At 74.2% G+C, this 114358-nt stretch carries 100 protein-coding genes, 2 pseudogenes and 2 riboswitches (1 of these 104 cut by a window edge); of the genes and pseudogenes, 64 read left to right on the top strand and 38 right to left on the bottom strand.

Going from position 1 to position 114358, the window contains the following annotated elements; all coding sequences use genetic code 11:
• Positions 1–277, top strand: partial view of a barstar family protein gene (locus JQN83_RS08745; RefSeq protein WP_208566564.1) — the 3' portion only. 164 nt of this gene lie to the left of the window's left edge; only the last 277 of its 441 coding nucleotides appear in the window; its start codon lies off the left edge, out of view; it ends in the stop codon at positions 275–277.
• Positions 278–404: 127 nt separating this feature from the next.
• On the opposite strand, the gene JQN83_RS08740 is transcribed toward JQN83_RS08745, so the two are convergent.
• The 3 genes from JQN83_RS08740 to JQN83_RS08730 all read right to left on the bottom strand — a co-directional run bounded on the left by JQN83_RS08740 (position 405) and on the right by JQN83_RS08730 (position 2186).
• A complete protein-coding gene (locus tag JQN83_RS08740) occupies positions 405–1121 on the bottom strand; it encodes an HD domain-containing protein (RefSeq protein WP_208566563.1) in 717 nt (238 codons plus the stop codon).
• 60 nt (positions 1122–1181) lie between these two features.
• Positions 1182–1697: an ATP-binding protein gene (locus JQN83_RS08735; RefSeq protein WP_307799097.1), complete on the bottom strand. Its 516-nt coding sequence runs from the start codon at positions 1695–1697 to the stop codon at positions 1182–1184.
• Between the two features lie 186 nt (positions 1698–1883).
• Positions 1884–2186 carry a helix-turn-helix domain-containing protein gene (locus JQN83_RS08730; protein ID WP_208566561.1) on the bottom strand — a complete coding sequence of 101 codons (303 nt, stop codon included), beginning with the start codon at positions 2184–2186 and terminating at the stop codon, positions 1884–1886.
• A gap of 66 nt (positions 2187–2252) precedes the next feature.
• Between JQN83_RS08730 and map the strand changes: the two genes are divergently transcribed.
• Positions 2253–3023 carry a type I methionyl aminopeptidase gene (gene map, locus JQN83_RS08725; protein ID WP_208566560.1) on the top strand — a complete coding sequence of 257 codons (771 nt, stop codon included), beginning with the start codon at positions 2253–2255 and terminating at the stop codon, positions 3021–3023.
• Between the two features lie 143 nt (positions 3024–3166).
• On the opposite strand, the gene JQN83_RS08720 is transcribed toward map, so the two are convergent.
• The 6 genes from JQN83_RS08720 to JQN83_RS08695 all read right to left on the bottom strand — a co-directional run bounded on the left by JQN83_RS08720 (position 3167) and on the right by JQN83_RS08695 (position 11477).
• Complete coding sequence (locus JQN83_RS08720; RefSeq protein WP_208566559.1) at positions 3167–4513, bottom strand: pectate lyase family protein; 1347 nt, start codon at positions 4511–4513, stop codon at positions 3167–3169.
• A gap of 34 nt (positions 4514–4547) precedes the next feature.
• Positions 4548–5717, bottom strand: coding sequence for a Gfo/Idh/MocA family protein (locus JQN83_RS08715; RefSeq protein ID WP_208566819.1), 1170 nt, complete (start codon positions 5715–5717; stop codon positions 4548–4550).
• 155 nt (positions 5718–5872) lie between these two features.
• The gene (locus JQN83_RS08710; protein WP_208566558.1) at positions 5873–7363 is read right to left on the bottom strand and encodes a mannitol dehydrogenase family protein; all 1491 of its coding nucleotides are present in this window, start codon (positions 7361–7363) and stop codon (positions 5873–5875) included.
• Entirely contained in the window at positions 7354–8658 is a 1305-nt protein-coding gene (locus tag JQN83_RS08705; protein ID WP_208566557.1) for an enolase C-terminal domain-like protein, read from the bottom strand. The genes JQN83_RS08710 and JQN83_RS08705 overlap by 10 nt, the downstream gene beginning before the upstream one ends.
• Complete coding sequence (uxaC, locus tag JQN83_RS08700; RefSeq protein ID WP_208566556.1) at positions 8655–10079, bottom strand: glucuronate isomerase; 1425 nt, start codon at positions 10077–10079, stop codon at positions 8655–8657. Before uxaC ends, JQN83_RS08705 begins: the two co-directional genes overlap by 4 nt.
• 69 nt (positions 10080–10148) lie before the next feature.
• Positions 10149–11477, bottom strand: a complete 1329-nt coding sequence (locus JQN83_RS08695) for a Gfo/Idh/MocA family protein (protein ID WP_208566555.1) — start codon at positions 11475–11477, stop codon at positions 10149–10151.
• A 240-nt stretch (positions 11478–11717) separates the two neighbouring features.
• Here JQN83_RS08695 and JQN83_RS08690 point away from each other — a divergent pair, with 240 nt between their 5' ends.
• From JQN83_RS08690 to JQN83_RS08655, 8 genes are read left to right on the top strand one after another with little or no spacing between them, the layout of a single operon-like run.
• Positions 11718–12836, top strand: a complete 1119-nt coding sequence (locus tag JQN83_RS08690; RefSeq protein ID WP_208566554.1) for a LacI family DNA-binding transcriptional regulator — start codon at positions 11718–11720, stop codon at positions 12834–12836.
• A gap of 16 nt (positions 12837–12852) precedes the next feature.
• Complete coding sequence (locus JQN83_RS08685) at positions 12853–14193, top strand: ABC transporter substrate-binding protein (RefSeq protein WP_208566553.1); 1341 nt, start codon at positions 12853–12855, stop codon at positions 14191–14193.
• Positions 14194–14228: 35 nt separating this feature from the next.
• On the top strand, positions 14229–15206 hold the full coding sequence (locus JQN83_RS08680) for a carbohydrate ABC transporter permease (RefSeq protein WP_208566552.1): 978 nt from the start codon (positions 14229–14231) through the stop codon (positions 15204–15206).
• Positions 15206–16084, top strand: a complete 879-nt coding sequence (locus JQN83_RS08675; protein ID WP_208566551.1) for a carbohydrate ABC transporter permease — start codon at positions 15206–15208, stop codon at positions 16082–16084. The genes JQN83_RS08680 and JQN83_RS08675 overlap by 1 nt, the downstream gene beginning before the upstream one ends.
• Positions 16081–16713, top strand: a complete 633-nt coding sequence (locus JQN83_RS08670; protein WP_244252057.1) for a hypothetical protein — start codon at positions 16081–16083, stop codon at positions 16711–16713. Before JQN83_RS08675 ends, JQN83_RS08670 begins: the two co-directional genes overlap by 4 nt.
• Positions 16710–17672, top strand: coding sequence for a DUF6807 domain-containing protein (locus JQN83_RS08665; RefSeq protein WP_307799095.1), 963 nt, complete (start codon positions 16710–16712; stop codon positions 17670–17672). The genes JQN83_RS08670 and JQN83_RS08665 overlap by 4 nt, the downstream gene beginning before the upstream one ends.
• The gene (locus JQN83_RS08660) at positions 17669–18760 is read left to right on the top strand and encodes a sugar kinase (protein ID WP_307799094.1); all 1092 of its coding nucleotides are present in this window, start codon (positions 17669–17671) and stop codon (positions 18758–18760) included. The genes JQN83_RS08665 and JQN83_RS08660 overlap by 4 nt, the downstream gene beginning before the upstream one ends.
• On the top strand, positions 18757–19365 hold the full coding sequence (locus JQN83_RS08655; RefSeq protein ID WP_208566550.1) for a bifunctional 4-hydroxy-2-oxoglutarate aldolase/2-dehydro-3-deoxy-phosphogluconate aldolase: 609 nt from the start codon (positions 18757–18759) through the stop codon (positions 19363–19365). The genes JQN83_RS08660 and JQN83_RS08655 overlap by 4 nt, the downstream gene beginning before the upstream one ends.
• A 55-nt stretch (positions 19366–19420) precedes the next feature.
• Here JQN83_RS08655 and JQN83_RS08650 read toward each other — a convergent pair whose 3' ends face one another.
• The gene (locus tag JQN83_RS08650) at positions 19421–20437 is read right to left on the bottom strand and encodes a LacI family DNA-binding transcriptional regulator (protein WP_208566815.1); all 1017 of its coding nucleotides are present in this window, start codon (positions 20435–20437) and stop codon (positions 19421–19423) included.
• Positions 20438–20592: 155 nt separating this feature from the next.
• On the opposite strand from JQN83_RS08650, the gene JQN83_RS08645 reads away from it, so the two are divergent.
• From JQN83_RS08645 to JQN83_RS08635, 3 genes are all read left to right on the top strand, one after another.
• The gene (locus JQN83_RS08645) at positions 20593–21744 is read left to right on the top strand and encodes a Gfo/Idh/MocA family protein (RefSeq protein WP_208566549.1); all 1152 of its coding nucleotides are present in this window, start codon (positions 20593–20595) and stop codon (positions 21742–21744) included.
• The gene (locus JQN83_RS08640; protein ID WP_208566548.1) at positions 21741–22892 is read left to right on the top strand and encodes a dihydrodipicolinate synthase family protein; all 1152 of its coding nucleotides are present in this window, start codon (positions 21741–21743) and stop codon (positions 22890–22892) included. Before JQN83_RS08645 ends, JQN83_RS08640 begins: the two co-directional genes overlap by 4 nt.
• Positions 22893–22963: 71 nt before the next feature.
• Entirely contained in the window at positions 22964–23761 is a 798-nt protein-coding gene (locus JQN83_RS08635; protein ID WP_208566814.1) for a sugar phosphate isomerase/epimerase family protein, read from the top strand.
• Positions 23762–24142: 381 nt separating this feature from the next.
• On the opposite strand, the gene JQN83_RS08630 is transcribed toward JQN83_RS08635, so the two are convergent.
• From JQN83_RS08630 to JQN83_RS08555, 16 genes are all read right to left on the bottom strand, one after another.
• Positions 24143–24892: a hypothetical protein gene (locus JQN83_RS08630; protein WP_208566547.1), complete on the bottom strand. Its 750-nt coding sequence runs from the start codon at positions 24890–24892 to the stop codon at positions 24143–24145.
• 212 nt (positions 24893–25104) lie between these two features.
• Positions 25105–25560, bottom strand: coding sequence for a hypothetical protein (locus JQN83_RS08625; RefSeq protein WP_208566546.1), 456 nt, complete (start codon positions 25558–25560; stop codon positions 25105–25107).
• A complete protein-coding gene (locus JQN83_RS08620; protein ID WP_208566545.1) occupies positions 25557–26486 on the bottom strand; it encodes a hypothetical protein in 930 nt (309 codons plus the stop codon). The genes JQN83_RS08625 and JQN83_RS08620 overlap by 4 nt, the downstream gene beginning before the upstream one ends.
• Entirely contained in the window at positions 26483–27184 is a 702-nt protein-coding gene (locus JQN83_RS08615; RefSeq protein WP_244252056.1) for a phage tail protein, read from the bottom strand. Before JQN83_RS08615 ends, JQN83_RS08620 begins: the two co-directional genes overlap by 4 nt.
• Positions 27165–29774, bottom strand: a complete 2610-nt coding sequence (locus JQN83_RS08610) for a putative baseplate assembly protein (RefSeq protein WP_208566544.1) — start codon at positions 29772–29774, stop codon at positions 27165–27167. The genes JQN83_RS08615 and JQN83_RS08610 overlap by 20 nt, the downstream gene beginning before the upstream one ends.
• Complete coding sequence (locus JQN83_RS08605; RefSeq protein WP_307799093.1) at positions 29771–30295, bottom strand: GPW/gp25 family protein; 525 nt, start codon at positions 30293–30295, stop codon at positions 29771–29773. Before JQN83_RS08605 ends, JQN83_RS08610 begins: the two co-directional genes overlap by 4 nt.
• A complete protein-coding gene (locus JQN83_RS08600; protein ID WP_208566543.1) occupies positions 30292–30630 on the bottom strand; it encodes a hypothetical protein in 339 nt (112 codons plus the stop codon). The genes JQN83_RS08605 and JQN83_RS08600 overlap by 4 nt, the downstream gene beginning before the upstream one ends.
• Positions 30630–32216, bottom strand: a complete 1587-nt coding sequence (locus JQN83_RS08595) for a phage baseplate assembly protein V (protein ID WP_208566542.1) — start codon at positions 32214–32216, stop codon at positions 30630–30632. The genes JQN83_RS08600 and JQN83_RS08595 overlap by 1 nt, the downstream gene beginning before the upstream one ends.
• Positions 32213–33088: a CIS tube protein gene (locus JQN83_RS08590; RefSeq protein ID WP_244252095.1), complete on the bottom strand. Its 876-nt coding sequence runs from the start codon at positions 33086–33088 to the stop codon at positions 32213–32215. The genes JQN83_RS08595 and JQN83_RS08590 overlap by 4 nt, the downstream gene beginning before the upstream one ends.
• Complete coding sequence (locus JQN83_RS08585; RefSeq protein WP_208566541.1) at positions 33088–33603, bottom strand: hypothetical protein; 516 nt, start codon at positions 33601–33603, stop codon at positions 33088–33090. Before JQN83_RS08585 ends, JQN83_RS08590 begins: the two co-directional genes overlap by 1 nt.
• Positions 33604–34879: 1276 nt before the next feature.
• The gene (locus JQN83_RS08580; RefSeq protein ID WP_208566540.1) at positions 34880–35362 is read right to left on the bottom strand and encodes a phage tail protein; all 483 of its coding nucleotides are present in this window, start codon (positions 35360–35362) and stop codon (positions 34880–34882) included.
• 1 nt (position 35363) lies between these two features.
• Positions 35364–36659: a phage tail sheath family protein gene (locus tag JQN83_RS08575; RefSeq protein WP_208566539.1), complete on the bottom strand. Its 1296-nt coding sequence runs from the start codon at positions 36657–36659 to the stop codon at positions 35364–35366.
• Between the two features lie 28 nt (positions 36660–36687).
• Positions 36688–37380, bottom strand: a complete 693-nt coding sequence (locus tag JQN83_RS08570; protein ID WP_208566538.1) for a carboxypeptidase-like regulatory domain-containing protein — start codon at positions 37378–37380, stop codon at positions 36688–36690.
• A complete protein-coding gene (locus JQN83_RS08565; protein ID WP_208566537.1) occupies positions 37377–37985 on the bottom strand; it encodes a glycine zipper family protein in 609 nt (202 codons plus the stop codon). Before JQN83_RS08565 ends, JQN83_RS08570 begins: the two co-directional genes overlap by 4 nt.
• Positions 37986–37998: 13 nt before the next feature.
• Complete coding sequence (locus JQN83_RS08560; RefSeq protein WP_208566536.1) at positions 37999–38343, bottom strand: hypothetical protein; 345 nt, start codon at positions 38341–38343, stop codon at positions 37999–38001.
• A gap of 100 nt (positions 38344–38443) precedes the next feature.
• On the bottom strand, positions 38444–39250 hold the full coding sequence (locus tag JQN83_RS08555; RefSeq protein ID WP_244252055.1) for an LppM family (lipo)protein: 807 nt from the start codon (positions 39248–39250) through the stop codon (positions 38444–38446).
• Between the two features lie 516 nt (positions 39251–39766).
• Here JQN83_RS08555 and JQN83_RS08550 point away from each other — a divergent pair.
• The 15 genes and pseudogenes from JQN83_RS08550 to JQN83_RS08480 form a co-directional block, all read left to right on the top strand.
• A complete protein-coding gene (locus JQN83_RS08550) occupies positions 39767–41008 on the top strand; it encodes an MFS transporter (protein WP_208566535.1) in 1242 nt (413 codons plus the stop codon).
• 73 nt (positions 41009–41081) lie between these two features.
• The gene (locus tag JQN83_RS08545; protein ID WP_208566534.1) at positions 41082–41975 is read left to right on the top strand and encodes an aldo/keto reductase; all 894 of its coding nucleotides are present in this window, start codon (positions 41082–41084) and stop codon (positions 41973–41975) included.
• 131 nt (positions 41976–42106) lie between these two features.
• The gene (locus tag JQN83_RS08540; RefSeq protein WP_208566533.1) at positions 42107–42442 is read left to right on the top strand and encodes a hypothetical protein; all 336 of its coding nucleotides are present in this window, start codon (positions 42107–42109) and stop codon (positions 42440–42442) included.
• A gap of 674 nt (positions 42443–43116) precedes the next feature.
• Positions 43117–43246: riboswitch (cobalamin riboswitch) on the top strand.
• Between the two features lie 308 nt (positions 43247–43554).
• Complete coding sequence (gene cobN, locus JQN83_RS08535) at positions 43555–47298, top strand: cobaltochelatase subunit CobN (protein ID WP_208566532.1); 3744 nt, start codon at positions 43555–43557, stop codon at positions 47296–47298.
• A 56-nt stretch (positions 47299–47354) separates the two neighbouring features.
• A pseudogene (locus JQN83_RS08530) lies at positions 47355–49684 on the top strand (VWA domain-containing protein).
• On the top strand, positions 49684–50295 hold the full coding sequence (cobO, locus tag JQN83_RS08525) for a cob(I)yrinic acid a,c-diamide adenosyltransferase (protein WP_145919775.1): 612 nt from the start codon (positions 49684–49686) through the stop codon (positions 50293–50295). The pseudogene JQN83_RS08530 and the gene cobO overlap by 1 nt, the downstream one beginning before the upstream one ends.
• A gap of 125 nt (positions 50296–50420) precedes the next feature.
• Positions 50421–51758, top strand: a complete 1338-nt coding sequence (locus JQN83_RS08520; protein ID WP_244252092.1) for a cobyrinic acid a,c-diamide synthase CobB — start codon at positions 50421–50423, stop codon at positions 51756–51758.
• Positions 51759–51826: 68 nt separating this feature from the next.
• Positions 51827–52615 (top strand): precorrin-2 C(20)-methyltransferase, encoded by a 789-nt coding sequence (cobI, locus tag JQN83_RS08515; protein WP_208566811.1) that lies wholly within the window; start codon positions 51827–51829, stop codon positions 52613–52615.
• Complete coding sequence (gene cobM, locus JQN83_RS08510) at positions 52612–53442, top strand: precorrin-4 C(11)-methyltransferase (protein WP_208566531.1); 831 nt, start codon at positions 52612–52614, stop codon at positions 53440–53442. Before cobI ends, cobM begins: the two co-directional genes overlap by 4 nt.
• On the top strand, positions 53439–54590 hold the full coding sequence (locus tag JQN83_RS08505) for a cobalt-precorrin-5B (C(1))-methyltransferase (RefSeq protein WP_208566530.1): 1152 nt from the start codon (positions 53439–53441) through the stop codon (positions 54588–54590). The genes cobM and JQN83_RS08505 overlap by 4 nt, the downstream gene beginning before the upstream one ends.
• Before the next feature lie 158 nt (positions 54591–54748).
• The gene (cbiE, locus tag JQN83_RS08500) at positions 54749–56032 is read left to right on the top strand and encodes a precorrin-6y C5,15-methyltransferase (decarboxylating) subunit CbiE (protein ID WP_208566810.1); all 1284 of its coding nucleotides are present in this window, start codon (positions 54749–54751) and stop codon (positions 56030–56032) included.
• A gap of 5 nt (positions 56033–56037) precedes the next feature.
• The gene (cobJ, locus tag JQN83_RS08495) at positions 56038–57792 is read left to right on the top strand and encodes a precorrin-3B C(17)-methyltransferase (protein ID WP_208566809.1); all 1755 of its coding nucleotides are present in this window, start codon (positions 56038–56040) and stop codon (positions 57790–57792) included.
• A 68-nt stretch (positions 57793–57860) separates the two neighbouring features.
• Positions 57861–58067 carry a DUF362 domain-containing protein gene (locus JQN83_RS33715; RefSeq protein WP_208566808.1) on the top strand — a complete coding sequence of 69 codons (207 nt, stop codon included), beginning with the start codon at positions 57861–57863 and terminating at the stop codon, positions 58065–58067.
• A 46-nt stretch (positions 58068–58113) separates the two neighbouring features.
• Positions 58114–58707: a precorrin-8X methylmutase gene (locus tag JQN83_RS08485; RefSeq protein WP_208566529.1), complete on the top strand. Its 594-nt coding sequence runs from the start codon at positions 58114–58116 to the stop codon at positions 58705–58707.
• Positions 58704–59588: pseudogene (locus JQN83_RS08480) on the top strand (sirohydrochlorin chelatase); the annotation flags it as partial. The gene JQN83_RS08485 and the pseudogene JQN83_RS08480, both read left to right, overlap by 4 nt.
• Positions 59589–59705: 117 nt before the next feature.
• On the opposite strand, the gene crcB reads toward JQN83_RS08480, so the two are convergent.
• Both crcB and JQN83_RS08470 read right to left on the bottom strand, forming a co-directional pair.
• Positions 59706–60068, bottom strand: coding sequence for a fluoride efflux transporter CrcB (gene crcB / locus JQN83_RS08475; RefSeq protein WP_208566528.1), 363 nt, complete (start codon positions 60066–60068; stop codon positions 59706–59708).
• Positions 60065–60586, bottom strand: a complete 522-nt coding sequence (locus tag JQN83_RS08470) for a fluoride efflux transporter FluC (RefSeq protein WP_208566527.1) — start codon at positions 60584–60586, stop codon at positions 60065–60067. Before JQN83_RS08470 ends, crcB begins: the two co-directional genes overlap by 4 nt.
• Before the next feature lie 421 nt (positions 60587–61007).
• Between JQN83_RS08470 and paaI the strand changes: the two genes are divergently transcribed.
• The 6 genes from paaI to JQN83_RS08440 all read left to right on the top strand — a co-directional run bounded on the left by paaI (position 61008) and on the right by JQN83_RS08440 (position 67245).
• Positions 61008–61388, top strand: coding sequence for a hydroxyphenylacetyl-CoA thioesterase PaaI (gene paaI, locus JQN83_RS08465; RefSeq protein ID WP_244252086.1), 381 nt, complete (start codon positions 61008–61010; stop codon positions 61386–61388).
• A 268-nt stretch (positions 61389–61656) separates the two neighbouring features.
• On the top strand, positions 61657–63192 hold the full coding sequence (locus JQN83_RS08460) for an ABC transporter substrate-binding protein (protein ID WP_208566526.1): 1536 nt from the start codon (positions 61657–61659) through the stop codon (positions 63190–63192).
• Between the two features lie 9 nt (positions 63193–63201).
• A complete protein-coding gene (locus JQN83_RS08455) occupies positions 63202–64173 on the top strand; it encodes an ABC transporter permease (protein WP_208566525.1) in 972 nt (323 codons plus the stop codon).
• Positions 64170–65072: an ABC transporter permease gene (locus JQN83_RS08450; RefSeq protein ID WP_208566524.1), complete on the top strand. Its 903-nt coding sequence runs from the start codon at positions 64170–64172 to the stop codon at positions 65070–65072. The genes JQN83_RS08455 and JQN83_RS08450 overlap by 4 nt, the downstream gene beginning before the upstream one ends.
• The gene (locus JQN83_RS08445) at positions 65069–66232 is read left to right on the top strand and encodes an ABC transporter ATP-binding protein (protein WP_208566523.1); all 1164 of its coding nucleotides are present in this window, start codon (positions 65069–65071) and stop codon (positions 66230–66232) included. Before JQN83_RS08450 ends, JQN83_RS08445 begins: the two co-directional genes overlap by 4 nt.
• Positions 66229–67245 (top strand): ABC transporter ATP-binding protein, encoded by a 1017-nt coding sequence (locus tag JQN83_RS08440; RefSeq protein WP_208566522.1) that lies wholly within the window; start codon positions 66229–66231, stop codon positions 67243–67245. The genes JQN83_RS08445 and JQN83_RS08440 overlap by 4 nt, the downstream gene beginning before the upstream one ends.
• Positions 67246–67316: 71 nt before the next feature.
• Here the strand turns inward: JQN83_RS08440 and JQN83_RS08435 are convergent, their stop codons facing one another.
• On the bottom strand, positions 67317–69836 hold the full coding sequence (locus JQN83_RS08435; protein WP_244252054.1) for an adenylate/guanylate cyclase domain-containing protein: 2520 nt from the start codon (positions 69834–69836) through the stop codon (positions 67317–67319).
• A 186-nt stretch (positions 69837–70022) separates the two neighbouring features.
• Here JQN83_RS08435 and JQN83_RS08430 point away from each other — a divergent pair, with 186 nt between their 5' ends.
• The 5 genes from JQN83_RS08430 (at position 70023) to JQN83_RS08410 (ending at position 77706) form a co-directional block, all read left to right on the top strand.
• On the top strand, positions 70023–73010 hold the full coding sequence (locus JQN83_RS08430; protein WP_208566521.1) for a helix-turn-helix transcriptional regulator: 2988 nt from the start codon (positions 70023–70025) through the stop codon (positions 73008–73010).
• Positions 73011–73126: 116 nt separating this feature from the next.
• Complete coding sequence (locus JQN83_RS08425; protein ID WP_208566520.1) at positions 73127–73897, top strand: DUF5995 family protein; 771 nt, start codon at positions 73127–73129, stop codon at positions 73895–73897.
• A gap of 74 nt (positions 73898–73971) precedes the next feature.
• A complete protein-coding gene (locus JQN83_RS08420; protein ID WP_208566519.1) occupies positions 73972–74721 on the top strand; it encodes a phosphotransferase in 750 nt (249 codons plus the stop codon).
• A 184-nt stretch (positions 74722–74905) separates the two neighbouring features.
• Positions 74906–75316: a hypothetical protein gene (locus JQN83_RS08415; protein WP_208566518.1), complete on the top strand. Its 411-nt coding sequence runs from the start codon at positions 74906–74908 to the stop codon at positions 75314–75316.
• Between the two features lie 281 nt (positions 75317–75597).
• Positions 75598–77706 carry an amino acid transporter gene (locus tag JQN83_RS08410; protein WP_244252053.1) on the top strand — a complete coding sequence of 703 codons (2109 nt, stop codon included), beginning with the start codon at positions 75598–75600 and terminating at the stop codon, positions 77704–77706.
• A gap of 315 nt (positions 77707–78021) precedes the next feature.
• On the opposite strand, the gene JQN83_RS08405 is transcribed toward JQN83_RS08410, so the two are convergent.
• The 4 genes from JQN83_RS08405 to JQN83_RS08390 all read right to left on the bottom strand — a co-directional run bounded on the left by JQN83_RS08405 (position 78022) and on the right by JQN83_RS08390 (position 81308).
• Entirely contained in the window at positions 78022–78228 is a 207-nt protein-coding gene (locus JQN83_RS08405; protein ID WP_145919792.1) for a hypothetical protein, read from the bottom strand.
• Positions 78229–78587: 359 nt separating this feature from the next.
• The gene (locus JQN83_RS08400) at positions 78588–79853 is read right to left on the bottom strand and encodes a helix-hairpin-helix domain-containing protein (RefSeq protein ID WP_208566517.1); all 1266 of its coding nucleotides are present in this window, start codon (positions 79851–79853) and stop codon (positions 78588–78590) included.
• Positions 79854–80079: 226 nt separating this feature from the next.
• Positions 80080–80427: a TcmI family type II polyketide cyclase gene (locus JQN83_RS08395; RefSeq protein ID WP_208566516.1), complete on the bottom strand. Its 348-nt coding sequence runs from the start codon at positions 80425–80427 to the stop codon at positions 80080–80082.
• Positions 80424–81308, bottom strand: a complete 885-nt coding sequence (locus tag JQN83_RS08390; RefSeq protein ID WP_208566515.1) for an AfsR/SARP family transcriptional regulator — start codon at positions 81306–81308, stop codon at positions 80424–80426. The genes JQN83_RS08395 and JQN83_RS08390 overlap by 4 nt, the downstream gene beginning before the upstream one ends.
• 372 nt (positions 81309–81680) lie before the next feature.
• Here JQN83_RS08390 and JQN83_RS08385 point away from each other — a divergent pair, with 372 nt between their 5' ends.
• From JQN83_RS08385 to JQN83_RS08305, 17 genes are all read left to right on the top strand, one after another.
• Positions 81681–82388 (top strand): SRPBCC family protein, encoded by a 708-nt coding sequence (locus JQN83_RS08385; protein ID WP_208566514.1) that lies wholly within the window; start codon positions 81681–81683, stop codon positions 82386–82388.
• The gene (locus JQN83_RS08380; RefSeq protein ID WP_208566513.1) at positions 82381–82785 is read left to right on the top strand and encodes a cupin domain-containing protein; all 405 of its coding nucleotides are present in this window, start codon (positions 82381–82383) and stop codon (positions 82783–82785) included. Before JQN83_RS08385 ends, JQN83_RS08380 begins: the two co-directional genes overlap by 8 nt.
• Complete coding sequence (locus JQN83_RS08375; RefSeq protein ID WP_208566512.1) at positions 82782–84050, top strand: beta-ketoacyl-[acyl-carrier-protein] synthase family protein; 1269 nt, start codon at positions 82782–82784, stop codon at positions 84048–84050. The genes JQN83_RS08380 and JQN83_RS08375 overlap by 4 nt, the downstream gene beginning before the upstream one ends.
• Positions 84051–84136: 86 nt before the next feature.
• Positions 84137–85372, top strand: coding sequence for a beta-ketoacyl synthase N-terminal-like domain-containing protein (locus tag JQN83_RS08370; RefSeq protein WP_307799146.1), 1236 nt, complete (start codon positions 84137–84139; stop codon positions 85370–85372).
• A 390-nt stretch (positions 85373–85762) separates the two neighbouring features.
• Positions 85763–87154 (top strand): class I adenylate-forming enzyme family protein, encoded by a 1392-nt coding sequence (locus JQN83_RS08365; protein ID WP_208566804.1) that lies wholly within the window; start codon positions 85763–85765, stop codon positions 87152–87154.
• Between the two features lie 158 nt (positions 87155–87312).
• Positions 87313–87579 (top strand): acyl carrier protein, encoded by a 267-nt coding sequence (locus JQN83_RS08360; RefSeq protein WP_208566511.1) that lies wholly within the window; start codon positions 87313–87315, stop codon positions 87577–87579.
• Positions 87579–87824 carry an acyl carrier protein gene (locus JQN83_RS08355; RefSeq protein WP_208566510.1) on the top strand — a complete coding sequence of 82 codons (246 nt, stop codon included), beginning with the start codon at positions 87579–87581 and terminating at the stop codon, positions 87822–87824. Before JQN83_RS08360 ends, JQN83_RS08355 begins: the two co-directional genes overlap by 1 nt.
• Positions 87817–89013, top strand: a complete 1197-nt coding sequence (locus JQN83_RS08350) for a beta-ketoacyl-[acyl-carrier-protein] synthase family protein (RefSeq protein ID WP_208566509.1) — start codon at positions 87817–87819, stop codon at positions 89011–89013. The genes JQN83_RS08355 and JQN83_RS08350 overlap by 8 nt, the downstream gene beginning before the upstream one ends.
• 26 nt (positions 89014–89039) lie before the next feature.
• Positions 89040–89564 (top strand): beta-ketoacyl synthase chain length factor, encoded by a 525-nt coding sequence (locus tag JQN83_RS08345; protein ID WP_307799145.1) that lies wholly within the window; start codon positions 89040–89042, stop codon positions 89562–89564.
• A complete protein-coding gene (locus JQN83_RS08340; RefSeq protein ID WP_208566508.1) occupies positions 89561–91177 on the top strand; it encodes a class I adenylate-forming enzyme family protein in 1617 nt (538 codons plus the stop codon). Before JQN83_RS08345 ends, JQN83_RS08340 begins: the two co-directional genes overlap by 4 nt.
• Positions 91174–92433 (top strand): beta-ketoacyl-[acyl-carrier-protein] synthase family protein, encoded by a 1260-nt coding sequence (locus tag JQN83_RS08335; protein WP_208566507.1) that lies wholly within the window; start codon positions 91174–91176, stop codon positions 92431–92433. The genes JQN83_RS08340 and JQN83_RS08335 overlap by 4 nt, the downstream gene beginning before the upstream one ends.
• 70 nt (positions 92434–92503) lie before the next feature.
• On the top strand, positions 92504–93613 hold the full coding sequence (gene hppD / locus JQN83_RS08330; protein ID WP_208566506.1) for a 4-hydroxyphenylpyruvate dioxygenase: 1110 nt from the start codon (positions 92504–92506) through the stop codon (positions 93611–93613).
• Positions 93610–94533 (top strand): phytanoyl-CoA dioxygenase family protein, encoded by a 924-nt coding sequence (locus JQN83_RS08325; protein ID WP_208566505.1) that lies wholly within the window; start codon positions 93610–93612, stop codon positions 94531–94533. Before hppD ends, JQN83_RS08325 begins: the two co-directional genes overlap by 4 nt.
• 4 nt (positions 94534–94537) lie before the next feature.
• Positions 94538–95335 (top strand): DUF3050 domain-containing protein, encoded by a 798-nt coding sequence (locus JQN83_RS08320; protein WP_208566504.1) that lies wholly within the window; start codon positions 94538–94540, stop codon positions 95333–95335.
• Positions 95332–96300, top strand: coding sequence for a thiamine pyrophosphate-dependent dehydrogenase E1 component subunit alpha (locus tag JQN83_RS08315; protein WP_208566503.1), 969 nt, complete (start codon positions 95332–95334; stop codon positions 96298–96300). Before JQN83_RS08320 ends, JQN83_RS08315 begins: the two co-directional genes overlap by 4 nt.
• 1 nt (position 96301) lies before the next feature.
• A complete protein-coding gene (locus JQN83_RS08310; RefSeq protein ID WP_208566502.1) occupies positions 96302–97276 on the top strand; it encodes an alpha-ketoacid dehydrogenase subunit beta in 975 nt (324 codons plus the stop codon).
• Positions 97273–98631, top strand: a complete 1359-nt coding sequence (locus JQN83_RS08305; RefSeq protein WP_208566501.1) for an ATP-grasp domain-containing protein — start codon at positions 97273–97275, stop codon at positions 98629–98631. The genes JQN83_RS08310 and JQN83_RS08305 overlap by 4 nt, the downstream gene beginning before the upstream one ends.
• A 261-nt stretch (positions 98632–98892) precedes the next feature.
• Here JQN83_RS08305 and JQN83_RS08300 read toward each other — a convergent pair whose 3' ends face one another.
• From JQN83_RS08300 to JQN83_RS08290, 3 genes are all read right to left on the bottom strand, one after another.
• Complete coding sequence (locus JQN83_RS08300) at positions 98893–99576, bottom strand: SGNH/GDSL hydrolase family protein (protein WP_208566500.1); 684 nt, start codon at positions 99574–99576, stop codon at positions 98893–98895.
• A 246-nt stretch (positions 99577–99822) separates the two neighbouring features.
• On the bottom strand, positions 99823–101028 hold the full coding sequence (locus tag JQN83_RS08295; protein WP_208566802.1) for an MFS transporter: 1206 nt from the start codon (positions 101026–101028) through the stop codon (positions 99823–99825).
• Between the two features lie 338 nt (positions 101029–101366).
• Positions 101367–102983: a class I adenylate-forming enzyme family protein gene (locus tag JQN83_RS08290; protein WP_208566499.1), complete on the bottom strand. Its 1617-nt coding sequence runs from the start codon at positions 102981–102983 to the stop codon at positions 101367–101369.
• A 356-nt stretch (positions 102984–103339) separates the two neighbouring features.
• Between JQN83_RS08290 and JQN83_RS08285 the strand changes: the two genes are divergently transcribed.
• From JQN83_RS08285 to JQN83_RS08260, 6 genes are all read left to right on the top strand, one after another.
• A complete protein-coding gene (locus tag JQN83_RS08285; protein WP_208566800.1) occupies positions 103340–104623 on the top strand; it encodes an SGNH/GDSL hydrolase family protein in 1284 nt (427 codons plus the stop codon).
• A gap of 64 nt (positions 104624–104687) precedes the next feature.
• A complete protein-coding gene (locus JQN83_RS08280) occupies positions 104688–105905 on the top strand; it encodes a cytochrome P450 (protein ID WP_372443989.1) in 1218 nt (405 codons plus the stop codon).
• A gap of 11 nt (positions 105906–105916) precedes the next feature.
• On the top strand, positions 105917–106966 hold the full coding sequence (locus JQN83_RS08275; RefSeq protein WP_208566498.1) for an alpha/beta hydrolase: 1050 nt from the start codon (positions 105917–105919) through the stop codon (positions 106964–106966).
• 146 nt (positions 106967–107112) lie between these two features.
• Positions 107113–108180: an alpha-hydroxy acid oxidase gene (locus tag JQN83_RS08270; protein WP_208566799.1), complete on the top strand. Its 1068-nt coding sequence runs from the start codon at positions 107113–107115 to the stop codon at positions 108178–108180.
• Between the two features lie 4 nt (positions 108181–108184).
• Positions 108185–109492: an aminotransferase-like domain-containing protein gene (locus JQN83_RS08265; RefSeq protein ID WP_244252051.1), complete on the top strand. Its 1308-nt coding sequence runs from the start codon at positions 108185–108187 to the stop codon at positions 109490–109492.
• A 115-nt stretch (positions 109493–109607) separates the two neighbouring features.
• Positions 109608–109859, top strand: a complete 252-nt coding sequence (locus JQN83_RS08260) for a hypothetical protein (protein WP_089003913.1) — start codon at positions 109608–109610, stop codon at positions 109857–109859.
• Positions 109860–110182: 323 nt separating this feature from the next.
• Here the strand turns inward: JQN83_RS08260 and JQN83_RS08255 are convergent, their stop codons facing one another.
• The gene (locus JQN83_RS08255) at positions 110183–111619 is read right to left on the bottom strand and encodes a glycine hydroxymethyltransferase (RefSeq protein WP_208566497.1); all 1437 of its coding nucleotides are present in this window, start codon (positions 111617–111619) and stop codon (positions 110183–110185) included.
• Positions 111620–111637: 18 nt separating this feature from the next.
• A riboswitch (ZMP/ZTP riboswitch) is annotated at positions 111638–111727 on the bottom strand.
• A gap of 181 nt (positions 111728–111908) precedes the next feature.
• Between JQN83_RS08255 and JQN83_RS08250 the strand changes: the two genes are divergently transcribed.
• Positions 111909–112778 (top strand): metallophosphoesterase family protein, encoded by an 870-nt coding sequence (locus JQN83_RS08250; protein WP_208566496.1) that lies wholly within the window; start codon positions 111909–111911, stop codon positions 112776–112778.
• Between the two features lie 10 nt (positions 112779–112788).
• On the opposite strand, the gene JQN83_RS08245 is transcribed toward JQN83_RS08250, so the two are convergent.
• A complete protein-coding gene (locus tag JQN83_RS08245; protein ID WP_208566495.1) occupies positions 112789–113604 on the bottom strand; it encodes an SDR family NAD(P)-dependent oxidoreductase in 816 nt (271 codons plus the stop codon).
• A 111-nt stretch (positions 113605–113715) separates the two neighbouring features.
• Here JQN83_RS08245 and JQN83_RS33710 point away from each other — a divergent pair, with 111 nt between their 5' ends.
• On the top strand, positions 113716–114141 hold the full coding sequence (locus JQN83_RS33710) for a winged helix-turn-helix transcriptional regulator (protein ID WP_208566494.1): 426 nt from the start codon (positions 113716–113718) through the stop codon (positions 114139–114141).
• Positions 114142–114358 lie beyond the last annotated feature (217 nt).

Genomic DNA, 114358 nt, shown 5'->3' with positions numbered 1-114358 from the left:
CAACTGGGACGCGCTCGCCGACGTGCTGGCCGAACGGCTCGACGCCGGCCCGCTCACCCTGGAGGTGACCGACGCCGGCCTGCTGCTCGCCGACGAACCGTCCGGCCAGCTCGGCACACTGCTCGACGTGGTGGGCGGGGTGTCGGCGGGTGCCCGGGAGCCGGTCCGGTTGGTGCTGCGGGACACCCCGCAGGCGTTGCCCGCCCTGCGACTGCGGCTCTCCGCCGTCCTCGGCGGCTGTGGCGTGGCCGTCCCACCCGGCGGCGTGGCGCGCTGAGCGGTGCGGTGCGGTGCCGTGCCGGGTCGCGGGTCGTTTCCGGCCACCGGCGGGCCAGGGGCGCTGCGCCGGCCCCGCCCGACCTGCCGGCGGGAGAGGCGCAGCGAAGGTGTCGGGCGGGGCGAGGTCAGTTGGGGTGGTCGAGGATCGCGCTGAACCGCTCCTCGGCCAGGTCGAGCTGGGCGAAGATGTGCCGCTTCACCGGTGCCGACAGCGGGGTGTCCGGTCGGGCGATCAGATCCCGGAACACCGGCACCAGCGGGCGGTACTTCGCCGCCGAGCGGGCCACCTTGGGCCCGACGGCGTAGACCACCCCCACGCCGTTGTCGGTGAAGTCGGAGATCTTGATGACCCGGGCCCACGGCTCCCGGTCCAGGCTGGCCGCGACGTGCTCGCGGTACTGCACGTGCGGGTCCCGGTCCGGGTCGTACACCGGGTTGGTGACCGCGCCGACGAGCCGGGCCACCCGCGTCCCGAACCGGTCGGCCAGCGTGGCCAGCGCCGCCGCCGTCGGGTCGGACGCCTGCGCGCCGGCCAGCTCCCGGGGGTGGTCCTCCACCGCGTCGTGCAGTAGACCGGCGACGATCACGTCGACGTCGCGAACCTGGTAGTGGTGCATCATCCGGATCGCCACCCGCAGCAGGTGGTTGAGGTAGGGCTCCCGGGACCGGCGGTCGTCGCGGTGCAGCTCGGCGGCGAGGTCCAGGGCGGCGGTCAGCCGGTCCCGGTCGGCCGCCGCGAAGGCCGGCAGCTCCAACCGGAACCGGGCCAGCAGGCCCGGCTCACCGTGCAGCTCGGTGATCGCGTGCATCGGCATGGTGGCGAGGTACGGCGGGAACTCCATCGCCTACTTATAGCCGATCTTCACTGTCCAGCGGACCCCGTCGTCGGGCATGTGACCGGGTCACCTCCTGCCGGAAAGGTGCTTGACCAGGCGTACCGTCGTCCCGTCGGGGGTGCCGTCGAGCTGTGCCTCGTCCATCAGGCGGGCCATGATCAGTCGGCCCCGGCCCCGGCCCCGGCCCCGGTCCCGCCCGTCGGAGGGGCCGTCGCGCCAGCCGCCGGTGTCGGACACCTCGATCTCCAGCCGGCCGGCGTGCAGTCCGGCCCGTACCGTGACGGTGGCCCCGGACGCGAAGCGGCAACCGTGCTCGATGGCGTTGGCGCACGCCTCGCCGACGGCGATCAGCACCACCTCCACGTCGGCCTCGTCCACCCCGGCCCCGGTCAGCCACGACCGCAGCGCCTCCCGGGTGGGGGAGAGCTGGGCCGGGTCGGCGGCCAGTGCGGCGCGGAACACCACCGGCGTGTCCCGGGCCGCCGGGCCGGCAGGTGGTGGCGTGCCGGGCGGGTCGTCCGCCGGGTGGCGTGCGGCCACCGGGTCGGGGCAGCTCGCGCCGACGTCGCGTCCACCCGTCACCCGCGCCCACCTCCGCTGATCCTCGCCGCCGGGGCCGGGCCCGACCGTCGTTGCCGCCATTCTCCCTGTCCCGGCCGGCCGTACCCGGACCAGGGGTCTTCCCGTGACAGTGACGCCGCACCCGGGTCCGGCGGGCGGGTGGTCCGGTGCCACCGGGCCCCGGCCGGGTCGGTCGGCGGTGGGGGCTTAGGAGGCCAGCCGCCCGGCGGGGTCGTGCACCGGGCCGGCGAGACCGAGGCCGCCGTCGGACTGGTTGATCTCCGACCAGACCGCGTCGAGGGAGAGGCCGAGGACGTCGGCGAGTACCGCGATGGTCGGGAAGGCGGGGGTGGCCACCCGGCCGGATTCGATCTTGCGGAGGGTCTCCGGGGAGAGCCCGGCGGCCAGCGCGGTGCCGAGCATCGACCGTTGGCCCCGGGCGCGGCGCAGCAGGGCGCCGAGGCGTTGTCCGCGTTCGACCTCGGCGGGAGTGAGCGGCAACCTGACCATGGCTGCGATTCTAGTACCGGGATAACATGACCGGGATACTTATTGGTGGTCCGAGGAAGGCGCTGCATGATCGAGATCCTGAACCCCGCCGACCTCCTGCGCGCGCGGGACACCGGCGCGCTGGTCGCCGACATCCTGCGGACGCTCAAGAGCCGCAGCGTGGTCGGCACCAACCTGCTGGAGATCGACAGGTGGGCGCACCAGATGATCGTCGAGGCCGGGGCGCAGTCCTGCTACGTCGACTACGAGCCGTCCTTCGGACGCGGGCCGTTCGGCCACTACATCTGCACCTCCGTCAACGACGCGGTGCTGCACGGCCTGCCCCACGACTATCCGCTCGCCGACGGTGACCTGCTCTCGCTCGACCTCGCGGTCTCCCTCGGCGGCGTGGTCGCCGACTCGGCCATCAGCTTCGTCGTGGGCGACACACCGTCCCCGGAGAGCGTCGCGCTGATCGACGCGACCGAACGCGCGCTGGCCGCCGGGATCGCCGCCGCCGGCCCCGGAGCCCGCGTCGGCGACATCTCGTACGCCATCGGCAGCGTCCTCGGCGCGGCGGGATATCCGATCAACACCGAGTTCGGGGGGCACGGCGTCGGCTCCACCATGCACCAGGACCCGCACGTGTCCAACACGGGCCGGCCCGGTCGCGGTTACCGGCTGCGCCCCGGGCTGCTGCTGGCCCTGGAACCCTGGATCATGGCGGACACCGCCGAACTCGTCACCGACCGCGACGGCTGGACACTGCGCAGCGTGACCGGCTGCCGGACGGCACACAGCGAACACACCATCGCCATCACCGACGACGGCGCCGAGGTGATGACCCTGCCGAGGTAGCCCCCGGCAGGGTCAGCGCCGCCCCGGTCAGCGCCGCCCCGGCCGATGTCACGCCGGCCGGGACGACCGACCGGTCGGACCGCACCGGCGACGGCGCGGCCCGACCGCAACGGGTCACCGTGACAGTTGGCCCCGGACGCGGGTCACCAGGGCAGTCGACCGGCCCCGGCGAACGGCCCCACCACGAGCGGCACCAGCGGCGCGGGCACCGGCTGCGCCACGCGCAGGGTCGGCGTCCAGCCGGCGTCGCCGCCCAGATCCGGGTCGTGGGTCGCGTTGTAGGCGGCCACCAGGTCGACCGGGCGGGGCAACGCCCGGTCGGCGTCGACCCAGTTGCCCCGGGTGGTGACGGCGGTGCCACCCCAGTCGTAGAGCAGGCCGTCGGGGGCGATGCCGGCACCGAGGGTGAAGAAGTTGTTCTCCACGTACGCGGCGGACTGCACGCCCACCCCGATCGCGTACGCGAAGTCGTCGCCGGCCAGCCGGTACCAGTTGTTGTAGACGTCGACCTGGCCGAACCGCACCCGGGGCAGCCGCTGGAGCACCCGGTCGAACAGGTTGTGGTGCAGCGTCACCTTCAACCGGCCGACGTCCGGCCCGACCGTGTTGGACGAGCCGATCAGCATCAGCTTGTCCCGTCCGGTGAACCGGTTGTACGAGGCGGTCACCAGGCTCGCCGTGTGGGTGACGTCCAGCGACCCGTCGTGCACCTGGTAGGGCCGGCCGAAGTACACCGGCTGGGCGCTGTCCGGGTTGTCGCCGTCGGTGAAGGTGTTGTGGTCGACCCAGACGTGCTCGCTGCGGCGTACCGAGACCTGGTCGTACTGGGAGTTCCAGTTGCCGGTCGCGCCGTCGGTGGGCGACCAGGCGGGGAAGCAGTCCCGGGCGTCGTCGAAGGTCAGGTTGCGCACGATGACGTTGCTGGCCCCGTCGATCATCAGGGTCAGCCCGGTGAGGGTGGCCCCGTGCCGGCCGACGATGGTGGTGTTGGGCCCGACGTTGATCTGCGTCTGGCGGGTCTGGTTGGCCACCGAGCGCACCCGGGCCGCCTCCAGCGCCCCGGTCGGCGGCACCATGCCCCACACCGCCGGGTCGTACGCGGCCAGGTACGCCGGCAGGCTGTACTCCGGGTCGGCCAGGTCGGCACAGCCGAGCAGGTGGCCGTCGTCGGCGGCGAACCCGTCGACGGTGCCGTCCACGACGATCACCTTCGGGGTGGCGTTGCTCTTGTTGGTGGCGTTGTCGCCGCCCAGCGCGCGGACCAGGTCGGCCCGGCTGCGCACCAGGTGGACCTGGTCCGGGGCGGCCGCCGCGCCGCCGGTGGTGCCGGGGCCGTCGGCCGCCCAGCCGTCACCGGCCGGCAGGGTCTGCCGGGCGAACCGCTCGACGCCCCGGGGCGGCCCGTCGGGTGGCGCGGCGTACGCGGCGGTGCCCGAGGTCAGCAGGAGGGTGAGGGCGACCAGGGCCGCCCCGGTGGTGCGTGGACGCATGGGACTCTCCCGAAGGGTGGTGGTGGGTGGTGCGTCAGTCGTCCTGTGCCGCCAGGGGGATACGCGCCGGCGGCACCGCCCACGGCACCGCCAGCTCCGACAGCAGCGCGCCCTGCTCGGCGGCCCGGCGCAGCACCGCGTTGATCCCGCGTACCGTCACCACCCGCTCCGGCCCGCTGCCGGCGGCCGTGACCAGGTCGCCGTCGAGCAGGGTCGGCTCGGGGGCCTGCCGCACCTGTTCCAGCACGGCGGTGAACGGTGCGGTGCGGGCCAGCGGGGCGATCAGCGGGGTGCCGTCCGGGTCGGCGCGGTGGGCGAGCAGGTTCGCCAGCAGCCCCTGCCGGCCCGGCACCTCCTCAGGGTGCGGGTCACCGGGCAGCAGCAGCCGGTCGGTCGGGTACTCCAGCACCGCCCGCCCGGTGGTGCCGGTGACGATCACCTCACCGGCGACGAAGTCCTCCCCGGCCAGCGTCACCGCCGCCACGATCGGCGGCCCGCCGGGGGTGACGATCCGCAGCGTGGCGGTGTCGTCCACCTCGATCGGCCGGACCCGGTAGCGCTCCAGCTCGATGCGGGCCGGCCGGACCGGGGTGCCGGTCACCGTCTCGGCCACCGCCAGGCACTGCATCACCGCGTGCGCCAGCGGGTTGGCCAACGCCCCGTCGAGCACCGGTCGGCCGTGCAGGGTGCGCCGGCCGGCCCACGGGGATCGGGCGTAGTAGCTGTCGGGGCGTTGCCAGCAGGCGACCGTGCCGATGCCGGTGACGGTGCCCAGCCGGCCCTGCCCGACGGCGGCCGACAACTGCGCCAGCGCCACCGACCCGAGCGCCTGGAAGCCGACCTGGCAGGCCCGGCCGGTCGCGGCCAGCGCCCCGGCCAGCGTCCGGTGTTCGGCGGTGGACAGCACCGGAGGCTTCTCCAGCAGCAGGTCGGCACCGGCGGCGAGGACGTCCAGGGCGATCGGCAGGTGGGTGTGCGGCGGGGTGCACACGATCACCACGTCGGGGCGGGCGGCGGCGAGCATCTCCCGGTGGTCGGTGTGCACGGTGGTCCCGGGCGGCACCGGCGCGGCCGGCTCGTCCTCGATCGGCCGTACGTCCACCAGCGCCACCAGCCGCAACCGTCCCGCCGCGTGCAGCGGGGCCACCGCCCGCCGGTGCCAGCGGCCGTGCCCGTTCGCGCCGACGATCGCCACCCGGGGCACGGCGACCCCGGTCCCGGCGGGGTGGTCGGGCCGGGCGGCCCCGGCCGGGCCGCCCGGCGGTGCCCCGGTGGGGGAGCCCGACGGTGTCCCGGTGGTCGCCGCCGGTGCGCCCTGGGCGGCGAGCCCGCCGACGGCGGCCGGCGGCACCGGGGCGGTCACGCCGCACCGGCCAGGACCGCCGCCACCGGGTGGGTACGCAACGCGCCCAGCCAGCCGGCGACGTCGGTGCGGAACCCGTCGTCGTCGGCGAGCGCGGCCGGGAAGACCTCCGGCAGGGCGAACAGCGCCTCCACCGTCCCGGCGGGGGTGTCCCCGGCGGTGGCGAGCGCGGTGGTGATCCGGTCGGCCAGCGGGTCGTCCAGCGGCAGCACCGTGCCGTCGTCGGCCCGCCCGTCGAGGAACCGCAGCCAGGCCGCCACGACCAGCGCCGACCAGTACGCCGGCCGGCCCTGTGCGCGCAGGTCGACGGCGGTGTGCAGGACCCGCTGCGGCAGCTTCTGCGACCCGTCCATCGCCACCTGGAGGGTGCGGTGCCGGATCGCCGGGTTGGCGAAGCGGGCCAACACCTCGTCGCCGTACCCGGTGACCCGTACCCCGTCGGGTGGGGTGAAGCTCCCGGCCACATCGTCGGCGACGAACCGGCGCAGCACGTCGGTCAGGCCGGGCAGGGCCAGCGCCTCGGCGATCGTCTCGCGGCCGGCCACCGCACCCAGGTAGGCCACCGCCGAGTGCACGCCGTTGAGGCCGCGCAGCTTCAGCCGTTCCCACCGGCCGGCGTCGGTGGTGAGCACCGCACCGGCCCGCTCCCACCGGGGCCGGCCGCCGGGGAAGTCGTCCTCCACCACCCACTGGGTGTACGGCTCGGCGGCCACCGCCGCCAGGTCGGTCACCCCGAGCGCGGCGCGGGCGTCTGCCAACGTCGCGTCGGTGCTGGCCGGGACGATCCGGTCCACCATCGTGCCGGGGAAGCTCACCTGCCCGGCGAGGGCGTCCAGCACGGCGTCCGGCACCCCGGCCAGGGCCAGCGACTGCTGCACCAGGCCGCGCAGCCGACGCCCGTTGGACGGCAGGTTGTCGCAGCTGACCAGCGCGATCGGCCCCGCCTGTGCGGCGGCACGGGCGAGCAGCCCGCGCACCAGCAGGCCGGGTACGGTGACCGGCAGCCGGTCGGTGGTCAGGTCGCGGGTCAGCTCCGGGTCGGCCCGCAGCACCCCGGAGACCGGGTCCAGGTGGTACGCCTTCTCGGTCACCGTCAGCGTCACCACCCGGATCGCCGGGTCGGCCAGCAGCGCGAGCACCGCCGCCGGGTCGCTGGCGGCGTGCCGTACCCCGGCCAGCGCGCCGACGACCCGGGTCTCGGACCGGTCGGCGGCCAGCGTGGTGACGCTGAACAGCGCGTCCTGCGCCGCGAGGGCCTCGACCAGGGTGGTGCTGCGCGGCGCGACGCCGATGATGCCCCAGTTGCCGCCGGCCGCGTCGACCGCGGCCTCGGTGTAGACCGCCTGGTGGGCCCGGTGGAACGCGCCCAGTCCCAGGTGGACGATGCCGGCCGGCACGCTGCCCGGTCGGATCAGCGGTCGGCTCTGCTCGGGCACCCGGCGCAGGGTGGCCAGCCCCAACCGGTCGGTGCCGACGTTCACCGCCATGCCGGGCCGTCCGGGAAGCGGAACCGGGCGATCGACTCGGGGCGCATGGTGGCGCTGTAGCCGGGGGCGGTGGGCAGCAGGTACCGGCCGCCCCGGGTGCGGACCGGGTCGACGAAGTGTTCGTGCAGGTGGTCGACGTACTCGACCATCCGCCCGTCCAGGCTGGTGCCGACCCGCAGATAGTCGAAGATCGCCAGGTGCTGCACGTACTCGCAGAGGCCGACGCCACCGGCGTGCGGGCAGATCGGCACCCCGAACTTCGCCGCCAGCAGGATCTCCGCCAGCACCTCGTTGACCCCGGCGACCCGGCAGGCGTCGATCTGCATCACCCCGATCGCCTCGGCCTGGAGCAGCTGCTTGAAGATCACCCGGTTGGCGGCCACCTCGCCGGTGGCGACCCGGCACCGGCCGTCGGTCAGCCCGGTCACCGCCCGGGCGATCCGGGCGTGGCCGAGGATGTCGTCGGCGTGCGTCGGCTCCTCGATCCAGTACGGGTCGACCTCGGCCAGCGCGGTCATGTTGGTGATCGCCTCGTCGACGTCCCAGACCTGGTTGGCGTCCATCATCAGCAGCGCGTCCGGGCCGATCTCGGCCCGGATGATCCGCGCCCGGCGCAGGTCGTCGGCCGGCGGGCCGCCGACCTTCATCTTCATCGCCCGCCACCCCTGGGCGTACGCCTCGCGGGTCAGCGCCCGCACCTTCTCGTCGGGATACCCCAACCACCCCACCGACGTGGTGTACGACGGGAAACCGTTCTGCTCAAGTTCCGCGAGCCGTTCCGACCCTCCGACCAGTCCCTTGTCGAGCAGGGTGGCCGCCTCGTCGGGGGTGAGCGCGTCGGTGATGTGGTGGAAGTCGATGTTGGCCACCAGTTCGTCGGTGGACAGCTCGGCGAGGTAGCGCCACATCGGCTTGCCGGCCAGCTTGGCCCGCAGGTCCCAGACGGCGTTGACCAGCGCGCCGGCGGCCATGTGGATGACCCCCTTCTCCGGCCCCAGCCAGCGCAGCTGCACATCGGCGGTGAGCGAGCGCCAGAACGCCACCGGCTCGGCCGCGATCTCCTCGACGGTGCGCCCCCGCACGTGGTGGGCGAGGGCCTCGATCGCCGCGCAGGTGATCTCGTTGCCCCGGCCGTTGGTGAAGGTGAACCCGGCACCCGTCGGGCCGCCGTCGGTGCGCAGCTCGACGTAGCTGGCCGAGTAGTCACCCCGGTTGATCGCGTCGGAGCCGTCGCCGGCCGCCGCGGTGGGGAACCGGACGTCGTGCACGTCGACGTCGGTGATCCTGGTGCTCATGCGGACCCTCCGAACCTGAAGACCTTCTTGGGCAGCCGGTACGCCAGGTCGACGACCGTCTCGGCGGCCTCGTCCTCGGTCAACCGGTGCTCGGCGACGAGGCGGGCCAGGAAACCGGCGTCGATCCGGCGGGCCACGTCGTGGCGGACCGGGATGGAGCAGAACGCGCGGGTGTCGTCGACGAACCCGGCGGTGTTGTAGAACCCGGCGGACTCGGTGACCGCCTCCCGGAACCGGCGCAGCACCTCCGGGGAGTCCAGGAACCACCAGGGCGCCCCGAGGTAGAGCGCGGCGTAGCCGCCGGCCAGCGGGGCCAGCTCCCGGGTGAACGTGTACTCGTCGAGGGTGTAGAGCACCACCCGCAGCCGCGGGTCGTTGCCGTACGCGTCGAGCAGCGGGGCGAGCGCGTGCACGTACTCGGTGGCGTGCGGGACGTCGCCGCCGACGTCGCGGCCGTGGGTGGCGTACAGCCGGCGGTTGTGGTTGCGCACCGCCCCGGGGTGCAGTTGCAGCACCAGCCCGTCGTCGAGGGACATCCGGGCGAACTCCACCAGCATGTGCGCCCGGAACGTCTCGGCGTCGGCGGCGTCGGCGAGCCCGCGCCGGCCCTTGTCGTAGAGCCGGGCCGCCTCGTCGGCGGTCAGTGCCAGGGTGCGCGCGGTGGGGTGGCCGTGGTCGGAGGAGGTCGCGCCGGCCGCGACGAACGCCGCCCGGCGGGCCCGCAGCGCGTCCAGGTAACCGGTGTACGTGCCGGTGTCGACGCCGGCCACCTCGCCGAGCCGGGCCACGTTGTCGGCCCAACCGTCGAACTCCATGTCGACCACGTTGTCCGGGCGGAAGGTGGTGACCACCCGGCCGCCCGGCCCGCCCCAGCCGTCGGCGGCGAGCTTGGCGTGCGCGGCGAGGTCGTCCAGGGGTGACTCGGTGGTGGCGAGGACCTCGATCCGGAACCGTTCGAACAGCGCCCGGGGCCGGTACGCCGGCTCGGCCAGCCGGGCGGCCACCTCGTCGTAGACGGCGTCGGCGGTGTCCGGGGTCAGCGCCGTGTCCACCCCGAACACCTCGCTGAAGGTGCGTTCCAGCCACAGTCGGGACGGGGTGCCCCGGAACAGGTGCCAGTGCGCGGCGAAGCGTCGCCAGATCGTCCGGCCGTCGGTTTCCACCGGGCTGCCGTCGACGCTGGGCACGCCCAGTTCGGCCGGGGGGACGCCCTGGCTGAGCAGCATCCGGGTGAGGTAGTGGTCGGGCACGATGAGCAGCCGGGCCGGGTCCGGGAAGGGTTGGTCCTCGGCCAACAGCGCCGGGTCGACGTGTCCGTGCGGCGAGATGATCGGCTGCGGCCCGGCCAGGGCGTACAGCTCGCGGGCGATGGCCCGGACGCCCGGGTCGGTCGGCAGGAGCAGGTCAGGAGAGGTCGGCACGTCGGGGGACTCCTCGGATGCGGGCGGAGGGTCGGCGGTTCCGGGTGGACGGTCGTGGGGCCGGCCCGGTCAGGGCAGGGTGAGCAGGTCGGCGACGCGCACCGGGTCGCCGGTGGCGAAGGACCGGTTGGCGGCCAGGCCGGTGAGCAGGGCCAGTGCCCCGTCGTGGGCGGTGGCGGCCCGCTCCAGCGGGTCCGGTTCGCCACCGAAGATCACCCGGGTCATCCGGGTGTCCGCGCCGCCGTGGCCCTGCCGGGTGTAGCCCTCGACGGGGATCCGGGTGGGCGGGGCCCAGAACGGGCGCAGGGTGAGGGTGGCCTCGCCGTGCTCGGCGGCGGCCTCGTCGCCGTGCAGGGCCGCCCCCTTGAGCGCACCGGCGGCGGCCGGGCTGACGAAGTCGCTCTCGGTGACCTCCAGTTCGAGGCGGCCCCGGCTGCCGTTGACCATCACCCGGTAGCCCTCCCAGGGGGCGTACGCGGTGAGGTGGTAGGTCATCGTCGCGCCGGTGGAGTAGCGGGCCAGCACCGCCATGTCGTCCTCGATGGTGACGCCGGGGGCGAAGACGTTCTGGTCGCGGTGGTAGCCGTCCTCACCCTCGGCGTCGAGGTAGAGCTCCCGCAGTCGGGGGTGCTCGGCCAGCCGCAGGGCGAACGGGTCGTCGGTGGCGGCGGGGGAGTCGTGCGCCCGCTCGTAGTCGCGGGCGTAGCCGTGCCGGCGGCCGTCGTCGCCGTAGAAGAACAGCCGCCCGGCCGCGTACACCTCGACGGGGGTGGCGTCGAGCCACCAGTTGACCAGGTCGAAGTGGTGGCTGGCCTTGTGCACCATCAGCCCGCCGGAGCTGGCCTTGTCCCGGTGCCAGCGGCGGAAGTAGTCCGCGCCGTGCCGTACGTCGAGCAGCCACTCGAAGTGCACCGAGCCGATCTCGCCGACCGCGCCGTCGGCGAGCAGCCTTCTGACCTGCTCGTGCAACGGGTTGTAGCGGTAGTTGAAGGCGACGGTGACCTGCCGCCCGGTCTCGGCGACCGCGTCGAGGATGCGTCGGCAGCGGGGGGCGTCGGTGGTCATGGGTTTCTCGGTGACCACGTCGCAGCCGGCCCGCAGGGCCGCCACGATGTACTCGTCGTGGGTGACGTCGACGCTGGTCACCAGGACCACGTCGACCCGTTCCTTGGCGAGCATGGCGGTGAAGTCGTCGGCCCGGTAGGTCGGCACGGGCGGGTGGCCCAGCTCGGTCAGCCACCGGTTGTGCGCGTCCATCCGGGTCTGGTTGACGTCGGCGAAGGCGACCAGCTCGGCGGTGTCGGCGTGCTCGGTGACCAGGGCGCGGACGAACATCTCGGCTCGCGCCCCGGTGCCGACCAGGGCGTGCCGGCGGCGGGACGCGGCTGGTGGTGACATCGGGTGGACCTCCCCGGTTGCTGCAAAGGTTTGCAGTGAAGAAACCACGGCGATGAAGAGCACGTCAACGATCGATGCCAATCCCGTGTCATAGATCCCGTTTCGTGGGCTTAAAGGGGCATGGCGGGAGCGCCCCCGCAATCGACCTGTAACAAACTCCCGTTGACAGTGGAGCAACCGTTTGCATTAATTGGCGGCACCCACGTGACCCCGACCACACCATCGACGAGAGGGCCGCCCGTGCCAGCCACCATCCGCGACGTCGCGCGGGCCTCGGGCGTGCACATCTCCACGGTGTCCCGCACCTTCTCCGCACCCCACCTGGTCAACCCGGAGACCCGGGTCCGGGTGCTGGCCTGCGCCGAGGAACTCGGCTACCGCCCCAACCGGGCCGCCCGCGCCCTGATCACCGGCCGGACCCACAACATCGGCCTGATCATCGCCGACATCGCCAACCCGTTCTTCCCACCGCTGATCAAGGCGGCCGAGGGGCAGGCCCGGCACCGCGACTACCACGTCTTCGTGGCCGACACCAACGAGGACCCGGCCGCCGAGGAGGAGCTGGTCCACGCGCTGGCCAAGCAGGTCGACGGGGTGCTGCTGTGCAGCCCCCGGATGAGCAACGCGCTGATCGAGCAGGTCAGCCGGGAAGTCCCGGTGGTGGTGATAAACCGGCAGGTCACCGGCCTGCCCTGCGTGATGATGGACGTCGGCCAGGGGGCCCGCGCCGCGATCGAGCACCTGCTCGGCCTCGGCCACCGGCAGCTCGCCCTGCTCGGCGGCCCGCGCGGCTCCTGGACCAACCAGCAGATGCGCCGGGCGGCCGGGGCCGCCGCCCGCTCCGGCGGGGCCGAGCTGACCGTGCTCGGGCCGAACCCGCCCACCGAGACCGGCGGCAGCGCACTGGCCACCCAGGTACGCGACAGCGGCGTCACCGCCGTGCTCGCCTACAACGACCTGATGGCGATCGGGCTGATCGAGGGGCTCGACCACCTCGGCATCCGGGTGCCGCAGGACGTCAGCGTCGTCGGCGTCGACGACATCGCGCTGAGCCGACTCACCCGCCCCAAGTTGACGACGGTGGCCACGCCAACCGCGGCCGCCGGCCGGACGGCCGTCGACATGCTGCTGCAACACGACTCCGAACTCCGCCCCCGCGGCGGGGGACGGGCAGCGGCCGTCGGCGACCGACGCACCACCGCACAGGTAATGCTCCAGACCGAACTGGTCATTCGCGACTCGACCGGACCCCTACCCGGTCGATCCCGTCCCGGATCCGTTCCGGATGGCCCGGGCCCGCATCGCCTTGCGGACCCGGGCAGCCCGACCGTGACCACCGGTGGCGTCGTCGCCTCCTAGCCCGAGGAGTGAGCGCATGCACCCCGCAACGTCCCCCACCGCCGGCACGCCGGCCGAGCCGCACCACCGTACCCCCGCACCCCGTCGTCGATTCCTGCGCGGCCTGGTCGCCGCCGCCGTCGCCGTACCGCTGATGTTCGGCGCGGCGGCCTGCGGCGACGACGACGCCGGTGCCGGCGGCCAGATCAAGCTCTCCATCTTCTGGTGGGGCGGTGAGGCGCGGGCCAAGCTCACCGAGGACGCCCTCGCCCTCTACACCAAGAAGCACCCGAACGTGACCTTCGAGAAGACCTGGCAGGCCAACCAGGGCTACTTCGACAAGCTGGCCACCCTCACCGCCGGCGGCAACCCGCCGGACCTGTTCCAGATCGACGACAACTACCTGTCCGAGTACGCCGGCCGCAGCACCGTGCTCGACCTCAAGAGCTACCAGGACTCCGGCAAGCTCGACGTGTCCAAGTTCCCCAAGAGCCTGCTGGAGTACGGCGTCGTCGACGGCAAGCTGGCCGGGGTGGCCTCCGGCGAGAACACCCAGGGCCTGGTCTACAACAAGACCCTGCTGACCAGCAACGGACTCCCGGAACCGACCACCGGCCAGAGCTGGGAGGAGCACATCGCCTGGGCCGAGCAGGTGGCCAGGAAGACCAAGATCCCCGGCACCCAGGACCCGAGCGCCGACTACAAGGCGTTCTGGGTGTGGCTGCGCCAGCAGGGCAAGGACCTCTACAACGGCAAGGACCTGGGCTTCACCGCCGAGGACGTGACGAAGTGGTTCGAGCTGTGGAAGGGCGCCCGGGACCGGGGCGCCACCCCCACCCCCGACGTGATCCACGAGGGCAACGCCAGCGACGTGACCAAGCAGCTCGTGGTCACCGGCAAGGCCGCGACCTCCTGGGTGTGGGTCAACCAGATGCCCGACCTGAAGAAGAACACCAAGGACGAGCTGGGCGTCGTCGCCTACCCGGGTGACCCGAGCGCCCAGTGGGCCCGCGCCTCGATGTACTGGTCGGTGTTCAAGAGCAGCAAGCACCGCGACACCGCCGTCGACGTGATCAACTTCCTGGCCAACGACCCGGAGGCGGCGGCGCTGCTCGGCACCGACCGGGGGCTGCCGTCGAACATGGACCTGCGGGCCAAGGTCAGCGAGACGGTGACCGACCCGGCGATGAAGCAGTCCATCCAGGTCGAGACCGAGCTGGCGCAGAAGTTCGGCACGTCGCCGCAGGTGCCGATCAAGGGACACAGCAAGGTCAAGTCCGAGCTGGTCAAGGCCGCCGAGAACGTCCAGTACAAGCGGGCCACCCCGGCCCAGGCGGCGGAGCAGTTCATCGCCGCCTGCAAGTCCGCGATCGCCTGATCGACCGGTCGCGGTCGACGAAAGGAGCCGGCCCCGTGGCCCTCACCACGGCCCCCGGCCGGACCGGACGCACCGGTTCCGCCCGCCCCCACGCCAACCGGCGTCGGGGCGGGCGGGACCGGCACGCCGAAGGACTGGCGGGTTACGTATTCCTCTCGCCCTGGCTCATCGGACTGATGGGCGTCACGGCGATCCCCATGCTGCTCTCGCTCTGGCTGAGCTTCACCAACTACGACATCCTCACCCCGCTGTCCGAGGTGCAGTGGGTGGGGCTTGCCAACTACGAGCGGATGTTCACCGCCGACCCGTCGTACTGGCACGCGGTCCGGGTCACGTTGACCTTCGCCCTGGTGGCCGTACCGCTGAAACTGGCCGCCGCCCTCGGGGTGGCGCTGCTGCTCAACAAGGCGTGGCGGGGGGTGGGCCTGTTCCGGGCGCTGTTCTACCTGCCGTCCCTGCTCGGTGGCAGCGTCGCGCTGGCCATCGTCTGGGTCAACATGTTCAACCGGGACGGCGCGTTCAACTCGTTCCTCGCGCTGTTCGGCATCGAGGGGCTGCCCTGGGTCAGCGACCCGGACTGGGCGCTGCAGACCCTGATGGTGCTGGCCATCTGGCAGTTCGGCGCGCCTATGGTGATCTTCCTGGCCGGGTTGAAGCAGGTCCCCACCGAGCTGTACGAGGCCGCCTCCGTCGACGGTGCCGGCCGGTTCCGCCAGTTCTGGCACGTCACCCTGCCGATGCTCTCCCCGGTCATCTTCTTCAACCTGGTGCTGGAGACCATCAACGGGTTCCAGGGCTTCACCGCCGCCTTCGTGCTCAGCAACGGCACCGGCGGGCCGGTCGACTCCACCCTGATGTACACGCTGAAGCTCTACATCTCCGGCTTCACCGACCTGGAAATGGGCTACGCCTCCGCGATGGCCTGGGTGTTCCTGATCGCGATCGGCCTGATCACCGTGGTCTTCTTCAGCACCGGGCGGTTCTGGGTGCACTACTCCGACGGGGAGAAGTGATGGTGGCGGTGACCTCGACGGCGCGGCGGCCCGGCCGGCGGCAGGGCGGCCGGCAGGCCGTACGCCTGCTGATCCTGATCGTGATCGTGGCGGTGGTGCTCTACCCGCTGCTGTGGATGGTGGGCACCTCGGTCAAGTCGCAGGAAGAGATCGTCAACAACATCGGTCTGCTGCCCGAGGCGTTCACCCCGGGCAACTACACCGCCGGCTGGGGCAACTTCGACCTCAGCTTCGGCACGTTCTTCCTCAACAGCGCCATGGTCAGCCTGCTGACCGTGGTCGGCAACGCGGCCTCCTGCCTGCTCGCCGCGTACGCCCTGGCCCGGTTGCGGTTCCGGCTGCGGGGGGTCTGGTTCGCCGTCATGATCGGCACCCTGCTGCTGCCCGGCCACGTGCTGATCGTGCCGCAGTACATCCTGTTCCGCAGCCTCGGCCTGGTCGGCGGGGAGTGGCCCTACCTGCCGCTGCTCATCCCGCAGTTCCTGGCCACCGAGGCGTTCTTCGTGTTCCTCATGGTGCAGTTCATGCGGGGCATCCCGCGCGAACTCGACGAGGCTGCCAAGATCGACGGTGCCAGCCCGTACGGCATCTTCCGGCACGTCATCCTGCCGCTGAGCCGCCCGGCGCTGGTCACCACCGCGATCTTCTCGTTCATCTGGACCTGGAACGACTTCTTCCGGCAACTGGTCTTCCTGTCCAGCCTGGACGACTACACCGTCCCGGTGGCGCTGACCCTGTTCATCGACTCCACCAGCCAGAGCGCGGTCGGCCCGATGTTCGCCATGTCGGTGCTGTCGCTGCTGCCGGTCTTCCTGTTCTTCCTGGCCTTCCAACGGATGCTGGTCGAGGGCATCAACACCAGCGGGTTGAAGGGATGACCGCCGTACCGGTGACGGAGCCGGCCGAGGCGCCCCTGCGCCGGGACTGGCGCGACACCCTGCGCGACGCCACCGACCTGGCGCTGCTCGGGTTCGCCGTGACGCTGGCCGCGCTGCCGGTGCTCACCCTCGCACCGGCCCTGGCCACCGCCAGCGCCGCCGTGCACGACCGGCTGACCCTCGGCGGCTGGCCGGACCTGCGCACCACGCTGTCCCGGTTCGGCCGGGCCCTGCCCGCCGGCCTGGTGGCCAGCGCCGTCGGGGTGGCCGTCGCCGTCGCGCTCGGCGTCGACCTGGTCGCCGTGGCCACCGGCCGGGTGCCCGGTGGCGGGCCCGTGCTGGCCGGCACCGCCGTGGTCACCGCCGCGCTGGCCGGGTACGCCGGGCTGACCGTGGTGGCGATCGGTCGTACCGGCGGGCGCGGTTTTCGGGCCGCGGCCCGGGTCGCCGCCCGGACCGGCCTGGCCCGGCCGGGGACCTGGGCGGCGGCCGGCGGGGTCTGCGCGGTGGCCGCTCTGTTGGGGATACTGGTCACCCCGGTGGCGGTGCCGATCCTGGCCGGCTACGCGTTGGCCGCCCTGCACGCCGTCGCCGCCCGCCGGTCCACCACCCGGACGGAGGCACCGTGACCGGTCACCCCCACCCCACCCCGGCCCAGCTCGGCCCGGAACCGGCCCGCCCCGGCGCGGACCCGACCGGATCCGTCCCGCCGCAGGTCCGGGTCGACCCGGACGGCCCGGGCGACGACGAGCCCCGCTTGCACGTCGGTGACGTCGAGGTGGCCCGGTACGTGGTGCGCCCCGACCTGGACCCGAAGCACGGGCCCCGGCCCTACCTGCACCCGGTGCGGACGCTGGCCGGCACCCCGGTCACCGACGCCCTGCCCGCCGACCACGTCTGGCACCTCGGGGCGTCGCTGGCGGTGCAGGACGTCGCCGGCACCAACCTGTGGGGTGGCCGGACGTACGTCCGGGACACCGGTTACACCTGGCGCGACGACCACGGGGTGATCGCCCACACGCGGTGGCGCGAACGCACCCCGGACCGGTTGGCGCACGTGTTGCAGTGGCGTGACCGCGACGGCGGGGTGCTGCTCACCGAGCACCGCCGGCTCGCCGCGAGCCCGGTGGCCCCCGACGCCTGGGCCCTCGACGTCGACTACACCCTCACCGCCCCCACCGATCGGGACGTCCACCTGGGCAGCCCGGCCACCAACGGGCGACCCGACGGGGCCGGCTACGGCGGGTTCTTCTGGCGGGCCGTCGCCGACGGGGAGCCGGTCACGTTCACCGCCGACGCCGACGGGGAGCAGGCGGCCAACGGCAGCGCCGCCCGCTGGGTCGCGCTGACCGGCGTCGCGCCGGCCGGTGGGGCGTACACCCTGGTCTTCACCGGCCTCGGGTTGGGCGACCGGTGGTTCGTGCGGACCGCGATGTACCCGGGGGTCTGCGTCGCCTTCGCCTTCGACCGGCCGGCCGTGGTGCCCGCCGGTGGCCGCCGCACCGGCCGGCACCGGGTGCTGGTCGCCGACGGGGTACGCGACCGGGCCGGCGTGGTCGCCCTGCTCGCCGCCGCGGAGCCGGTGTGACCGCCGACCGGCCGGCCCCGGCACCACCCGCCGACCGGTCGGCCCCGGCACCATCCGCCGACCGGTCGGCTGAGCAGTCGTCGGTCGGGCCGGAGGTGGTCACCGTCGGCGAGTCGATGGTGGTGCTCAGCCCCGATCCGACGGGTCCGCTGGACCGGGCCGACCGGTTGGGCGTCTCCGTCGGCGGTGCCGAGTCCAACGTGGCCTCCGCGCTCGCCGGGCTCGGCCACCGGACGGCGTGGGTGAGCCGGGTCGGCGACGACCCGTTCGGCCGGCGGGTGCTGCGGCACGTCGCCGCCACCGGCGTGGACACCCGCCTGGTCACCGTCGACCCGACCGCCCCGACCGGCGTCTACCTCAAGGACCCGACGCCCGGCGGCACCGCCGTGCACTACTACCGGTCCGGGTCGGCGGCCTCCCGCCTCGACCCGCAGGTGCTGGACGACCCGGCGCTGGCCGGGACCCGGCTGCTGCACCTGTCCGGGATCACCGCGGCCCTGTCGCCGTCCTGTGCGGCCCTGGTGCGCCGGGCGCTCACCGACCGGCCACTGCCCGCCGCCCGGATCACCTTCGACGTCAACCACCGGGCCCGGCTGTGGTCGGCGGAGACCGCCGCGCCGGTGCTACGCGGGCTCGCCGACGCCGCCGACGTGGTCCTCGTCGGACTCGACGAGGCCCGCGCCCTGTGGGGCGTCACCGCCCCGGACGCCGTACGCGACCTGCTGCCCGGTCCGGAACTGGTGGTGGTCAAGGACGCCGACGTCGGTGTCACCGCGCTACCCCGCGGCGGACCGGACGTCTTCGTCCCCGCGCTGCGGGTGCCGGTGCACGAGCCGGTCGGGGCCGGCGACGCGTTCGCCGCAGGCTGCCTGTCGGGGCTGCTGCGCGGCCTCGACCTGGAGCACTGCCTGCGGCTCGGGCACCTCTGCGCGGCCCCCGCCCTGACCGTGGCCGGGGACACCGCCCCGCCGCCGCGCCGGGCGCTGGCCGACCGGCTCCTGGCCCTGCCGGCGGGGGACTGGGCGCGCCTGGACCTGGTCGACGCCGGACTGCTCCCCACCCCCGCCACCGGAAGGAACGGTCGATGACCGCGCACGACTTCGCACCCCTGTTCGGCACCGCACGGGTGATGGTGATCCTGCGGGACCTGCCGCCGGCGGAGACCGTCCGGCTCGCCCAACGGGCCTGGAACCTCGGCATCGACGTGGTCGAGGTGCCGATCCGCACCCCGGACGCCACGCTGTCCCTGCGGGCGGCGGTGGAGGCCGGCAAGGACCGGGGCCGGCGGGTCGGGGCCGGCACGGTGCGTACCCCCGCCCAGGTCCGGCAGGCCGCCAGCGCCGGGGCGGCGTTCACCGTCGCCCCCGGGCTGGACCTGGCGGTGGCCGACGCGGCGGTCAGCTACGGCATCCCGCACCTGCCCGGGGTGGCCACCCCCACCGAGGCGCAGCTCGCGCTCGACCACGGGCTGATCTGGCTCAAGGCGTTCCCGGCGGTCAGCCTCGGCCCACAGTGGTTCAAGGCGGTCGCCGGCCCGCTGCCGGAGCTGCGGTTCGTGGCGACCGGTGGGATCGACGCCGGTAACGCCGCCGACTTCCTCGCCGCCGGGGTGCGGGTGGTGGCGGTGGGTTCGGCGCTGTCCGACCCCCGGCAGATCGACCGGCTCGCCGAGCTGGCGACGACCCCGGCCTGAGCCGGTGCCGACCCCGCCCGCCCACCCGCCGTGGTGCCTGCCCGGTGCGGGCGGATCAGTCCGGCGCCGGGCCGAGGCTGTCCCGGACGACCAGGGTGGCCGGCAGCACCTCGACCCGGGGCCGGTCCGCCGCCGGGCCCAGGGCCAGGGTCATCGCCCGCGCGCCCAGCTCCACCAGCGGCAGCCGGACGGTGGTCAGCGCCGGGGTGACGTCGGCGGCGACCGGCATGTCGTCGAAGCCCACCACCGAGACCTGCCCGGGCACCGCAACGTTGCGGGCGCGCAGCAGGGTCAGCGCGCCGACGGCCATCGAGTCGTTCAACGCCACCAGGGCGGTCAACCCGGGGACGGCGTCGAGCAGTTCACCGGCGGCGCGGGCGCCCCCGTCGCGGTCGAAGTCGGCGTAGCGGATGCGCTCGGCGGGCAGCGGGTGGCCGCCCTCGGCGAGCGCGGCCCGCAGCCCGTCGAGCCGGTCGGTGATCGTGGTCAGCACCTGCGGGCCGGCGACCACCCCGATCCGGGTGTGCCCCCGGCGCAGCAGTTCCGTGCCGAGCAGCCGGCCGCCGTCGGTGTTGGCCGGCATCACCGCGTCGCCCGGGTGTTCGTGCCGGCCCACCACCGCCACCCGGCCACCGGTCGTCTCGTAGGCGGCCAGCTTCTCGGCGAGCCGGGCGGTGAAGGTGGCGTCGTGGTAGCCGGAACCGGCCAGCACGATCGCGGCGACCTGCTGGGCGCGCAGCATCTCCACGTACTCCAGCTCGCGTTCCGGGTCGCGGTAGCTGTTGCAGATGATGACCAGCCGGCCGTGGTCGGTGGCGACCCGTTGCAGCCCCCGGGTCAGCTCGGCGAAGTACGGGTCGGACACGTCGTGCACCACCACGCCGACCACGCTGCGCTGCGGGCGGGCCAGCAGTTGGGCGTGCGCGTTCGGCACGTAGCGCAGGTCGGCGACGGCCCGCAGCACCCGTTCGCGCAGGTTGTCGGCGACGGGCTTGCTGCTGCCGTTGATCACCCGGGAGGCGGTGGCGGGGGAGACCCCGGCGCGACGGGCGACATCGGCCAGCGTCGCCATGGGCACCCCCGAAAGTGTCCGGACCCGATCCGGGCCGCGCGGTAGCGGACAGGTTACCGCAACGGTCGGGGCGGGCCCTTGCCCGTGGTCGGGCCGCCACCTAGGCTGCTAGGAAAGCGCTTACCTATGTACCGTGCACAGGGGAAGGACGACCCATGACCCGAAGGTCGATCGGCATCATCGTCAACGGCGTCACCGGTCGGATGGGCTACCGCCAGCACCTCGTCCGTTCCCTGCTCGCGATCCGTGAGCAGGGTGGACTGCCGCTGGGCGACGGCACCCGGATCTGGCCCGAGCCGATCCTGGTCGGCCGGGACGAGACCCGCCTGCAGGCGGTCGCGCAACGGCACGGCCTCACCGACTGGACCACCGACCTCGCCGCCGCCCTCGCCCGCGACGACGCGGAGATCTACTTCGACGCCCAGGTGACCCAGCAACGGGAGAAAGCGATCCGACAGGCCATCGAGGCCGGCAAGCACATCTACACCGAGAAGCCCCTCGCCGAGTCCAGCGCCGCCGCGCTCGAACTGGTCCGGGCCGCCGATGCCGCGGGCATCCGCACCGGCGTCGTGCAGGACAAACTCTTCCTCCCCGGGCTGCGCAAGCTCCGCCGGCTGATCGACGGCGGTTTCTTCGGCCGCATCCTGTCCATCCGCGGCGAGTTCGGCTACTGGGTGTTCGAGGGCGACTGGCAACCCGCCCAGCGGCCCTCCTGGAACTACCGCACCGAGGACGGCGGCGGCATCGTGATGGACATGTTCCCGCACTGGCAGTACGTGCTGGAGGAGCTGTTCGCCCCGGTCCGCGCGGTCACCTGCCTCGCCGCCACCCACATCCCCGAGCGCGTCGACGAGGCCGGCCGCCCCTACCCCGCCACCGCCGACGACGCGGCCTACGGGATCTTCGAACTCGACGGCGGGATCGTCGCCGCGCTCAACTCGTCCTGGGCCACCCGGGTGCACCGCGACGAACTGGTCGAGTTCCACGTCGACGGCACCGAGGGCAGCGCCGTCGCCGGGCTGCGCCGCTGCCGGGTCCAGCACCGGGCGGTCACCCCCAAACCGGTGTGGAACCCCGACCTGCCCGCCACCGAGGACTTCCGCGCCCAGTGGACCGAGGTGCCCGACAACGAGGAGTTCGACAACGGGTTCAAGGTGCAGTGGGAGGCGTTCCTGCGGCACGTCGTCACCGGCTCCCCGTTCGCCTGGGACTTCCTGGCCGGGGCGCGCGGGGTGCAACTGGCCGAGCTGGGGCTGCGCTCCGCGCGGGAGGGCCGCCGCGTCGAGGTGCCGGAGCTGTCCCGGTGACCGCCGTCGTCCGGCTGCCCGACGGCGGCACCCACCGGCTGCGCGGGGGCGCGGGCCACGCCCGGCCCACCGGCCCGTCCACCAGCCGGGTGGCGTACGCCGCCGCGCACGTCGTCGCCGACCCGCGCGCGGAGAACGTGCCGGGCGCCCCGGCCGCCGTCGACTGGGACCGCACCCTCGCCTTCCGGCACCACCTCTGGTCGTACGGGCTGGGGGTGGCCGAGGCGATGGACACCGCACAGCGCGGCGCGGGCCTGGACCACCCGGCCACCCGGGAGCTGATCCGGCGCAGCGCCGCCGAGGCCCGCGCGGTCGGCGGCCGGATCGTCGCCGGGGTCGCCACCGACCAGCTCCCACCCGGCCCGGCCACGGTGCCCCAGGTGACCCGGGCGTACGCCGAGCAACTCGCCGACGTCACCGCCGCCGACGCCCGCCCGGTGCTGATGTGCAGCCGTCACCTGGCCGCCGCCGCCACCGGCCCCGACGACTACCTACGGGTGTACGACGAGCTGCTCACCGCCGCCGACCAACCGGTGGTGCTGCACTGGCTGGGCGACATGTTCGACCCGGCGCTGGCCGGCTACTGGGGCTCGACCGACCTCGACGAGGCCACCGAGACGGTGCTGCACCTGATCAAGCAGCACCAGGGGAAGGTCGACGGGATCAAGGTGTCCCTGCTCGACGCCGACCGGGAGGTCGCACTGCGCCGTCGCCTGCCCGCCGGGGTACGCCTCTACACCGGCGACGACTTCCACTACCCGGAGCTGATCCGGGGCGACGCGCAGGGTCACTCCGACGCGCTGCTCGGCGTCTTCGCCGCCATCGCGCCGGCCGCCGCCGCCGCGCTCGCCGCCCTCGACGCCGGTGATCTGGGCCGGTACGACGCGGTGTTCGCCCCGACCCTGCCGCTGGCCCGGCACCTGTTCGCCGCGCCGACCTGGTTCTACAAGACCGGCATCGTGTTCCTCGCCTGGCTGGCCGGGCACCAGGAGCACTTCACCATGCTGGCCGGGCAGCAGTCCGGCCGGTCCCCGGCGCACCTGGCCCGGCTGCTCGTCCTCGCCGACGACGCCGGCCTGCTGCCCGACGCGGAGCTGGCCGCCGCGCGGGCGCGGGCGTACTTCACCCTGGCCGGGGTGACCCAGTGACCGGGTCAGCGGCCGGCGGTGGTGCGGTGCCTGGTGGTGGTGCGCTGCCTGGTGGTGGCGTGGCGGCCGGGCTGGAACGGTTCTCGTTCAACCAGGCCACCGCCCAGCACTGGCCGCTGGCCGCGGCGGTCGCCGGCTGCGCGGCGGCCGGGGTGCCCGGCATCGGCCTGTGGCGCGAACCCGTCCAGGAATTCGGCGTCGAGCGGGCGGCCCGGCTGGTCCGGGACGCCGGGCTGACCGTCACCTCGCTGTGCCGGGGCGGGTTCTTCACCGCCCCGGACTGGTGGGACGAGAACCGGCGGGCCATCGAGGAGGCGGCCACCCTCGGCACCCGCGAACTGGTGCTGGTCTCCGGTGGGCTGCCGCCCGGCAGCCGGGACGTCGACGGGGCCCGCCGGAAGGTCGCCGACGCCGTCGCCGCCCTGGCCGACGAGGCGGCGGCGGCCGGGGTACGGCTGGCCATCGAACCGCTGCACCCGATGTTCAGCGCCGACCGGTGTGTGATCGCCACCCTCGGCCAGGCGCTCGACATCGCCGAACGGTTCGACCCGGCGGTGGTCGGGGTGGTGGTCGACACCTACCACGTGTGGTGGGACGACACGGTGTACGCGCAGATCGCCCGGGCCGGCGACCGGATCGCCGCGTTCCAGGCGGCGGACTGGGTCACCCCGCTGCCGGAGGGCGTACTGCTCGGTCGGGCGCTGCCCGGGGAAGGCTGTGTGGAGCTGCGCCGGCTGCGTGTGGCGGTCGACGCCGCCGGGTACACCGGACCGGTCGAGGTCGAGGTGTTCCAGGCGGCGCTCTGGTCCCGACCCGGCCCGGAGATCCTCGCCGCGACCATCGACGCCTACCGGGCCCACGTGTCCTGACCCGATCGGAGCCGGGCCTGGTGGGCACGTCCGCCCTGCCACGGTGGCGGGCGATGCTGGCCGCCGGGTCCGCCGGCCGGTCGGTCGGTCCGTCGGTCGGTCGGTCGGTCGTGGTCGGTCGGGGTTGCCTGGGACGTGCAGGCGCCTGAGCTTCGGCCGGGGCGAATCGGCTTCACGCAGAGTAGTGGAAGGTAGGTGGTTTCCCTCAGGGAGCGGTATGCCTCTGCGGCATGAATATGACGGACAGGCATACCGGTCCGGGCCTTGCCATGCCCCGCCGCCGTCTCGCCACGATGGGCGACTTTCCCACTGACCCGCAGCGCGCCGACCGATCCCCGCCGGACCGGCGATGGCCGACCGATCTCCTGCTGACCGGTCGGGTCATCGGACGGTGGCGGTGACGCGGACGGCCTTGACGATGGCGGGGATGGAGCCGATCAACAGCACCAGGCCCCAGACGATGGCCACGACCGCGAAGACCAGGGCCCCGACGTCGTCGAGAATGCTGACCAGGATCACCGGCACCAGCCGGTGCAGGAACTCCAGCACGACCGTGCACACCAGGGTGGTCAGCACCAGCAGGACCAACCCCTTGTTCTGGAGGAACCGGGGCTGGGCGAGCAGCAGCAGCCCACCCCAGACCAGTTTCAACAGCAGCACCAGACCGAGCAGCAGGCTGGCCTCGCCGACCGGGAAGAACCCCCACAGCGCCAGGTAGGCCAGGGTGCCGAAGGGCACGGCCAGGAAGAGCGACACCATCACCGTCAACTCGACGAAGGCGATCACCAGCAGCACCAGCGAGGCCAGGAGCAGCAGGATCGAGAAGACCAGGGTGGCCACCCCCTGCACCCGCCCCTGCACCCGGTCGGAGAGCACCAGGCTGAGGCAGAACAGCCCGGTCGTCCACAAGGCCACCATGTCGATCAGCGTCAGGTAGCCGGTGCCCCGCCCGGAGGGCTCACTGATCCCGCCCACGTCGCCGACATCCACGCCCAGGTCCCGGGCGCTGGTCAGCAGCGCCCCACCCGCCTCGCCGCCGCCGGTGAGCAGCGACGACCCCAGTTCCAATCCCACCACCAGCGCCACCGCCAGCAGCGCCAACAGCAGGAACGGCTTGCGTAACTCGCCCACACCCGGCCTCCCTCCGCTCCGACACCGCCCCGCCCATCCCCGGCCGGACCCACCCCGGGCCAGCCCAGTTCACCCGCCCCGCCCCGCCCGCCCCGCTCCGGCGCGGCCCGGTCCAGCCCGCTCCAGTCCTGGCCGGCCCGGCCTACCCCGGTGGGCTGTCCCGGTCCGGTCCGGCTCGGTGCGGCCCACTCCGGGCCCGGACGGGTGCCGGGTCACGAGGTGGCGATGGTGACCGTGCACGAGGTACCTCCCGGGCAGCCCAGGTCGACCTCGGTGGCCCGGTCGACGGCGATCTTCGCGACGGCCCCGCCTCCGTCGGTGGGTGTGACGTCGTCGCGTACGGTCAGGTCGGCGTCGCCGGGCGCGGGGGCGGCGACCGTGAAGGCCGCCGCGCTGCGCAGGACCAGGGTGCGCAGCGCGCCCGGGTCGGCCACCCGCAGCACGCACCCACCGACGAAGGTCAGCACGTCGCCGGTACGGTCACAGTCGGCCCGGACCGTCGCCGGGTCGAGTGCGCTGCCGCCCCCGCCGAGCCGGCCCAGCCAGCCCAGTGCACCGGCGTCGGCCGGGTCGCCCCGGTCGGCGCGGCCCACCCCGACCGCGGTGACGAAGGCGGCCACCAGCAGCACCGCCACCGCCACCAGCAGCAGCTTCTGTCGACCGGTCACGGCGTGCCCGCCCCGGGCAGCTCGGTGAACCGGATCAGGTCCACCCCGGCGAAGTACCGTTCGGTGCCCTGCGTCCTGCCGACGGCGATCAGGGTGAGAGTGTGCGGGCCCCGGCCCAGCCGGACCGTGCCGACGTCCTCGACGGCCCGCAGCGCCGGCAGCTTCGAGAAGCCGAGGAAGGTGCCGCCCAACTGCACGCCGTCGAGCTGCCAGATGGTGTTGGCGTAGTCGGCGGAGGTGGTCCGGGACGCGGCGAACGACCAGGTGGCATCGGTCGGCAGGGTGACGGTGAGACTCACCCGGTCACCCACCGCCAATCCCTGGAAGAACAGCTGCCCGCCACCGGACCAGGCGATCCCGCAACAGTCGGGCTGGGTGACCACCTTCACCGCGGCCCCCGCCGGTGACTCCGTCTTCGCCCCGGCGAGCAGGGCCTCGGCCTCCACCGCGACCACCTGCGGTGCGGCCGGTGCCGGCGCGTCGTCCGGGCGGGTCAGCAGGTAACCGACCACCGCGCCGACCAGCACCACCAGCGCCACCGCCGCCGCGATCCACGGCCACGGTGTCCGCTTCGGCGGGGCGACCGCCCTGACCTCGTACGTCACCCGGCCGCTGGAGCGGGAACTCTCCTCCGGCGCGGTGTTCGCCGAGTACGCGAAGCCGGTCATGTCGTACCGCCGGGGTGCGGTGCCGGCCGGGACCACCAGGCGGACCAGGAACGACACCGAGTTCTGCCCCGGCACCACCCGTTGCGGCTCGGCCACTGTGAACCAGGTCCGCTGGCTGCCGTCGCCCGGTGCGACGTCGAAGACCACGGTGTCCGGTGCGACACCCGGGTTGGAGACGGTGAAGGTCAGCTCGCCCCGGTTGGCCGGGTCGAGGGTGAACTGTTCGGCGGCGGCGACGACGGCCCATTCGGTGGTCATGACGGCTCCTCAGACGACGGTCCGGGCGGGGGAACGGAACCCGGGGCGGGGACAGGGGCGCGACCGACCGCCGGCCCGCACGGCACCGGCCCGCCGCCGCCGGACGCGCCACCGGACGGGCCGACCCCGGAAGCGACCCCGGATGGACCGACCCCGGACGGACCAGGCCCGACCTCGGCGTCGGCAGGTGGATCGTCGGCGAGGACGACCTCGGCGGTCACCGCCGCCGGCTTCTCCGCCTCGACGATCCGGGTGACCACGGTCAGCAGTCCGGCTGCCTGCGGCGGCACCCGGACCACCAGGTGGAACGGCCGGTCGACCGGTTCGTCGAGGACGAAACCGGTGACCCCGGTGGCCAGCTCCAACGCGGTCCGCATCCCGTACGGGGTGCCCCGCCAGCGGGCCAGCAGCGCACCGTGCGCGACCAGGTCCCGCAGCCGCCCGACGGGCAACGCCGGTGGGGCGTCCGGCCGGGGTGGACCGAGTACGTGGTCCATCGCCACCCAGCGGGTCAGGTAACCGGCGAACCCGTCCGGCGTGCGGTACGGGGCGAACAGCGCGTCCACCTCGGCGAGCAGCGCCTCGTCCGGGGCGTGTAGCGCCTCCATCACGTCCAGCAGGGCACCCAGCACACTGCCCGGTCCGGCGGCCCGCTGGTAGGCCGCCGGCAGCAGCCGCTCAATCGCCGCCCGGCGCATCGTGCCCCACCACCTCGATGTCGTGCTCGCCGGAGCAGAGCAGCCAGGTGTCGGGGACGGTCACCACGTCGGCGGTGGCCTGGTTGGCGCTGGCCGTCCAGTCGACGGCGTCGGTGCTGCGGTGCACCCCGCGTTCGCCACCGGCGAGGATCAGCCGCCCGGTGCCGTCCGGCCCGGCCGCGGTGCCGGCGATCGCGTCCACCGGCACGAACCGGGTCCGGTCCCGCAGCGGCAGGCCGCAGTTGACCGTCACCGGTTGCCACTGCGCCTGCGCGGCCAGGGTGTCCAGCCGGACCACCCCGCCGCTCTGCGTGGCGGCGACCGCCAGGGTGCCGACGAAGGCGAGGTCCCGGCAGGTGCCGCCGACCCAACCGGCCTGCACCTGCTGCCACTTCACGTCGGATTCGAACAGCCGGGTGCGGTGGCAGCCCTGGCCCGGCTTCTTCGGGTCGGGTTCGCCCGCGCCGGCCCACAGCAGGGTGGCCGGGCCGTCGTACTGCACGGCGAGGACGCGGTTGTCCACGTTGGCCAGCCCGACGTGGGTGAAGCTGCCGGGGCGACCACCGGCGGTGGACAGGTAGACCCCGAAGCTGGCCTGTGCGGCGACCGCCACGCCCGGCGCACCCCGCTCGGAGACGAAGGACCGGACGGCGTAGAAGCCCCGGTCGGCGTCGGCCGGGTCGACCAGGATCTGCAACGGCACCGCCCCGGGCAGCAGCGAGACCTCGTACAGGCCGGTGTCGGTGGCCAGCAGGAGCGCGCCCGCGCCGTCCCGGTCGATCCAGGCCAGGTCGGTGATCCGCGAGTCCAGACCGGTCAGCGGGGACCAGGTCTCGCCGAGGTCGGTGCTCAGGTGCACCCGGGACCCACCCGCCGCCCGGGTGGTGACCACCGCCACCGCGCCGGGGCGGGCCACCACGCCGGGACGTACCGGGGCGGGGGCGGGGGCGACCCGGACGACCGTCTCGTCGTCGTCGAACCGGCCGGCCGGCTCCCAGCCGACCCCGGCGTTGGACGAGCGGAACAGCACCAGTCCCCGGCCGGCGTACCAGGTGCGGGCCTGGTACTGGTCGACGGCGAGGGCACGGACCTGCGCGTCGGGGGCCTCGTCCACCACGAACCGGACCGACTCGACGTAGCGCACCCCCGGCTCGGCGTGCTCCAGCATCCGGTACACGTTGGAGGCGCGCAGCGGTTCGCCGAACGCCCAACCGGTCGGATTGAGCCCGGTGGGCAGCGGGCTGAGCGTCTGGTGCAGCCGGTCGTGGATACGCCGGCGGACCGCCTCCGCGTCCTCCTCGCGGCGGACCACCACCCGGGCCCGGATCGACACCGCCTTGTAGCGGGCCCAGCCGGCCCGGCAGCTGGTGCCCAACGCCCGCCGCCGGTCCAGGTCCGCCTCCACCCGGCGGCGGGACTCCTCCACCTCGTGCGCGCGCAGCACCGACACCGGCAGCCGGCCGCCCGGTCGGGCCTCGTCCGGCACGTACGGCACCAGCACCACCTCGACCTCACCGGGGCGGGCGAAGCTGTACACCGCCGACCGGGTGAACGCCCGGGCCCGGGACACCCCGCCGGAGCCGGCGGCGAGGATCTCGAAGTCCCGGGCGGTGACCGCGCGTTGCTGGGCGAAGAACTCGTACGGGCCCCGGACCAGCGCCGAGTCGAGCGTCTCCAGGTCCCGCCCGCCGCTGGCCGGCCCGGGGTTCTCCGCGCGTACCCCGGGCAGGGGGTCCCGCAGGTTGGTCAGGGTGCCGGCGGCGACGTTGCCGGCCCGGCCACCACCGGCCCGGTACCAGAGTCGGATCCGGGCGCCGGCCGGCGGGACCGCCGCGACCGTCACCGGCCCGCCGCCCGGCCCGTCACCGGCCGGGCGCAGGTCCAGCGCCGGGGCGAAGGTGACCACCCCGGAGCAGCGGTCCACCAGGTAGACCCTCGCCTGCGGGCCGACCCCGGCGAAGCTGTCCACCGGCCGCCACAGCTCGTACGGGGTGCCCTCGTGCTCCCGGGCCGCCGCGCCCAGCTCCACCGCGCCGGCCGCCACCTCCACCCCGAGCAGCAGGTCCCACGCCTCGGCGGTGCGTGCCAACGGCGCCCGGGCGGCCCGTAGCACCTGCCCCGGCTGGCCGGTGCCGACGCCGAGCAGTTCCGCGTCGACGATGTCGCAGTGGTGGATGCGCACGGTCACCTCGGCGGCCCCCTCGGGCAGCAGCGCCGGCTCGGTAGTGACGAAGACGACCGGTTTCGGGTCCGCGCCCCGGGCCGCCGCGATCCGGGTGCCCGCCGGGATCCGCACCGCCGCCCGGTCGCCGCCGGTACGCACGAGACGCACGTCGGCCCAGGCCGCCGTGGGCGCGTGCCGGGTCACCCCGAGCAGGTTGAGGAACTGCACGTACGCCTTGTCCGGCAATTGGTTCAACCGGAAGATCATCACTTCGGTGAGGTGTGCGAACGCCTCCACCAGCGCGATGCCCGGATCGTGCGCGGACAGGTCGGTCCAGCCGGGGCAGGACTGCCGGATCCGCTCCCGGGCCTCGGTGACCAGATCGAGGAAGGTGCGGTCGTCGAGGTGCGGCACGGGCAGCGTCATGACGGGTCCCCCTCGGCGGCAGGGCGGTCGGTGCCGGACGCCGGACGCCGGGCGGCCCGGTCCCCGGCGACGGTCGGGCCACCGGCGGCAGTCGGGCCACCGGCCGGGTCGGTGTCGTCGGGGAGCAGGTCGACGGAGAAGACCAGTTGGCCGGGGGAGAGGCTGGCCCGGACCCGGTAGTCCAGTCGGATCACCAGCCGCCACGGGTCGTCCGGATCGGGGCCGGCGTCTACGTCGATCACCTCGACCCGGGGTTCCCACCGGCGGATCGCCTGCCGGACGTAGTGGATGGCCAGTCCCGCGGTGGTGTCGTCGTTGGGGGCGAAGACCAACCGGTGCAGCCGGGAGCCGTACCCGGGTCGCATCAGCCGCTCGCCCGGCGTGGTGGACAGCAGCAGGTACAACGCCTGGCGTACCGTCTCGTCGCCCTCGGTCACGGCGAGCCCGCCGGTCGCGGTCGTCGCCAGGCCCCCGGTGCGGCCGGCGTCGAAGCCGGCCCCGACGAACCGCAACGCCCTCACCGGTCGGCCTCCACCAGACGCTGCCGGGGGTCGTGGACCGTGTGGTGGACCAGGCCCGGCGGGGTGCCGTCGGTGAAGCCGTCCAGGTGCGACAGCACGATCCGGTGCCCGTCGACCCGCAGCCAGTCGCTGTAGCCGACCCGCACCGCGAGGGTCTTCGCGCAGGGTTTGACCGTCGGCCCGTAGTTGGGGCAGGCCACGATGTCGCGCCCCTCGGGGTCGGCGTCGACCAGCACCGGGACCCCGGCGACGGTCAGCCAGTGCTGTGACGCCCGGTTGGTGACCCGGCCGTCGTGGTCGCAGGCGACCAGCGAGTTCAGGTGGATCCAACGCATCAGCCACCTCCGGAGTGGGCGCGGGCCAGCGCGCCGGCCTGTTGCCGGGCGGTCGCCGCGTCCTCGGTCGTGTCGGCGTGCAGGAAGTCGACGCTGCGGGCCCGTACCACCATCGCCCGGCCCGGCGCGGAGAGCACCAGGTCGGTCGCGGCGTGCAGGGTGGTCAGCTCGGGGGTCAGCTCCAGGAAGCTGCCGGCGTCGGTGGCCAGCCGCACCGTCCGCGCGGCGTCGTCGACCACGATGGTCTGACCGCTGCCGGTCCGCACCGACCAGCGGCCCGCGCGCCCGTCGGCGACCCCCGTGTCGTACGGCGCGACGACGCCGAACAGCGAGCCCAGCACCACCCCGGAGACCGGTTCACCGCCGGGCAACGCCAGCAGCACGGTGTCGTCCGGGTCGGGCAGCGCCACGATGCCCTTGTCCCGTCCCGCCCCCGGACAGAGCACCGCCAGCCAGCCCGCGTCCAGGTCGCCGTAGCCGGGCAGCCGCACCCGTACCCGGCCGCGCTGGTCCGGGTCGTCGACGGAGGTGACGACACCGAGGGTGACCACCGCCCCGCCGGCCGGGACGCGCGGCGGGGAGGGCAGCGGGGCGGTGGAGAACCAGGTGCGGTGGCCGGTGCCGTCGATGGTGTGCACCACCTCGGTGAGCACGTACGCCCCGGACAGCTCCTCGGCCACCCCGGTCAGCGTGATCCGCCGACCGGGTCGCAACGCCGGGTCCCCCTCGGCCACCCCCTCGGCGGTGACCAGTGCGGCGACCCGGGCGTCCAGTCCGGCCTGGGCGAGCGCGGCCAACTCGTCGTCGCTGCGACCGGGCTGGTCCACCAGGGTCCGTACGCCGTCCGCACCGACCACCGCCGGGTCGGGCCGCAGCGGCACCCGTCGACCGGTCCGCGCGGTGTCGACCTGCTGACCGAGCGGCTCGGCCCGCTGCGGGTGCCAGCCCAGGGCGGCGCTGCCCCCGGCGGCCCGGTCCAGGTTGGTGGCCAACCGCACCGAGTGCAGCGTCCGGCCCAGCGCCAACGGCAGCGGCTCACCGTGCCCGTCCAGGGTGACCAGGCGGACCCGGTCGCCGTCGGCGGCCAGGTGCAGGCCGGCCCGGCCGGCCACCTCCAACAGCAGCTCCAGGTCGCTGTGCCGGTGTTGGAGCAGCCGCTCCAGGCGTGGCCCGTCGTCGTCGGCATCGACGTCGAGCCCCACCTCGGCACACAGCTCACGGGCCAGGTCGGCGGCGGTGACCGCCTCGAAGACCCGCAGCTGCTGCCGCTTGCGCAGCCGGTGCAGCAGGTCGTAGCCGCGCAACCGGAACAGGGCGGTGCCGTCGGCCGCGTACTCCACCTCGACGCAGGTGACCTCGCCGGTGAACAGCCGTTCCCCGGCGAGCCGGACGTCGAGGGTGGCACCGGTCGGCACCGCGGGGCCGGGGCCGGGACCCCGCGCGGCCGGGCCGGGGTCGGCCGCGTACACCACCTCGCACTGGGTGGGCTGGTCGAGCCGGGCGGCCACCCGTACCGACCGGATGCGGTGGGCCGGTGTCCCGTCCAGCGGCACCCCGTCGAGGAGGAGCGACGGCCGGGCGCTCACCGGACACGTCCGTCGGGGCCGGCCGGACCCGGGCCGGCGAACAGGTCCCCGCCGGGCCACGGTCCCGTGCCGGCCAGCAGGCCCCCGTCGGTCAGCAGGCCCAGGGCGGCCACCGCGCCGGTGCCGGTGGTGGGGCCGGTGCCGATGGTGGTGCCGGTGCCTGTCGGCGGGGGTACGGCGAGGGCGGTGCCGGCCGGCACCGTGAACGGGTCGGTGATCCGGTTGTGTTCGGCGAGCAACCGCCAGCGCAGCGGCGAACCGAGCGCGTCGTGGGCGAGCAGGTCGAAGCGGACACCGGAGTAGCCGGGCGCGGCCGAGCCGTCCCCGGTGGCCACCACCGCCTGACCCACCCCGACGGCGGGGGTCGACGCGGCGGTCAGCTCCTCGGCGAAGCCCTGCTGCGCCTCGTCGGCCGACTCGGCCACCCGCAGCAACTTCAACCGCAGCCAGGAGCGGCGCGGTGAGCCGGTGCGGGTGAACACGTCGAACCGTTCGGCGACGGCCACCACCACCCCGGGCACGTTCCACGTCTTGCCCCAGACCAGCCGGACCAGCGGTGGACGCTGCCAGCCGTGCGCCACGGCCGAGTTCTCGGCCAGCATCCACAGCGGCCGGGTCAGCATCCGGACGTCCTCGGGCGGGGTCGGTCCCTCCACCAGGTCGGTGTCGAAGAGCAGGTCCAGCACGAGTTCGGTGCGTCCGCCGCCGGTGAAGACCAGCGGGTCGTCGGCCAGCCCGACGCCGGTGAGCTGCCCGTCGGCGCTGCCCCGGGGGCGTACCCCGGCGACCCGGGTGACCTGCACGGTCTGCGGGTTGAGCAGGCAGTCGATCCGGACCCCGGACTCGTCGACCAGGAACGCCACCCGTTCCATCACCACCCCCGCTGTTCGGCGTCGAGCCGGCCGTACCGGACGTCGTCGAGCCCGGCCACCAGCGGCGTACGCCATCCGCCGTCGTCGGGCAGCGCCGGCCACGGACCGGCCACCGCCCCCGCCGGTATGCCCGCCCACGCCGTCCCGCCGCTGCGACAGGTGTCCCGCGCACCGGTCGCCGGGACCGTGCCGGCCGGGACGGTGGGCTCGTCGGGCAGGGCCGGCCACGGGTCGCCGGGCGGGGTCGGCTCGCCGGTCGGCCAGCGGCTCCCGTCGTCCGGCCGGAGATCGTCGGCGGACCGGGGCGGACGGCTGCTGCCGGCGTCCCGCCCCGGCGGTGGCGGCCCGCCGCGCCGCCACCCGTCATCCGCGCGGGCCCGCCACCCGCCGCGCCCACCGGCCCGCCATCTGTCGTCCGCGTCGGGGGATGTGGGGTCGGTCGGTCCCCGTCCGGACGTCAGTCCCGGCGGGGCGCCGCCGGGGTGGGTCGTCGGGTCGGGGGCGATCCGCAGCACCGGGGGTGTCGCGCCCGATCGCCGGGTCGCCGCAGCGGCGGCGCGGCCGTCCGCCGGCCCGGCCGGGTGGGGACCGGCGGCGTCACCGCCGACGGGGCCGGTACTTCCGCCGGGCCCGTCGATCCGCGCGCCGGGTCCGGTCGCCGGGGAACCGGCCGGGCCGCCGGGCGTCCGCGGGCCCGGGCCGGTGTCCGTCGGGCCGCCCGGGTCCACCACCCATGGTGGTCGGCCACCTGACGGCCCGGGGCGTCCCGGCGGCACCGTCCCGGCGGCACCCGTCTCCGGCTCGGCGGCACCCGTCCCCGGCGTGGCGGCGGCACCCGCCCCCGGTGCTCCGCCGGGGCCGCCCCACCGGGTCCCGTCGGGGCTCGTCCCGCCGGCCCGGTTGGGGACCGTTTCCCGGGTTCCGCCGGGGCCCGGCTGCGGTGGGCCGTCGGGCGGCGGCGCGAAGCCCGGACCCGCCGGGACGACCGGCGGGCCCGCTGCGGCAGGCCGCCCGGCCGGCCCCGGTCCAGGGCGCTGCCCGGCCCCGGCCGGACCGGCCGGTCCTGACACGCCGGGTCTGGCCGACCGGTGGGGCCAGCCGGACCCGGCCGCCCCACGCAGTCGGGTCCAGAGCGAACCCACGCGGCCGGGGCGGGCCGTCGCCGTCGGTTCGCGGCGGCCCGGAGCCGTCGGGTACGACCGTGGCGTCGGCTGCGCGGTCCGCCACCCCGGCCGGCCGGTGGCCGGCTGGTCGACCCCCGTCCGGGCGGGGGCGGTCGGGCCGGCTGCGACCGGTGGGCCGTCGGGCCCGGTGGTTCCGTCGGGCCCGGTGGTTCCGTAGCGGTCGTCGGGCCCGGTGGTTCCGGTCGGCCCGGTCGGCGCGGGTGGCCGGTCGACCGGCGGCGAGCCGGGCCGGGAGGGGTGCGCAGGGTGCCCGGCGGCTGCCGGGGCGGACCGGCCGGGTACCCCCGGGAGGGCTGCCTGCCCGGGATCGGCGGTCGGCGGCGGACCCGGCGGGAGGTCGTCGGCCGGCCCGACCAGGTCGTGCAGCAGGCCGGGGGCGTGCGCGGCGACCACCCGCAGCCAGTGCTCCGGCGGCTGCCCCGGCCGCCGCAGCGGGGGTGCTGCCGGGTCGACCGGTTCGGACCGCCGTGCGGGCGGGGCGAGCACCGGACCGGCGAACGGCGTGGCCGGTGCCGCGACGTGTCCGGCTGGGTCCGGGGCCGGCGCGGTCGGGCCGGCGGCCGGGTCCACCGCGTCGGCGGCGGCCCGCAGCCGGGCGGCCAGCCAGTTACGCGGTCGTGGGCGCGGTGGCACCGCCGGCCTCCAGTTCCAGCCCCTCGTACGCGAGGGTCAGCGCCACGATGGCGATCTCCTGGGACAGGGTGTGCAGGTGTGCGCCGCGCCACCGCATCGGCCACGCGTTGATCAGGTTCCAGCGCAGCACCTCGGCGGTGCCGGCGGCGTCCAGCAGCACCACCGACACGTTGCGGCGGCTCACCGTCCCGGTCGCCGCGCTGTGCACCCAGTCCCACAGCTCGCGGGACGGGGTCAGTCCGAAGTGCAGGGTCACCGGCGCGTAGTCGACCTGCCCCGGTACCGACCGGATCCGGTCGTTGCCGGCCTCCCGGTAGGCCAGCCGGCCGATGGTCAGCTCCAGACCGCTGACCTCGGTGAAGTGCCCGTTGGTGACGCCGTTGATGAGCAGTTTGAAGTTGTACGCCCGGTACGGGTCGACCGGGGCGCCCGGCTGTGGCGTGGCCGTGGTGGGCATGTCAGCCTCCGATCGTCTCGGTCTCGGCGCCGCCGGCCCACTGGCTCAGCTTGAACACCACGAACTCCGCCGGCTTGACCACCGCGATGCCGATGTGCGCGACCACCATCCCGGCGTCGCGGACGTCGACCGGGTTGGTCTCCTCGTCGCACTTGACGAAGAACGCCTCCTCCGGGGTACGCCCCAGCAGCGCCCCGTCGCGCCACACCCGGGTCAGGAACGCGCCGATGTCGCGGCGGATGGACCGCCACAGCGAGTAGTCGTTGGGCTCGAACACCATCCACCGGGTGCCGTTGGCGATGGCCTGCTCGATGGAGATCGACAGCCGGCGGACGTTGAGGTAACGCCACTCGCTGGCCTCGGCGGCCAGGGTCCGGGCCCCCCACACCCGGATGCCCTCCCCGGCGAAGTACCTGATGACGTTGACCCCCTTGGGGTTGAGCACGTCGTGTTCCGAGCGGGTGACCAGGTACTCCAGGTCGACGGCGCCGCGTACCGGCTCGTTGGCGGGGGCCTTGTGGACGCCGCGCAAACCGTCGGTGCGGGCCCAGATGCCCGCCATGTGCCCGCTCGGCGGGGTGAGCACCAGCTCGCCGGTGAGCGGGTCGCGCACCCGCAGCCAGGGGAAGTAGAACGCGCCGTAGTCGGACTGCCGGGCCCGGTGGGCGGTGCCGGCCGGCCCGTCGCCCGACGTCGCCGCGTCACCGCTCCTGCCGTCACCGGGCTTGCCGTCATCGGGCTTGCCGTCATCGGGTTTGCCGTCATCAGATTTGCCGTCGGCGGGTTTGCCGGGGGCGGGGCGGGGGGTGGGGGTGGCCACCCGGGTCAGCGTCGAGATGTCCTCGACGCCGGGCGGCGGGTCGCAGATCGCCACCATGGTGCGCAGCCGCTCGGCCATGCTCAGCAGCGCGTCGTGCGACACCGGGTCGTGGAAGCCGGGCGCGGCGAGGATGGCCACCTCGTCGATCGCCTCCACCAGTTGCAGCCCGGTGCGACGCTGTCCGGTGCCGGTGAGCTGGCCGCCCGCGCCGACGTTGACCACCCAGCAGCGGCTGCCGCCGTTGTCGAGGAAGCCGAAGACCGCGCGGGCCAGCGGGGTGCTCTCCAGGTCGTCGCCGTCGGCGTACAGGCGCAGGAACTCCGACCAGCTGTTGACCGCCAGCGCCCGGTCGACGTGGGCGGTGCGGTCCGGAGCGACCCCGACGAACGCGGCGGTGGCCATGCCGACCGGCCCGATCGGCCGGGCGCCGCTGGGTACCTCCTCGACATAGATGCCGGGGGAGAAGTATTGGGGCATCGGTCCTCCTGTACGCGGGCGGTCCGGGTCAGCGGGCCGGGGGTTCGCAGACGATGACGAGGTCCGCGTCGGCCGGGTCGACCTCGGCGGTGAGGGTGCGGCCCCGGCCGACCAGGCGCAGCCGGACCGGTCGTCCGGGGTGCTCCGGGTCGTGCGGGACCCCGGCGATCCGGAACCGGCCGCCCGCGTCGGTGTGGGTGGCGTACGGGGTGCCGACCAGTTCCACCCGCAGCGCCGCCAACGGCTGCTGCTGCGGGCCGATCACCCGGCCGGCCAGGTCCCGCAGGGCCAGCCGGTGCAACCGCAGCGGGTGCAGCACCGGTGGTGCGACCGGCGAGGCGGGTGTCACCTGGGCCGGCACGTCGACCAGCAGCGCCGGGCGGGGGGTGACGCCCAGGGTCACCCACAGCGCCGGGTCGCCGGCCTCCAGGACCAGTTCCGGTTCGCCCGCCCCGGCGGCGGCGGTCAGGATCCGGTCCAACCCGGCCAGCGCCGTCGGACCGGCGGCGCTGACCAGGTAGCGGATCGTGAACCGGTACGGTTCCCGGGTGCCGGTGCCCCGCGTCTGCCGGGCCGGCCGCAGGGCCAGCGGCCACAGGGTCAGTCCGGCACCCCCGTCGGTGGGCGGGCCGACCGGGACGTCCTCGCCGGCCACCCCGGCCAGCCAGGCCGCCAGCGCGGCGGTGGCCGCCTCGACCGGTCCCCGCCCGTCGCCGGTCATCGCGGCGGCGTCCCCTGGATGCGGTACGCGATGGCCTCGTTCCACACGTGCGGGTAGACGCCGATCTCGAAGTACCTGGTGAACCGGTTGATCGGGGCGTTGGTGTGGTCGTGCCAGAGCAGCCACACCGGGGCGACGGTGAACAGGACGTAGTTTCCGACGACCAGCGGCAGGTAGAGCGGCCCGAGCAGCCGGGCCTGGAAGATGTGCACGTCCTCGTGGCGTTGGATGCCGGGGCCGGACCCGGCGCAGACGGTGCCGATGGTGGTGGCGTAGCGCGGGGACACCCCCTCGACCAGGTTGACCCGGCAGCTGCGCTGCGAGGTGGGCCGGTCCAGCGAGTGGCCGAAGACCAGGTGCAGGGCGAGGTAGAGCGCCCCGACGGCGGTGTTCGGCAGGCTCCAGGTGTGGTCGACGACGAAGAGCAGCACGCCCCGGACGTCCGGGCCGTACACTCTGGCGGCGGCGACCGACCAGCCGAACGGGACGCCGACGAGCAGGCCGACGACCGCCCCGACGAGCAGGCCGACCGGCCCGCCGGTGAGGACCCCGAGCGTCGCCCCGCACAGGACGTGGACGGCGGCACTGACGATTCCGAAGATCATGACGCGCCTCCGCTCAGACCCAGGAACGGACGAAGCGGGGCTCGCGCCCCTGGGCGAGCTGGTCGGCCGACGCCTGGGTCGGTTGCCGGTTGCCGGGCGGCAGCTGGTTGACGCCCAGCGCGGCGGAGAAGATGACCAGGCCGTTGAAGAACGCGATCAGCCATTTCTCACCGCCGGCCCCGGTGGCGAACGCCGCGGTGGCGTACGACAGGGTCAGCGCGACGCCCAGGGCGATCCACTTGCGGGCCTTGTCGCTGTTCGGGCCGATCAGTCCGCCGACGACGTTGGCGGTGAGCAGGGTGGCGGCGCTGGCGCCGGCCACACTGCCGAGGGCGGCCCAGGTGAAGAGATCGTTCACGGCGATCCCCCTTCGAGTGGTGCGGGGAGGGTAGGTGCGGGTGGTGAGGTGCGACGGCCGGTGGGGCGGGCCGCCCGGGTGCCGTGGTGGTGCGCCGGGGTCAGACCGGCCCCGGACGATCGGTCGGTGCGGCCCCGCCCGTGGTGCCGGTCGGGCCCGGCGGGGTGGACGGGACGGTGGTGGCACGGGCGCGGCGGCGCAGCAGCACGGTGACCACCCCACCGGCCAGCAGCAGGAGCAGGACCGCACCGGCCACCAGCAGCCAGGGGAAGGAACCCGGGTCGTCGTCGCCGGTGGCGGCGACCGGGGTGGCCGACGGGTTCGGTCGGGGCGGGGCCTCGGCGATCGCCCGTAGCTCGGCCGGCTTGGGCTGGTTGGCCACGACCTTCCAGCTGACCGAGCGCCCGCTGAGGGTGCCGTTGGTGTCGATCACCCGCCCGGGAAAGGTCACGGATATCTCGAACGACATCAGCTGCATGAACGCCTGTTGGTTCTGTGGATTCTGCTCGGCCACTTTTCCGCCGTATTTCTTGGGATCGAGCGGTAGGCTGAACCGGTAGAGATCACCGTCCCGGACAAGATTCACACTCTCGCTGGTGAAATCCTTCAACGGGGTGTGCCGATAGGTGATCTGCGCGCCGTAGTAACGCTCGTCCTGGTAGACGGTCTCCTCGCCGACGGGCAGGCTGGGAATGTTCTCCCGCAGTTCGGCGTAGGCCACCGCGATGTTCTTGTTGCGGTTGCTGAGCACGGACCTGTCCGCGGTCAGCAGGAGTTGCCCGTCGATGGTGTCGTCGGCGTTGACGGTCAGGCCGAGGTTGAGTTGCATGCAGCCGGCGAGCGACGCCACCAGGGCGAGGCACGCCACCGCCCGTACCGCCCGGCCGCGCCGGAGTCCGGTTGTCATGGGTCACATTGTGTGTGATCCACTTCACAGTCGGCAGTCCTAGATCGGTCATCCGCCTGTCCCCGATCTTACCGGAACGCCCAACTGTTCGGACAGTACGGAAATGGTGAACGGCAGATATCCTGAACGGTTGACCACCATTGTCGACATTACCGGTTCCGTTTCCGCGCGCACCGGATCCGCATCGAACCCCGACGGCACCAACCCGAAACAACCGACCCTCCCACTCCCACCCCCACCCCCCGTCCCCGCCCCCCTAGGTCCGCACCTCGCTTGGTGATCAAGAGGTTTGCGTCACCTGCCGGGGATTTTCTGACGCAAACCTCTTGATCACCGGGGAAAGCCGGGGGTCGGGGGCGTTGGCGGGGTGTGGGGGGCGTGTGTGGGGGTGGGGTGGTGGGCTGCGGTAAGGGGCACATCGTGCTTGTGGCCGTGACGAAACCGGTGTGAGATCTCTGGTGAGGACCGTCGTGCCCACCCCGGGGACGGGCCCCCGGCCGAAGGGACCGCACTGCCGTGAACGCCGCCACCGAGCCCCGTACCGTCGCGCCCCGGGTGGTGCGGGCCGCCCGTACCGGAGTCGCGGTGGTCTTCGCCCTCAACGGCCTCGCCGTGGCGACCTGGTTCTCCCGGGTCCCGGCGGTCCGCGACGCGCTCGGCCTCAGCGCCGGCCGGCTCGGCCTGCTGCTGCTGGCCATGTCCGGGGGCGCGGTGCTGGCGCTGACCAGCGCCGGCCTGGTGACCCAGCGGCTCGGCCCGGCCCGCACCGTCGTCGCCTCCACCGTGCTGGTCGCGGTCGGGCTGGCCGGGGTGGGCGTCGCCACCCCGCTCGGCTCGCTGCCCGGCGTCGCGGTCGGCCTGTTCGCCCTCGGCTACGGCTCCGGCACCTGCGACGTGGGCATGAACGTCGAGGGCGCGGCGGTGGAGAAACGGCTGGGCCGCACCATCCTGCCCCGCTTCCACGCCGCCTGGAGCCTCGGCTCGGTGGCCGGTGCCGGGCTGGGCGCGGGCGCGGCCCGGCTCGGTGTGCCGATCACCGTCCACCTGGCGGTGCTGGCGGCGGTGGTGCTCGGCGGCACCCTGCTCGGGGCGCGGAACTTCCTGCCCGCCCTGCCCGCCTCCACCGCGGACGGTGCCGCGTCGGCCCGCCGGGGTGGCCTGCTCGCGGCCTGGCGGGAGCCGCGCACCCTGCTCATCGGCGCACTGGTGCTGGTGATGGCGTTCACCGAGGGCAGCGCCAACGACTGGCTGGCGGTCGCCTTCGTCGACGGCTACGGGGTCAGCGAGGCCGCCGGAGCAGCCGTCTTCGGGGTCTTCGTCGCCGGCATGACCATCGGCCGGACCGTCGGCACCGTGGCCATCGACCGCTGGGGCCGGGTGCCGGTGCTGATCGGCACGATCCTGCTGGCCGCCGCCGGCTCGCTGCTGGCGGTGCTGGCCGGCTCCGGCCCGCTGGCCGTCGTCGGGGTGGTCCTCTGGGGGCTCGGCGCGTCGCTCGGCTTCCCGGTCGGGATGAGCGCCGCCGCCGACGACGAGGAGCACGCCCCCGCCCGGGTCAGCGTCGTCGCGGTGATCGGTTACACGTCGTTCCTGGCCAGCCCGCCGCTGCTGGGTCTGCTCGGTGACCACGTCGGCATCCTGCACGCCCTGCTGGTGGTGCCGGTGCTGCTGATCCCGACGCTGGCCCTGGTGCCGGCGACTCGTCCACCGGCCGGCGTCGGGCCGTCGCCACACACCGCTCCAGTACAGAAAAACTAACAGTTCCCGGCTCGCACCGGTATCGGGTGCGCGGCCGTTACGCCGGGTCGTCGCCGCTGGCTAGGGTCGCCGGATGCCAACTGAGATCACCGCCGCAGCGGCGGGCCGCTGGACCCTGGGCGACCGCACCGTGCACCGGATGGGCTTCGGCTCGATGCGGCTCACCGCCCACCCCGACCGGGACCGGGCGCTGCGCGTCCTGCGCCGGGCCGTCGAACTGGGCGTCGACCACATCGACACCGCCGCGTTCTACGTCTCACCGGGCGGCACCCTGAAGGTCGGCACCGGCCCCGCCCGGTACGCCACCGAACTGATCCGTGCCGCCCTCGCCCCGTACCCGGAAGGGCTGGTGATCGCCACCAAGGTCGGCTTCCGGGCCGACCCGACGACCGGCACGCGCGAGGAGGCCAGCCCGGCGCAGCTGCGCGCCCAGGTGGAGGAGAACCTGCGTCGGCTCGGCCGCGACCACCTTGACCTGGTCAACCTGCGGATCGTCAAGCGGCCCGCGCCGGACTCCGTGGCCGAACGCTTCGGTGCGCTGGCCGAGCTGCGCGACGCCGGCCTGATCCGGCACCTGGGCCTGTCCAACGTCCGCGTCGACCACCTCGACGAGGCGCAGACCATCGCCCCGGTGGTCTGCGTGCAGAACAACTACGCCCTGGACAACCGCGGCGACCAGGACGCCATGGTCCGTGAGTGCGGTGCCCGGGGGATCGCCTACGTGCCGTTCTTCTCCCTGACCGGCGTCAACCGCGAAGGCGGGGCACGTACCGACCACGATGCGGCCGTACGCGCCGTCGCCCGCGCCCACGACGCCACCCCGCAGCAGGTACGCCTCGCCTGGACGCTGCACCAGGGCCCGCATGTGCTGGCCATCCCCGGTACCGGTGACCCGGCCCACCTCGCCGAGAACGTCGCAGCCGCCGCGCTGCGACTCACCCCCGACGAGCTGGCCGCCCTGGGCTGAACGGTCCCGGGCGTGGCGCGTACGCCCGGGGACGTCGAGGTCTGCCCCGTCCAGCCGGTTGTCACCGGGCTCGCAGCGCCCTGCCAGGCAGGGGTGTTCCACTGGAGGGACGCCGAGGAGAGGACGGGCAGATGGGCTGGTTCAGCCGACGGACCCGGGCTGACGAGGGCATCCCGACCAAGCTCGACCGGGAGGCCACCCGGGACGACCTGACCGCGTTGTCGGACTTCGTGGCCACCCACCGGGGGGTGGAGTTCTATCTCGAACCCGAGACGACCGCCACCGACACCACAGTGGTGGCGATCGCGCACGACGGGGAGTGGATCCGCCGCCGCACCGGCTCCCCACGTACGGCGGCGAAGCTGGCCCACCGGCACGCGGTGCCCCTCTACGAGGCGGCGAAGACCGGATACCCGGAGCGGATGCGGGCCTGGAACCGGACCCACCCCGAGCGTCACCTCCGCTGACCCCTCAGCCGCTGCGTGGAGCATGGCCGGGGGTCTGCGGGGGTGGGTGTCTGTGGGGGCGGGCCGTGGGGTGTGGCCGTGGTGGTGGGCACGGCCGTTGGCCGCCCCGGCGGCTGCGGGCCAGGGGTGTGGGTATGTCGTCGCGGGCCCTTTCGAGCTGATGACGGTGACGGATCGGTCCCCCGGGTGGGACGGCCCGGCGCAGCCCGGCCCGACGCCCGCCCGGTCCGGGGGGACGGCCCGGCGCGGCCCGGCCTGGCGCCCGTCCGGTCGGGCCGGGTCGGACCGTGCCGACCCCGAGTCGTTGACGTCATCAGCTCGACAGCGTGCGAGAGAGGTGTTCCGACCGCCCCGGACGAGTGGCCCCCGGACGAGTGGCCCCGGACGAGTGGCCCCGGGACGGTCGGCCCCGGGGCGGGTGCCTCGATCGGCTCCGCGTCGGCCGGTGGGCGGCCGGCGGACGCGGGTTGCGGGTCGCCTCGGAGGATCTGCGGGTGCGTCACGCGGGGCGGCTGCGGGTCGGCCGTCGGGCGGGGTCGGACCCACCCGTGGGATGGGCGGGGCGGGCGGCTGCCGGCCTCGCCACAGGGGTCGAGCGGTGCCGTCGCGGGGCCGGTGGCCACCGTTGACCTCGGGGTGAGGAGTGTGGCAGCATTCGCGGCCTGACGGCAGTGAAGGAAGTCGGTGCGATTCCGACGCGGTCCCGCCACTGTCACCGGGGAGCGATCCCCCCTCGTGAGTCACGACCGTGCGTGCACGGTTGGAAGGCCGGGGGTGAGCGTCGATCCGGAAGCCAGGATACTTCGGCCGTCGGAGAACCCCAGGGCGTGGACACCCGAGGAGGACCCGATGACGCACAGCGTCACTGCCGACCCCATCACGGTCGGTGATTTTTGCATCACCGTCGAGCCCGCGCCGCCGCGTGCTCCCACCTCTCCCACCGTCGCCGGCCGCCGCCGGGGCGGTCGGCCTGCCACGTACCGCTGACGGCCGGTCCGGGTACCCCGCCGCAGGCGGGTGCGTCGTACCTCCGCCGCCGCTGACCGGCGTCCCTCCCGCCCCGCTCGGCCCGGCCCTGTGGTCGAGCCGGACGTCACTCTCCGGAGCCGCACGTGCGCATCCTGCTGCTGTCCACCGCCGACACCGATCTGCTCGCCGCCCGGGCCAGCGCCGCCGACTACCGGCTCGCCAACCCCACCCGGGTCGACGTGGACGCCGTACCGGCCCTGCTCGACGGGGTCGACCTGGCCGTCGTACGGCTGCTCGGTGGTCGGCAGGCGTGGCCGGACGGCCTCGCGGCGGTGCTCGGCTCCGGCGTCCCCACGATCGTGCTCGGCGGCGAGGCGGTGCCCGACGCGGAGCTGATGGCGGCCTCCACGGTGACCTCCGGGGTGGCCACCGAAGCCCTGTCCTACCTGGTCGAGGGGGGCGCGGCGAACCTCGCCCAGCTGGCCCGGTTCCTGTCCGACACGGTCCTGCTCACCGGTGAGGGCTTCGACCCGCCCACCCCCACCCCGCCGTACGGCATCCTCGACCGTCGACCCCCGACCGCCCCGACCGCCCCGACCGCCCCGGGCGACCGGGCGGAACCGGCGGCCGGGCCGGACGGGCGGCGGGCGGACGGCGACGGGCGGCCCACGGTGGGCATCGTGTTCTACCGGGCGCACGCGCTGGCCGGCAACACCGACTTCGTGCACACCCTGGCCGACGCGGTCGACGCGGCCGGGGGGAACCCGCTGCCGATCTACTGCGGATCGCTGCGCGGGCTCACCCCCGGCGACGGGCCGCTGGACCTCTTCGCCCGCTGCGACGCGCTCGTCGTCACCGTCCTCGCCGCCGGGGGGACGGTCGCCGCCGACGCCTCCGGCGGCGGCGACGAGGACGCCTGGGACGTCGGCGCGCTCGCCGCCCTCGACGTGCCGGTGATCCAGGCGCTCTGCCTCACCAGCACCCGGGACCAGTGGGCCGGCAGCGACGCCGGACTGTCCCCGTTGGACGCGGCGATGCAGGTGGCGATCCCCGAGTTCGACGGCCGGATCGTCACCGTGCCGTTCTCGTTCAAACGCATCGACGCCGACGGACTGTCGGTCTACGCCGCCGACGCCGAGCGGGCCGCCCGGGTCGCCGGGATCGCCGTCCGACAGGCCCGGCTGCGGCACCTGCCCCCCGCCGACAGGCGGCTGGCGATCGTGCTCAGCTCCTACCCGACGAAGCACTCCCGGGTCGGCAACGCCGTCGGCCTGGACACCCCCGCCTCGGCGGTACGCCTGCTCGCCGCCCTCGCCGCCGCCGGATACCACCTCGGTGACGCGCCCCCGCCCACCGACGGGGACGCCCTGATCCACGCCCTGATCGCCGCCGGTGGTCACGACGTCGAGTGGCTCACCCCGGAGCAGTTGTCCGCCGCCGAGGCCCGGGTGCCGGGGGAGACCTACCGGCGCTGGTTCGACCAGGTGCCGGTCGACCTGCGGGACCGGATGCGGGAACACTGGGGTGAGCCACCCGGCCAGCTCTACACCGACGACGGTGACATCGTCCTGGCCGGGCTGCGGTTCGGCAACGTCACCCTGCTGATCCAGCCGCCGCGCGGCTTCGGTGAGAACCCGATCGCCATCTACCACGACCCCGACCTGCCACCCAGCCACCACTACCTGGCCGCGTACCGGTGGTTGGCCGCGCCGGTCGCCGACGGCGGCTTCGGTGCCGACGCGGTGGTGCACCTCGGCAAACACGGCACCCTGGAATGGCTGCCCGGCAAGGGCCTCGGCCTGGCCGCCGACTGCGCCCCCGACGCCGTCCTCGGCGACCTGCCGCTGGTCTACCCGTTCATCGTCAACGACCCGGGCGAGGGCACCCAGGCCAAGCGGCGGGCGCACGCCGTCGTCGTCGACCACCTGGTGCCCCCGATGGCCCGCGCCGAGACCTACGGCGACCTCGCGAAACTCGAACAACTGCTGGACGAGTACGCCACCGTGCAGGCCCTCGACCCGGCGAAGGTGCCGGTGGTCCGGGGGCAGATCTGGGAGCTGGTGCGCGCCGCCGAACTGCACCACGACCTGCACACCGAGGCGATGCCCGACGCCGACGACTTCGACGACTTCGTGCTGCACCTCGACGGTTACCTGTGCGAGGTCAAGGACGTGCAGATCCGCGACGGGCTGCACATCCTGGCCGAGGTGCCCACCGGTGAGCCCCGGGTGAACCTCGTCCTCGCCGTGCTGCGCGCCCCCCAGGTGTGGGGTGGTGCCCAGGCCCTGCCCGGCCTGCGGCAGGCCCTCGCCGCCAGCTACGACCTCGACGAGCAGGCGCTGCTCGCCGAGCCCGGGGCGCGGGTGGCGGTGCCGGCGGCGTTGACCGACGTCGTCGACGGGCCGGCGGTCACCGCCGCCGACACCGTCGACCTGATCGAGGGGCTGGCCCGGCGGCTCGTTCTCGGCATGGAGACCCTCGGGTGGGACCCCGCCCGGGTCGACGAGGTGGTCACCGAGGTGACCGGCGGGTCCTGCCCCGACGCCGCCGAGGTGCTGCGGTTCGCCGCCCGCGAGGTGGTGCCCCGGCTGGACCGCACCACCGACGAGATCACCCACACCCTCGGCGCGCTCGACGGCCGGTTCGTGCCCCCCGGCCCGTCCGGGTCGCCCACCCGGGGGCTGGTCAACGTGCTGCCCACGGGCCGCAACTTCTACTCCGTCGACCCGAAGGCGATCCCCAGCCGCAACGCCTGGGACGTCGGGGTGGCGCTGGCCGACTCGCTGCTCGCCCGCTACCTCGCCGACACCGGGGAGTACCCACGGTCGGTCGGGCTGACCGTGTGGGGCACCAGCGCCATGCGTACCCAGGGCGACGACATCGCCGAGGTGCTGGCCCTGCTCGGCTGCCGGCCGGTGTGGGACGACCGGTCGCGGCGGGTCACCGGCGTCGAGGTGGTGCCGGTGGCGGAACTGGGCCGGCCCCGGGTCGACGTCACGGTCCGCATCTCGGGCTTCTTCCGGGACGCGTTCCCGCACGTCGTCGCCCTCCTCGACGACGCGGTACGGCTGGTCGCCGCCCTCGACGAGCCGGCCGGGGACAACTACCTGCGCGCGCACGTGGCCGCCGACCTCGCCACCCACGGCGACGAGCGGCGGGCCACCGCCCGGATCTTCGGCTCCAAGCCCGGGGCGTACGGGGCGGGGCTGCTGCCGCTGATCGACGCCCGCAACTGGCGCACCGACGCCGACCTGGCCGAGGTGTACGCCGTCTGGGGTGGCTACGCCTACGGCCGGGGCCTGGACGGGCGGGAGGCGCGGGCCGACATGGAACGGTCCTTCGCCCGGATCGCGGTGGCGGCCAAGAACCAGGACACCCGCGAGCACGACATCGTCGACTCCGACGACTATTTCCAGTACCACGGTGGGATGGTGGCGATGGTGCGGCACCTGACCGGGGCCGCCCCGGCCGCCTATGTGGGCGACTCGGCGATGCCGCACGACGTGCGTACCCGCACCCTCGGCGAGGAGACCCGGCGGGTGTTCCGGGCCCGGGTGGTCAACCCGAAGTGGATCGCCGCGATGCGCCGGCACGGCTACAAGGGCGCGTTCGAGCTGGCCGCCACCGTGGACTACCTGTTCGGCTACGACGCCACCGCCGGTGTCGTCGACGACTGGATGTACGAGCGCCTCGCCGAGGCGTACCTGTTCGACGGGGAGACCCGGGAGTTCCTGGAACGGTCCAACCCGTGGGCGCTGCGCGGCATCACCGAGCGGTTGCTGGAGGCCGCCGACCGGGGCCTGTGGGCGGCACCCGAGCCGGCCACCCTGGACCGCCTGCGGGAGACGTACCTGGCCACCGAGGGCGACCTGGAGGAACGACAGTGAGCGCGAGGAGTGAGCCGGGTTTGCGAGCCCCGCAGTCGCGATCGGAGGTCGGCTCTGTGAGCGCGAGGAGTGAGCCGGGTTTGCGAGCCCCGCAGTCGCGATCCGGAGCAGCACAGTGAGCGCGTTTCCCTTCTCGGCCGTGCTCGGGATGGACGACATGCGGTTGGCGTTGCTGCTCAACGCGGTCAGCCCGGCGATCGGCGGGGTGCTGGTGCGGGGCGAGAAGGGCACCGCCAAGTCGACCGCCGTGCGGGCCCTGGCCGCGCTGCTCCCGCCGGTGGACCGGGTCGCCGGGTGCCGGTTCGGCTGCGACCCGGCCGCCCCGGATCCGACCTGCCCGGACGGTCCGCACCCGGGCGTCGCCGGGCACGAGGACCCGGCCGCCGCGCCGGTCGAGCGCCGTCCGGCCCGGCTGGTGGAGTTGCCGGTCGGTGCCGCCGAGGACCGGGTGGTCGGCTCGTTGGACCTGGAGAAGGCCCTTGCCGAGGGGGTACGCGCCTTCGAGCCGGGCCTGCTCGCCGCAGCCCACCGGGGGGTGCTCTATGTCGACGAGGTGAACCTGCTCCACGACCACCTGGTCGACCTGCTGCTGGACGCCGCCGCGATGGGCCGCTGCCACGTCGAGCGGGAGGGTGTCTCGGTCAGCCACGCCGCCCGGTTCCTGCTGGTGGGCACGATGAACCCGGAGGAGGGTGAGCTGCGTCCGCAGTTGCTCGACCGGTTCGGGCTGACCGTCGAGGTGGCGGCCAGCCGGGACCCGGTCGTCCGGGTGGAGGTGGTGCGCCGCCGGCTCGCCGCCGACGCCGACCCGGCCGGGTTCGCCGCCCGGTGGGCCGCCGCCGACGCCGAGGTGGCCGCCCGGGTGGCCGCCGCCCGGGGGCGGCTCGACGCGGTGCTGCTGCCTGACTCCGCGTTGCGGCAGATCGCCGAGGTGTGCGCCGCGTTCGACGTGGACGGGATGCGCGCCGACATCGTCACCGCCCGGACCGCCGTGGCGCACGCCGCCTGGCAGGGGCGGGACCGGGTGACCGCCGACGACGTGCGGGTCGCCGCCCGGTTGGCCCTGCCGCACCGGCGTCGTCGTGACCCGTTCGACACCCCCGGCCTGGACGAGAAACGCCTCGACGAGGCGTTGCAGCGGGCCCGCGACGAGCACCCCGACGACGATCCGCCGGACACCGGCCCGACCGGTCCGGGCGACCCCGGCGGCCCGGACGGCGGTGGGCCGGGCGGCTCCTCGACGGGTGGCCCCGGCGGCGGGTCCGGTCCACAGCCACCCGACGACGCCGGTGGGCCGCAGGACGCCGGTGGTCCGCTGGGCCACGACGACCACCCGCGCGCCCGGACCGGTCCGGCCTCCCCACAGTCCGGGGACGACCGGTGGCCGGACCGCATCGACGACGGCGGACCGGACGGCGACGACGGGCCGGACACCGCACACCGCGCCGACGGCCGGTCGGGACGCCCCGACGACGGGTCCGCCGAGCACACCGGTGCCCGTCCGGGGCGACCCGGCCAGGGCGGCACCGCGAACCCGGGTGACCCGGCGGGCACCGGCTCGGTGGCCGTACCGCAGCAGGGGTTGACGGCCCGGTTGTTCACCGCGCCGGGGGTGGGTGACGGGGTGCCCGGCCGGCGGTCGCGGGCCCGGACCGGGCGCGGGCGGACCACCGGCGCGCGGGTGCCCGCCGGTCGGCCGGCCACGGTGCACCTGCCGGCGACCCTGCGTGCCGCCGCCCCGCACCAGGCCCGGCGGGGCCGGTGCGGCGGGCGGTTGCTGCTGCGCCCCGACGACCTGCGGGAGGCGGTCCGGGAGGGGCGCGAGGGCAACCTGGTGCTGTTCGTGGTCGACGCCAGCGGGTCGATGGGCGCGCGGCAGCGGATGTCGGCGGTCAAGGGTGCGGTGCTGGCCCTGCTCACCGACGCCTACCAGCGTCGGGACACGGTGGCGGTGGTCGCCTTCCGGGGTTCCGGGGCGCAGGTGCTGCTGCCGGCCACCTCGTCGGTGCTGGCCGCGTCGGCGCGGCTGGCCGAGCTGCCCACCGGGGGGCGTACCCCGTTGGCGGAGGGATTGCTCGCCGCCGCCGACCTGCTGCGGGTGCAGCGGCTGCGGGACCCGCGCCGGCGTCCGCTGGTGCTGGTCGTCACCGACGGCCGGGCCACCGCCGGGCACCGGCCGCTGGACCGGTCGGCGCGCGCGGCGGCGGTGCTCGCCGCCACCGGCGCACCCTGCGTCGTGGTGGACTGTGAGTCCGGCCCGGTCCGGTTGCACCTGGCCCGCCGGCTGGCCGACCAGCTCGGCGCGGCCCACCACCGCCTGGACACGGTCACCGCCGACCCGCTGGCCGGGCTCGCCACCGTCGGAGCGAATCGGAGCGTGCGCTGATGCCGCAGGGAAAGCCGGAACACGTCCCCGCCGACGGGTTGACCACCCGGCAACGACGGCACCGTCCGCTGACCATCGTGCACACCGGGCAGATGAAGGGGAAGTCCACCGCCGCGTTCGGCCTGGCACTGCGGGCCTGGACCGCCGGGCTGCCGATCGGGGTGTTCCAGTTCGTCAAGAGCGCCAAGTGGCGGGTGGGTGAGGAGAACGCCTTCCGGGCCCTCGGCCAGGTGCACGCCGACACCGGGCAGGGTGCCCCGGTGGCCTGGCACAAGATGGGCGAGGGCTGGTCGTGGATCCAGCGCGGCGGCGACGCCGACCACGCCGCCGACGCCCTGGAGGGCTGGCGGCAGATCCAGCGTGACCTGGCCGCGCAGCGCTACGGCCTGTACGTCCTGGACGAGTTCACCTACCCGATGAAGTGGGGTTGGGTGGACGTCGACGAGGTGGTCGACACCCTCACCCACCGGCCCGGCTTCCAACACGTGGTGATCACCGGCCGGGACGCCGACCCGCGCCTGGTCGAGGCGGCCGACCTGGTCGCCGAGCTGACCAAGGTCAAGCACCCGATGGACGCCGGTCAGAAGGGCCAGAAGGGCATCGAGTGGTGACCGGACCGACCCGCCGCACCGATCAGCGCCGCCCGCCGGGCAACGCGCCGACCGGTCACCCGGGCGGCCCCGCGCCGGGCGGGCCACCGTCGGCCGGGCCCGCCGCGCCGGTCGGCCCGTGGGCGCTGCCCCGGCTGGTGGTCGCCGCCCCGGCCAGCGGGCACGGCAAGACCACCGTCGCCACCGGGCTACTCGCCGCGCTGCGCCGCCGGGGCCTCACGGTCAGCCCGCACAAGGTCGGCCCCGACTACATCGACCCCGGCTACCACGCGCTCGCCGCCGGCCGCCCCGGCCGCAACCTCGACCCGTGGCTGGTCGGGGAGGAGCTGATCGCCCCGCTGCTGCGGCACGGCGCGAGCGTCCCCACCCCCGCCGACGTCGCCGTGGTCGAGGGGGTGATGGGGCTGCACGACGGCGCGGTCGGCCGGGCCGGGTACGCCTCCACCGCCCACGTCGCCACGTTGATCGACGCGCCGGTGCTGCTGGTCCTGGACACCACCGCGCAGGGCCGCTCGGCTGCCGCGCTGGTCCTCGGCATGCGCGCCTTCGACCCGGCCGTACGGATCGGCGGGGTGGTCCTCAACCGGGTCGGTTCGCCCCGGCACGAGACCCTGCTGCGCGACGCGCTCGCCGAGGTGGGCGTACCGGTGCTGGGGGCGGTCACCCGGGCCGTCGAGGTGGCCGCGCCGGCCCGGCACCTGGGGCTGGTGCCGGTCGCCGAACGGGCACCGGAGTCGCTGGCCGTCGTCGACGCGCTCGCCGGGCTCGTCGCGTCCACCGTCGACCTCGACGCGGTGCTCGACCTGGCCCGCAGCGCCCCGCCGTTGACCGTGGACGCCTGGGACCCGGGCACCGCCGTCGGTGGCCCGGCCGGCGTGGACCGTCCGGTCGTCGCGGTCGCCGCCGGTGCCGCCTTCACCTTCTCGTACGCCGAGACCGCCGAACTGCTCACCGCCGCCGGGGCGACCGTGGCCCCGTTCGACCCGCTGGCCGACCCGGCCCTGCCCGCCGGCACCCGGGCCGTGGTCATCGGCGGCGGCTTCCCCGAGGTGCACGTCGAGGCGCTGAGCGACAACACCGGGCTCCGTGCCGAGCTGGCCGGCTTCGCCGGGCCGGTGGTCGCCGAGTGCGCCGGGCTGCTCTACCTCGGCCGCTCCCTGGACGGGGTGCCGATGTGCGGGCGGCTCGACCACCACGCCCGGATGTCCGGCCGGCTCACCCTCGGCTACCGCGACGCGGTCGCCGCCACCGACTCCCCGGTCCACCCCGCCGGGGAGCGGGTACGCGGCCACGAGTTCCACCGCACCGTCACCGACCCCGGGCACGGCGACCGGCCCGCCTGGCGCTGGGACGACACCGCCCACGGGTTCGTCACCGGGCAGGTGCACGCCTCCTACCTGCACACCCACTGGGCGGGTCACCCCCGGGCCGCCCGCCGACTGGTCGAGGCAGCGGCCCGGTGACCGGCGTCGGGGCGGACCACCCGCCTGTCGCCGCCACTGACCGGGCCGCGCCGACCGGGCCGGACCACCTGCCCGTCGTCGAGGGGGGCACGGGCCGGGACGCGTCGACCGGGCCGGTCACGCTGACCGGGGTGGGGGTCGGGCCGGGGGACCCGGAACTGCTCACCCTCAAGGCGGTCCGGGTGCTGGCCGAGGCCGACCTGGTGGTCGTACCGGTGCTGGACCGGCTGGCGGCGGACCCGGCGACGCCCCCCGGCCGGGCCGAGACGACGGTCCGCGCGCACGTGCCGGCGCACCGGCTGCGCCGGCTGCCGTTCGCCCTCGACGACCGGGGCGGGGTGACCGCCCGTCGGGAGGCCGCCTGGGACGCCGCGGCCCGTGCCGTGGTCGACGCGTTCGCCGCCGGGGCCCGGTCGGTCGCCTTCGCCACCATCGGCGACCCCAACGTCTACTCCACCTTCACCTACCTGGCCGACGGGGTCCGCGCGCTGCGGCCGGCGGTCGAGGTGCGGACCGTGCCCGGCGTCACCGCCATGCAGGAGTTGGCCGCGCGCAGTGGCGTCCCGCTGTGCCAGGGGCGGGAGCCGTTGACCCTGCTGCCGGCCACCGCGGGCCCGGCGCTGGTCGCCGACGCCCTCGCCGGACCCGGCACCGTCGTGGTCTACAAGGGCTGGCGGCGGCACCGGGAACTCGTCGACGAGCTGCGCCGGCACGACCGACTCGACGACGCGGTGCTCGGCTGCGGCCTCGGCCTGCCCGACGAACGGATCGGGCCGGTCGGCCCGGACGACGAGCTGCCCTACCTGTCGACGCTGCTGGTCCCGGCCCGCCGGGACGGGCGGGGAGGAAAACTGTGACGTCCACCGGAAAGGTGTGGTTCGTGGGGGCCGGGCCCGGCGCCGCCGACCTGCTCACCCTGCGCGCCGCCCGGGTGATCGCCGACGCCGACGTGGTGATCTGGGCGGCCAGCCTGGTGCACGCCGACGTGCTGGCCCACGCCCGCCCCGACGCCGAGATCGTCGACTCGTCGCAGCTGCCCATCGAGGGGGTGCTGCCGCTGTACCGGCGGGCCGCCGCCGACGGGCTGACCGTGGCCCGGATCCACTCGGGCGACCCGGCGCTGTGGGGTGCCGTGCAGGAGCAGCTCGACCTGTGCCGGGCCCTCGACCTGGCCGTGGAGATCGTCCCCGGGGTCTCCTCGTTCACCGCCGTCGCCGCGATCGTCGGCCGGGAGTTGACCATCCCCGAGGTGGCCCAGTCGGTGATCCTCACCCGGCTGGAGGGCGGCAAGACGCCGATGCCGGCGGGGGAGCGGGTCCGCGACTTCGCCCGGCACGGCACCACCATGGCGCTGTTCCTGTCCGCCGCCCGCGCCGGGCAGGCCCAGACCGAACTGCTCGCCGGCGGCTACCCGGCCGACACCCCGGTCGTGGTGGCCTACCAGGCGACCTGGCCGGACGAACTGGTGGTGCGGTGCGCCCTCGGCGACCTGGCCGCCACCGTCAAGGAACACCGGTTGTGGAAGCACACCCTGTTCCTGGTCGGGCCGGCGCTCGCCGCCACCGGCACCCGGTCGCACCTCTACCACCCCGGGCACTTCCACACCTTCCGCCGGGCCGAGCCGGCCGCCCGCGCCGAGCTGCGCCGCTCCCGGGCCACCGCAGCGGAGGACGCGACACCGTGACCCACCCCGAGCCGCCGCTGCGCGAGCCGGACCTGCCGCGTACCGCGAAGGTCCGGCCGGTGGCGTTGCGGACCGGCTGGACCACTGGCGCGTGCGCGACGGCGGCGGCGAAGGCGGCGGTGACCGCCCTGGTCACCGGCGTACCGCCGGGGGAGGTGGAGATCGGGCTGCCCGCCGGCCGGCGGGTGACCTTCGCGGTGGCCCGCTGCGACCTGACCGCCCGGCCCGAACCGACAGCGGAGGCGGTGGTGGTCAAGGACGCCGGGGACGACCCGGACGTCACCCACGGCGCGCACCTCACCGCCACCGTCGGCTGGCGACCCCGACCCGGCCTGGAACTCGCCGGTGGGGACGGCGTCGGCACCGTCACCCGCCCCGGGCTCGGCCTCGCCGTCGGCGGTCCGGCCATCAACGACACCCCCCGCCGGATGATCGGCCAGGCCGTCGCCGAGGTGGTCGACCTGACCGAGATGGGCGTACGGGTGGTGATCAGCGTGCCGGGCGGTGAGGTGATGGCCCGCAAGACCACCAACCGGCGGCTCGGCATCGTCGGCGGCATCTCGATCCTCGGCACCACCGGCGTCGTCCGGCCGTTCTCCACCGCCTCCTGGCGGGCCAGCGTGGTGCAGGCGGTGCACGTGATGGCCGCCCAGGGGCAGCGGACCGTGGTGCTGTGCACCGGCGGGCGCACCGAACGGGCCGCCCGCGCGCTGCTGCCGGAGCTGCCGGAGGTGTGTTTCGTCGAGGTCGGCGACTTCACCGGCGCGGCCGTCACCGCCGCCGTCGGTGACGCGATGACCGGGGTGGTCTTCGTCGGGATGGCCGGCAAGCTGGCCAAACTCGCCGCCGGGATCCTGATGACCCACTACACCCGGTCGAAGGTGGACCTGTCCCTGCTCGGCGCGGTCACCGCCGAGGCCGGTGGCGACGCCGATCTGGTGGCGGCGGTGCTGGCGGCCAACACCGGCCGGCACGCCTACGAGCTGTGGGAGGCCGCCGGGCTGCTGCGTCCCGCCGGTGACCTGCTCTGCGACCGGGTCCGTCAGGTGCTGCGCCGCTTCGCCGGGCCGGCGCTCACCGTCGACGTGGCGATGGTCGACTTCACCGGCGACCACCTGGTCGCCTCGTCCGGCCGGTGGCCGGCGTGACCCGCCCGGAGCCGGTGGCCGGTGTGACGCGTCCGGAGCCGGTGGCCGGTGTGACGCGTCCGGAGCCGGTGGCCGGTGTGACGCGTCCGGAGCCGGTGCCTGGCGGGACCGGGGCGGAGTCGCTCGTCGGGGTGCCGGAGCCGGTCGTGGTGGTGGGGATGGACGCGGCCGGCCGGCCGTTGCCCCCGTCGGCGGTGGCCGCCCTGGCCGGGGCCGGGTTGGTCGTCGGGGCGGCCCGGCACCTGGCGGCCGTGCCGGTGCCGCCCGGTGCCGACACCGTCACCCTCGGCCCGCTCGCCCCGGCGCTGGACCGGCTCGCCGCCGCGCACGCCGCCGGGCAGCCGGCCGTCGTGCTGGCCAGCGGCGACCCCGGGTTCTTCGGCGTGGTACGCCGGCTGCGCGCCGCCGGACTGCCGGTCCGGGTGCTGCCGGCGGTGTCCAGTGTGGCCGCCGTCTTCGCCCGCGCCGGGCTCGACTGGGACGGTGCGGTGGTGGTCACCGCCCACGGCCGGGAGTTGGGTCCCGCGCTCAACGCCTGCCGGGCGTTGCCCGCCGTCGCCGTGCTCACCGCGCCGGACGCCGGGGCGGCCGAGATCGGGGCCGGTCTGGCCGGCTGGTCCCGCCGCCTGGTGGTCGCCGAACACCTCGGTACCCCCGCCGAGCGGGTCACCTGGACCACCCCGCAGGGGGCCGCGACCCGGGCCTGGGCCGACCCGCACGTCCTGCTCAGCCTGGCCGCGACCGACGGTGACCCCGGGGTGCGGCCCGCCCGGCGTCCCGGCACCGCCGAGCGGGGCGAGGTCGCCGGCCGGTCGGGTGACACCGGTCCGGCCGGCGATGACGCTCCGGTCCGGGTCGGGCGGGTGCGGGCGGACAACCAGCCGGCCGCCGCACCCGTCGGGGGCTGGGCGCTGCCCGAGTCCGCGTACCGGCACCGGGACTCGATGATCACGAAGGCCGAGGTGCGGGCCCTGGCCGTCGCCCGGTTGCGGCCCCGGCTCGGTCGTCTGGTCTGGGACATCGGCGCGGGCAGTGGATCGGTGGGCATCGAGTGCGCGTTGCTCGGTGCGGCGGTGATCGCCGTGGAACGGGACCCGACGGCACCGGTCGCCGGCAACGCCGCCCGGCACGGCGTCGACGTCCGGGTGGTGACCGGTGACGCGCCGGCCGTCCTCGCCGGGTTGCCCGATCCGGATGCCGTCTTCGTCGGCGGCGGGGGGACCGACGTGCTGAGCGCCGTCGCCGACCGCCGCCCCGACCGGGTGGTGGTCACCCTCGCCGCCCTGGACCGGGTCGCCCCGGCCGTGCACCTGCTGCGCCGCGCCGGCTACACGGTGACGGGCAGCCAGCTCACCGCCGCCCGCCTCGCCGACCTGCCCGGCGGATCCATCCGACTCGCGGCCACCAACCCGGTGGTCGTCCTCACCGGGGAGCGTCAGTGACCGGCATCGCAGTACACCGGCACCGGGACACGCCCGGCACCGGCCCGCACCGGATCGGACTCGTCGCGGCCACCGCCGCCGGTCGCCGGCACGCCCGCACCCTGGCCGCCGCCTGGCCGCACGCCCGGCTCGTCGAGGCCGACGGGGTCGCCGACGCGCTGCGGACGGCCTGGACGGAGTACGACGCGGTGGTGGCGTTCCTGGCCACCGGCGCGGTGGTGCGGGTGCTGGCGCCACTGCTCGGGGACAAGCGCACCGACCCGGCGGTGGTGGTGGTCGACGAGGCCGCCCGGCACGCCGTCGCCCTGCTCGGCGGCCACGCGGGGGGTGCGAACACGCTCGCCGTCGAGGTGGCTGCGGTGCTCGACGCCCGGCCGGTGGTCACCACCGCCACCGACGCGGTCGACCTGCCCGGCCTGGACACCCTCGGCTGGCCGGTCGAGGGGGCGGTCGCTGCGGTGTCCCGGGCGATCCTCGACGGCGAACCGGTCCGGCTGGTCACCGACGCGGTGTGGCCACTGCCCGCCCTGCCGCCGAACGTCCACCGGGAACCGCCCGCCGGGGAACACCGGGCCGTCGGGCCCGACCAGGAGGGCGGGTACCGGGTGCTGGTCACCGACCGGGTCGTGCCGGTCGACGACCGTACCGTCGTGCTGCGGCCGCCGTCCCTGGTCGCCGGGGTGGGATCGAGCCGGGGGGTGCCCGCCGCCGAGGTCGAGGTGCTGCTGCGCCGGGCGCTCGCCGACGCCGGCTTGAGCCCGGCCAGCCTGAGCTGCCTGGCCAGCGTGGACGTGAAGGCCGACGAGGAGGGCATCCGGGCCACCGCCGACGCGCTCGGCGTACCGCTGCGGACCTGGCCGGCGGCGGAGCTGGCGACGGTCGACGTGCCGCACCCCAGCGAGGTGGTCCGGGCTGCCGTCGGCACGCCCAGCGTCGCCGAGGCGGCGGCGTTGCGCGACGGCGGCACCCTGCTGGTGCCCAAGACCGCCTCGGCGATGGCCACCGTCGCGGTCGCCCGGCACGCCCCGCGCGGCCGGTTGGCGATCGTCGGCCTGGGCCCCGGCGCGGCTGACCTGCGTACCCCGCGCGCCGTCGCCGAGCTGCGCCGGGCCGCCGTGGTCGTCGGCCTCGACCAGTACGTCGACCAGGTCCGTGACCTGCTGCGGCCGGGCACCCGGGTGCTGGCCAGCGGGCTCGGCGCGGAGGAGGAACGGGCCCGCAGCGCCGTCGTCGAGGCCACCGCCGGGCAGGCCGTGGCGCTGATCGGCTCCGGCGACGCCGGGGTGTACGCGATGGCCAGCCCCGCCCTGGAGTACGCCGACGAGCGGATCGACGTGGTCGGGGTGCCCGGGGTGACCGCCGCGCTGGCCGCCGCCGCCCTGCTCGGTGCGCCGATCGGCCACGACCACGTCTACCTGAGCCTGTCCGACCTGCACACCCCGTGGGCGGTGATCGAACGACGGGTCGCCGCCGCCGCCGAGGCGGACCTGGTGGCGCTGCTCTACAACCCGCGTAGCCGGGCCCGGGACTGGCAGCTCGGCGCGGTGCTGGCGACGTTCGCCGCGCACCGCCCGCCACAGACCCCGGTCGGGGTGGTACGCAACGCCAGCCGACCCGACGAGCGGGTCCACCTGGCCACCCTCGCCACCTTCGACCCGAGCGTGGTCGACATGTACGGGCTGGTGGTGGTGGGCAGTTCGCAGACCCGACTGGTCGGTGGCCGGATGGTCACCCCCCGGGGTTACCGGTGGCGCGGATGACCCCCGCGGTGCCCCCGCCCGACCTGGTCGCCGTCGTCCCGCCCGCGGTGGATCCGCCGTTCACCGCAGTGGACGGCCCGGCCACGGCACCGGTGTCCATCGACGCCTGCCAGGGCTGCGGGGCCTGCCTGCTCACCTGCCCCACCCACGCGATCCGTCCGGTGCCCGGCGGCCTGACCGTCCGGGCCGACCGTTGCACCGGCTGCCTGGAGTGCCTGGAGGTCTGCCCGGTGGACGCCATCCGGACCGTCACCGACCGACGAGGAGCACCATGACCAGTACCCACCCGGCCCGCCACCGGCCCACCCCGGGGGGTGGTCGGTGAGCCGGGTCGTCCACCCGATCGAGCAGGAGTCGTACCGGATCCTGCGTGAGCGGGTCGACCTGGGCGGCCTGCCGCCGCTGACCCGGGCGGTCGTCGAGCGGGTGGTGCACGCCAGCGCCGACCTCGACTACGTCACCGACCTGGTCTGCGACGAGGTGGCGCTGGCCGGCGGGCTGGCCGCACTGCGGGCCGGGGCGCCGATCGTCACCGACGTGGCGATGGTGGCCGCCGGGATCACCAACGCCGGGCGGGAGATCGTCTGCCCGGTCGCCGACCCGGCCGCCGCCGCGCTGGCCCGGGAGACCGGCCTGACCCGGTCGGCGGCGGCCGTGCGGATCGCCCGGGACCGGGTCGGCCCGGGGGCGGTCTGGGTGGTCGGCTGCGCGCCGACGGCCCTGGTCGAACTGATCGGCGTGGCCGCCGACCCGGCTCTGGTGGTCGGGTTGCCGGTCGGCTTCGTCGGGGCCGCCGAGTCCAAGGCGGCGTTGCGGGCCAGTGGCCTGCCCGCCGTGTCCAACATCGGCGAGAAGGGTGGCTCGGCGGTCGCCGCCGCCGCCCTCAACGCCCTGCTCTACCTGGAGGAAACATGACCGCTCTGGTCATCGTCGGACACGGCACGCGCAGCGCGGCCGGGGTCGACCAGTTCGCCGCGCTCGTCGACCGGGTCCGGGACCGGGCGGGGGCCGTCGTCGGCGACGTCGAGGGCGGCTTCATCGAGCTGTCCCGGCCGCCGCTGACCGACGCGGTGACCGCGCTGGTCGCGAAGGGGCACCGGGCGCTGGTCGCGTTGCCGCTGGTGCTCACCGCCGCCGGCCACGGCAAGGGCGACATCCCGGCCGCGATGGCCCGCGAGCAGGAACGCCACGCCGGCCTGACCTACCGGTACGGGCGACCGCTCGGCCCGCACCCGCTGCTGCACACCGTGCTGGAGCAGCGGATCGACGCGGCACTGGCCGGGGCCGACCGGGCCGGCACCTGGGTGGCGTTGATCGGGCGGGGCGCCACCGACCCGGACGCCAACGCCGAGGTGGCGAAGGTGGCCCGGCTGCTGTGGGAGGGGCGCGGCTACGCCGGGGTCGAACCGGGGTTCATCTCGCTGGCCGAGCCGTCCGTGCCGGCGGTGCTCGACCGGTTACGCCGCCTCGGTGCCCGCCGGATCGTGGTCGCGCCGTACTTCCTGTTCGCCGGGGTGCTGCCGGACCGGATCGTGGCGCAGTCGCAGGCGTACGCCGCCGACCATCCCGAGCTCGACATCCGGGTCGCGGAGCTGATCGGTGACTGCGACGCCCTGGCCGACCTGGTGCTGGAGCGGTACGCCGAGGCGCTGCGCGGGGACATCCGGATGAACTGCGACACCTGCGCCTACCGGGTGCTGATGCCGGGGTTCGCCGACAAGGTGGGCCGCCCGCAGACCCCCCACGACCACCCCGACGACCCGGTCGACGGCCACGGCCACCATCATCACCACCATGGGCACGCCCACGACCACCACGCCCACGACGACGCCCACACCCACGACGACGCCCACGACCACGGTCAGCGGCGGGCCGCGCCGGACGCGACCCCGGTCCGCTGAGGGTGCCCGCGGTCAGCCGGCGAGCGCTCGGGCCAGGGCGAAACCGAGGGTCGCCGCACCCAACCCGGCGACCACGCTGACCAGGGCGTTGGCCACCGCGTGCCACCGGTCGCCGGCCCGGGCCAGCCGGACGGTCTCGTAGCCGAACGTCGACCAGGTGGTCAGTGCGCCGCAGAAGCCGGTGCCGACCAGCGCGGTCACGGCGGGCCCGGCGGGCATCCCGACCACCGCGCCGAGCAGCAGCGAACCGGCGACGTTGACGGTCAGCGTCCCCCACGGGAAGCGGGAGTCGTGCCAGGCCTGCACGGCCCGGTCGGTGAGGTAGCGCAGCGGCGCACCCAGCGCCGCGCCGAGCGCGATCAGCAACACGGTCACCGGGGAACCTCCCCGTCCACCCGACCCGCTCCCGGCGGTGGTCCGTCCCGTCCCGGCCCCCGCGCCAGCAGTCGGGTGGCCAGGGCGTCACCGGCGGCGACCGCCAGCAGCCCGCCGACCAGGGTGGCGACCAGGTAGGCCAACGCCGTCGGGGCGGCCCCGGCGTCCAGCGCCCGGTGCACGTCGACCACGTAGGCGGAGAAGGTGGTGAAACCGCCGAGCACACCGACCCCGAGGAACGGCCGGACCAGCGGGCCGACCCGACGCCGGCCGAGCACCGCCATCAGCGCGCCGATCAGCAGGCAACCGGTGACGTTCACGGCAAAGGTGGACCAGGGGAATCCGGTCGAGGTGTGCGGCAGGGCGGCCTGCACCCCGGCGCGGGCCAGCGCCCCGAGGACCCCGCCGACGGCGATCGCACCCAGCACGGTCGCCGGCCGCGCGGTCAGCTCGCTCCGGTCAGCCGGCACGCGCAGGTCGACGTCGGGATCGACGCGACGCGGTACCCCCTGCGTCATCAGGACCTCCCCACCAGCACCCGGACCACTGGCAGGGACCGTTGGCGTCTCCGACGCGGTTCTCCCGGTCCGACCGGGACGGCGGGCCCCACCGCCGACACGTCCGTGAGCATAGCCCGACCGGACGGCCCCCACCGCGAAAGGAGGCGGAGGCCGGGGGCCACCCCCGCCCCCACGTCCGGGTGGCGACCGACCCGTCCGCGTACGGTCGGCAGCGGCAGCCGGTAGCCCGTGCCGGCCGCCGCTGCCGTGACCCCAGGAGGAACCCGTGCCGGACCGCAGCCCACCCCCCGGCGCACCCGCCCCGACCGAGGGGACCGACGGCGACAGCACCGGTCGGGTGCCGCGTGGCGACAGCACCGGTCGGGTGCCCGGGCGGGTGCCGCGTGGCGATGGTGCCGGGCGGACGGCCGCCCACGACATGTTCGACGCCGACGTGGCCTCCCGGGGGCTCGGCATCGAGCTGGTCTCGGCCGGGGACGGTGTGGCGGTGGCCCGGATGCGGGTGACCGCCGGGATGGTCAACGGGCACCGGATCGGCCACGGCGGTTTCGTCTTCCTGCTCGCCGACACCGCCTTCGCGCTGGCCTGCAACACCCACGGCCCGGCCACCGTCGCGGCCGGCGGCGAGATCAGTTTTCTGCGCCCGGTCCGCGAGGGCGACCTGCTGACCGCGTACGCCACCGAACGCGTCAGGTACGGCCGCAGCGGCATCTACGACGTCACCGTGACCCGGGGCGACGAGGTGGTGGCCGAGTTCCGGGGGCGCAGCCGCACCCTCGCCCGACCCGCCGACGACTGACCGGTGGCCCAGGGTTCGGCAGGTCCACAGTGGGTAACAGGGTGGTACGGCAGTGGTCCGTGGTGCACCCTCCACGGGTGACGGCCCGACCCCTCGGCGCGGTGCGGCCGGTTCGCCGCCGAGGGTGCCGCAGTCCTCTCCGGACGGTCACGGCACCGCGCTGATTCCTCCAAAATCACCCTACTTTGCCGGGATTTATTGACATCGCTCCACCTGGCGGAGAAGACTCGCTCTCTGATCTGCCAGGCGACGAAGGGTGACCGAGTCCATGACCAGATCGAGGATCATCGCGGCGGCGCTCGCCGTCGCCCTGACCGGGCTGGCCGGGTGCAGCGCCGGAGAGAGCGTCGACGTGGACGGCGGGTCCACCGCCGCCGGGTCGGCCGGTGGCACGCTCACCGCCGCGATCGGCGGCGAACCGGACCAGCTCGACCCGCACCGGACGTCGGCCTACTACAGCTTCCAGGTCCTGGAGAACGTCTACGACACCCTCGTCGAGCCGGACGCCGACCTCAAGATGGGGCCCGCGCTGGCCGCGAAGTGGACGACCAGCAGCGACCAGCTCACCTGGACGTTCACCCTCCGCGAGGGCGTGCGGTTCTCCGACGGGTCGCCGCTGACCGCGCAGGACGTCGTCTACTCGTACCAGCGGATCATCAACGAGAAGCTGAACGCGGCGTACAAGTTCGCCACCGTCAAGACCGTGACCGCGCCCGACCCGGCCACCGTGGTGATCACGCTGACCGCGCCCACCCCCAACCTGCTGGCCAACCTCGGCGGCTTCAAGGGCGTCGCGATCGTCCAGCGGTCCAACGTGGAGTCCGGTGCGATCAAGACCCGGCCGGTGGGCAGCGGCCCGTTCACGGTGGCCTCCTACACCTCCGGCGACACCATCAAACTGACCCGCAACGACGCCTACTGGGGGCCGAAACCGAAGCTCGACGGGGTCACCTTCACCTTCGTCAAGGACCCGACGGTGGCCCTGCAGAACCTGCGCGGCGGTGAGGTGCAGTGGACCGACAACCTGCCACCGCAGCAGGTGCCGGCCCTCAAGGAGGACGGCGCGGTGACCGTCGCCACCACCCCCTCGACCGACTACTGGTACCTCGCCCTCAACGAGGCACGCAAACCGTACGACGACGTGAACGTGCGCCGGGCCGTCGCGTTCGCCCTGGACCGGGAGGCGATCACCAAGGCCGCCAAGTTCGGGCAGGCCACCGCCAACCAGACCGCCATCCCCAAGGGCAGCTCCTGGTACTACGACTACACGCCGTACCGGCACGATCCGGACCAGGCCCGGCAACTGCTCGGCCAGGCCGGCGTCACCGGCCGCACCCTGGACCTGATGGTCACCAGCGAGTACCCGGAGACGGTCACCGCCGCCCAGGTGATCGCCGCCCAGTTGAAGGACGTCGGGATCACCGTGAAGATCCGTACCCTGGACTTCGCCCAGTGGCTCGACGAGCAGGGCAAGGGCAACTTCGACGCGTTCCTGCTCGGCTGGCTGGGCAACATCGACCCGGACGAGTTCTACTACGCCCAGCACCGCACCGGCGGCACGTTCAACTTCCACGGGTACAGCAACCCCGCCGTCGACACCCTGCTCGACCAGGCCCGCACCCAGACCGACGAGGGCGTACGCCGACAGACGTACGAGCGGGCGGCGAAGCAGATCGTCGACGACGCCAGCTACATCTACCTCTACAACCCGGACGTGGTGCAGGGCTGGTCGGCGAAGGTCACCGGCTACCAGGTCCGCACCGACCGGGCGATCCGGTTCCGCGACGTTACCCTGAACCGCTGAGGGGGCGAGGTGGGACGCTTCGTCCTGCGGCGGCTGCTCCAGTCGGTCGTCGTCCTGCTCGGGGTGACCCTGGTGGTCTTCCTGCTGCTGCAACTGGTCCCCGGCGACCCGGTCCGGGTCGCCCTCGGCACCCGCTTCGACCAGCAGACCTACGACGCGTTGCGGGAACGCTCCGGGTTGGACCGTCCACTGGTGGTGCAGTACCTCAGCTACGTCGGCCACGCGCTCACCGGTGACCTCGGGGTCAGCTTCCGCAGCGGCCAGCCGGTCACCACGATCGTGCTGGAACGACTCCCCGCCACCCTGTCCCTGGCGGTGACCGCCGTGCTCCTCGCCCTGCTGGTCGCCTTCCCGCTCGGTGTGCTCTCCGCGGTGCGCAGCGGCTCGTTCGTCGACCACGCCGCCCGGGTGTTCAGCCAGTTCGGCGTGTCCGTCCCCGACTTCTGGACGGGCATCATGGGCATCCTGCTCTTCGCCGGGGTGCTCGGCTGGCTGCCCCCGTCGGGCTACGTCGCGCTCACCGACGACCCGGCCGGCTGGGCGTCGCACGTGGCCCTGCCGGCGACCGCCGTCGGCCTGGTCACCGCCTCCATCCTCACCCGGTTCATCCGTTCCTCGGTGCTGGAGGTGCTCGCCGAGGACTACGTGCGCACCGCCGAGGCCAAGGGGCTGCGCCGCCGGGTGGTGGTCGTCCGGCACGTGCTGCGCAACGCGCTGATCCCGGTGGTCACGGTGGTCGGGGTGCAGCTGGCCAGCCTGGTCGGCGGGGTGCAGCTGGCCAGCCTGGTCGGCGGGGTGATCGTGATCGAGGTGCTGTTCGCCTGGCCCGGCATCGGTCGGCTCACCTACGACGCCGTGCAGGCCCGGGACTATCCGGTGCTGCAGGGTGCGGTGCTCTTCGTGGCCACCCTGTTCCTGCTGACGAACCTGCTGGTGGACGTCCTCTACGCCCGCCTCGACCCGAGGATCAGGCTGCGATGAGCGCCGACCACCCGGCGGCGACGGTCACCGAGCCGGGCACCGTGCGGCGCACGGTGACCGCGCTGCGGCACGACCCGCCGGCCGTCGCCGGCACGGTCGTCCTGCTGGTCCTGCTGGTCGTCGGACTGGCCGGGCAGTGGCTCGCGCCGGCCGGGACCAACGACGTGGACGTCGACCAGATGCTGCGCCCACCCAGCGGCGCACACCCGTTCGGCACCGACGAGTTGGGCCGCGACGTGCTCAGCCGGGTGCTGGTGGCGGCCCGGGTGTCGTTGCAGGTGGGCCTGGTCAGCGTCGGCATCGCCCTGGCCGTCGGGGTGAGCGTCGGCCTGCTCGCCGGCTGGTACGGCGGCTGGGCGGACAACCTCCTGATGCGCGGCATGGACGTGCTCTTCGCGTTCCCGGTCCTGCTGCTCGCCGTGGCGATCGTCGCGGTGCTCGGCCCCGGGCTGGTCACCGCGATGGTCGCCGTCGGGGTGGTCTACACCCCGATCTTCGCCCGGGTGACCCGGGCCAGTGTGCTCGCCGTGCGGGAGCAGGTGTTCGTCCGGGCCGCCGTCTCCATCGGCGCCTCCGACCTGCGCATCCTGCGCCGGCACGTGCTGCCCAACATCGCTGCCCCGCTGATCGTGCAGACCTCGCTGTCGCTGGCCTTCGCGATCCTGTCCGAGGCGGCGCTGTCCTTCCTCGGGCTCGGCGTCCAGCCACCCGCGCCGGCCTGGGGCCGGATGCTCTACGACGGGCGCGGGTTCGTCACCGACGCCTGGTGGCTGGGGTTCTTCCCCGGCGCGGCGATCTTCCTGACCGTCCTCGCCTTCAACCTGGTCGGTGACGCGCTGCGGGACGTGCTCGACCCGCGTCAGCTCACCGTCAGCGAGGCCCGCAGGAGCAGCCGATGAACGCGCCCGTCGTACCGTCGCCCCGGGCCGCCGGGGACGCGCCGGTGCTGGCCATCGACGACCTGACGGTGACCCTCGGCACCCGCAACGGTCCCGCCCGTGCGGTCGCCGGCGTCGACTGGTCGGTGGCCCCCGGCCGGACCCTCGCCCTGGTCGGCGAGTCCGGCAGCGGCAAGAGCATGACCGTGCTCGCCGCCACCGGCCTGGCCCCGCGCTCCGCCACCGTCACCGGCCGGGTCCGGCTGCTCGGCCGGGAGTTGACCACCATGTCCGAGCCGGAGCGCCGCCGGTGGCGTGGCCGGCACGTCGGTTTCGTCTTCCAGGACCCGATGACCACCCTCAACCCGGTGCTGACCGTCGGCCGCCAGGTCACCGAGGCGTGCGAGGAGCACCTCGGGATGAGTCGGCGGCAGGCCCGGGCCCGCGCCGTCGAGCTGCTCGACCTGGTCGGCATCCCGGCCCCCGACCGCAGGGTGGACGCGCACCCGCACCAGTTCTCCGGGGGGATGCGGCAACGGGTCGTCATCGCGATGGCGCTGGCCTGCGAACCGGAGCTGCTCATCGCCGACGAGCCGACCACCGCGTTGGACGTCACCACCCAGGCGCAGATCGTCGAGCTGGTCGCCGACCTGCGACGCCGGCTCGGCACCGCCGTCGTCTGGATCACCCACGACCTCGGGGTGGTGGCCGGGATCGCCGACACCGTCGCGGTGATGTACGGGGGCCGGATCGTCGAGCAGGGACCGGTCGACGCGGTGTTCGGCGCACCGGGGCACCCGTACACCCGGGCCCTGCTGGCCGCCCGGCCACGGCCCGGCGCGGCGGGGGAGGAGCTGGCCGCGATTCCCGGTGCGCCGCCCAGCCCGCTCGCCCTGCCGGATGGTTGCGCGTTCTGGCCCCGCTGCCCGGTCCGGGGCGACGCGCGTTGCGCACACGAACTGCCCCCGCTGACGCCGATCACCCCCGGGCACCGGGTCCGCACCTTCTATCCCCTCCCGGACGGCCCGTCCACGGGGGACGGCCCGTCCACGGGGGACGGCCCGTCCACGGGGGACGGCCCGTCCATCGGCGGCGGCCCGTCCATCGGCGGCGGCCCGGCCACGGGGGACGGCCGGCGCGTGTCCGGTGACCGCGAGCAGCTCCACCGGGAGGATCGATGAGCACCGCGACCGTCGCCGAGATCGACGACCTGACGGTCTGGTTCCCCAGCTCCGGTGGCCCACCGGTGCGCGCGGTGGACGGGGTGTCGCTGACCGTACGGGCCGGCGAGACCCTCGGCCTGGTGGGGGAGTCGGGCAGCGGCAAGTCGACCACGGGCCTGGCGCTGCTGCGGCTGGTCGACCCGACGACCGGGCGGATCAGGGTCGGTGGGCAGGACGTCACCGGGTGGTCGCGGCGCCGCCTGCGCGGGCTGCGCCGCCGGGTGGCGATGGTGTTCCAGGACCCGCAGGCGTCGCTGGACCCGCGCCTGACCGTCGGTGCGAGCATCACCGAACCGCTGGTCGTGCACCGGTTGGCCGGCTCCGCCGACGCCCGCCGACGTCGGGTCGCCGAACTGCTCGACCTGGTGGGGCTGCGACCGGAGACGGCCGGTCGGCACCCGCACGAACTCTCCGGCGGCCAGCGTCAGCGGGTCGGGATCGCCCGCGCGCTGGCCGGTGAACCCGACCTGATCGTCCTCGACGAACCGATCGCGTCGCTCGACCTGAGCGTGCAGGCACAGATCATGAACCTGCTGCGCCGGCTGCAACGGGACCTCGGGTTGACCTACCTGTTCATCGCGCACGACCTGGCCGCGGTGGAACACCTCAGTGACCGGATCGCGGTGATGTACCTGGGGCGGATCGTGGAGACGGGCACCCCGGCGCAGCTCTGGCGGGAGCCGGCGCACCCGTACACGGCGGCGTTGCTGTCGGCGGTCCCGGTGGCCGATCCCCGGGTGGAGCGCGACCGGCGGCGGATCATCCTCAGTGGTGAACTGCCCAGCCCGACCGACCCGCCGAGCGGCTGCCGGTTCCGGACCCGCTGCCCGCAGGCGCGTGCCGCCTGCGCCGGGACCGACCCGCCCATGGTCGAGGTGGCCCCCGGCCACCGTGCCGCCTGCCTCTACGCCGGGGAGGCGGTCCGGGCCATGGCTGCCGATCCGCCCCCGGTCACCGGGGCACCCCGCTGACGAGGCGGTGGGTGCTCGGACCGGGCGGATCCGGCACGGCCGACGGGTCAGGGGCGGCCGACTGCCGACGGTCAGGCGGCCTGGGCCGGTAACGGTACGGCGGTGCGGGGCACCCCTTCCCCCCGTCGCCGCCCGCCGGTCGTCGGCGGGCGGCCGGTCGGTACGCCGGTCCCGCGCGAGGGCAGCGGCACGACGACGCCACCCGGGCCCGGCAACCCGGGGTCGACGGGTCGGGCGGCGGACCCGCCGGGCACCCCCGCCCACCGGTCGTCCCGCGTCGAGCCGGCGCGCGGTCGCCCGATGGCGGTGCCCGGCATCAGACCGGCCGGCGGCGGACCCGTCGGGCCGGCTGCGATCAGCACGGACCCTGGTTCCGGGCAGCCCACGACCCCCGGTCGGGGCCCGCCGCCGTCGGGAAGGACGGTCCCCGGTCGGGGCCCGCGGCCGTCGGGATGGGCGGCCACCGGCCCCGGACCTCCGGTGGCGGGGACCGCGACTGCCGGCCGCGGCCGGCCGGTCCTGCTCCCGGTGGCGGATGCGGCGGTGGCGGCGGGGAGCGGAGCGCGGTGGGGGGTGGCTGCCTGCCATCGGGCTTCCCGACCCTGCGGCGAGCTGACCGTGGCCAAGACCGGCCCGGGGTCGACCGGCAGACCGGCCCCGACCGACCAGCCGGTACCGGTGCGGTGCCGGGTCCCGGCCGGCCGGGCGACGCCGGTCCGCCGGTCGGCCCCGGCCCGTCGGAAGCTCTGCGCGCGCCGGGCCGTCCCGGTCCGCCGGACGGCCCCGGCGGACCGGGTGGCCTCCGCGCGCCGGGCGAACTCGGCGCGCAGCATCCGGGGTAGCCGGTCGTACGCGCAGCGGCGCAGGGCGGGGTCGACGATGACGTGCCCGCCGTGGGAACCGGACCGGACCAGCCCGGCGTCGGTGAGTCGACGCAACGCCTGCGCCGCCCGGCCCGCCGCCCAGCCGAGCAGCACGTCGACCGCCGACGCGGCGAACTCCCCGTCGAGGGTCGCCGCGGCCATCAGGACCGCCCGGTGCGGGCCGTCACACCGGTCCAACCGGGCGGCGGCGCGACGTCGCAGCGGTTCGGGCAGGGGCGGCTCGGTCGGGCGCACCGACGGGTCACCGGTCGGGAGCGCCGACGGGTCACCGGTCGGGAGCGCCGACGGGTCACCGGTCGGGAGCGCCGACGCGTGGACGTAGGCGGTTGCGTAACCGGGACGGCCGGCGACCAGCGGCACCATCCGGGCGGCCGACGCGACCGGCTGACCGGCGTGGGCGAGCAGCAGACGCAGCAACCGGCCGCTGTGGAGGGTGCCCAGCGGCGCCAACTCCACCCGGTGGTGTCCGCCCGCCGGCGCGGGGACGTGGTCCGCCCGGTCGGGCCGGTGGGTGGCCAGCACCGCCAGCGGCAGTCCCCGGGCGGTCGCGGCGGCGAACAGCGAGTGCAGGAAGTGGCCCAGTTCGGGGGCCGCCCGGTCCAGGTCGTCCACGCCGACCACCACCGGCCGGCGGGCGGCCAGGGCGAGCAGCACCCGGCGCACCGCCGCCGCCCCGGCGACCGCCGACCGGTCCGGCGCGTCCAGCAGCGCGGTGAGCGCCGCCACCGTCGCCGGGACCTGACCCGCCGGGACCAGCCCGTCGACCAGGGCGGCCAGCTGTGCCGCGACGGTCCCCGCCGCGTCGTCGGCCGGTCGCCCCAGCAGGTCCCGCAGCAGCTCCGCGACCGGCCCGAACACCTGCTCCGGGTGCGGCGGGCAGTGCCCCACCGCCCAGCGCACCGGCGTGCCGTCGACCGTCGGTAGCCGGTGGCGCAGCTCGGCCAGCAGCCGGCTGCGGCCGATGCCGTCCGGGCCGACCAGGGCCACCCACCGTGGACGGTGTTCCCGGGCGACCCGGGTGAGCTGTTCGACGGCGGTCGCGAGTTCACGGCGTCGGCCGACCAGCGGACCGTGGTGGCGGGGTGGGCGCGGGTTCGCCGTGCGGGTGACCTGCCAGACGTCGACCGGCCGTGCCTTGCCGGTGAGCGCTGCGGGGGCGAGGGCGTGCTGCTCGACCAGGCCGGCGGTGGCCCGGTGGGTGGCCGCGCAGACGACCACGCCGCCCGGCGGGGCGTACTCCTGGATGCGGGCGGCGGTGGTGAGGACGGCGCCGGAGGCCATGCCGTGGCCACCGTCGCGGGCGGCGGCCAGGTCGACCACCGCCTCGCCGGTGGCGACACCCACCCGGACCCGCAGCGTCACCCCACCGGGCAGCTCGCGGCGCTCCAGCGCGGCCTGGATCTCCAGGGCGGCCCGCACCGCCCGGTAACCGTCGAGGCCATCGGAGGTACGCGCCCCGAACAACGCCATCACCGCGTCGCCGACGTACTTCTCGACCGTGCCCTGCCAGCGGCGCAGCACCCCGGCGACGGTGTCGAAGTAGGCGGACTGCACCGCCCGGACGTCCTCCGGGTCGAGCCGTTCGGTCAGCGCGGTCGAGCCGACGATGTCGGCGAAGAGCACGGTCAGCGTTCGGCGTTCCTGCGGGACCGGCCAGGGCGTCGTGGTGACGTCTTCCCGACCGGTACCGACCGTGGACAGTGGCATCCCACCCACCCTTCCTCCGCAGTGGTCTGATGACTTCCGGAGAGTGTCACCACCGGTAGGACGGGGGATCTGCCGAACGACGTATGTCGGCGGGCGACCACCTTTAGTCGCAAACTCGACGCGAGAGGTACCAGAGACGAATCAAGCCCGTAGAACGGTGCGGGGACCTGTGACTAGGCTGCGGACATGGCCAGCGAAGTGGACAGCGCGCCGCTCGTCGGCCGTGCCGACCAGCTGGCGACGCTCCGCGCCGCGCTCCACGACGACATCGGCCCCGGGCAGACCGCCGCCGTCTTCGTCACCGGGGAGAGCGGGGTGGGTAAGACCCGGCTCCTGACCGAGGCTGCGGCACGGCTGCGGGACGCGGGAGCGGTGGTGCTCACCGGCTCCTGCCTGGACATCGGCGACGCCTCCCCGCTGCATCCGGTGCTCCAGGCGTTGCGCCGCTTCGACGCCGACCTCACCGCCGCGCAGGCCCGCACCTCCTCGGCGGTACGCGGACTGCTGCGGACCTTCGCCGAGGACAGCAGCGGCGCGGACAGCGCCGGGGCGCTGCTGGAACGGGTCTCCCGGGGGTTGAGTCTGATCGCCGAGGGCCGGCCGCTGGTGCTCGTCCTCGACGACCTCCAGTGGGTGGACCGGACCACCCGGCAACTGCTGCTCTACCTGCTCGCCGGCCTGGGTGACCTGCAACTGTCGGTGCTGGCGGCGGTGCGGGCCGAGTCGTTGCAGGGGGCCCATCCACTGCGCCGGGTGCTCACCGAGCTACGCCGGCTGCGGTCGGTACGGGTGCTCGACCTGGCCCCGCTCGACCGGGCCGACACCGACCGGTTGGCGGGCGAGATCGTCGGCACACCCCTCGCCCCGGAAGCCGCCGACCAGGTCTGGCAGCGCAGCGGCGGCAACCCGTTCGTGGTCGAGGAGTTGGCCCGTGACCTGCGTGACGGCCGCGACGGGCTGTCCGACACGCTGCGGGAGATCTTCCTGTCCCGGGTGGACGTGCTGCCCCGGCAGGCGCACGCGGCGGTGCACGCGGTGGCCGCCGGGGTCGAGCCGGTCGAGCACTGGCTGCTGGCCGAGGTGCTCGGGCTGCCCGAGCCGGAACTGATCGAGGCGTTGCGGGAGGCGGTGGCCCACCGGCTGCTCGTCGGCGCGGACGACGGCTACCGGCTGCGGCACCGGCTGGTCGCCGAGGTGCTCGCCCACGAACTGCTCCCGGCGGAGCGCGCCGGCCTGCACCGCCGCTACGCGGAGGCGCTCACCCAGGCCCCGGCGGAGCTGCACCAGGCCCGGCTGGCCCATCACTGGCGGCTGGCCGGTGAGCCCGCCCGGGCCCTGCCGGCGGCGATGGCCGCCGCCCGGGAGGCACAACGGCTGCACGGTTTCGCCGAGGCGCACCGGCACTGGTCGGCGGCGTTGCAGCTGGCCGCGACCCCGACCAGCGGGCCGGGGGGCGTACCGCCCGAGGTCGACCGGGCGGTGCTGCTCGAACACGCCGCCGAGACCGCCCACCAGAGCGGCGAGCACGCCCGGGCGTTGTCCCTGCTGGCCGAGCTGGCCGGGGGTGAACCGCTCGATCCGTCCTGCGGGTTGCGCATCCGGCGGGCCCGCTACCTGGCCGCCGCCGGCCGGTCCGCGCCCGCCGAGGCGGAGTACCGGGGGGTGTTGGAGTCCGTCGACTGCACCGCGGGGGAACGGGCCGCCGCCGCCGCCCAACTGGCCCATCTGCTGGTGCTCCAGGGCCGCTACGCCGACGCCGGTCAGCGCGCCCGGGAGGCCCTGGAGTTGGCCGCGACGGTCGACGGGAGCACCAACTCGGTGGTGCTGGCCAGCGCGGCGCTCGGCTTCAGCGAGGCGTTCCTGGAGGACCCGGACTCGGGCCTGGCCGTGGTCCGCCGGGCCCTGGAGACCGCCGAACGTTCCGGTGGCCCGGAGGACGTGGCCTGCGCGTACCTGCACCTGGCGGAGTTGCTGACCGGGCCGCTGAACATCCTGGAGGAGGGGGTGGTGGTGGCCCGCCGGGGTGCCGAGCGGGTCGCCGAGCTGGGCCTGGGCCGCACCTACGAGACCCGGTTGCTGGCCATCGCCACCAACGGGCTGTTCCGGGTCGGCCAGTGGGCGGAGGCGGAGAAGGTCGTCGCGGCGGCGCTGCGGCACCGCCCGTCCGGGGCCGACGCGGTGGAGCTGCTGCTGGCCCGCTGCCGGCTCTCCGTCGGGTACGGCGACGTCGAGGCGTCCGACCGGGACCTGGAGGCTGTGGCGACGATGCTCGCCGGTGGCGGTGCGCCCCGGCACGTCCTGCCGATGCTGATCCTGCGGGCCGGGCTGGCGATGTGGCAGGGCCGGCACGACGTGGCCCGGCAGGCCGTGCAGCGGGGAATGACCGAGAGCCGCTCCGACGACGTGGTGCTGCTGGGCACGCTGGCCTGGCACGGGCTGCGCGCGGAGGCGGAGGCGCACGCGAGCCGTACCGTGGCGGTGGACCCGACGGCGGTGCGGCGGCTGCGCGACGCGGTCGACCGGGTGACGGCCAAGAGCGCGACGGCGGCCGGGCCGGTACGGGTCGTCGCCGACGGGTTCCTGGCCCTGTGCACGGCCGAGCTGACCCGGCTCGACGGCCGGGGTGACCCGGACGCCTGGGCCCGTTCGGCAGCCGAGTGGGACAAGCGTAACCACCCCTACCCGGCGGCCTACTCGCGGTTGCGTCAGGCTGAGGCGTTGCTGGCCCGGCGTGGTCGCAGCAGCACCGCCGGCACGTTGTTGCGAGAGGCCCACGAGATGGCGTTGAGCCTGGGGGCGGTGCCGTTGACCAGCGAGATCAGGACGCTGGCCGGCCGGGCGCGGGTGGAGCTGACCGACCGTGCCCAACCCGCCGGGGTCGACCGCCGGCAGGGCCGTCCCCGGTCGACCGGGGTGGGGCACGGCCGGCCCGCGGGGTCGGGGTCGGTCACCGTCGTAGCCGGGCCGGTCGTCGACGAGCTGACCACGCTGACCGCGCGGGAACGCGAGGTGCTCGCCGCGGTGGCCGAAGGTCTGACGAACAAGGAGATCGGTCAGCGGCTGTTCATCAGCGAGCGGACCATCGGGGTGCACGTGTCGCACATCTTCGACAAGCTCCAGGTGCGCACCCGGGTCCAGGCCAGCGCCATCCACCTGCGGAACCGGGGCGAGTGAGCGTACGTACGGCGCGGTCGAATACGTCGTTCTACTGATCCCGCGCCCGGTCGACGCTGCCAGGCTGTCCCTCGTCAACGACGGCACGGCGCTGCCCCGACCACTGTGGAGGAGACATGACGGAACCGGTCTGGGGCCCCGTCCACGTGGACATCGTCGATCTGCTCGCCGACCACCCGGAGGACGTCCCGGCGGTGGTCGACCACCTCACCAAACTTCAGGACCTGCTGGTCCGGCTACCGCCGTTGGAGGGCAGCTGCCCGCTGGCCGACTTCAACCGGCTCTACCTGACCATCACCAGCCGGGTGCTGGAGGGGCTCTACGACGACTACTTCGCCGACCCGGTGTTCCTGTCCCGGCTGGACGTGGAGTTCGCCGCCCGCTACTTCGACGCGATGCGGCTGTGGACCGAGTCGAGCCCGACCACCCCGCGCGCCTGGTCGTGCCTGTTCAAGCGGATGAGGGGCCCGGACGCCCGGCCGTTGCCGTCGGCGGCGGCGGGAGTGAACGCGCACATCAACTTCGATCTGCCGTTCGCCCTGGTGACCACGTTCGACCACCTGGAGTCCGAGCCGGTGGACGGCACCGAACAGCACCGTGACTATCTCAAGATCAACGATATCTTCGCCGACAAGATCCCGTCGCTGCGGCGGGGCTACCTGGAGCGGTGGCAACTGCTGCTCGACATGCTCAACGGCGACATCGACGACTGGTACCAGGGCGAACTGGTCGAGTACACCCGGGACGTGGCCTGGCGCAACGCGCAGAAGATCTGGCGCTGCCGGCACGACCCGCAGGCCCGAGACGGCGAGCGCGCGCGGCTGGACGACAACGCCGCGGCGCTCGGCCGGCTGCTGCTCTCACCGCTGGGGGCGTTCCTGCAGTAGCAGCCGGGACGGGGGGTCCCCGCGCGCCGGGAAACCGGCGCGCGGGGACGCGTCCGTTGGACCAGGATGGCCGGGTGAGCCCGATCGAACAACCGCTGCCCGGCAACGTCACCACCGGTGTGGTCCGCATCGGCGACACCGTCCGCCGGCCGGTCGGCCCGTGGACCGACGCCGTCGACGCCCTGCTGACCCACCTGCACGCCGTCGGTTTCGACGGTGCGCCCCGCCCGCTGGGCCGCGACGACCAGGGCCGCCAGGTGCTGGAGTACGTGCCGGGGGAGCTGGGTCACCCCTCGGGTCTCTACCGCACGGCGGAACTGGCCTCGATCGGCCGGCTGCTGGCCGACCTGCACCGCGCGGTCGCCGACTTCACGCCCCCCGGGCCTGCCCGCTGGCAGGTGCCGATCCGACCCGACGGCGCGGACCTGGTCTGCCACCACGACGCGGCACCGTGGAACCTGGTCCGCGCCCCACGCGGCTGGGTGCTGATCGACTGGGACGGCGCCGGCCCCGGCACCCGACGCTGGGAGCTGGCGTACGCCGCCCAGGCGATGGCCGGGATGCGCCCCGACCGGCCGGTCGCGGAGTCGGCCCACCGGCTGCGCACCCTCGTCGACGGGTACGACCTACCGGCAGCGGAGCGTCCCGCGCTCGCCGCGACCCTCGCCCCACGGGCCCGGGCGATGTACGACCTGCTGTGCGCCGGGGCCCGCGACGGCGTGCAGCCGTGGGTCCGGATCCACGCCGAGGACGGCCCCTACTGGCGCTCCGTCGCCGACCACCTGGGCACCCACGTCGAGGACTGGACCCGCGCCCTGGAATGACCCGGCGGGCGGCATCCGGGGCGGCCCTCTCGCACGGTGCGCGGGCGGCCCTCTCGCACGGTGCGCGGGCGGCCCTCTCGCGGTTTACGGGCGGCCCTCGGGCAATCCTCGGGCAATCCTCGGGCGGCCCCACCGGTTCGGCCCGTTCGGGTGTCGGGCCACGCGCGCGGGGTACCCGTCGGTCATGCCCGTACAACGGTTCGCCTTCCGGTTCGACCCCGGGTTCCGGGTTCCGCTGGCGCTGCTCGGCATCCGTCCGCAGACCTGCGCCGTGCTGCTCGACGACGAGGAACTGGTGATCCGGTTCGGCCGCTGGCAGCTGCGGACCGGGCGGGCGAACGTGGTCGACGCGCAGCGCAGTGGGCCGTACCGCTGGTGGCGGGCGGTCGGGCCGCACCTGTCCCTGGCCGACCGGGGGGTGACCTTCGGTACCGGCACCACGGCCGGGGTGTGCCTGCGCTTCGGCACACCGGTGTCGGGGCTGGCCCCCGGCCGGTGGCTGCGCCATCCGGCGGCCACGGTCACGGTGACCGACCCGGTGGCCCTGTTGGCGGCCCTGCGCCGCGTGCCGGCCGGCCATCCCCGCCGCACCTGACTACCCGCCCCGGTGGCCGCGCCCGGGCTCCCGACCGACCATCCACCCCGGTCGGGCCGGCAGGTCCCGGCCCGACCGTCCTGCCCTGACCGCCCTGACCCGGCCGTCCTGCCCTGCCCGGCCGTCCTGCCCTGCCCGGCCGTCCTGCCCTGCCCGGCCCGGTCTGCCCGGCCGGCCCGGGTAGCGTCGCCGGTCCGGTCCGCCCGGCTTCCCCTGTTCCGGCCGGTGGGGGCCGGTTCAGCGCCTACCGTCGGGTCAGGGCCTACGAGGGCGGTCGGGGGATGGCGGACGGGCGGGACGGGGCGCGGGAGCGGCGGACCCGGGAACGGCGGGGGAGCACGCCGCCGCCGGGGCATGGGCGGGCGCTGCGCGAGGCACGGGCCGCCGGGCAGGGCGAACGCACCCGGCCGGGGCCGGTGGGGCTCCCGGAGTGCGTGGACAGCCATGCCCGGCCGGCGCGGCCCGGTGGCGCGTTGCGCCGGTGGCTGTTCGCGTACCGGGTGCAGCCGGTCGGCCCGGAGACCGAGGAGGGTAGCCAACGCCGGCACCCCTGGTGGCAGGTGATGTGCCTGACCGGGGTCGACTACTTCTCCACCCTGTCCTACCTGCCGGGCATCGCGGCGCTGGCTGCCGGGGCGCTCTCCCCGCTGGCCACCCTGCTGATCGTGGCGCTCACCCTGCTCGGGATGCTGCCGATGTACCGGCGGGTGGCCCGGGAGAGCCCACACGGGCAGGGGTCGGTGGCGATGCTGGAGCGGCTGCTGCCGTTCTGGCGGGGCAAACTGTTCGTGCTGGTGCTGCTCGGCTTCGTCGCCACCTCCTGGATCATCACGATCACGCTCTCCGCCGCCGACGCGACCGTGCACCTGTTGGAGAACCCGTACCTGCCGTCGTCGGCACCGCACGGTGACGGGGTGGCCGTGCTGGTGACGGTGGCGCTGCTGCTCGTCCTCGGCGGGGTTTTCCTGCTCGGGTTCAGCGAGGCGGTGCTGGTGGCCGTACCGCTGGTGGTGGTCTTTCTCGGTCTCAACGCGGTGGTGGTGGCCGTCGGTCTGGCCGAGATCGCCGCCGATCCGGGCACCGTGCGGGACTGGACGGCGGCCCTGACCGCCGGGGGTTCCGGGGTGGGGGATCTGCTCGGCCCGGCGGTGCTGGCCTTCCCGCTGCTGGTCCTGGGCCTGTCCGGCTTCGAGACCGGGGTGAGCATGATGCCCCTGGTACGCGGGGCCGGCGCGGACCGCGAGCAGCGGTTGGCCGCCCGGATCCGCAACACCCGCCGGCTGCTCACCGCCGCCGCGCTGATCATGTCGGGGTACCTGCTGACCACCACCTTCGTCACCACCGTGCTGATCCCGCCCCGGGAGTTCCAGCCGGGTGGCGCGGCGAACGGCCGGGCGCTGGCCTGGCTGGCCCACGCCCGCCTCGGCGAGGGGTTCGGCACCGTCTACGACATCAGCAGCGTGTTGATCCTCTGGTTCGCCGGGGCGTCGGCGATGGCCGGCCTGATCAACATCGTGCCGCGCTACCTGCCGTCGTACGGGATGGCGCCGGAGTGGGGGCGGGCGGTCCGGCCGGTGGTGCTGGTCTACACCCTGATCAGCATCGTCATCACCGTCGCCTTCCGGGCCGACGTCAACGCCCAGGCCGGCGCGTACGCCACCGGCATCCTGGCGATGATGGTCTCCGGGGCGGTGGCGGTGACCATCGCGACCCTGCGGGCCCGGCACCGGTTCGCCGCGTCCGGCTTCGCCGTGCTGACCGCGGTGCTGCTCTACGCGCTGGTCGAGAACGTCATCGAGAAGCCGGACGGGATAGCCATCTCCGGGTTGTTCATCGCCGGCATCGTCGTGGTCTCGTTGGTCTCCCGGATCACCCGCACCACCGAACTGCGGGCCGAGCGGATCGACTTCGACGGACCGGCCCGGCGGTTCGTCGCCGAGTCACTGGCCCACGACGGTCGGCTGCACCTGATCGCCAACAAGCGGGACACCGGCGCGCTCAAGGAGTACCGGGTCAAGGAGCGGGTCCAGCGGGGCATGAACCCGGTGCCGGGCGCCTCCGACGTGCTCTTCCTGGAGATCGACGTGGTGGACCCGTCGGAGTTCAGCCGGGTGCTGCGGGTGCACGGGGTCGAGGTGGGCGGTTTCCGGGTGCTGCGGGCCAGCAGCCCGGCGGTGCCGAACGCGATCGCCGCGATCCTGCTGGCGTTGCGTGACGGTACCGGCGTCCGACCACACGCCCACTTCGAGTGGTCCGAGGGCAACCCGCTCGCCCATCTGCTGCGCTACCTGATCCTCGGTCGGGGCGACACCCCACCCGTGGTCCGCGAGATCATTCGCAAGAGTGAACCCGACCCTTCCCGCCGCCCCGGCATCCACGTGGGCGGCTGACCCACCCCCTCCCGCCGCCCCTCTTCCCCGCCCGCCCTCCCTCCCGTGATCAAGAGCTTTGCGTCAGGTGATCAAGAGGTATACGTCAGAAAACCCCGTCGGCGTGACGTAAACCTCTTGATCACCGGCCTGGGGTGGTCTGGGTGGGCGGAGGGTGGGAGGGGGTTGGGGTGGGAGTGTGGGAGGGGATGGTGGGGTAGGCTCCTAGGATGGTTTAGGGGTTGGGTGGGGGGTTTCAGGGTGGGTGGGGTGATCTGGAGCGGACATGATGCGGCCCGCGCCCCGAGGGGTGGGCGCGGGCCGGGGTGCGACGGTTTACTTCGACGGCTCGGGGAGCTTGCAGTCGATCTTCGGGTTGGCGCCGATGTAGTTGAGCGGCCCGGCCACGATGGTCACCAGGATGGTGCCGGCCTCGGCACAGTTGGTGTCATCGTTTCCGTAATAGCCTCGCTGACCAGCGGCGATGGCGCCGATGACCAGCCAGATGACGACGATGACTCCGAGGATCGACGAACCGCGCATGGGGGTGCCTCCCGGCTTGTGTTGTGTTCGAGGTGACGCCCATGTACCCACCGGCCGGGACCGGATAAACGGTATTCCGGAACGGTCAGCGCGATGATGCTGGATTCTCCGGCGATCGACCCGACGCGACGGTGGTCGGTGACCCCACCCAGCCGGCTGAAGGTCAACCCGGCACCGGGGACGCCCGTGCGGCTGGGCACTGTGGAAGGCCACGGGTTTCGGCGCGGTGCCGAGTCTGGTGCGGTCGCGCGACCGCAGGAGCCGGGGTTCAGGCCGAATTGCGGGGTTCCGGCCGAAAACGCGACAGGGCCGGTGGGTGCGAATGACGCCCGCCCACCGGCCCTGTCGGGTGAGCTGGATCAGTCCCGGGTGTCGCCACCGGTCGGCGTGGGCAGCACCCGCTCGGCCTCGGCGCCCGCACCGGCCAGCACCTTCGCCTGCTGCGGCCAGGTGGCCAGGCTCGCGGTGGCGCGCAGTCCGGCGGCGCGGATCGTCTCCCGCAGGCCCGTCTCGTCGAGCGCGGCGAGCTGCTGGTAGGTGTGGATGCCGGCGGACTGGAGCGCGGCGGCCATCTTCGGGCCGACACCCTGGATGCGGCGGAAGTCGTCCGCCGACCCGCCCTGGGTGGGGGAGGCGTCCGACAGCGGGGCGGCCGCCGGGACCGGAGCGTCCGCGGCGGCGGGGGCGGGGGCGGGGGCGGTGTCCTCGACGGAGGTGCGCTGCGCCGGGACCGCCGGCGCGACGGCCACGGGGGCGGTGTCCACGTCGTCCGCGCCCGACAGGTCCGGGTCCGGCACGCTCGCCGGCGTCGTCGACTCCCCGTCCGCCACGGTGGAGACCTGCGTGGCCGGCTCAGCGGCGACCGATTCGATGGCCGGCTCGGCGGCGACCGGCTCGGCGGCGACCGGCTCGATGGCCGGCTCAGTGGCGACCGGCTCGGCGGGCTGCGTGGTCTCGGCGCTCGGAGCCGCGAGCGGGTCGGCCCCGGTCTCCGTGCTGCTCGCGGCCGGGCCGTCCGGGTCGACCGTGGTCGGCTGCGGCAGCGCGGTCGCCGTAGCCGGGGTGTCGGGGGTGTCCTCGACGGTCGCCCGGGGCGCGGGGACCGGCGCGACGGTCTCGTCGGCGTCGGTGCTCGCGGGCTTCTCGTCCGAGACGGTACGACCGGTCAGGTCGGCGGTGGTCGAATCGTCGTCGATGGCGGCCAGCGGGGCGGACCGCTTGGCGGCGATCGTGGTGGGCGTGCCGTCGACGGCGGTGCTGGCGTGCTCGTCGGCGGTCGAGGTCGTCAAGGCGGTCGAGTCGGCGGTCGAGTCGGTCGAGTCGGCGGTCAGGGTGGTCGAGTCGGTGGCCGGGGCGGCGTGGTCGGTTTCCGGCGCGGTGTGCGGGGTGGGGTGGTCCACGACGGCGGCGGGGGCCGGGGAGTTGTCGACCGTGGCGATCGGGCGCGGTGTGTCGATCGTGGCGGCGGCGGCCTTCTCCTCGGCGGAGAGCCCGACGACCGGGTCACCCTCCACGATGGGCGAGGTGGCGGCCGGCTTCTGCCGTCCCCACAGCGCCCAGCCTCCGCCCAGGCCCACCAGCAGGGCCAGGATCACGATCAGCCATTGCCCGAAAGTCGACGGCACGGCTACCTCCCTATTGCGTATGTCGTTGAAGTCGCGAGGAAAACGCGAAGACCCGCCGCAGCTTTGCACACGCGAATGTCGGACGACAGGGAGGACCGCCCCTCGTTGCGCAGGTGAAATGACCGGTGTCGGGCGGTGGCGACGTCACGACACGGTGTCGCCGTCGCCGTACCCACCGGTGGTGGTGACCGGGCCCGGTGGTGGCCCGAGGCGGTGTCCGCGCTGCTCAGCGCAGGGCCTCCGGGCTGGGGGCGTCGGAGACGTCCCAGCTGTAGAAGCAGCCGGCCGGCGCGTCCCGGGGGGAGCGCCAGGTCGGCAGGTACGCCGAGGTGTGCGCCGACAACCGTTCGTTAGTCCGTTGGTAGAGCGGGTGGTTGTACGCGGTGACCAGGGTGTCCAGGTCGACCTCGGTGGTCTCCATCAGGTGTACGCACAGGTCGTGCAGGCGGTAAAGGGAGCGGTGGCGCAGCCCGGTGAGTCCGGGCAGTTCGGTGGCATCGGATTCGGCGAAGATCTGGGCGACCCGCCCTTCCGCGCCGGGAATGATCCTGCTGACGATCACCAGACGGCTCATCGGACCCCTCTCGCCGGTGGTGCGCCCCGATCGGTCCAGGGCTCTCGGTGGCTCCACCCTGGCGCAGGAGGTGTCACCTGGTCGTCACACCGCTCGTCCGGATCGTGACGGCGGGCCGCCGGGGTGCGGCGGGTGGCCTGCCGGATGGGGGCGAGGGTCTCGTCGACCAGGGCGCACATCGTGGGGGAGGGTTCCAGGCGCAGTTCCCGCATGAGCAGGTCCCGGTAGACGTAGAAGGCGTGTACCGCCTCGAACGCGTTGCCCTCGGCGAGGTGGATGCGTACCACCAGGCGGTGTGGTGTCTCGCGCAGCGGCTCGGCGGCCATCGCCGCCAGGGCGGCCTGCAACGCCTCGCCGTGCCGGCCGGCGTCGAGGTGGTCGACGGCGAGCTGTTCCAGCATGTGCAGGCGGAGTTGGCGCAGTCGTTCCCGGTCCAGCAGCACCCAGTCGTCGTACCAGCCGGGGAGCAGGTCACGGCTGCCGGCGGCGAGCGCGACGGCGGTGGTACGCGGGTCACCCCCGTCGCGGACCCGGGCCGCGGTGGCGACGAGGTCGTCCACGTCGAGGCGGACCGTCGGGTCGAGGCGGACGGTGTCTCCGCTGATCAGTAGCGGGCAGCAGGGGTCCTGGCGCAGCCGCCACAGTGCGGTGCGCAGCGACGACAACGCCCGTTCCTCGGGCACCTCGGGCCAGAGCAGGCCGGCCAGGTTGCTGCGGGTGGCGCCGGGGCGCAGGCCGATCACGGCGATCACCCTTTGCAGCCCCCGGGGGACCACCACCGGGTGGTCGCCGTGCAGCAGCCGGAAGCCGCCGAGCAGGTGCAGGCGTACCGGTGGGTCGGCCGGGACGTCACTGGTCGGCGTGCTGGCATGACCGGTCACGGCGCACCCCCTGCACGCAAGCCTGGGTCCAGATCGTCCGGTGTCCCGACGCGGTCGGTCGTGACGCGGTGGCCGGGTCGCTCCGCTGTGCTGCCGGACCCGCCGTTCCCACCGGACCGGCCGGCACGAACACTACCAATGTGATTACTCTCAGTCAACAAGAGTGTAGGTATCGTGACTGGGCGATATCGCCTCTGAACTGCGAACCTCCATCACAATGGACAGCTCTCGCATAGCCGATACACAGCCTGCGTCAACGCAACGTCACCACTTTGTGGGGGTGTCGCGGGTCGGCGGGTGACGCCCGGGTGACGGGCCCGGCCGGAAGGTGACGGCTACCGGGGTGAGCCGCCCGGTGGAGGAGGACCCGAGATGACCGTCACCCATGGCACGGCACTCACCAGTGAGATCACCGAGATCCTGGTGACCCGGTGCGGCCTCGACGCCGCCGCCGCCGCCCGCGCGCCCGCCGCCAGCCTGGAGGAACTGGGCATGGACTCGCTGGCCCTGCTGGAGCTGTCCGCCGTGGTCGCCGACCGCTGGCGGGTACGCATCCCCGAGCAGGCCGGGCAGCTCAGCATCGGCGGTGTGGCCGACCTGGTGGCCGCCGCCGGGCCGGCCGGGCACACCGAGAACAGCATCCTCATCGCCGCCCCGCTGCCGCTGGTCTGGGAGATCACCAACGACGTGGCGCGCTGGACGGACCTGTTCACCGAGTACGCCGTGGTGGAGATCCTGCACCGCGACGGGGACACGGTGCGGTTCCGGCTCACCATGCACCCCGACGAGAACGGCGTCGCGTGGAGCTGGGTCAGCGAGCGCACCACCGACCCGGCGACCTGGCAGGTGCGGGCCCGCCGGGTGGAGACCGGTCCGTTCGAGTACATGCGGATCCACTGGTACTACGACACGGAGCCTGCGGGCACCCGGATGACCTGGGTGCAGGACTTCGCGATGAAGCCGACCGCCCCGGTGGACGACGCGGCGATGACCGAGCGGATCAACACCAACAGCCGGGTGCAACTGGCCGTGATCAAGGAACGGATCGAGCGGGCGTACGCGGGAGGCGGCGATGAGTGAGGTCACCACCGGACTGGTCGCCGCCCGGGACGTGCCGGCCGACCGGCGGCGCGGCGGGGAGCTGCGGGTGCTGCTCGGCCCGCGTACAGTCGGCAGCACCTCCGGGTTCATGGGGGTGGTGACGGTGGACCCCGGTGACCGGGTGGCCGAGCACTACCACCCGTACAGCGAGGAGTTCCTCTATCTGGTGCGCGGCGCGATCACCGTCGACCTGGACGACGTGCCGGTGCCGTTGGCCGCCGGGGAGGCGCTGTTCGTGCCGCGCAACGTGCGGCACCGGCTGCGTAACACCGGCGACGTCGCCGCCGAGGTGGTCTTCCACCTCGGTCCGCTCGCCCCCCGCCCGGAACTCGGCCATGTGGACACCGAGCTGGTCGAGCAGCGGGGCCCGTCGTGACCGGCCGCCGTGCGGTGGTGACCGGGGTCGGGGTGGTCGCCCCGGGCGGCGTCACCCGGGACCGGTTCTGGAAGACCCTCACCGAGGGGCGCACGGCCACCCGGCGGATCAGTTTCTTCGACCCGTCGCCGTACCGGTCGCAGATCGCCGCCGAGTGCGACTTCGACCCGGACGCCGCCGGGCTCACCCCGGCGCAGCGGCAACGCTCCGACCGGTACGTGCAGTTCGCGCTGGCCTGCGCGGCGGAGGCGCTGGCCGACAGCGGGCTCGACCTGACCGACGCCGAGCGGGACGTCGCCGGGGTGGTGCTGGGCACCGCCGTCGGCGGCACCACCGCCCTGGAGCAGGAGTACGTCCGGGTCAGCGACTCGGGTCGGCACTGGCTGGTCGACCACGCCCTCGGTGGGCCGTACCTCTATCAGGCGTTGGTGCCGAGCAGCCTCGCCGCCGACGTGGCCTGCCGGCACGGGCTGCACGGCCCGGCGCAGGTGGTCTCCACCGGCTGCACCTCCGGCATCGACGCCATCGGGTACGCCCACCAGCTCGTCGTCGACGGGGAGGCGGACATCGTGCTGGCCGGTGCCGCCGACTCGCCGATCTCCCCGGTCACCGTCGCCTCGTTCGACGCGATCCGGGCGACCAGCCCGGACAACGACGACCCGGGGCACGCCAGCCGACCCTTCGACGCCCACCGGCAGGGTTTCGTGCTGGCCGAGGGGGCCGCGGTGCTGGTGCTGGAGGAGTGGGAGCATGCCCGGCGGCGCGGCGCGCACGTCTACTGCGAGGTCGCCGGTTACGGCAGCCGCAGCAATGGTTTCCACATGACCGGGTTGCGACCCGACGGGGTGGAGATGGGGTTGGCCATCGCGGCGGCGCTGCGGCAGGCCCGGCTCGACCCGTCGGCGGTCTCCTACGTCAGCGCGCACGGGTCCGGGACCCGGCAGAACGACAGGCACGAGACGGCGGCGTTCAAGCGGGCCCTCGGCCCGACGGCGTACCGGGTGCCGGTCAGCTCGATCAAGTCGATGGTCGGGCACTCGCTGGGCGCGATCGGCGCCATCGAGATGGCCGCCTGCGCCCTGGCCATCGAGTACGGGGTGGTGCCGCCGACGGCCAACTGGACCACCCGGGACCCGGAGTGCGACCTGGACTACGTGCCGAACGTGGCCCGGGAGACCCCGGTCGACGTGGCGTTGTCGGTGGGCAGCGGGTTCGGTGGCTTCCAGTCCGCGATGCTGTTCCGTCGGCTGGCGGTGACGCGGTGACGCGCTCCGCTGCCGGGGTGACCGCTGCCGGTTCCGGCCCGCCCCGGGCGACCGCCCCCGGTGACCCGGAGGGGGACCGGCGGGCGGTGGTGACCGGGATCGGGGTGGTCGCGCCCAGCGGCATCGGCGTGGACGCGCACTGGCGGACGGTGACCGGGGGCATCCGGCGGACCGGGCCGATCACCCTGTTCGACCCGACCGGCTACCCCACCCGGGTCGGCGGCGAGGTCCCCGACTTCCATCCGGCCGCGTACGTGGACACCCGGCAGCTCGTGCAGACCGACCGGTGGACCCAGCTCGGCTTCGCCGCGACCGCGTTGGCGCTCGCCGACGCCGGGCTGCCCCCGCGCGCCCCCGACCCGTACGACTGGGCGGTCACCCTGGCCAGTTCGTCGGGGGGGAACCTGTTCGGGCAGCGGGAGCTGCAACGGCTCTGGGGCGGGTCGAGCCGCACCGTCGGGGCGTACCAGTCGATCGCCTGGTTCTATGCGGCAAGCGTCGGGCAGTTGTCCATCCACCACCAGTTCAAGGGACCGTCGGGGGTGCTGGTCGCTGAGGCCGCCGGTGGGCTGGACAGCCTCGCGCACGCGGTGCGGACCATCCGGCGGGGCACGTCGGTGGTGATCGCCGGGGCGACCGAGTGCCCGCTGAGCCCGTACGCGTTGGCCTGTCAGCTCCGCTCCGGGCTGCTCAGCACCGTCGACGAGCCGGCGGCGGCGTACCGGCCGTTCGACCGGGTGGCCGGCGGCTACGTGCCGGCCGAGGGTGGTGCGGTCTTCGTGGTGGAGGAGCGGGAGCACGCCCTGGCCCGGGGTGCCCGGATCTACGGGGAGGTGACCGGCTGGGCGGCCACCCACGACGCGGTGCACACCGGCCCGGACACTGCCGGCGACCCGGCGACGTACGCGCGGGCGATGCGACTGGCGCTGGCCCGCGCCGGCAGCACCGCCGAGGAGGTGGACCTGGTCGTGCCCGATGCGCTCGGGGTGCCCCGCTACGACCGCAGTGAGGCGACGGCGCTGCGGGCGGTCTTCGGTGACCGGCCGCCGCCGGTGAGCACCCACAAGTCGTTGACCGGTCGGGCCCACCAGGGCGGGTCGGCGCTGGACGTGGCGACCGCGCTGCTCGCCCTGCACCGCGACACGCTGCCCGCCTCGGCCGGCCCGGTCGATCCGGCCCCGGGTTGCGAGCTGGACTTCCTGCGGGCCCCGCGTCGGCCTGTCAGTCGGGTGGCGCTGGTCTGCGCGCGTGGCTTCGACGGGTTCAACAGCGCGCTGGTGTTGCGGGGTGCCATCCCGCGACAGAGGAGCGCCACCGACTGATCACTGTGCGTCACTCCCGGGGTGTGCCCGGCGGCAGGGACCTGTCGCCGGGCGCACCGCTGTCCGCATCCGCCGGTGCCGCCTGCGGCGGCCCGTCGACCGTCCATGATGACCGGTGCTGACCAGGGGTGGGGCGTCGTCGGGCCGCCCGGTTCCACATCGGATCGGCGGGCACGGCGATGCCGCCGGTGGTGTCCCGGGTCGGCGTACGCGCCCGATCCTGCCCGGCCGATCGAGCGGCGGCAATCCGGCCGGCCGCTCTTTATGATCTAGCCATTCGCATCTAGAAATGCTCTTCCGGGCTGTCGTAGGGTGCCGTGAGCACGCCAAGAGACATCATTTATGGGCGCTTTTGCCCGATTCTATGCTGGACGGTGACCGGCGGTGACCATGTATCGCCCGACGGAAGATCCTGCGGCGCAAGACCCCGGTTGGGTGGACGACGTGTTGTTCTGCGGCCGTCCGACCGACATTTGTCTCCGGCTACCCGAGCCGGTGGACCGGGCCACCCTGCACCGCCTGGTCGTCGAGGCACAGGACCGGCTACGCGCCGCCGGACTGCGCCCCGGCGGGGCCGTCGCGTTGCGTCTGCCGCCCTCTTTGTCCTATGTGGTCAATCTGTTGGCCACGTGGCGCAGCGGTGGCCAGGCGGTGCTGCTCGACCATCGGCTCACCGACCACGAGGTCGACCGCGCGCTGCACCGGCTCACCCCGCAGGTGGTGGTGGCCCCGGCCCGCACCACCGGCGGCGCGTTGAAGGTCTTCGTCGACGTCACCGAGAGCGTGACCGGCTACGCGGACCGCCCGGCGGTCAGCGGCCACGCCGTGATCCAGCTCAGCTCCGGCTCCACCGGACCGTCCAAGGTGATCGGACGCACCGCCGCCGACCTGGTCGCCGAGGTGCACCGCTACACCCGGATCGACGGCGTGGCGCTACCCGGCGAGCGGATCATCCTGCTGCCGTCCATGGTGCACGTGCTCGGCCTGGTCGGAGGGCTGCTCTACGGTCTGCACGCCCGCGTCGAGCTGGTCCCGCCGCAGCGGCTCGGCGGCGACGCCGTGCTGGCCGCGATCGCCGCCCAGGACACCCCGGCCACCGTCCTCGGCGTGCCCTTCCACATCGGCCTGCTCGCCTCCACCCGCCCGGACGGGCCCCTGCCCCAGTTCAAGCGGATGACCACCGGTGGGGAACTGGTCCCGCCGGCCGTCGTGCAGGCGTTCACCGACCGGCACGGCGTACCACTGGGCAACATGTACGGGATGACCGAGGTCGGTGTCATCGGCACCGACCTGCACGGTAGCCACCGGCCGGCGATCATGCCCGCGCCCGGCATCGAGGTCCGCGAGTCCGACGGTGAGCTGCTGATCAGCTGTCCCGCCTCGCCGTACGTCGGGCTCAGCGACCCCGACCGCTGGGCCGACGGCTGGCTGCGTACCCGCGACGCGGGCACCGTCGACCCGGACACCGGCCTGGTCACCGTCCGGGGCCGGCTCGACTCGCAGGTCTCCGTGGGGGGCCTGAAGGTCGACCTCACCGAGGTCGAGGCCACCCTCACCGGCCTGCCCGGGGTGGCCGCCGCCGTGGTCACCTACGACGACGGGATCACCGCCTTCGTGCAGCCCGACGGCCCGCTGTCCGAGGACGTACTGGACAAGCTGCTCGCCGAACGACTGGCCGGCTACAAGCGGCCCCGCACCCTGCACCTCGTGGCGCAACTGCCGCGTACCACCACCGGCAAACTGGTCCGCTCGCTGGACGTGCTGCGAACGGCGGCCCCGTGAGCGGTCCGCTCCATCCCACCCCCCGGCCGGTCCCCGAGGACCGCCGGGGAGTCACCACCGCGTCGCCACCGGCCGACCGTCGGCGGTACGCCCGAACCATCCCCGCACGGTGCCCCGACCGGGTGCCGGCAACTCGCCCATCGAGAGAGGTAACCGTCATGCGAGACGAGGTCCGAACCTTCGTCATCGAGCAGCTCCAGGACATGAACTACGACGTCGACGGGATCGACGACGACACCACCCTCGGCCCGTCCGGGGTGGACCTGGAATCCCTCGCCCTGTCCGACCTGTCCGTCCGGGTGGAGGACCGGTACGGGCTGCGGTTCGCCGACGACGAGTCGGAGAAGCTGGCCCTGATGACGGTGGGGGAGTTCACCACCATGGTCGCCGACCGGGTCGCCGGGGCGACCACCGACAACCGCTGATGTCCGGTCAGCCCGACCTGGGGCGAGCTGACCTGGTGAGCATGCTCGCCGAACTCACCGGCAAACCCGTCGAGCAGGTCCCGCACCGGGTCGGCTCGATGGAACTGGCGTGGCTGGTGCACCTCGTCGAACAGCGTTACGGCACCCAGCTGGACCTCACCGACGACCAGCTCGCCGGTATCCGTACCGTCGACGACGCGTTGACCGTGTTCCACACCTACCTACCCGCCCCCGCCGATGGTTGAGCGGGCACCCGTCACGATCTCCGGCACGTACGCGGTCAGCGCCTTCGGTAGGGGCGTGGACGCGCTGCTGGCCGGGGTCCTGTCCGGCGTACCGGCGTTCCGGCCGGTGGGCCGCTTCGCCACCACCGGTCGCCGGGTGACCGTCGCGGCCACCCGGCCCGACGTGGCGACCCTGCCGCAGGAGCTGGCCGACGCCGTCGACGCGGCCTGCGTCACCGCCGGGCTCGACCCGGCACAGCGGGCCGGTGCGGCGCTGTTGCTGGCCACCCACGGCGGCCCGGCCACCCTGGCCGGCCCGTACACCGACGACCGGCCGGTCGCGGACACCGACGACCCGTGGTGGGCCGACGGGGAACGCGACGACGCCGGTCCGGCCTGGCCGGAGCTGCCCACACTGGCCGTCCGGTTGGCCCGGCGGTGCGGCCTCGGCGGCCCCACCCGGGTCTACACCACCGCCTGCGTCTCGGCGAGCAGTGCGGTGGCCGACGCTGCCGCGATGATCCACCGGGGGGACACCGACCGGGTCGTGGTGGCCGCCGGGTACCTGGTGGAACCGGACCAGTTCGCGCTCTTCGACGCCGGCCGGGCGCTCGCCGCCGACGGGGCGGTGCGTCCGTTCAGCGTCGGACGGCAGGGGTTGCTGCTCGGTGACGGGGTGGCCGCGGTCGTGCTGGAGTCCGCCGCCGCGCTGCGCGCCCGGGGTGGCAGCCCCGTGGCGACGCTGGTCGGATGGGGGCGGGCCGGCGACGCCCACCACCCCTGCCAGCCCGATCCGCAGGGCGCGGGGCTGGCCCGGGCGGTCGGAGCGGCGCTGGGCCGGGCCGGCCTACCCGCCGGGGCGGTCGGTTACGTCAACGCGAACGCCACCGGCACCGGTTTCAGTGACGCCTCCGAGGCGGCGGCGCTGCGACTGGCCCTGGGCGAGCAGGCCGGGCAGGTGCCGGTCAGCTCCACCAAGGCGCTGCACGGGCACGCGCTGGAAGCGTCCGGCCTGCTCGAACTGGTGGTCACCGTGGCGGCGCTGGGGCACGGGAAACTGCCGGTCAACGCCGGCTGGCTCGGCCCCGACCCGGCCTGCCCGCTGGACGTGGTCACCGCCGCGCCCCGCCCGGTCACCAGCCGGTACGCGCTCAGCCTCAACGCCGCCTTCGGCGGCGCGAACACCGCACTGCTGGTGGGTGCGCCGTGACCGGCACGCGCGGCCCGGGGCACGGGATCGTCCCGGGCCGTCCGGCCGGCCACGGCGCACCCCGGGTGCTGGCGCAGGCGTGCTGGCCGGAACCGGGCGACGGGCCACCACCGCCGCTGCCCGGGTTCGTGCACTCGGCGTTCGCGCCGCTGGTCGCGGCGGCGGCCGGGCGGTGCCTGGAACGTCGCCCGAGCCCGGCCCCGGCCGGCTCCCGGTGCGCGGTGGTGCTGGTCAGCGCCGCCGGGGACCGGCCCAGCGCCCTGCACGTCCGGTCGACCGTCGCCGCCGGGGGGCGGGTCGGTCCACTGTTCTTCTTCCAGTCGGTGCCCAACAGCGTCGCCGGGCAGGTCGCCGCCCGTTGGGGACTGACCGGTCCGGTGGTGTGCCTGAGCCCGACGGGTGACCCCCGGGCCGACGCCACCGCCGAGGGGGAACTGCTGCTGTACGACGGTGACGCCGACGAGGCGTTGCTGGTCCTGATCGACGAGGCACCCGACGCGACGCCCACCGGTGCGGTCGCGGTGCTGCTGGGGGGAGGAGACAGTCAATGAGGACGAAGGGACTGCGGGGGGTGCTCGCCGCCGATCCGCAGCTCGGCGCGGGAAACGTGCTGGCCCGGGTGCTGGCCCACGGCGCTGACCCGCAGGGGCCGGGGCTGACCTTCGACACCCCGGTCGACGGGCACCCCGCCGGGCAGCCGCTCACCCTGGGTCAGCTCGACGAGCGGGTCGCCGCCCGGGCGGCCTGGCTGCACGACCGGGGGGTGCGGCCCCGCGACCCGGTCGCCGTCTGGGCCACCGCCGCCGCCGACATGGTGCTGAGCTTCCTGGCGTTGGCCCGGCTCGGCGCGATCCCGGCGCTGATGAACGGCAAGCTGCGCCCCGAGATCGCCGCCGAGTACATCCGCCGGCTGCGCGGTGCCGGGGTGCTCGCCGATGCCGCGCACACCGAGCTGCTGGCCGGGCACGACCTCGGTGCACCGCTGCTGGGCACCCCGCAGGAGGCCGGCAGCGGTGACCCGGCGCAGGCCCCGGCCGACTACCGGCACCACCCCGACGACCCGATCGTCATCACCCACACCTCCGGCACCACCGGGGTACCGAAGGCGGTGCTGCACTCGCACGCCAGCCTCTTCGCCGCCACCCGGCACCTGCTGTCCATGCCGCAGGCGCAGGGCACCCGGCGGATCCTCAACGCGCTGCCCGCCCCGCACACCGCGACGGTGCTCATGGTCAACCAGGCGTTGGGCAACCAGGCGGAGATGTTCCTGCTGTCCGAGCAGGGCGGCGAGCGGGTCCTCGACGCCATCCAGCAGTGGCGGCCCGACGGGGTCTTCGGTTTCTCGATGACCTGGGCGGAGCTGGCCCGCTTCGACCTGAGCGGGTACGACCTGGACTCGGTGCGGCTGTGGTTCAACACCGGCGACTGCTCGCACGAGCCGCACGTGCGCCGGCTCGTCGCCGTCGGCTCGCGGGACGTGTTCACCCGGCAGGGCGTCACCCGGGTCCCCGGTTCCGTGTTCATCGACGGCCTCGGCTCCAGCGAGATGGGGCACTCGATGTTCCACATCACGCACACCACCGACACCGACCGGTACGGCCGCTGCGTGGGCCGCCCCTACCGGTTCGCCCGGGTGGCCGTCCTCGACGCCGAGGGCAACGAGCTGCCTCCCGGTCAGGTCGGCTTCCTCGGCATCGACTCGCCGTCGCTGTTCCGGGGCTACTGGAACGACTCGGTCACCAGCTACCGGTTCCGGCTGCGCGGCTGGTACCTCACCGGTGACCTGGTCCACGCCGACGCCGACGGCCGCTACTACCACCTGGACCGGGCGGTCGACTCGGTGACGCTGCCCGACGGGCGGCGCTACTTCACCGCGTTGTCCGAGGAACGGGTGCTCGCCGCCTGCCCCGACGTCACCGACTGCACGGTGCTGATCGTCGCCGACGGTGACACGGTCACCACCGACGTGCTGCTGGAACTGGCCGCCGGGGCGGACCCGACCGTCGACCGGACCGAGGCGATCCGGGCCGCGCTCGGGGCGGACGTGGGAGCCACCCTGCGTCGGGTGGTGCCGGTGAGCGCCGACGACATCCCGGTCACCGTCACCGGCAAGGTCCGCAAGGTGGCGCTGCGCGAACGCTACCTCGCCGAGTCGTCATCATGACCGTCGTGATCACCGGGATGGGCCTGTTCAGCCCGGTCGGGCGGGGGGTGGACGCCACCTTCGCCGCGTTGACCACCGGCACGTCCGGGTTGAGCCGGCCACCCGAGGGACACCCGGCCCGGGAGTCACTTGAGGTCGCCGGGGTGCTCCCGCCGATCGACCCGCGTACGGTCGCCACCGGCCCGGAGACCAAGGTGCTCGACCGGGTCGTGCTGTTCGCCCTGATCACCGCCGCCGAAGCGCTCGCCGACGCGGGCATCGAGGTGGGCCGGGACGTCGACCCGGCGCGGATCGGCGTCATCGTCGGCGGGGTCGGTGGGATGTCCACCCTGGAGCAGCAGGTGATCGCCCGCACCGAGCGGGGCCGGGCGGCGGTCAGCCCGTACCTGCTGACCGGCATCCTGCCCAACATGGCGTCGGCGCGGATCGCCATCGCCCACGGCATCCGGGGTTACAGCTCGTCGGTCGGCACGGCCTGCGCCTCCGGGGCCCAGGCGGTCGCCGACGCGGCCCGGCTGATCCGGGCCGGGGAGGCCGACGTGGTGCTCTGCGGGGCCAGCGAGGCGCCGCTCTTCCCGACCTTCGCCGACACCTTCGGCAACGCCCGCGCGCTGGCCCGGGGCTGGGCCGACCCGAGCGAGGCCAGCCGGCCGTTCGACAGGCGACGCAACGGGTTCGTGCTCGCCGAGGGGGCCGCCCTGCTGGTGCTGGAGCGGGCCGGGCACGCCGCCGCCCGGGGCGCCCGCAGCTATGCGGAGGTGGCCGGCTACGGCAGCACCACCGACGCGCACCACCCGACCATGCCCCGGCCCGACGGCGAGGGGGCGGCCGACTGCATGCGGCAGGCCCTGGCCCGGGCCGACGTTCCGCCGGCCGAGGTCGGTTACGTCAACGCCCACGGCACCGGCACCAAACTCGGTGACATCGCCGAGAGCACCGCGCTGGGCAAGGTCTTCGGGGTCGGCGGGGTGCCGGTCAGCTCCACCAAGGCGCTCACCGGGCACCTGCTCGGCGCGTCCGGGGTGGTGGAGGCGGCGGCCTGCGCGTTGGCGTTGCGCGCCGGCCTGCTGCCGCCGACGTACCACCTGGACGACCCGGACCCGGACTGCCCGGCTGACCACGTCCGCGACGTGCCACGGACGAGCCGGGCCGAATTCGCGCTCACCAACTCCTTCGGATTCGGCGGGCAGAACGTGAGCCTGCTGCTGCGGCGTACCACCGGGGCTGGCGTCCGGCCCGCCGGGCCGGGGAGGTGATCGACGCTGCGACCCGGGCCGCACGCGCCCGGACGGCAGTCACGGGGGGACATGGGGAAGGGCTGGAGAGATGGATATTCGTGGCATAGACCACATTGAACTGTACGTGGGGGACGCCCGACAGGCGGCCTTCTACTTCGGGACCGCCGTCGGTTTCACCCTGCGGGGCCAGGGCGGTCCGGAGACCGGGCTGGTCGGGCAGCGTTCCCTGCTGCTGGGTCAGGCCGACATCCGGATGGTGCTGACCTCCGGGCTCACCGCCGACCATCCCGCCTCGACGTACGTGTCCCGGCACGGTGACGGGATCGCGGTGGTGGCGGTGGAGGTCGGCGACGCCGCCGGGGCGTACGCGGAGCTGGTGGCCCGGGGTGCGACGCCGGTGACGCCGCCGCGCACCTGGACCGGCGCGGACGCCGAGGTGGTGACCGCCGAGGTGGGCGGCTTCGGTGACGTGCTGCACCGGCTGGTGGAGCGGCGCGGCGACCGGGACGACTTCCTGCCCGGCGCGATCGAGGCGACCCCGGCCGGCGGGACCGACCCGCAGCTGCTCGCCGAGATCGACCACCTGGCGGTCTGCGTGCCGCCCGGTCAGCTCGACGACACCGTCGCGCTCTACGAGCGGGTGTTCGGCTTCGCGCAGATCTTCGAGGAGCACATCGAGGTCGCCGGGCAGGCGATGAACTCCAAGGTGGTGCAGGACGCCTCCGGGCGGGTCACCCTGGTGCTGCTGGAGCCGGACGCCGGTCGGCGGCCCGGTCAGATCGACAAGTTCCTCACCGAGCACCACGGGGCCGGGGTGCAGCACCTGGGGCTGCGCACCGACGACATCGTCGGCGCGGTCGGCGCGCTGGGCGCCCGCGGGGTGCGCTTCGCCGGCACCCCGGCCGCCTACTACGACACCCTGGAGCAGCGGGTCGGCAAGGTGGACGCGCCGCTGGACCGGCTGCGGGATCTCAGCATCCTGGTCGACGCCGACCACGGCGGGCAGCTGTTGCAGATCTTCACCGAGTCGATGCACGTCCGCCGGACCCTGTTCCTCGAGCTGATCGAGCGGCGGGGGGCGCGCACCTTCGGCAGCGGCAACATCCGGGCGCTCTACGAGGCCAAGGAACGGGAGCTGACCGCGGCGGGGGCGACCCCCGCCGTCGCGGTCGGCACGGCACGAGGAGTAGGGGCATGACCACGACACATCCGACGTTGACCGCCGAGGAGGAGTCACTGCTCCCCTCAGCGGAGGACGTGCGGCACTACGCCGAGCACGGCTGGTACCTGACGAAGAAGCTGTTCACCGACGCCGAGGTGGACGCCCTGACCGCGGCCACCGACCGCTACTACGACGGTGAGCGGGACCGCACCCTGCCGGTGCGTCCGCCGAAGCTGGCCTACTGGGACCCGTCGAAGGGGCCGGTGCAGCGGCACAACGACTACGTCCACTACGAGCACGACGGGATCGCCGCGATCCTGCGCAAGCCGCTGATCGGCGCGGTCGCCGCCCGGCTGGCGCAGGCCGACGAGATCCGCATCTTCCAGTCCACGCTGATCTACAAGCCGCCGATCTCGGGTGAACCGTCGAACATCGTGCCCTGGCACTTCGACAAGCACTACTGGTCGTCCTCGTCGTCGGAGCGGATGCTCACCGCGTTCATCCCGTTCCACGACTGCGGGGAGGAGATGGGCACCATCACCATGGTCGACGGTTCGCACCGGTGGTCGGAGATCGGCGCGGACGACACCGTGGTCCGGCACTTCGCCGATCGGGACCGCGACCAGCTCGAGGAGATGCTGGCCGAGAACGCGGCGCACAACGGCGCACAGATCCGCAAGATCCCGATGGTGATCCCCAAGGGGCACATGAGTTTCCACCACTGCCGCACCTACCACGGCAGTGGCGCGAACGTCAGCGGACGCCCGCGCCGGGCGATCTCGCTGCACCTGCAGGACGGCGACAACGCCCACCGGGAGTTCCCGCTCTCCGACGGCACCCTCGCCGCGTACAACCACGATGTGCTGGTCCGCCGTACCCCCGAGGGTCGGCCGGACTACGCGGACCCCGACTACTGCCCGGTCATCTGGCGCGAGCGCGCCCAGCAGGAAGGCTAGAAACATGTCACGGTACGACTGGGGCAAGACACACCCGGGCATCGAGCGGCTGGAGAAGGCGGTGACCGACCGCCGCGACGTGGTGGTCAAGCACCCGCTCTACGCCAACCTGGACACCCACGAGGCGCTGGTCACCTTCATGGAGCACCACGTCTTCGCGGTCTGGGACTTCATGTCCCTGCTGAAGTCGTTGCAGCGGCAACTCACCTGCGTCGACGTGCCGTGGATCCCCACCGGGCCGACCGGCAGCCGCCGGTTGATCAACGACATCGTCATGGTGGAGGAGAGCGACGAGCTGGGCGAGGGCTTCATCAGCCACTTCGAGCTGTACGTGCGGGGGATGGGCGAGGCGGGCGCGGACACCACCGCCGTCGACCGGCTGGTCGAGCTGCTGCGCGCCGGCTCGTCGGTCACCGACGCGCTGGTCGAGGCGGGCGTGCCCGCACCGTCGCGGGCCTTCGCCGCCACCACCTGGCAGATCATCTCCTCGACCCCGGTGCACTGTCAGGCCGCCGCGTTCGCGTTCGGCCGGGAGGACCTGATCCCCGACATGTTCACCCAGGTCGTCGCCGTCAACGAGCGCAGCAACCGGCTGCACACCTTCGTCGACTACCTGGAGCGGCACATCGAGGTCGACGGTGAGCAGCACACCCCGATGGCGATGCAGATGCTCGCCGACCTGTGCGGCGACGACGACACCAAGTGGCAGGAGTGCGCCGACACGGTCAACCTGGCGCTGACCGCCCGCGCGCAGCTCTGGGACGACATCCTCGCCGCCGTCAAGGAGGGCCGCGACCGGTGACCGACGCCGACCCGGCCCGGCTCTACCGCACGGTGCGGCTGATCCGTCGGTTCGAGGAGCGGGCCATCGCCCTGGTCCGCTCCGGGCACATCGTCGGCGGCATCCACCCCTACCTCGGTCAGGAGGGGATCGCCGCCGGTGTGTGCGCCGCACTCGACGCGGGGGACCTGGTCACCGGCACCCACCGGGGGCACGGCCACGTGCTCGCCAAGGGTGCCGACCCGGCCCGGATGATGGCCGAACTGTGCGGCCGGGAAACCGGACTGAACCGGGGCCGGGGCGGCTCGATGCACGCCGCGGACCTCTCCATCGGGGTGCTCGGCGCCAACGCCATCGTCGGGGCGTCCCCGGCGATCCTCACCGGCGCGGTGTGGGCGCACCGGCAGCGCGGCAACCCCGTGGTCGGGGCGAGCTTCTTCGGTGACGGCGCGGTCAACGAGGGGATGCTGCTGGAGGCGTTCAACCTGGCCGCGCTCTGGCGGGTGCCGGTGCTGCTGGTCTGCGAGAACAACGGCTACGCCACCACCATGCCGGTGGCCGGCGCGGTCGCCGGCACCATCACCGGCCGGGCCGAGGCGTTCGGCATCCCGGCCGTCGTCGTCGACGGGCAGGACCCGGAGGCGGTCCGGCAGGTCACGGCCGCCGCCGTCGCGCGGATGCGCGACGGCGGCGGGCCGGAGCTGGTCGAGGCCCGCACCTATCGGTTCGACGCCCACCACACCTTTGAACACGCGGTACGCCTGGCGTACCGCACGCCGCAGGAGGTGGCCGACGGCCGGTCCCGGGACCCGGTGGACATCCAGGGTGCCCGGCTGTCCCCGGCCGACCGGGAGGCGGTCGACGCCGAGGTGGAGACCACCCTCGACGCGGCCGTCGCGTTCGCCCTGGCCGGCCCCGAACCGGACCCGGCCGGTGCGTTGGACCACCTGTACGCCAGTGGGCTGACCGCCCGGGGAGGCTCCTGAGATGCCACGGTTGTCCTACCGCAAGGCGCTGACCCGGGCGCTGACCGACGAGATGACCCGGGACGAGTCGGTGTTCCTGCTCGGCGAGGACATCCGGGTGGGCGCGTCCAACGTCACCCCGGGCCTGCTCAAGCGGTTCGGACCGGACCGGGTGCTGGACACCCCGCTGTCGGAGCAGGCGTTCACCAGTTTCGCCACCGGGGCCGCGCTGGCCGGGTTGCGGCCGGTGGTGGAGTTCCAGATCCCGTCCCTGCTGTTCCTGGTCTTCGAGCAGATCGTCAACCACGCGCACAAGTTCCCGATGATGACCGGCGGGCAGTGCTCGGTGCCGGTCACCTACCTGGTGCCCGGCTCCGGTTCCCGTACCGGCTGGGCGGGGCAGCACTCCGACCACCCGTACTCGCTGTTCGCGCACGTCGGGATCGTCACCGTGGTGCCGGCCACCCCGGCCGACGCGTACGGGCTGCTGGCCTCGGCGATCCGGCACGACGACCCGGTGGTGGTCTTCGCCCCGGCCGCCGCGCTGGAGGTCCGCGACGACGTCGACTTCGCCACCCTCGCCCCGGTGCCGCTGGGGCGCGGGGTGGTCCGCCGGGCCGGCGACGACGTCACCGTCGTCGCCGTCGGGCACCTGGTGCACGACGCGCTGGCCGTCGCCGAGGAGTTGGCCGACCAGGTGTCGGTGGAGGTGTTCGACCCGCGCACGATCTACCCGTTCGACCTCGACGGCCTGCTGGACTCGGTGTCCCGCACCGGCCGGCTGGTGGTGGTCGACGACTCCAACCGGTCCTGCGGCATCGCCGCCGAGATCATCACCTCGGTGTTGGAGCGGGTGCCGCTGGTCGCGCCGCCGCGCCGGGTCACCCGGCCGGACGGTGCGGTGCTGCCCTTCGCGCCGGTGCTCGACCGGGCCGTGCAGCCGGGCCGCGAGCAACTCACCGCCGCCATCCAACTGACCATGAAGGACAGATCATGACCGATCCGAACTACCTCTGGCCCGAGCCCGGTCAGGCGTGGCGCGAGCTGCCGGAGCCGGCCCGTACGGCGATGGTGTCCAGCGGGGCCGCCGCCTGGCGGGAGATCTTCTACGGCTGTGCGACGTACAACAAGCAGTGGCGGCTGGCCCGGCCCCCGGTCATGCCGGCGGACGCGTTCCGTGAGCTGAACGAGGTCTGCGACCGGATCGCCCAGCTCATCCTGGACGCCTGCCGGCGACGGGCCCGCACCGCCGGGGAGCTGCGCGAGCTGCTCGGGGTGCCCGCGGGGGCGACGCGGCTGCTCGACGAGTCCGAGGAGCTGTCCGAGGAGCTGCTCGCCGCCTACCGGCCCGACGTGCTGATCTCCGGCGGGGTGCCGAGGATCGTCGAGTACAACATCGACAGCAGCCTGGGCGGCGGGTTCGACGCCGACACGGTGGTCCGCCGGTACGCGGCGCTCTACCAGGAGCGGGGCATCCTCGACGGGCTGCCGGTGCGGCCGGCGGATTCCCTGCTGGACCAGCGGTTCGTGGCGATCCGTGACGGGCTGTCCCTGCCCGACGGGGCCCGGGTGGCGCTGCTGCTCGACTTCGACGCCGACTACCCCGGCCTGGAGACCCCGGACGACTTCATCAAGATCCTCTCGCCGCTGATCGACCAGGCCCGCCGGTTCGGCATCGACCTGGTGATCGCCCCGGTCGCCACGGCCACCCTCGACGACGCGAAGCGGCTGGTCGTCGGCGGTGCACCGGTCGACGCGCTGTTCCGGCTCTTCGTGCCCAACCGGGTCACCCCGAGCGCCGGCCTGGACGCGGTGGCCGGGGCGCTGCACGCCGGCACCCTGCCGATGTTCGTCAGCACCGCCGCCTGGCTGCTCGGCAACAAAATCAACTTCGCCTGGCTCTACGAGGACCTGGACCTGCTCTCCGCCGACGACCAGGCCCTGGTCCGCCGGTACGTGCCGCACACCGTGGCGTTCACCGCCGCCGAACTGGACCGGGCACTTGCCGACCGGGAGAACCTGGTCGTCAAGCCGGCCGACGGCTCGGCCGGCCACGGGGTGCTCATCGGCCGGGAGATGGGCGACGCGGAGTGGGCCGAGGGCCTGCGCGCCGCCCTCGACCGGGGCGGCGACATCCTCCAGCGGTACTGGCCCGCCGACCGGGTGGAGATGGACTTCGTCCAGATCGAGACCGGTGAGACGGTCACCGCCGAGGTGCCCTACAGCATCGCCCCGTACCTGTTCGGCCGTACCGGCTCGGGTGCCCTGGCCCGGGTCGGCTTCCCCGGCTGCGACGAGGTCCTCAACCTGGCCCGTGGCGTCCTCCTCACCGGCATCCTCCTCACCACCTGACCCACCCCGCCTGCCCCGCCCCCCCGCCCTCGCCCCCTCGCCCCGGTGATCAAGAGGTTTGCGTCACCAGATCGCGGAATGTTGACGCAAACCTCTTGATCACCCGGCGCTGGCCGGGCTGGGGTGCGGTGATCAAGAGGTTTGGGGCGGGATAGCGGCTTCGGATGACGTAAACCTCTTGATCGACCCCGGCATGCCGGTTGGCCCCGGCGGGCCGGTTGGCCCCGGCGGGCCGGTTGAGCTTTGGCGGGCGGTGGGGTGTCAGGGGTGGGTGCCGAGGTGGGTGGCGAGGCGGCGGATGGTTTCGGCGGCGGCGATGGCGTCGCTGCGGGCGCTGCCGTGCCGTCCGTCGCTGCTGTACATCGAGGGGTCGGTGCCGGCCGGGTGGTCGGTCAGGTTCACGTGCAGCGCGCCCAGCCGGTCGGCGAGCCGGCCGGTACGCGAGGAGAGCAGCCGCATCCGGGCGCCGAGGCCGGGCCGTAGCGCCGCCGGGACCGCCGGGCTGTGCGACACGTCGAACATGCCCACCGTGATCACGTCGGCCCCGGCGTCGCGCAGCGCGCCGACGATCGCGGTCAGCTCGGTGTCGACCGCGTCCGGGTCGAACGCCGTGCGGAAGGCGTCGTTGCCGCCGCAGACCACCAGCGCCAGGTCGGGGGAGAAGGCCAGCGCCCGGTCCAGCTGGCCCGCCCGGACCTGTTGCGCCCGCAGCCCGCGCCGACCCAGGTTGAGGTACGCCAACGCGGGGCGTACCGCCGCCAGTTCGGCCGCGATTCGGTCGGCCCACTGCACGTCCGGGTACCCCTCGACCGGCTCACACATGCCCTCCGCGACGCTGTCGCCGAGCACCACGAACCGGTGCCACGGATGGTCGCGCAGCAGCGCGGCACTCTCCCCCTCACGCAGGCAGTACGGATCGGTGGCCTCGGTCAACATCGATGACATGGCCGGCAATCTAGCCGACCGTACCGGCCTGGTCGATCACTGCGACCGGGCGGATCGCCTGATGGTCGTCCCGGTGCGCCGACTCGCGTCGACGCCGGTCACCCGTGCCCCCGGTGGGGCCTCGACGGCGGTCACACTGCCCCGGATCGGCCCTCGACGGCGGTCACCCGTGCCTCGGTCGGCTCTCGACGGCGGTCAGCCGGGCCCCGGGTCGGGCACTCGACGCCGTACACCTCTGGGCCCGGGTCAGGCCTTGGCGGTGGGTGGCGCGGGGGTGGACCGCCCCATCCGCAGCGGCCCGGCGACCAGCGGCGCCACGGTCAGCACCGCGCACACCACCGCCATCACCAGCAGCGCCGGCCGCAGCCCGAGGGCCGCCACCGACCAGCCGCCGAGCAGCGCGCCCACCGGCAGTCCGACGAACGCCAGCGAGCCGGAGATCCCCAGCACCCGGGTCTGCAACGCGTCGGGCACCCGTTCGTAGAGGGCCGCACCGAGCAGCGGGTTGACCGCCGCGATGCCGATCCCGGACAGGAACGTCACCACCAGCACCACCACCAGGTGGTCGGTCAGCGCCAGCACCAGCAGCCGGGGCGCACCGCTCAACGCCGCCCCGGCCGCGAAGATCAGGGTCCGGGGCAGCCGGGGGCCGAGCATCGTGAAGACCACGTTGCCGAGCAGCGCGCCACCGCCGAACACCCCGAGCACCAGGCCGAACCCGGCCGGGTCGCCGAACTCGTCGCGGACCCACAGCGGCACCCAGACGGCGGTGTTGGCGGCGGCGAACATGTTCAGCGTGGAGACCACCACCAGCATGGTCAGCAGCACCCGGTCGGTGCGCAGGTAGCCGAACCCGGTGCGCAGGGCCTGGAAGTAGCCTTCCCGGGGTGCGGCGGGCGCGTCGCTGGCGGGTGGGCGTACCAGCACCCCGACCAGCAGCGCACAGATCGCGAAGGTGCCCGCGTCGATCCAGATCGCCCGGGTCACCCCCACCCAGTCGATGAGCAGACCGCCGATGACCGTGCCGAACAGCGCCACCCCGCGCGCCAGCCCGTCGTAGGCGGAGGTGAGCCGGATCAGCTCCACCCCGGCACGCTGCGCGGCCGGCCGGAACATCACGTGCTTGACCCGGTCGCCGATGCCGCGCAGTCCGCCGGCCACCGCGACGAGGGCGACGAGCGCCCCGAAGCCGAGCCACGGGGCCAGCGCCACCACCGCGATCACGGCCGCGCTCGCCGCGTCCACCGTGATGGAGGTACGTCGTACCCCGAACCGGTCCGCCCACGGCGTGGCCAACGAACTCGACAGCATGTACGGCAGGAACTCGGCTGCCGCGACGATGCCCATCTTGGCCGGGCTGCCGGTGGTGGTGAGCACCAGCCAGGGGATCGCGATCACCGAGATCCGGCTGCCCAGGTTGGAGATCAGGTCGGCGGCGACCAGGGTGACCAGTTCCCGCCGGGCGGCCCGCCGCTCGGGGCCCGGCGGCGCGGCGAGTGACCCGGTGTCGCCCGCCCCCGCCTTACCCGCCTGGGTGCCACCCGCTCCGGTGTGTTCCTCACCGGTGGCCGGTCCGGGACCGGTCGGGTCGGCTGCCGCCCGCAGGCCCGACGCCCCGCCGGGAGCCCCGGCGGCGTCGCCGTCGGCCGGGTAGCCGTCGGCGTCGGTGGCCGTGCGGGGGTCGCCGTCGGCCGGGTCGCTGGCGGCGTGGGTGGCCGTGCGGGGGTCGCCGTCGGCCGGGTCGCTGGCGGCGTGGGTGGCCGTACGGGGGCCGGTGTCGGCGTCGGCGGTCACGATGGGCTGCCGACCGGATCGGCGGGAGCGCCGGTGGCGTACCGCTCGCGCAGCGCCCGCTTGTCCACCTTCGCCGACCGGTTCAGGGGCAGCGCGTCGACGAACTCCACCGCACCCGGCGCCCAGGTGTCGCTCAGTTCGGCGGTGACCAGGTCGATCAGCTCCGCCCCGGTCACCGTCGCCCCCGGCGTCCGCACCACGTACGCGTACGGCAGCTCCCCGGCGACCGGGTCGGGTACCCCGATCACCGCCGCCGCGCGTACCTGCGGATGCCCGGCGAGGACGTCCTCGATCGGCCGGGAGTAGATCGGCCAGCTGCGCTGCCGGGTGAGGATGCGGTCCTGCAACCGGTCGACCAGGTAGAGGAACCCGTCGTCGTCGAGGTGGCCGATGTCGCGGGTGCGTACCCAGCCGTCGACGAGCGTCTCGGCGGTCAGTTCGGGTTGACCGTGGTAGCCGTGGAAGCTCAGTTTCGTCCGCACCCACACCTCGCCGTCCGTGCCGGCCGGCAGCGCCTGCCCGTCGGCGTCGCGGATCTCCACGGTGACGTCCCCGTACGGCCGGCCGCAGGAACCGAGCCGCTGCGGGTGCGCCGGGTCCTCGGTCAGGCCGGGCTGGGCGCAGATCACCACCGCCTCGCTGAGGCCGTACACGATGCGTAGGCACGGGCCGAACCGGGCGATGGCCTGGCGCAGCCGGGCGGGCGCGGCCGGCCCGGCACCCACGTTGAACATGAACATGGCGGAGAAGTCCGCGCCGGGCAGGGCCGGATGGTCGAGCACCTCGTAGAGCATCGGCGGGGTGACGAAGGTGGAGGTGAGCCGCTCGGCGTCCACGGTGGCGATGAAGGCGGCCGGGTCCCACTGCTGGCGCAGGAAGAGCACGCCGCCGGTGAACAGGTTGAACAGGGTGGTGATCTGCCCGCTGGCCAGCCACATCGGGGAGTGTGACAGGTGCCGCAGCAGGGGGAAGCCGGCGGCCCGGAAGTCGGCCGCCAGCGCCAGCACCTGCCGGTAGAAGCTCTCCCGGTGGTGCACCAGCTTGGGGGTGCCGGTGGTGCCACTGGTCTGCAGGAACGACTCCGGCACGGGCACCCCGGCCGGCAGGCCGACCGACGGGTCGTCGGCGCTCAGGCCCACGCCGACCTGCGGGGTGGTGGCGGGGTCCGGGTCCGCCGACGGGGTGGTGGCGGTCAGCTCGATGCCCAGTCGCAGCACCGGCACCCCGGGCAGCGACGCGGCGATCTGGTCACCCAGCCCGTCCGGGGCGTACGCGTGGTGCACGAACACGTCGGGGCGGGCCAGCCGGACGAACTCGTCGATCTCCCGCCGGGAGGTCACCGGGGCGATCCACATCGTCCGGCAGCCGAGCAGGTGCAGGGCGAGTTGGAGCAGCGGGCCCTCCACGGCGTTGCCGAGCATCACCAGCACCGCCGCGCCGGGGCGTACCCCGTGGCGGGTGAGGGCGTGCGCCAGCCCGCGTACCTCGGCGGCGACCTGCGGGTAGGTCAGCCGCCGGCCGTCGCCGACCAGCGCCTCCCGGTCGCCGAACCCGGCGAACAACTCCAGCGCGTCGTGCACGTAGGTGGTGGATCGGTCGGCCCCGTCGGTCATCGCACAGCCCCCAGGTCGATGCGGCGGGTCGTCGGCGGCCCGGTGGGACCCGCCGTGGCGACCGGCCGGGATGGCGTCCGAGCAGTTCAGAGCCCGGCCCGCGACGGGGTGCGGGAAGTGGGCGACCGCACCGCCGCCGCTAGCGAGCCTAGGCCGACGGTGTCGCCGGGGGACAGAGCCGAACGGCGAGTGACCGGCCATCATGGACTTTTGATCATGTCTATCGGGTTGATTGACGCCTGTCAGACGTCGCCGCTAGGTTTCTGGACCATCGTCCGGGCGGTGCCGTCAATGGGCGCCGGCCCTGGGCGGCCCAACATGGAGGTTCAATGTCGACCCCTAAGAGATGGCAGGTCATAGCGTCCGCGGCCGTGTTGCTGGTCGTGAGCGCCCCGGCGGTGGTGGCCAGCGCCGGACCGTCCGACGCCGGCAGCGAGGCAGCCGCCCGGCCGCAGTGGGCGGGTACGTGGGCCGCGGCGGTCACCCGTGGCAACACCGTCGGGCTGACCAACACCGGCCTGAACAACCAGAGCATCCGGATGACCGTGCGCACCACCGTGGGCGGGGAGCGGCTGCGGGTCCGGCTGAGCAACCTCTACGGCGAGCAGGCGGTGCAGGTCGGGCACGCCACCGTCGCCCGCCCGAACACCGCGACCCTGACCGACCGGTCGGACATCCTGCCCGGCACCCTGCGGGAGCTGAAGTTCGGCGGTGCCACCTCGGCGACCATGAACAAGGGCGCCGAGCTGCTCAGCGACCCGCTGACCTACCAGGTGGCCGAGCAGGAGGACCTGGTCGTCACCCTGCACTTCCCGGTGCTCACCGGGCCGGTCACGTTCCACGGCCAGTCCAAGGTGACCACCTTCATCGGGGCGAACGACCTGACCACCGCCGCCGACGGCGCCGGCTTCACCATCCGTCCGGACTGCTGCTGGATGTTCCTGTCCGGCATCGACGTGCTGCGTCCGGCTAACCCCGGTGCGGTGGTGGTGCTCAGCGACTCGATCGGGGACGCCAACGGCAGCACCGTCAACGCCAACAAGCGCTGGCCGGAGCTGCTCGCCGGGCGGCTGGTCGCCGCCCGTCCCGAGGTACGTACCCCCGGGGTGCTCAACCTGAGCCTGGCCGGCAACCGGCTCAACCACGAGGGCACCGAGCCCGGCGCGGGCGGTTTCCCCGGCTACTACGAGCTGGGTCCGAATGCGTTGGCCCGGCTCAACGAGGACGTCTTCCCGCAGACCGGCGTGAAGACCCTGGTGACCCACCTCGGCATCAACGACATCTGGATGTCCGACGACTCCGCCGACCGGATCATCGCCTCGCTGCAGCAGATCAACAAGCAGGCCAAGGCGCGCGGCCTGCGCAGCCTCGCCGTCACCCTCACCCCGTACGAGGGGCACGGCAACCCGGGGGTGTGGACGCCGGAGAAGGAGACCACCCGCCAGGCGGTGAACACCTGGCTGCGGGGCCCGGGGGCGGCCGAGTTCGACGGGCTGCTCGACTTCGACGCGGTGCTGCGTGACCCGGCCCAGCCGAGCCGGCTGCTGCCCGCGTACGACGCCGGTGACCACATCCACCCGAACGACGCCGGCAACCAGGCGTTGGCGGACGCCGTACCACTTCGACTGCTCGGTCTGTGACACCGGTGGGGCGGCGGGGGTGACCCCGTCGCCCCCCGGTCATTCCTGGGGAGGAAGCACCATCGTGGACGTCGACAAGATCCTGACCGGTCTCTACAGCGAGGCCGGCCGGCAGGACCCCTATCCGTGGTATGCGGCCCTGCACGAGCACGGGCCGATCAGCGTCATCCCGAACCGCCCGGAGCACAGCACGGTCAGCGCGGTGGCCGTCGGCTACGACCTGGTCGACCAGGTGCTGCGCGACCCGGAGTGGTACAAGCAGGCCCCACCGGGCTGGCAGGACGAGGAGATCCTGCGGACCTTCCAGTCGTCGATGATGTTTGTCAACGCCCCCGACCACGGGCGGATGCGGGGTGTGTTCTCCCGTACGTTCACCCCGCGCCGGCTCGGCGCGCTGGAACCGGTGATCGTCCGGGTGGTCGACGCCCTGCTGGACCGGATGGCCGACGCCGGGGCGGACGGCTCCGAGGTCGACTTCGTCGCGGACTTCGCCTACCCGGTGCCGGCACTGGTGATGGCCGAGTTCATCGGCCTGCCCGAGAGCGAGCTGGCCTGGTACCGGCAGCGGGTCGACTGGATCGACGAGTTCCTCGATGTGGCGGGCAAGACCCCGGAGCGGCTGGCGTTGGCCAACCAGGCTGCCGAGGAGCTGCGGGCGCTCTACCGGGACCTGATCGCGCACCGTCGCCGCCAGCCGGGCGAGGACCTGATCTCCGGGCTGGTCGAGGCGCTGGACTCCGGTGAGGTCGACCTGACCGAGGAGGAGTTGATCAGCAACCTGATCGTGCTGTTCAACGCCAGCTTCGTCACCACCGTCTACATGTTCAGCAACGGCCTGCCGGTGCTGCTGGCCCACCCGGAGACCGTGGCCGCGCTGCCGGGTGACGAGACCCTGGCGCAGGGCTGCGTGGACGAGGTGCTGCGGCTGCAGAGCCCGGTGCACTTCCTGGCCCGCGCCGCGCCCCGGGACACCGTGCTGGGCGGCGTACCGGTCGCCCGGGACGAGAACGTCCTGCTGATCATCGCCGGCGCCAACCGGGACCCGCGCCGGTTTCCCGAGCCGGACCGGTTCGACCCGCGCCGCGACGGCCCCCCGTCGTTGGCTTTCGGCGTCGGCCCGCACTTCTGCCTCGGCGCGGCCGTGTCCCGCCTGGAGGGCCGCATCGGCCTGCCCCGGCTGTTCGCCCGGTTCCCCGGCCTCGCGGTCAGCCAGCGGCCCGACTACAGCGGGAGCCTGTTCCTGCGCGGCATCGACAAGCTCTTCGTCACCACTGGCGGATAGGAGCCGATCCCATGTCCCTCGATCCCCAGGTGGTGGCCTACCGGGCCGCGCGGGCCGCCGCCGGCACCCCACCGCTGTACACCCAGACCCTCGCCGAGGCCCGCGCCGCCGACCTCGCCGCGATCCGGGCCGGCGGCGGCGACGTCGAGCCGGTCCACGAGGTACGCGACACGACCGTGCCCGGCCCCGCCGGGGACCTGCGGGTCCGGGTGCACCGGCCGGCCGGCGACGGCCCGCTGCCCACCCTGGTCTACTTCTTCGGTGGCGGTTGGACGCTGGGCAGCGTGGAGACCGCCGACGGGATCTGCCGCCGGCTGGCCAACGCCACGCCCTGCCAGGTGGTGACGGTCGGCTACCGGCTGGCCCCGGAGCACCCGTTCCCGGCGGCGGTGCTGGACTGCCACGCCGCCACCCGGTGGCTGGCCGAGCACGCCGCCGACCTCGGGGTGGACCCGGAGCGACTGGTCGTGGGCGGGGACAGCGCCGGTGGCAACCTGGCGGCGGCGGTGACCCTGCTGGCCCGCGCCGAGGGCGGCCCCCGGCTGGCCGGGCAGCTGCTGGTCTATCCGAACACCGACCAGCGGGCCGACCGCCCGCGCCCCGGCCGGGGCACCGACCCGGCAACCGACGCCGACCCGGCAACCGACGCCGAACCCCGGGCCGCCGCCGACGAGCAGGACCCGCTGCTGTTCAACCGGCACTCCGTCGACTGGTACCGGGGTCACTACCTGGCCGACCCGGCGGACGCGGCCGACCCGCTGGCCTCGCCGTTGCTCGCCGACGACCTGTCCGGCCTGCCGCCGGCCCTGGTGGTCACCGCCGAACACGACCCGCTGTGCGACGAGGGGGAGCGGTACGCGCAGCGGCTGCGCGAGGCTGGCGTGCCGGTGCGGGCCACCCGCTACTCCGGCATGATCCACGGCTTCTTCGCCATGCCCGGGGTCTTCGACGCCGGTCGGCGTGCCCAGGACGAGGCCGCCGCCTTCCTCCGGGAGGTCTTCGGGCTGCCCACCCCGGCGGCGGATGCCCCGGTCACCGCCACGGTCGGGGACGCCCGGTGACGGAGCACCCCCGCACCGCCGGGTCGGCCGCAGCCGGGTCGGATTCCGTCGGCTCGGCCACCGTCGGCTCGGATTCCGTCGGGTCGGTCGGTGCCGGGTCGGCCACCGCCGGGTGGGCCGGCCGGGCGGACCGGCCGCCGGTCAGCCTGGCGGACTTCGCCGACCTGGCCCGGGTGACCCTTCCACCCGGGGTCTGGGACTTCGTCGACGGGGGCAGCGGCGTCGAGACCACCCTCACCGCCAACCGGGCCGCCCTGGACCGGGTCGTCGTGCTACCCCGGGTGCTGACCGGGGTGGAGCGGCCCCGCACCGACACGGTGCTGCTCGGGCGGGAACAGGCGATGCCGGTGGCGGTCGCGCCGATGGCGTACCAACGGTTGCTGCATCCCGACGGCGAACCGGCGCTCGCGGCGGCGGCCGGCGCAGCGGGGGTGCCCTATGTGCTGAGCACGTTGAGCAGCACCCCGATCGAACAGGTCGTCGCCGCCACCGACGGGCCCGTCTGGTTCCAGCTCTACTGGCTACGCGACCGGGGCCTGGTCGCCGATCTGCTCGACCGGGCGCAGGCTGCCGGCTGTGCCGCGCTGATGGTCACCGTCGACGTGCCGGCGCTCGGCCGGCGGCTGCGCGACGTGCGTAACGGCTTCGCGTTGCCGCCGGAAGTGACCGCCGCCAACCTGCCTGCCGGCCGCGACGACCTGGCCCACACCGGAACGCCCGGGGTGTCCGCCATCGCCGCGCACACCGAAGCCGCCTTCGCCCCCGCGCTGACCTGGGCGGACCTGGCCTGGCTGCGGGAACGCACCCGGCTGCCGCTGCTGGTCAAGGGGATCCTCGACCCGCGTGACGCGGTCCGCGCCGCCGACGTCGGCGTGGACGCCGTGGTGGTCTCCAACCACGGCGGCCGGCAGCTCGACGGTGCACCGGCCACCGCCACCATGCTGCCCGAGGTGGTCGCGGCCGTCGGCGAGCGGATCGAGGTGCTGTTGGACAGCGGGGTACGGTCCGGCACGGACGTGCTGCGCGCGCTCGCCCTCGGCGCGACGGGGGTGCTGCTCGGCCGCCCGATGCTGTGGGCGCTCGCGGCCGGTGGCCGGGCCGGCGCGCGGGCCGCCCTCGACCTGCTCGCCGTCGAGTTGCGCGATGCGCTGACCCTGACCGGCTGCGCCGACCCGGGGCAGGCCCGGCGGCTGCGTACCCTGACCGGAGGCTGACCCGTTGGAGCATCTGGTGGACCTGGACCTGGCGACCCTGCACCCGGCGGTCGACGATCCGGCGCTGAACTCGATGAACTTCCTCAACGAGGTGTCCCAGCACTGGCCCGACGCGGTGTCGCTGGCCGCCGGGCGACCCTACGAGGAGTTCTTCGACGACGACGCGCCGGGCCGCTGGCTGGACCGGTTCCGCCGGCACCTCGCCGACGACCTCGGGCAGAGCCCCGACCAGGTCCGCCGCACCCTGTTCCAGTACGGCCGGACCAAGGGGATCATCCACCATCTGATCGCCCGCAACCTCGCCGTCGATGAGGACGTCCACGTCGACGACGAGGCGGTGGTGGTGACCGTCGGCTGCCAGGAGGCGATGCTGCTGGTGCTGCGGGCGTTACGGGCCGGCCCGACCGACGTGCTGCTCGCCGTCGCCCCGACGTACGTGGGGCTGACCGGCGCGGCCCGGCTGGTGGACCTGCCGGTGCGCCCGGTCGCCGCCGGCCCGACCGGAATCGACCTGGCCGACCTGCGGGCCCAGGTGCGTCGGGCGCGCGACGAGGGGTTGCGGCCCCGGGCCTGCTACGTGATGCCCGACTTCGCCAACCCGTCCGGCACCAGCATCCCGGTGGCCGACCGGCGGCGGTTGCTCGACCTGGCCGTCGAGGAGGACCTGCTGCTGATCGAGGACAACCCGTACGGCCTCTTCCCGGCCGGGGACGCCGACCGGGTGCCGACGCTCAAGGCGCTCGACACCCGACGCCGGGTGGTCTACCTCGGCTCGTTCGCCAAGACGGTGCTCCCCGGGGCCCGGATCGGCTATCTGGTGGCCGACCAGCGGGTCGGCGGGGTCGACGGTGCGGTGGGGTTGTTCGCCGACCAGCTCGCCAAGATCAAGAGCATGGTATCGGTGAACACGTCGCCGCTGGCCCAGGCCGTGATCGGCGGGGCGTTGCTGGAGCACGCCTGCTCACTGGTGGCCGCGAACCGGCGGGAACGGGCGGCGTACACCCGCAACCGGGACCACCTGCTGGCCGGCCTGCGGCGACGTTTCCCGGCCGGCTCGCCGGTGCGCTGGAACGCCCCGGCCGGCGGCTTCTTCGTGGTGGTCACCGTGCCGTTCCCGGTCGACGACGCGCTGCTGCGGCGCTCCGCGCAGCGGTACGGCGTGCTCTGGACGCCGATGGCGCACTTCTATGACGACGGCCGCCCGGTCGACGCGCTGCGGCTGTCGGTCAGCGCCGTCACCCCGGAGCAGATCGACCTCGGGCTGGACCGGTTGGCCGCCCTGATCACCGACGAACTGACCGGCCTCCGCTGACCGCGCGGTTGCCGTGCTCCGGCCGACCCGATCACCGCGCCGACCGGCACCGCGTGTCATCGAACCGCCACCTCCCGTGCTGTGCGGCGGATGGGCCGGTGGCCATAATGGACGCATGATCGCTTGGGAGTACGCCCTGTTGGTCCGCCGCTATCAGGGGCAGGGACGCCAGTTCCACGTCTCGTTCGTCTGGTACGGCCCGGACGGCTCACGCACCGACGTCACGGCCTACGGCGACACCGCCATCGCCCACCTCAACCGGGTCGGTCGGGAGGGCTGGGAGCTGGTCTCCGCCGCCGAGGACGTCAACAACATCCAGGGCAGCACCGAAGTCCACCGCTACCACCTCAAGCGCCCCCTCCCCTGACCCCCACCCCGCCCGCCCCCGCCCCGCCCTCCCCACCCCCGGTCTCCCGGTTGATCAAGAGGTTTTGGTCACCAGAACCACCTTTCCTGACCCAAACCTCTTGATCACCCCAGCAGCCCACCGCGGCCTCACCCCCACCCTCCGGCTGTCCCTGGTCGGGGTTGGCACGGTGGTGGGGTCGGCACGGTGGTGAGGGTCGGTGATCAAGAGGTTTGGGTGACTGATGAGGGCTTTCGTGACCTAAACCTCTTGATCAACGCGAGGGAGCGAGGGAGCGGGGCGGGGCGCAGGCCCGGCCCGGCGCGGCCGGGCCAGCCTCACAGTCAGCCCAGGTTGATGGTGGGGTAGAGGGGGTGGGCGGCGAGGAGGTCGGTGGCCTGCTTGCTGATCTTGTCGGCGACCGCCGGGTCGAGGACGTACTTGGCCTTGGACGGGGTGCCGTCGGCGTTGGCGCCCGGCGTGGTCTGGCTGAGCACGGTGTGGATCAGCTCGGCGGTGACGTCCATCTCGGCGGTGCCCAGACCCCGGGTGGTCAGCGCCGGGGTGCCGATCCGGATGCCGGAGGTGTACCAGGCGCCGTTGCGGTCCTGCGGGACGGCGTTGCGGTTGGTCACGATGCCCGAGTCGAGCAGCGCCTGCTCGGCCTGCCGGCCGGTGAGACCGTAGCCGGAGACGTCGAGCAGCACCAGGTGGTTGTCGGTGCCGCCGGTGACCAGGGTGGTGCCCCGGCGCAGCAGCCCTTCGGCGAGGGCCTGGGCGTTGTCGACGATCCGCTGGGCGTAGTCGGCGAAGTCGGGCCGGCGGGCCTCGGCCAGCGCGACCGCCTTGGCCGCCATCACGTGCGGCAGCGGACCGCCGAGCACCATCGGGCAGCCCCGGTCGACCTGGTCGGCCAGCTCCGGGCCGCAGAGCACCATGCCGCCGCGCGGTCCGCGCAACGACTTGTGGGTGGTGGTGGTGACGATGTGCGCGTGCGGCACCGGGTCGAAGTCGCCGGTGAAGACCTTGCCGGCGACCAGGCCGGCGAAGTGCGCCATGTCGACCATGAAGGTGGCCCCGACCGAGTCGGCGATCTCCCGCATGATCCGGAAGTTCACCTTCCGGGGGTACGCCGAGTAGCCGGCGACCAGGATCAGTGGCTTGAACTCCCGGGCGGCCTCGGCCACCCGGTCGTAGTCGATCAGGCCGGTGGCCGGGTCGGTGCCGTAGCTGCGCTGGTCGAACATCTTGCCGGAGATGTTGGGTCGGAAACCGTGGGTGAGGTGCCCGCCGGCATCCAGCGACATGCCCAGCATCCGCTGGTTGCCCAGCTCGCGGCGCAGCGCGAACCAGTCCGCCTCGGTCAGGTCGTTGACCTGGCGTACCTGGGCCTTCTTGAGGGCGGGGGACTCGACCCGGTCGGCCAGGATCGCCCAGAAGGCGACCAGGTTGGCGTCGATGCCGGAGTGCGGCTGCACGTAGGCGTGGGAGGCCCCGAACAGCGCCTTGGCGTGGTCGGCGGCGAGCGCCTCGACGGTGTCGACGTTCTGGCAGCCGGCGTAGAAGCGACGGCCGACGGTGCCCTCGGCGTACTTGTCGCTGAACCAGTTGCCCATGGTCAGCAGGGTCGCCGGGGAGGCGTAGTTCTCGCTGGCGATCAGCTTCAACGACTCACGCTGGTCGGTCAGCTCCGCGCCGATCGCGTCGGCCACCCGGGGTTCGACCGCCCGGATCACCTCGAGCGCGCTGAGGAAAGCGGTGGATTCGGCGTTGCGCGACATGCGACCTCCAGGTGACGTGCGGAAGGCCCAGGCGCTCGGCGTGCGTCCTCATGACGGGGCCGCTTCCCGATGGTGCTCCATCCCCACGCGCCAGTCACGGCCCACCGACGATCCTACCGGGTGCCGTTCGGGCTGCCCGTGCGTACCTGCCGGTGCCGGGCAGCCGGCCGGGTTCTCCGATCGTGCGGAGCTCCGGTGCCCCGGTACCGGCTCGGTCGGCCGGCCACCGCCGTTGCGGTGGCCGATGCGGTGGCCCCACGCCGGGCGGTCGGCTGCGTACGATCGGCGGATGCTGGGGGAGGACACCGAGGGCAGTCTGGTCGCGATCAGCGACCTGCACATCGGGTACGCGGAGAATCGTGCCCTGGTCGAGGCGCTGCGGCCCACCTCGCCACGGGACTGGCTGATCGTCGCCGGTGACGTGGCGGACACAGTCGCCGACATCGAGTGGGCGCTCGGCACGCTCGCCGAACGCTTCGACACCGTCATCTGGGCGCCCGGCAACCACGAGCTGTGGACCCCGCCGGCCGACCCGGTGACCCTGCGCGGGGTGGACCGCTACGACCTGCTGGTGCGGCGGTGCCGGGACCTGGGCGTGGTCACCCCCGAGGACGACTACCGGGTGTGGCGGGGGCCGGGCGGCCCGGTGCTGGTGGCACCCCTGTTCCTGCTCTACGACTACACCTGGCGACCGCCGGGCTTCGACACCCGGGAGGCGGCGCTGGCCGAGGCGTACCGGACGGGGATCGTCTGCACCGACGAGTTCCTGCTGCATCCCGACCCGTATCCGAGCCGCCAGGCGTGGTGCGCGGCCCGGCTGGAGGCGACCGCCCGCCGGCTGGCCGCCCGCGATCCGGCGCTGCCCACCGTGCTGGTCAACCACTGGCCGCTGGATCGCCACCCGACCGAGGTGCTGCGTTACCCGATTTTCGCCCAGTGGTGCGGGACGGAGGCCACCGCCGACTGGCACCGCCGGTTCGCCGCCACCGTGGTCGTCTACGGGCACCTGCACATTCCCCGTACCACCTGGAAGGACGAGGTGCGGTTCGAGGAGGTCTCGGTGGGCTACCCCCGGGAGTGGCGTCAGCGCAGCGTGCCCCCCGGGCGGGTACGGCAGATCCTGCCCGCGCCCACCGGCACGCCGGCACCCCTCTGGTGAGCCACCGGGCTCAGCCGGCGTGCAGCCGGTTGAGCAGCGCGTCGGTCACCGTGCCGAGGCGGCGGGCGGCGGCCGGATCGAGCGTCGTGGTCGACAGCGGAACGGGTCTGCCCCGGTCGCTGGCGGTCAGGGCGTCCGACGGTGGATCGTCGATCCATGCCACGACGGGACGGATCGACTTCTCGACCGGCCTGGCGACGACCGACGCCGCCCGGATCACCCCACGGATCGCCGCCGGCATGGTGGACAGGTCACCGCTGCGGGTGAAGCCGGGGTGGTAGAGCACGTACCGCGCCCGGGAGCCGGAGCGCTGCGCGAAGTCCACCCCGAGCAGGTCGTTCGCCCGCCCTGCCTGCAACTGCGCGTCGACCATGCCGTACCTCCCGGCGAGCTGGAGGTCGTCCCAGTGGATCGACCCTCTGGTGGTGCCGACGCCCGCCACGTTGACGATGACCGGCCGTTCGGCGGCGTCGAGCTGTTCGCGTAGACCGTGGCTGAGCAGGTAGCGGCTCAGGTAGTACAGCGCGAAGGTCTGCTCGAGGCCCTCGTCGGTGACCACCCGCCGGGGCGACTGCCGGTTAGCGAACAGGGCCAGTGCGTCCACCCTCGGCCACCGATCCCTGATGGTGTCGATGACCCGGCGGGTCTGCGCCACCGAGCGCAGATCCGCCTGGAGGAAGTGCACCCGGCCGGAGAGCGCCCGCACGGCCCGGCCTTTCGTCGGGTTGCTGCCGATGGCGACGACCTCGTCGCCACGGCGGATCCGGGCCTCCAGTGTCGCCCGGCCCATGCCGTCGGTGCCGCCACTGATGACGATGACCCGCATGCCACCCCTCTCTCCCGCCCGGTGGCCCCCGTTCGGCACCGGACGTCGACCGTGGACCACGACCGGCACAATCCTTCGCGGAGGCAGGCGACAGCGGAAGAAGGCAGTGTCATGTCCGTACCGAACACGGATGTTCGTTCCCTGGTCGCGGCGGCCCTGCCGACGCCCGTCCCGGCCGACGAGTACGACGGCTGTCCGGTCACCGGGCTGCTGCGGCTGCTCAGTGACAAGTGGTCGATGCTGGTGCTGGTCCTGCTGGGCCGTCAGCCGTACCGCTTCAACGAGCTGCACCGGGCCATCGGCGGGATCAGCCAACGCATGCTGACCCGCACCCTGCGCGGTCTGGAGTCGGCCGGCCTGGTCCTGCGCGAGGTCCATCCCACCGTCCCGCCCAGCGTCGAGTACCGGCTCACCCCGCTCGGACGGAGCCTGCTCGGCCCGCTGTCCGGCCTCGCCGACTGGGCGGTCCGCCACGAGCCCGAACTCGCCGCCGCCCGCCGCCCGGTCACCGCCGCGACGTCGTCCGGACCGCGCTGACCTGCCTCACCTGGGGCCGCAACCGCAGGCACCCGCGCGGGACCGCACCGCCCGACGCGCCGAGGGGCCCGACCGGACGGTCGGGCCCCTCGGACTCGTGTTTTGACCGTTCTGTGGGCAGGGTGGTCTGGCGGTGTGGTGTGGGTGTGTTCGTGGTGGTGTGGTGGAGGGCTGTCATTTGCCCTTGTGGACGGCGTTTTTGCGGATGACCGGATAG

The sequence above is a fragment of the Micromonospora antibiotica genome (assembly GCF_017599305.1).
Classification (GTDB): domain Bacteria; phylum Actinomycetota; class Actinomycetes; order Mycobacteriales; family Micromonosporaceae; genus Micromonospora; species Micromonospora antibiotica.
The sequence above is the reverse complement of the archived record's forward strand: the minus strand, read 5'-3'. Positions and strand labels throughout refer to the sequence as shown.

What these genes read in the sequence shown, in the direction of transcription:
- JQN83_RS08720 (WP_208566559.1), bottom strand. Translation starts at nt 4,513, where the DNA reads ATGCGTCCACGCACCACCGGGGCGGCCCTGGTCGCCCTCACCCTCCTG.
- paaI (WP_244252086.1), top strand. Translation starts at nt 61,008, where the DNA reads ATGTTCGACGCCGACGTGGCCTCCCGGGGGCTCGGCATCGAGCTGGTC.
- JQN83_RS08300 (WP_208566500.1), bottom strand. Translation starts at nt 99,576, where the DNA reads ATGTCATCGATGTTGACCGAGGCCACCGATCCGTACTGCCTGCGTGAG.
- JQN83_RS08365 (WP_208566804.1), top strand. Translation starts at nt 85,763, where the DNA reads ATGTATCGCCCGACGGAAGATCCTGCGGCGCAAGACCCCGGTTGGGTG.
- JQN83_RS08305 (WP_208566501.1), top strand. Translation starts at nt 97,273, where the DNA reads ATGACCGATCCGAACTACCTCTGGCCCGAGCCCGGTCAGGCGTGGCGC.
- JQN83_RS08255 (WP_208566497.1), bottom strand. Translation starts at nt 111,619, where the DNA reads ATGTCGCGCAACGCCGAATCCACCGCTTTCCTCAGCGCGCTCGAGGTG.
- JQN83_RS08425 (WP_208566520.1), top strand. Translation starts at nt 73,127, where the DNA reads ATGACGGAACCGGTCTGGGGCCCCGTCCACGTGGACATCGTCGATCTG.
- JQN83_RS08320 (WP_208566504.1), top strand. Translation starts at nt 94,538, where the DNA reads ATGTCACGGTACGACTGGGGCAAGACACACCCGGGCATCGAGCGGCTG.
- JQN83_RS08705 (WP_208566557.1), bottom strand. Translation starts at nt 8,658, where the DNA reads ATGAGCACCAGGATCACCGACGTCGACGTGCACGACGTCCGGTTCCCC.
- JQN83_RS08575 (WP_208566539.1), bottom strand. Translation starts at nt 36,659, where the DNA reads ATGCCCCAATACTTCTCCCCCGGCATCTATGTCGAGGAGGTACCCAGC.
- JQN83_RS08275 (WP_208566498.1), top strand. Translation starts at nt 105,917, where the DNA reads ATGTCCCTCGATCCCCAGGTGGTGGCCTACCGGGCCGCGCGGGCCGCC.
- JQN83_RS08350 (WP_208566509.1), top strand. Translation starts at nt 87,817, where the DNA reads ATGGTTGAGCGGGCACCCGTCACGATCTCCGGCACGTACGCGGTCAGC.
- JQN83_RS08340 (WP_208566508.1), top strand. Translation starts at nt 89,561, where the DNA reads ATGAGGACGAAGGGACTGCGGGGGGTGCTCGCCGCCGATCCGCAGCTC.
- JQN83_RS08675 (WP_208566551.1), top strand. Translation starts at nt 15,206, where the DNA reads ATGGTGGCGGTGACCTCGACGGCGCGGCGGCCCGGCCGGCGGCAGGGC.
- JQN83_RS08310 (WP_208566502.1), top strand. Translation starts at nt 96,302, where the DNA reads ATGCCACGGTTGTCCTACCGCAAGGCGCTGACCCGGGCGCTGACCGAC.
- JQN83_RS08645 (WP_208566549.1), top strand. Translation starts at nt 20,593, where the DNA reads ATGACCCGAAGGTCGATCGGCATCATCGTCAACGGCGTCACCGGTCGG.
- JQN83_RS08450 (WP_208566524.1), top strand. Translation starts at nt 64,170, where the DNA reads ATGAGCGCCGACCACCCGGCGGCGACGGTCACCGAGCCGGGCACCGTG.
- cbiE (WP_208566810.1), top strand. Translation starts at nt 54,749, where the DNA reads ATGGACGCGGCCGGCCGGCCGTTGCCCCCGTCGGCGGTGGCCGCCCTG.
- JQN83_RS08290 (WP_208566499.1), bottom strand. Translation starts at nt 102,983, where the DNA reads ATGACCGACGGGGCCGACCGATCCACCACCTACGTGCACGACGCGCTG.
- JQN83_RS08360 (WP_208566511.1), top strand. Translation starts at nt 87,313, where the DNA reads ATGCGAGACGAGGTCCGAACCTTCGTCATCGAGCAGCTCCAGGACATG.
- JQN83_RS08590 (WP_244252095.1), bottom strand. Translation starts at nt 33,088, where the DNA reads ATGGAACGGGTGGCGTTCCTGGTCGACGAGTCCGGGGTCCGGATCGAC.
- JQN83_RS08415 (WP_208566518.1), top strand. Translation starts at nt 74,906, where the DNA reads ATGCCCGTACAACGGTTCGCCTTCCGGTTCGACCCCGGGTTCCGGGTT.
- JQN83_RS08610 (WP_208566544.1), bottom strand. Translation starts at nt 29,774, where the DNA reads ATGACGCTGCCCGTGCCGCACCTCGACGACCGCACCTTCCTCGATCTG.
- JQN83_RS08260 (WP_089003913.1), top strand. Translation starts at nt 109,608, where the DNA reads ATGATCGCTTGGGAGTACGCCCTGTTGGTCCGCCGCTATCAGGGGCAG.
- JQN83_RS08470 (WP_208566527.1), bottom strand. Translation starts at nt 60,586, where the DNA reads ATGACGCAGGGGGTACCGCGTCGCGTCGATCCCGACGTCGACCTGCGC.
- JQN83_RS08685 (WP_208566553.1), top strand. Translation starts at nt 12,853, where the DNA reads ATGCACCCCGCAACGTCCCCCACCGCCGGCACGCCGGCCGAGCCGCAC.
- JQN83_RS08325 (WP_208566505.1), top strand. Translation starts at nt 93,610, where the DNA reads ATGACCACGACACATCCGACGTTGACCGCCGAGGAGGAGTCACTGCTC.
- JQN83_RS08540 (WP_208566533.1), top strand. Translation starts at nt 42,107, where the DNA reads ATGGGCTGGTTCAGCCGACGGACCCGGGCTGACGAGGGCATCCCGACC.
- JQN83_RS08430 (WP_208566521.1), top strand. Translation starts at nt 70,023, where the DNA reads ATGGCCAGCGAAGTGGACAGCGCGCCGCTCGTCGGCCGTGCCGACCAG.
- JQN83_RS08395 (WP_208566516.1), bottom strand. Translation starts at nt 80,427, where the DNA reads ATGAGCCGTCTGGTGATCGTCAGCAGGATCATTCCCGGCGCGGAAGGG.
- JQN83_RS08600 (WP_208566543.1), bottom strand. Translation starts at nt 30,630, where the DNA reads ATGCGTTGGATCCACCTGAACTCGCTGGTCGCCTGCGACCACGACGGC.
- JQN83_RS08405 (WP_145919792.1), bottom strand. Translation starts at nt 78,228, where the DNA reads ATGCGCGGTTCGTCGATCCTCGGAGTCATCGTCGTCATCTGGCTGGTC.
- JQN83_RS08730 (WP_208566561.1), bottom strand. Translation starts at nt 2,186, where the DNA reads ATGGTCAGGTTGCCGCTCACTCCCGCCGAGGTCGAACGCGGACAACGC.
- JQN83_RS08435 (WP_244252054.1), bottom strand. Translation starts at nt 69,836, where the DNA reads ATGCCACTGTCCACGGTCGGTACCGGTCGGGAAGACGTCACCACGACG.
- JQN83_RS08655 (WP_208566550.1), top strand. Translation starts at nt 18,757, where the DNA reads ATGACCGCGCACGACTTCGCACCCCTGTTCGGCACCGCACGGGTGATG.
- JQN83_RS08650 (WP_208566815.1), bottom strand. Translation starts at nt 20,437, where the DNA reads ATGGCGACGCTGGCCGATGTCGCCCGTCGCGCCGGGGTCTCCCCCGCC.
- JQN83_RS08570 (WP_208566538.1), bottom strand. Translation starts at nt 37,380, where the DNA reads ATGACCGGCGACGGGCGGGGACCGGTCGAGGCGGCCACCGCCGCGCTG.
- JQN83_RS08615 (WP_244252056.1), bottom strand. Translation starts at nt 27,184, where the DNA reads ATGCGCCGGGCGGCGATTGAGCGGCTGCTGCCGGCGGCCTACCAGCGG.
- JQN83_RS33710 (WP_208566494.1), top strand. Translation starts at nt 113,716, where the DNA reads ATGTCCGTACCGAACACGGATGTTCGTTCCCTGGTCGCGGCGGCCCTG.
- JQN83_RS08250 (WP_208566496.1), top strand. Translation starts at nt 111,909, where the DNA reads ATGCTGGGGGAGGACACCGAGGGCAGTCTGGTCGCGATCAGCGACCTG.
- JQN83_RS08355 (WP_208566510.1), top strand. Translation starts at nt 87,579, where the DNA reads ATGTCCGGTCAGCCCGACCTGGGGCGAGCTGACCTGGTGAGCATGCTC.
- JQN83_RS08740 (WP_208566563.1), bottom strand. Translation starts at nt 1,121, where the DNA reads ATGGAGTTCCCGCCGTACCTCGCCACCATGCCGATGCACGCGATCACC.
- hppD (WP_208566506.1), top strand. Translation starts at nt 92,504, where the DNA reads ATGGATATTCGTGGCATAGACCACATTGAACTGTACGTGGGGGACGCC.
- JQN83_RS08580 (WP_208566540.1), bottom strand. Translation starts at nt 35,362, where the DNA reads ATGCCCACCACGGCCACGCCACAGCCGGGCGCCCCGGTCGACCCGTAC.
- JQN83_RS08620 (WP_208566545.1), bottom strand. Translation starts at nt 26,486, where the DNA reads ATGACCACCGAATGGGCCGTCGTCGCCGCCGCCGAACAGTTCACCCTC.
- JQN83_RS08385 (WP_208566514.1), top strand. Translation starts at nt 81,681, where the DNA reads ATGACCGTCACCCATGGCACGGCACTCACCAGTGAGATCACCGAGATC.
- JQN83_RS08335 (WP_208566507.1), top strand. Translation starts at nt 91,174, where the DNA reads ATGACCGTCGTGATCACCGGGATGGGCCTGTTCAGCCCGGTCGGGCGG.
- JQN83_RS08440 (WP_208566522.1), top strand. Translation starts at nt 66,229, where the DNA reads ATGAGCACCGCGACCGTCGCCGAGATCGACGACCTGACGGTCTGGTTC.
- map (WP_208566560.1), top strand. Translation starts at nt 2,253, where the DNA reads ATGATCGAGATCCTGAACCCCGCCGACCTCCTGCGCGCGCGGGACACC.
- JQN83_RS08670 (WP_244252057.1), top strand. Translation starts at nt 16,081, where the DNA reads ATGACCGCCGTACCGGTGACGGAGCCGGCCGAGGCGCCCCTGCGCCGG.
- JQN83_RS08445 (WP_208566523.1), top strand. Translation starts at nt 65,069, where the DNA reads ATGAACGCGCCCGTCGTACCGTCGCCCCGGGCCGCCGGGGACGCGCCG.
- JQN83_RS08545 (WP_208566534.1), top strand. Translation starts at nt 41,082, where the DNA reads ATGCCAACTGAGATCACCGCCGCAGCGGCGGGCCGCTGGACCCTGGGC.
- cobO (WP_145919775.1), top strand. Translation starts at nt 49,684, where the DNA reads ATGCCGCAGGGAAAGCCGGAACACGTCCCCGCCGACGGGTTGACCACC.
- JQN83_RS08695 (WP_208566555.1), bottom strand. Translation starts at nt 11,477, where the DNA reads ATGTCACCACCAGCCGCGTCCCGCCGCCGGCACGCCCTGGTCGGCACC.
- JQN83_RS08380 (WP_208566513.1), top strand. Translation starts at nt 82,381, where the DNA reads ATGAGTGAGGTCACCACCGGACTGGTCGCCGCCCGGGACGTGCCGGCC.
- JQN83_RS08460 (WP_208566526.1), top strand. Translation starts at nt 61,657, where the DNA reads ATGACCAGATCGAGGATCATCGCGGCGGCGCTCGCCGTCGCCCTGACC.
- JQN83_RS08565 (WP_208566537.1), bottom strand. Translation starts at nt 37,985, where the DNA reads ATGATCTTCGGAATCGTCAGTGCCGCCGTCCACGTCCTGTGCGGGGCG.
- JQN83_RS08710 (WP_208566558.1), bottom strand. Translation starts at nt 7,363, where the DNA reads ATGGCGGTGAACGTCGGCACCGACCGGTTGGGGCTGGCCACCCTGCGC.
- JQN83_RS08410 (WP_244252053.1), top strand. Translation starts at nt 75,598, where the DNA reads ATGGCGGACGGGCGGGACGGGGCGCGGGAGCGGCGGACCCGGGAACGG.
- JQN83_RS08555 (WP_244252055.1), bottom strand. Translation starts at nt 39,250, where the DNA reads ATGACAACCGGACTCCGGCGCGGCCGGGCGGTACGGGCGGTGGCGTGC.
- JQN83_RS08245 (WP_208566495.1), bottom strand. Translation starts at nt 113,604, where the DNA reads ATGCGGGTCATCGTCATCAGTGGCGGCACCGACGGCATGGGCCGGGCG.